Here is a 115,343-nt window from a genome sequence, read left to right as displayed (position 1 = left end):
CTGCAGAATTGGACGCTTCAGGGGAGCGCATAGAGTTTAATAATTGGCAATCTACTGAGACTCAAATAAGCGAATCGCTATCCATCAACAGAACCATTTATCAACATTTTGCTTTGGATGACTATAGCTTCACCTTGTCGGCTGATAACGCTGGGCAATCGGTAAGAGTATGGGAGAAGGGCAACACTGGCATTTGGGTTGGTCACGATTACGGAGAGTGGAATAGTCAAGATGTAACTGACTTGGCTGGTAAAGTGAGGGCAGCCATGGATGAGGGTAAGTCTTATGCTGAGATTGATAGCTCGGTGATTCCAGCTTTAGATGCATATAATAATCTGCAGCTGAATGAGAGCCTTATTGTTGATGAATTTGGTCAAGAACGAACGTGGTATCTAGTGAATGAATTTGATAACCAAGGCTGGGAAGTTACCACTACTACCTTAACAAGCTTGCCAAATGGCTGGGAGTTTCATGCGAAAGCTGGCGTTTTATTCCTCAAGCAATCTGGTTTCCAAAATATCATTCCAATCACTGCTGCTGATTCGGATAACGGTTCTTTTGAAGCGAAAACGGGTTGGGATGCCGGAGATACTACTTTCTATGGTTTCTTAGATTCAGCCAGTGCCGACGCCAAGTTGTTGGAGTTAAGTCCTCCTTAGGTTTTAGGTTTCATATGACCCGTCCTGATATGGGTTGACACGTGATTGACAAAAGGCGCTCACCAGCGCCTTTTTTATTGGCAAACAGCATTGCGTTCATTGACGCTCATCCGCTTATGAGTCAGCTGTGTAAGCGCGGTACTGTGCAAATAATGGCTTTGCGGTGACTAAGGGGAAAAGGCATTGGAGGTGGGTTGATATCATCAAAAAACAGAGCTTAAAAGAGCAAGCTTAGTTACTTGTACTAGCTCTTAACTTGCCGCAACTACCTTATTGCGGCCGCCTTCTTTGGCTTGATATAAAGCTTCGTCGGCACGTTTTATCCATTGCTCTAAGAAGCCAGAGTTTATTTCGGCTACGCCAAAAGAGCTGGTTATGCGTGTTTCTTCGCTTAGGATGGTGTTTTCGATACTTTGGCGAAGGTGTTCAGCTAGTGCGCAGGCTCCTTTTAGCCGGGTATGGGTGCATACCACCAAAAACTCTTCACCGCCCCAGCGGGCTAAGTAATCGCCTTCTCTAATTTGCTGGCGCACCAAATTTGCTAGATTAACCAGTACTTTGTCGCCTTCGTCGTGGCCGTATTGGTCATTGATTTTTTTGAAGTGGTCTATGTCGAATAAGACGATACTAGCAGGCATACCAATTTCAGCGTATTCGATAATGATGTCGCCAAAAATACTGCTTAAACCGGCGCGATTAAAGCAGCTGGTAAGCGGGTCGGTTTTGGCCATAAATTCGTAGTTATCACGCTCAATGCTCAGGTAGCTATTGATTTTATTTAGCTCTAGCGCGTGTTTATTTGATTGCTGGTGTTGCTCTTTTACCCCACGGGTCACACTGAAAAAAGCGTAAGTAATACTGACTAACCAGATCCCCAACAAGGCTAAATACAAATCTTTGGCTTGCAACCATTTGCCAGAAAACTGGACTGAATGGAGCGATAACTCGATATTTTTATCCAGAGTATTGTCACCAGTGAGCAAGCTAATGTAGGTGATCCTAGCATCTTGCTGCGAGTGTTGATTTTCACCCTGAGCAAACTGCCACCAAGAGGGCTGATATAAGCTATCTACATCTATGCTGTAACTCGCGCGCCCTTGCTTGGGCAAAATACTTTGTTGGTATAGGTGTAAATGTTTTGCATTGTGTTGAGTAAACACCTGTAGCCAAATGGAATCTGGTGCGGTGCTTTGAAAGGACAGGTTTAGTTGGATGTTTTCAAAGTTGGCCAGAGTGATGCCCGCTTGATTATTTTCCACTAACTTTAACTGCAAAGCACAGGCATCGGGTTGCTGGCTATTGGAGATATTGCAAAATAGCGTGGCTTTGTTTTGTTGGCGCAATAACAAGCCTTTGCCAACACGACCATCGGCGAGCTGAGTAGAAAGAGAGATGGGGGATTCTTCGTTTAGTGAGTAATTAAGGTGTCGCTCCATGCCTAGGTACTGCCAAAGCACCAATCCCAAAGAGATCAGAAATAGTACCGGGTAATAAATGTCGCGTTGTTGCTGATTCATAGTGTGCTTTAGCGTGGACAGAACAAAAACTTTACCTTGGTATTATTCACTAAATCCATGCTTTATAAAGGGTTGTACTACGCAATTATAAGAATATCTCTATTTGCAAATTCCATATACAGCACAAATTTAGGGTTTTAGTTCTCAAGATTTATGCAACGTGACGCCAAAATGGGATTGTTGTTTTGTTGAGTTTGCGCAATCAGCGTGGCTCTTTGGCATTCTAGAGGGCTAACCGGATGAAGCTTGTCCCAAGCTTGCATTAACTTGCGTTGACTGCTGCTCATGGTAAATCGGCTATAAGTGGCATCCATGTATAAATAACTGCGTGCTATTGGCCCTCGCGAGGATTCAGGCGGTTGTACTTTACGGTTCTCTATACGCATATCGCAGCTACCAAAACTAGATTGCTGAGTACTTAACATAGTGAAGTTGTAGTTAGAGCGCGCCGCATTTACCGCGCCAATAGCCGGATACAGGTTGTACATGTCGGCTTGCATTAAGCGGTATTCTGCATTGGTTTTTTCTGCACAGCGCCTGCCCTTGTAGGCTTTGCCTTTTGAATTGACACATTTGGGGTGGCCTTCACGCCACTCAGTAAAGTTGCGGCCAAAGTTCTCTGCTGGCACAACGTGCTCGGTCTCGTAACGTCTTAATCGGTTAAGATATTTGCCGGTAGCAAAACCAGAATTAAGTGTGACATTTTTATTCTCATCAAACTTAGCCTCGCAATACAGTGTTTTACGGGTACTTGGCTCTGCGTATACCTGTTGCAGTAAAAGTCGCTTGGCGGTGGTAAATGATTCAATGCTTTGATTGCCATTAGCAAGCGCAAGAGAAGGTAAGGAAAGGGCAAACAATAAGGCATAGCTGGCTAGGCTACGTAGGGCTGTTTTTAAGTACATCTTAATCTTATAAATAACCGTAAAAAAACAGCCCAAAATTTAGCATGCGGCTAGGTCGTACAGCTAACTATCAATAACTGAGTTCAGCTTTGTTTGATTGCTGGGGGTTTATTGACAAAAAAAGTAAAAAAAACTTACTTGGCTTTGAAAGCGTTTTCTATCAGGCACTGCCTAGCTCGGGCGTATTTAGCTGATTTTCTGGCTTTTTTGCAAAGTTTCAAAGGGCGCGCTAGGTCACAAAAATCTCATTCAGGCTGAACTATCTTTGAGCCGTTTTGCCCTTGTTAGGGCAGCTAATCTGCCAGAGCCCATTAAGTAGTAGGAAGACTTACTGGCAGCAAACCAAACACAACAAGGATATGTTGTAGATGATTTTATTCAGCGGGTGGACAAAGCATTCAGCAGTAGTGGCTGGATCGCTTCTCTTAACGGCGTGTTATAACGTTGGCGGAGAAGTAGAGGGCTTAAACGGCAAGTTAAGCCTACAGTTAAACGAGAAAAAACCATTGGCCATCACTCAAGATGGTCCTTTTGTATTTAAAACTAAATTACCAGCGGAGCAAGCCTTTACCGTTGCGGTTGTTGACGAGCCGATGACGCAATCTTGTACGGTTACCCCCGAACAAGACGTGATGGCCGAACAAGACTACATGCAGCTTATTGTTGCCTGTGTCGACAAGCCTTGGGAGCCGCATTTCCCACCTGTTGCTAACCCCAATATTGACCTTACGCCGCCAACAGAGTTAGCACTGGCTGGCCCAAATCAGCTGCGTTTGAACTATATTGACCCAGCAGCAGTCACTCGTGAAGATGCTGCTGCGGATTACGCCTCGTGGTCGCTTCATTTATGGAACAACGCTGCTTGTGATGCCATTGCTGAGTCGGCATTGAATACCGAATGGGCCGATCAATCTCTGGTACCAGCAGGTTATGATCAATATGGTCCCTACTGGGAAGTGGACTTAAATAAAGAGTCTGGCTGTGCCAACGTGATTATTCGTGACGGTAGCCTTTCTAAGTTAATTGATGCCGATCTAGCTATTTCTTTTGACCAGTTCACCGATCGCAGCGTGAGCGTTATTCAAGGTAATAGCCAAGTATTTGATAGCCGCGAAGAGGCTTGGAATACTAACCCTCCTGGTTTGGGCATTATTAATGCCTCGGCCCACTTGGTTGATGCAAACACCTTGGTATGGGCAGACGCTATTGCTGCAGATTATGTACGTTTGTACTCATCTGCCGATGGCAGCTTTACGGTAAATAGTGATGGCACTGTAGATGGCGCTTACCAAATGGTGATGTTAGAGCCGGGCCAAGTGAGTGATGAAGCGCAAGCCGCCTTCCCTCACCTAGACTTTAGCTCTGCTTATCAACTACCAGATGATGCAGACCTAAAGAGCTTGCTGAAAGGCGAAGTGGTTGCGATGGCGCTTACCGCCGAAGGTTATGTGTATAAAACTACCGAGGTGCAGTTTGCTGGCGCGTTAGATAGCTTATATGCCGCGGCCAATGATGATGCCGTTCAGCTAGGCGTAAGCCCTAGCCAAAAAGGTTATCAATTCCAACTTTGGGCACCAACGGCTCAATCGGTAACTCTGCAAACTTACAACAAACGTAAAAAAGCTAAGCGCGCCTACTCAATGGAGTGGCAAGCAGACTTAGGTACTTGGTTAGTTGATACGCGAGTTAAACACGGCCAATTTTATCGCTACGTGGTAGAGGTTTATCACCCAGCTTCTGGTGAAGTAGAAACGCTAGAGGTAACCGACCCCTACTCGCTAAGCTTGGCGACTAACTCTCTGTATTCGCAAGTTGTTGATTTAGAACACCGTAAAACCAAACCAGCCGGTTGGGATTCTCACGTAGTGCCCGAACTGCCTATGACTAACATGAGCATTTACGAAGCCCATGTACGTGACTTTAGTGCGCATGACCTATCAACTAGTGAAGAGAACCGCGGTAAGTACCTAGCCTTTACCGAGCTTGATTCTGCGCCAATGCAGCACCTTGCCGAGTTAAAACAAGCTGGCCTTACTCACCTACATTTGTTGCCTGTTTTTGACATCGCCACCGTTGAAGAAGACGAAGCTCGCCGTGTTGAAATTAGCGACACCGTGGGCAAGTTGTGTAGCATTCAGCCAGACAATGCCTTGTGTGGCGTTGAATCTAATGGTGCGGTGATTGCCGACTTATTAGAAGCCTGTGACCCTAGCACCCAATGTGCCGACGACATTGTTGACTCATTACGCTGGTTAGACGGCTTTAACTGGGGTTACGACCCATTCCACTTTGGCGCACCTGAAGGCAGCTATGCCAGTAACCCAGATGGTTTTGCGCGAATTAAAGAATTCCGCGCCATGGTGCAGTCGGTGCACGAAATGGGTTTACGGGTAGCCATGGACGTGGTGTATAACCACACTAATGCCTCTGGCCTAAACGATAAATCAGTGCTTGATAAAGTGGTACCTGGTTATTACCAGCGTCGCAATGCCATTACTGGTGCGGTAGAAACCTCTACCTGTTGTGACAATACTGCCACCGAACACGCCATGATGGCCAAGTTGATGAAAGACACTTTGGTCATTTGGACGCGTGATTACGGCATCGATGCCTTCCGCTTTGACCTCATGGGTCATCAGCCTTTAGCGGCCATGGAAGAATCTTTAGCGGCGGTTAAAGCGGCTGATCCAGACAACTACTTCTACGGTGAAGGTTGGAATTTTGGTGAAGTACAAAACGATGCTCGTTTTGTTCAAGCAACTCAGCTTAACTTAGCCGGAACCGGTATTGGCTCATTCTCCGATCGGATGCGCGACGTAGTTCGTGGCGGCAGCCCATTTGATAGCGCCGAAGCGATTCGCGGTTCTCAAGGTTTGGCCAATGGTTTGTTCCATGATCCCAATGAGCTAAATGCCAGCGATGATGCCACCAAGCTAGTATTGCTGCAGCATACCGACATTGCACGGGTAGAGCTGGCGGGCTTGTTGTCTAGCTTTAAACTCATAGATGCAAATGACCAAGTGGTATTAGGCAGCGAGGTTGACTACAACGGTCAGCCTACCGGTTACACAGCTTCACCTTTAGAGGCTGTGTCTTACGTGTCTAAGCACGACAACCAAACACTGTGGGACATTAACCAGTACAAATTGCCAAGCGGTATGAGCCCTAGCGATCGCGTGCGTGCGCAAAGCTTTGCTTTGAGCTTCCCGCTATTAGGCCAAGGCGTACCATTTATTCACATGGGCTCTGATGTTCTTCGTTCTAAATCTATGGAGCGAGACAGCTACGACTCGGGTGATTGGTACAACAAGGTAGATTTCACCGCTCAAGACAATAACTGGAATGTGGGTTTACCACGTTATGGCAAAGATGGTCTTGATGGTAATTATCCACTAATTGGCCAGATTATCGCTGACCCAAGCACCGATGTAGCAGCTGGGGACATTGCCCAAGCTAAAGCGGTGTTTAATGAGTACCTAGCACTACGTAACGCCACACCATTAATTGGTTTGGGTAGCGCAGAGGCGATTAATACTCGTGTGGATTACCACAACATGGGCAGCGCTCAAACGCCGGGTCTAATTCTTATGTCGGTGAACGATGGCGCAGGGCTTGAAGATCTTGACCCTAACTACGACGCTATCTTAATTGCCTTTAACGCGGGAGCTGATCTTGTTGGTTTTAATACTGGCATTGCCGGTTTAGAGCTACACCCTAGCCAGGCACAGTCTGTTGATTCTGTGCTAGCCTCGGCAAGTGTTAACGGCACTGCGATTAACCTACCTGCCTACAGCACCGTAGTATTTGTTCTGCCGCAAGGTAATGAGCAAGGAGTGGGTATTCCGGTTACTGATAAGTACGACCCAGCCCAACCTACCTTTGGTGACACCGTGGTGTACCTGCGTGGTGGCATGAATGGTTGGTCTACCGACAACCCACTAGAGTACGTCTACGCCGGTGAATACAGCGCCTTAGTTGAACTAGTGGCAGGCAGCTACGAGTTTAAATTTGCCGATGCAGATTGGGGCGGGCAAGGGGTTAACTACGGTGGCTTTAGTGCTGTGGTTGCTCAAGGTTCGTTGCCAATTGTTACCGGTGCTGACAACCTAAGTGTGACCATTGCAGAAGATGGCCAATACTTGATTAGCTTTGCCGTAGACAAGGCTGATCCGAGCATCGCAACGGTAAGCATTACTTCCCAAGTTGAAGAAGCACCCTATGGCGATACAGCGGTATTACTGCGCGGTGACATGAATGGTTGGGGCGAGAGCTTACCATTTAGCTACACTGGCGGTGGTATTTACAGCCAAACCCTTAATCTTGCTGCGGGTGATTATGGCTTTAAGTTAGCCAGTGCCGATTGGAGTACGGTTAACTTGGGCGGTGATTTAGCTTTAGTGGCTGGTGGCGAAAGCGTAACCCTGCAACCGGGTAGCAACGACAACCTAAGTTTGAGCGTAGCTGCATCATCAGATTATACCTTTACGCTTAATGCCTCTGATATTGCAGCACCTAGTCTATCGGTAAGTTTTGCAGATGTTGGCGCAGTGTGTAGCGAGCTAGCTACTGTGGCAGAAGACGGTCCACTTGTTGAAGCCTTAGCCATTCGTGGTGAAAACTCAGATTGGGCTTGGGACGCAGCCTACGCCTTTAGTCATAAAGGTAATGGTCTTTATCAGGCGGTAGCTGAATTTAACGGCACCTTCATGTTTAAGCTGGCCACCGACGATTGGGGCACCCAGTATTTTGTGTTGGAAGACGACAGCTTGATTGAGCTTGAAACCGATGTTGAGTACCGTGCAGTAAGTGGTGACGCAGGCTTAAGCAATAACAGCATTACTCTTAGTGAAGGTCGTTACGCCTTTAACCTAGATGTATCGGGTGACCAAGCCACTTTAAATGTGTGTGAAATTGGCACGGTTAAAACCGAGATCCCAGAGCCAGCAGTGGCCGATGGAAAAGCGGTAATTAGCTTTGTTGATGCCGAGTCGCCAGTGACTGACCCAGCCACTAAATACGCTAGCTGGTCACTGTACATTTGGAATGATGCAAGCTGTAGCGCAGCAGATCCAAGCATGACACTAGACTGGGCCGATCAAAGCATCGCACCCGCGGGTGTTGATGAATATGGCCCTTACTGGGAAGTAGACCTAGCCACACTAGACGGTTGTTTCAACTACATCATTCGAGATGGCGCGTTAAACAAGGTGGTAGAGGCTGATTTACAGCTTAATCTAACAACCTACCCTGAGCGTGCTGTTGCGGTTATTGCCGATGGTCGCGAATATGCTACTCGCCAACTAGCGTTCCAAGGTTATAGCGAAGAGCCAGAGTATGACTATCTTGCTTTCCAATGTGCTGCCGAAGACCAAGCTAAGTTCAACGACTTGCGCATTTACCAAGTAATGACCGAAGCCTTTATCGACGGTGACAGTAATGCAGATTATGGCACTGGTTATGGCAGCAGCCATCACAAAGGTGACTTGCAAGGCATTATCGACTCGCTAGATTACATTCAATCACTAGGTATGAATGCCGTTTGGCTCACGCCTGTGTTTGAGACAGTAGCGGTTGATGGCCAAGAGCACTGGATAGATCGCTTAGATGCAACGGGTTACTTTGCTACTAACTACTTCAATATCGACCCTAATTTTGGTGATATGCAGTTAGCTAAAACCTTGGTTGATGAAGCTCACGCCCGCGGCATGTATGTATTCTTCGATGGTGTATTTGGTCACTTTAAATCAAATGCTCAAGACTACGCATCGCCAAACGGCCGAGCAGTTACCGAAACAGGGCCTGCACAAGGTAGCCTTGGCCGCCGATCTGAGTATCCAGAAGATTTGGCCTTCTTTAAAGAAGTCGCCAAGTTCTGGATCGAAGAACTAAAAATTGATGGCTGGCGCTTAGACCAAGCTTATCAAGTACCGGTAGGTGCGTGGGGCGAAATCCGCCAAGCGGTGGCTGAAGCTTCGCAAGGTGTAAGCTACCAGATGAATGGCGAAACCGTTAATCCACTGGGTTACATGGTTGCCGAAATCTGGTCAGGCGAAGACCAAATTGCCGAAACCGGCTACGGAACCAATGAGCAACACGGTTTATGTAGCGCCTTCGACTTCCCTGGTCGTTACCGCGTAGTGCAAAACTTTGCTGCTCAAGAAGATGGCTTCTTCTTTACCGATGCCTCTACACTTGCAGGTATATTTGATACCCATGCAGTATACCCAGAGCACGCCATTCCTAACTTAATGATTACCAATCATGATGTGGTTCGCTTTGGCGATTTACTGCAACGTGCTGGTATTGCCGAGCCTAGTGATGCTGAGTACTGGCAACGTCACAAAGCGGCTTACGCCTTCTTAGCTGCGTACACTGGCCCAATTACACTGTACTACGGTGATGAGATTGGTGATGAAGTGGCTAATTTTGCAGAAAGGTTAGATTGTGCGAGTGACGGCGGCGTTGGAGCAATTGCAGGTTTGTGTGATGACCATGTATCTCGTTCTAGCGGTAAAGTGGAAGGATTAGCCAGCGAGCAAGGCGGTGAAGTATTTACCGCTAATGCCCAACAGGCTGAGCTTCGCGACTACATCGCCGAACTTATGCAGCTTCGCGCAAGTTATCCTGCGCTTAGCCAAGGTGAGCGCCTAAGTGTATTGAGCGTTGGCGAACTATACGCCGATGTGAAGAGCTTCGGTGGGCAGCAAGTTCTCTACATTGCCAATATGACCGCGACAACTCAATTGGCTGTATTGCCACCTGAGTATATGGGACTGGGTAATCACAATACTTTCCAAGGTCTGCAAAGCAATGAGCAATACGCATTTGCTGCTGGAATTGTTGAAATAGAGCTAGCGCCATTTGAAGCTAAGTTCCTATTGGTGGGTGGCGAAGAGCCTGCTCAGCCTTACAGCGAAACCGTATACCTACGTGGCGATCTAAATGGCTGGGATACTAGCCTCGCCTTTGAGTTCAAAGGTGCGGATACCTACGATGTTAGCGTCACCTTCCCTGCTGGAACCACCGAGTTCAAGTTAGCTGATGCTAATTGGGCTAACCTCAACTTTGGTGCAGGTGTAGATGGCGGCGAGTTGGAGGCTGCAAGCTTTAAAACTCTTGCTGCTAGTGGCGGAAATTTGAGCATTACGCTTACAGAGGCGACTCCTCTAGTGCTAATTTTGGATGCGAAAGATCCAGCTAATCCGGTACTGATTGTAGAAGCAGATTTAGCCTATGCTCCTTACCAATATACGCCAGTTTACCTACGTGGTGACATGAATGGCTGGGCCGCTGGCCCAGATAGCCAAATGCTTTATCACGGTAGCGGAAAATATGAGATTACTGTGCAGTTAGACGCGCAAACTTACTTGTTCAAGTTAGCCGATCCAGATTGGACTAGCATCAATTTGGGTGGCGGTACAGAAACGCTGGTAAATCCAGACTTACCGCTGCAACTGTTCGACGGTGGAGCAAACTTAAGCTTTACTCCAGCTGCTGCAGGAAGCTATGACTTTGTGTTAGATGCCTCCGACCCAGCGGCAATAAGCCTAACGGTGCGTTAGTACTTAGTATGTAAAAACTAAAAAAGCCGCTTTAAAGCGGCTTTTTTATTAGCAATAACAGCGGTGGTATCAGCGTCTGTGTTTAACCGTATATAAGCACTAAACACCGCATTTCCGTTTTCTAGAGAGCCAAATTTTACTCGGCGTCTCTATCTAGCTCTTGCTCTGCGTCAGCGATTATATCGTCAAGGTCTGACGATTCTTCCACATCTGGCTTTTCTGGGCGATTGGCGGGTTTTGCCATAATCTCTAAGTAAAACGATGGCAATTGCTGCTGCTCGGCTTTATCCATACAAGCATTAATTTGCGAAACGTGGATCTCTTCTGCTTCTTCTTGAGTTGGGCCGTACTTACAATCAAAGGCCCAAAAATCGGCACCGGCAGGCAAGGTTTTGTTCTTCTCGCGGCGAATATATTTTTTAGCATCATACTTAGCGGCTTCAACAATGCGCGCCAATTTAAGCTTGGGGTGAGTAAGCGGATAAGTCTTTTTCATAATAATCCTAGAAAACTGCCGAAAGTAGCAAAGGGAGGCACACTGTAATGATTCTAGGCTATAGAGCAAGGTTTAATCGAGATTGTTTGCAAAAGCACAGCATAGCCGAGGTCGAAAGCAACAAAGCCTCTTTGAGTAAGAGGCTTTGAGGCTATGGTTATGATTAGTTTATTCGAGGTTTTGGATCTGTTCTCTCATTTGCTCGATTAGCACTTTAAGCTCTACAGCTGCTTGAGTAATCTCGGCGTTAATCGATTTAGACGCTAGGGTGTTTGCTTCGCGGTTAAACTCTTGCATCATAAAATCGAGGCGTCGGCCGCAGGCGCCGCCTTTTTTAAGGATTTTTTGCGTTTCGCTTACGTGTGAATCTAGGCGATCTAACTCTTCAGCCACATCAATTTTCTGCGCTACCATAATCATTTCTTGCTCGATGCGCTGTGGGTCTAGCTCGTCAATCACATCGGCTAGACGGGTTTTTAAGCGCTCTCGCTGCCATTGCATCACTGCTGGCATTTGCTCGCGTACAAATGCCACTTGCTCGGTAATTTTATCAAGGCGGGTGGTAATCATTACTGCGGTATTTGCCCCTTCGCTGGCACGGCTTTCTATAAACGCCGTTAGCGCTTCTTGCCAGCCTGCGAGTAGCTCTTTGCTAATCGCGTCGGCGTCTTGCTCTGGAGTTTCCATTACGCCAGGCCAGCGCAGTATGTCTACTGGGTTAATTTGCCCGCCCGCTTGCTGCTGTACCCATTCGGCATTTTGAATAAGTTGTTCGGCAAGGGTTTTATTTAACTGCAGTTCGCCACGGTTGGCTTGGTCGGCCTCGAAGCGCAGATTACATTCAACTTTACCGCGCTGTAGGGCCTTGCGGATTTTGTCACGCAGCACTGGCTCTAGGGAGCGAAACTGTTCTGGCATGCGCCAGTAAGTTTCTAGGTAACGTTGGTTTACGCTGCGAATTTCCCATGTTGCACTGCCCCAATCGCCTTTAAGTTGGTGGCGTGCGTAGCCTGTCATGCTGTGGATCATAGTTGAATGCCCTTAATAAATTTGCTCGATTATAGCGGCTATTGGGCGCTTAGTCAGTCTAGGCGTGACCAAGTACGATAAAAGCCTATATAATAGCCGCGAATTTTAAATTACAGGGTTATTACCATGCGTCCGAACGGAAGAGCTGTTGAACAAATGCGTCCAATTACTATTACTCGAAACTACACGGCGCACGCCGAGGGTTCTGTTTTGGTCGAGTTTGGCGATACTAAAGTGCTATGTAATGCCTCGGTAGACGATGGTGTGCCACGTTTCTTAAAAGGTAAAGGCCAAGGTTGGATTACCGCTGAATATGGCATGTTGCCGCGCTCTACCCATAGCCGCATGGGCCGCGAAGCTGCTCGTGGTAAGCAAAGTGGTCGTACTCAAGAAATCCAACGTTTAATTGGTCGCTCACTACGTGCTGCAGTTGATTTAGAAGCGCTTGGCGAATACACCATTGTAGTGGATTGTGATGTTATTCAGGCCGATGGCGGTACGCGTACTGCGGCTATTACTGGTGCTTGCGTAGCCTTGCAAGATGCCATTTGGTGGATGATGGAGCAGAAGAAACTAAAAGTTAGCCCACTTAAGCAGCTTATTGCTGCAGTATCGGTAGGCGTGGTTGATGGCAAAGTAGTGTGTGATCTTGAATACACTGAAGACAGCGTAGCTGAAACCGACATGAACGTTGTTATGTGTGAAGACGGCAACATGATTGAAGTGCAAGGCACTGCAGAGGGCGCACCGTTTAGCCATGAAGAACTATTAGAAATGCTGGCCTTTGCTAAAGAGGGTATTAGCCAAATTAACACTGCCCAGCGCGAAGCTCTAGCTAAGTAATTGAGAGAGAAAAATGAAAGCTTATCAACGAGAGTTTATTGAATTTGCTTTAGCCAAAGGCGTATTAAAGTTTGGCGAATTTACCTTAAAGTCTGGCCGAACTAGCCCGTACTTTTTTAATGCAGGTTTGTTTAACACAGGCAGAGATTTAAATCGCTTAGGCAAGTTTTACGCTGCGGCGCTACAAGACTCAAATATTGATTATGACTTGGTATTTGGCCCAGCGTATAAAGGTATTCCTATCGCTACCACAACGGTTGTAGCCTTGGATGAGCACCATGGTAAAGATGTGCCTTACTGCTTTAATCGCAAAGAAGCTAAAACTCATGGCGAAGGCGGCAGCTTGGTTGGCTCTGAGTTGGCAGGCAAAGTAATGTTGGTGGATGACGTAATTACTGCTGGCACTGCGATTCGTGAATCTATGGACATTATTAATGCTCATAACGCTGAGTTAGCAGGCGTGCTTATTGCCTTAGATCGCCAAGAGAAAGGTAAAGGCGAGCTGTCGGCAATTCAAGAAGTTGAACGCGATTACAGCGCTACGGTTATTTCGATTGTTAAGTTGGCTGATTTAATCACTTACTTAGAAGAACAAGGCGATAATCAAACTGCACTAGAGGCAGTGAGCGCTTATCGTGAGCAATACGGTATTGCTTAGCATTGATAATATCTAAAGCTAAGGCGGCTTTGTTAAGTCGCTTTTTTTGCACCTAAAATACGTTAATTGTCATTAGTGTATTGATGGTTTTGTTTTTAAAAGATAGAGTAGCGTGGCTTGGGGTTTAATACCCCACTAATTAGGATATTTGCATGTAATTCAGAGAACTAAGGAAGTCTCATGTCTGTTGAACTAAATGCCACAAAAACTCAAATCTCTCTGCTCGTGTCAAACGCCTTAACCGCGATTAAAAACCGCAACACCGACGCTCAATGGGAGCAAAAAGTGAAAGCGGTGGCCGATAAACTAGCGCATTTAAGTAAAACCATTAAATCATCTAAAAGTAATGTGCAGCACTTTGGCAACGCTCAACAAAAACAGGCTGCGCCGCAGCATCGTTTTAGCGCTAAGCAATCAACCAATAGCAAATTGGCTAATATGAATGGCTTAGAAGAGGCTGTGAACAGCGCGATGAAGAAGATTGCAAAACAGCTTAAGGATGAGTCGGTTAAATCTCCGTTTAAAGACAAAAAAGCTTATGAGTTGATGGATATGTTAGCCGGTGAGGTTAGCTCTTATGAACAGCTGTTAAGCTCTATAGAAAGCTTGGCTAAAAGCGCGTCTACTACTGCTAATACCAGCAATACCATGGTGATTCAAAACAATACCACCTTGCTTAAAGCGCAGGGGGTAAGCGGGCCAAGCGTTCTTATGCTGGTGGCATTATCGCTACGTGTTGTTGCGATGATGATAGCCACCAAACAAAAGTAGCCACTGATTTATTGGCTACTTAAAGGTTGTTTAGTCTCTGCCTAAGCAGCCTTGGTTTCGCTAGTCTCGTTCGCTCTCGCGCTCCGACATTCTTGCGCCCACTAAGCTTGCTACCAATATTGCCATGTAGAATTGGCCAAACACTGCTTCGCTAAAAGTAAAAAAGCGGGAGATAGGCGTATTAGGGGTGATTTCGCCGTACCCTAGGGTAGTTAGCGTAACAAAGCTAAAGTAGATGAAGTCGGTCATTTGGGTGCTCCAATGCTCTTTGGGCACCCCGTTAAATGCGTCATTTAACCAAAAGTTTAAAATGGTATATAAATGCGCCCAGCCTAGGCCTATCAATAAAAAGATACAGATTGCACCCACGATCTTGTTGCTATCTATATGGCCGGTAAATAGCACCTGTTTCAAAGCCGTCCAGGTAGTTAATACCAAATAACAGAACACAATGGTGAGATATAAACTCACTAAGCCTTCTGCTTCAAACCAATAACTAAAAAAAGCCAGTACCGAGGTGGTGAATAAGAAGCCGATGCCCGTTACATACCATAAGCGTTTGCCTTTGGCCTGCCACACTCCAGCGGCTAGCACCAGTACCATGGCTATTTGTAAAAACCTAAAACCGTCTCCCTGCCAGAATTGATCTAAGCACGCGGCGAGAAAGATGTAACCCACCAAAGCAATGGTAAGAAAGTAGAAGTTGTTCTTTTCGCTCCAATCCATGAGCTTTTTCATGTAGCTAACCTATATCAATGGTTTAGTTAATAATTTAGCAAATTTGCTGACGAACTGCTTACTTATTCTATTGCTGACAAAAGCTTGCGATAGCTCGCAACTATGCAGTTTATTGAGTGTTCATTTTGATGTAAATCAAGCCAAGATTGCTTAGCTAAAACAGATGAAAAGCTAGCTTCTACACTGTAATTATCACCAGTTACACGGGAGAGCAGATATGCGATTTAATCAACTAAAACTGCTGCTAGAGCACTTTGTATCGTGCCGTGAAGCAATGATGGCCCTATATCGGCGCTTGGAGTTAAATAGCGATGCAGAGCGAGTGCGCATGTTACTGGCTTACTTGCAACATCAAGAGCGAGAAAATGCTGAGCATTTACAGGATTTTGTTAGCCAGGCCAAACCTGAGTTGTTAGAGACTTGGACCGACATTCGCGTGGAAAAAGATTTATTGGACTATATGGCTAAGCTGAGTCAACCAGCCGATATTAGCAGTGATGATGTAAGCAATTTGGCCTTGGAGCTTAGTGAGCAGTCTTTAAGCTTATTACGCTTAGCTAAAGATGAGTTAACCATGTTAGGGGCGAGGCAGTTTTTAGCTAACTTGATTGAACACCAAGAAAAACGCCAACAGCAAATGGTGCATGCCACTCATCGCTTAGATGATATTTAGTCAAAAGTAGGGCACAAAAAAGCACAGCCTAGGCTGTGCTTTTTATTTGGTATAAAGCAGCCTATTAGCTGGCGACTTTATCCAAGTGAACATCCATTTGTGGGAATGGAATTTCGATGCCAGCATTATCTAGAGCCACTTTGATGTTCTCGTTTAGGTCAAAGTAAGCTCCCCAGTAATCGGCGCTATTTACCCATGGGCGAACGACTAGGTTCACTGAGCTGTCGGCCAATTCGCTTACACCAATAGTGATGTCTGGATCTTTTAATACACGAGAGTCTGCTTCACATACTTCGCGTAGTATCGCTTTAGTTTTAGCTAAATCGGCGTTGTAGCTAACTCCAACCACCAAGTCTACACGACGGGTAGGATGGGTAGAGTAGTTAACAATGTTACCGCCTAAGACCGCGCCATTTGGTACAACAATTTGTTTGTTGTCAGGCGTTTTTAACACGGTGGTGAAGATTTGCACTGATGCTACCGAACCCGCTGTACCCGCAATCTCTACAAAATCACCGGCTTTGAATGGGCGGAAACCAATAATAAGTACACCTGCTGCAAAGTTAGACAATGACCCTTGCAAGGCCAAACCAACAGCTAAACCAGCGGCACCAATAATGGCAACAAACGAAGCGGTTTGAATACCAATGCGTGATAGCGCAGCAATAATCACAAAGGCAATAATGATGTATTTCACCATTGAGCCAACAAAGTGACTAATTGTTGTATCTAATTTGCGAGCGTTCATTAGTTTTTCTACGCTTGACGCCATTACGCGCGCAACGATCATACCAACAAACAAAATGGCGATAGCAGCAGCAATGTTGATTGCGTATTGCATTAGTAGGTCTTGGTTGTTCTCAAACCAACTGGTACCTTCGGTAAATACGTCCATGTGTTAAGCCTTCTTATGGAGTGAAATTAGCTACAAATTTAGCAGCTTTTTTAATACAAACAAGTGTCTAGATTTTTTACAGAAAGGTATAAGGCCTGCCGGGGAATTTAGCAGGCCTATTAAGCGCTTAGCTTTGCACTAGCTGCTGCTTTAAAAAGCCCCAGTGAGTGTCAAATTGGGCGGTAGGTTCTAGCTTAAATTCACTGCGCACGTATTGGCTAATGCGTCCTTCGGTATAGGCCAGTAACAAGGTAGCTAGGCTGTTTTCTTCAATTAAGAAGCCTTGTCCTTCACGTAGCCTACGCTCGCGTAATACTTGTTTAAGTTGCACTTCAATTTTGTCGAACAAAATGCTGACTCTGGCGCGTAAACGCTCGTGCTCACCTTGTAAGGCATCGCCAGTTAAAATGCGGCTTAAGCCGGGATTGCGCTCGGCAAAACCCAGTAATAGCATGAGTATGTGCTGGCAGCGATTTAAGGTATCTTTTTGTTCTTCCTGAATCAGATTAATGCGTGATAGCAAGGTTTCTTCGATAAACTCTATTAAGCCTTCAAACATCCTAGCTTTGCTGGGAAAGTGACGATACAAAGCAGCTTCTGATACGCCTACTTCTTTGGCTAGGCTTGCAGTGGTGATGCGTTGTCCGTGGCTGGTTTCTAACATGCGCGCCAGCGCCTGCAGAATTTGTTCGCGGCGATTGCTTTTTGGTTTTCCCGCCATGGTTATGGTAATCCTTTTTATTAGTCTATTAGCGTACTACTTGAGAACCGTTTACTTTGTACCGGAATGGCCAAATCCACCTTCACCACGCTGGCTAGCGGCAAAATCTTCTACTATTTCGAAGCTAGCTTGTACCACTGGCACAAATACTAACTGGGCGATGCGCTCGCCCGGTTCGATGGTAAAAGTAGTTTGTCCGCGGTTCCAACAAGACACCATTAATTGTCCTTGGTAGTCGGAATCGATCAGTCCAACGAGGTTACCCAGAACAATGCCGTGCTTATGGCCAAGGCCAGAACGCGGTAAAATGGTGGCAGCAAGAGTAGGATCGGCAATATGAATCGCTAAGCCAGTAGGAATTAGCTCGGTTTGGCCGGGGGCTAATGTTATGGCTTGGTCTAAGCAGGCGCGTAAATCCATACCTGCTGAACCTGGTGTCGCGTATTCTGGCATTGGAAAAGTAGTGCCAATTCTTTGGTCTAGTATTTTTAGTGCTATTTGTTTCATTTTTTTGTTTTGATTATTGTGCAGCGTACTGCTTGGCGATTAATGCCATTAATTGTTGTGCCAATTCTGATTTATCAGCGAGGTCTAATTGCTGATGGCCAGTTGGCCAAAATACCGATAAGGCATTTTGCTCACTATTAAAGCCTTGTTCGGGCTTTGATACGTCGTTGGCGGCGATCATGTCTAGGTTTTTTCGCGCCATTTTATCTTGTGCGTAATGAGTTACATCTTGTGTTTCAGCAGCAAAACCCACCGTAAAGGGTTTGTTAGCTAATCCAGCAATGGTGGCTACAATATCTGGATTTTTCACCAAACGTAACTGCATTTCGTCGCTGTTGTCGGTTTTCTTGATTTTTTGTTCAGCAACATTGGCTACTCGGTAGTCGGCAACTGCTGCGCAAGCGATGAAAATATCACAGCTTGCGACTTGATTTAGTGTTGCGTCGAGCATTTGTTGGGCAGTATTTACCGCCACCTTATTAACGCCAGCTGGTGTATTTAAGTTCACCGGGCCTGAAACTACCGTCACCTTGGCGCCAAGTTGTTCGGCAGCAGCGGCTAAAGCAAAACCCATTTTACCGGAGCTGTGATTGCTTATATAACGCACCGGATCAATCGCTTCTCGAGTTGGGCCGGCGGTAATCATCACATTTACGTCTTTTAGTAGCGCTGGGGATTTGGGAGCAAAAAACTCGTTAATGTGAGTGAGCAGCTGAGCGGGCTCAAGCATCCTACCTGGGCCTACATCGCCACAGGCTTGTTCGCCTTGGGCTGGGCCCCATATATGCACTTGGCGTTGCTTAAGCTGGCTTAAATTAGCCTGAGTAGCAGCAGCTTGGTACATTTGTTGGTTCATTGCTGGCGCAATGGCAATAGGGGCGGCAGTTGCTAGCATCAATGTGCTTACTAACTCGTCGGCCAAACCATGGGTAAACTTAGCAATGCTATTGGCGGTAGCAGGTGCCATCAATACTAAATCTGGCCATTTAGCATAGGCGATGTGGCCCATGGATGCCTCTTGAGCAGGGTCGACTACCTCCAAGCCTACTGGTTCGCCAGATACTGCCTGTAGCGTTAAGGGAGTAATAAAGTGGGTGGCGTGGTTGGTCATTACCACTTTTACTTCTGCGCCTTGCTCTTTTAGACGACGCACCAACTCTGGCATTTTGTATGCCGCAATCCCGCCTGTAATCGCGAGTAGAATCTTCTTTCCCGTTAACATGCTGATACCGCTTCGATAATCTCAGTTTGATATCGGCAAGCCTATCACAAAACTTAAGATCTCCGCATACACAAGCCAGCAGTTTCGACTACGCTTGTTTTTATTGATTCATTCATTAGTTATTAGAATGCATGGCAATTTGTGATTGGCCGGCCGAACAACGGCCGAGAGAAAAGTTATTAAATAGTGGTGCCCAAAGTTTAAGTGATGCTGAGTTACTGGCGATTTTTTTGCGAGTAGGATGTGCCGGACTAGATGCAGTGAGTTTAGCTCAGCATTTACTCGCTCAGTTTGGCTCTTTGCGAGCGGTATTAGCTGCCGATCATCAGCAGTTTTGCGCAGAAAAAGGTTTGGGTAGTGCAAAATTTGCACAATTACATGCTTCGATAGAAATGAGTCGACGTTATTTGCTGGCCGATATTAGTGAAAATAGTGTGTTAGATAGCGCCGAATCGGCAAAAAACTACCTTTCTATGGAATTATCTCACCAACAACGTGAAGTATTTGCAATATTGCTATTGGATAATCAGCATCGAGTGGTACAATTCGCGCCGCTATTTTTCGGAACGATTGATGCCGCCAGTGTTTATCCACGGGTGGTGGTACAGCGAGTATTAGAAAAAAATGCTGCTGCAGTAATATTTGCCCATAATCACCCCTCGGGTGTGGCAGAGCCAAGTTTGGCTGATAAGCAAATTACTACCAAATTAATCAAGGCCTTAGCACTGATTGATGTGCGAGTTTTAGACCATGTTGTAGTCGGCTGTGGAGAGACTGTGTCTTTCGCCGAGCGCGGTTGGATCTGATCTTTGTTCAATTTTTAGTTGATCTAGGGTTCTATTTCCTGTATAAAATGCGGCCTTTCTGTCGTCCCGGGCGACGGCCTAACGGGGCATGAACAGATGCTCGAGCAGAAGTACATATTTGGAGAAGACTGACATGTCTAGAGTATGCCAAGTTACTGGTAAGAAACCAGCTGTTGGTAACAACGTATCACACGCAAAAAACCGCACTCGTCGTCGTTTTTTGCCTAACCTTCAATCTCACCGTTTTTGGGTTGAGACTGAGAAACGTTTTGTTAAATTACGCGTATCAACTAAAGGTATGCGCATCATCGACAAAAAAGGTATCGACGCTGTTTTAGCTGAGATGCGTGGTCGTGGTGAGAAGGTATAAGGAACTAAGAAATGGCTAAAGGTATTCGCGAAAAAATTCGTTTGAACTCATCAGCTGGCACTGGTCACTTCTACACCACTGATAAGAACAAACGTAACATGCCTGAAAAAATGGAGATCAAAAAATTTGATCCTGTTGTTCGTAAGCACGTTATGTACAAAGAAGGCAAAATCAAATAGATTTTGGCTTTAATGAATCAAGAAGCTCAGCTTAGGCTGGGCTTTTTTTTGCCTGTTTTTTAGTGGCTACAACAACCTAGTGCCCTTTACTCACCAAAGACTTCCCGCTTATGATGCTCCTAATTAAAGGAGAATCTCGATGAAAATGAGCCGCAGAGGCTGGAATAACATCATCATATTTGCTGTTGCCTCGATGATTTTGATTTTCAAATACGTAGAAATGAATGAACAGGCCGCCCCAAGCGAGCAAATGGCGGTTGGTCAGTTATTGCCGCAGGGAGCCACTATTTTGCGGATTGAATTGCCGAGCGTGGTAATAGAGCGGGTTGGCACTCAATGGCGCAGCGAACCCCCTCTAGAGCGTTCGATAGCTGTTATTGATGCATGGTTACATATTCAACTAGAACCTTGGCAGGATGCTTTAGGTGGCGCAGCAACTAGCCGTAGCATAATGGTTTACCTAGCCAACTCAGCCGTGCCACTTGAGCTCACCTTATTTAGCTTGGGCGAGCAGCATTGGCTTACTAACTGGCAAGGCCAGCTTTTGTCTGTGGATAGCGATAGCTACCATGCTCTTTTCCCAACGATGAGTTCACCCGATGCCTGAGTTACCAGAGGTAGAAACCAGCCGCCGCGGGATTAGCCCGCATATCGAAAAACAAGTGATTAGCGAAATAGTGGTTCGCCAGCCTAAATTACGCTGGCCAGTGCCTGAGTTGATCCAGTGCTGTGTGGGTTTAGCAATTTTGTCGGTAACACGGCGAGCTAAGTATTTGCTCCTAGAAACAGAAGCTGGCCACATCATTATTCACTTAGGCATGTCGGGTAGTTTGCGAATTGTTGAGCAAGGCCTAGCAGCCGAAAAACATGACCATGTAGATATAGTATTAGCAAATGGAAAAGTGCTTAGGCTTAACGATCCTCGTCGTTTTGGCTGTGTACTGTTTAGTCAGCTACCCATTGAGCAGCATAATTTATTGGTTAATTTGGGTCCAGAGCCCTTACATGATGAGTTCTCAGCTAAGTATTTAATTGAGCAAGCCAGCAAGCGCAGTGTGGCGATTAAGCAATTTATCATGGATAACAAAGTGGTCGTTGGCGTAGGTAATATCTACGCCAACGAGGCTTTGTTTAGAACGGGCATCCACCCTAAACGTGCTGCTAACAAAGTGAGCAAAGTGCGCCTAGAGATGCTTAGCGACAACATCAAACAAGTGTTGGCGGAAGCCATTGAACAAGGTGGCACTAGCCTTAAAGATTTTACCAATGCCGATGGCAAGCCTGGCTACTTTAAGCAAACCTTAGCGGTATATGGCAGAGAAGGCGAAGCTTGCGATACTTGCGGGGAGCTGATTAAGGCATTACGTATTGGCCAGCGCAATACCTTCTTTTGCCCGCACTGTCAGCGCTAGCTTTTTTATTTAGCGAGTTTCTTACTGACGGCTTGAGCGACATGTGGCGCAACAAAGCGTTCTATTTCGCCGCCATGTTTGGCTACTTCTTTAATCAGGGTGGAGGAAATAAAACTCACCCCCTCGCCTGGTGTAAGAAACACGCTTTCTAAGTTGGGATCCAGTTGGCGGTTCATGTCGGCTAGCTGCATCTCATATTCAAAATCAGAACCGGTGCGCAAGCCTCGTAATAATACGTTGGCATTTTGTTGTTTGGCTAAATCTACCAATAAGCCGGTAAAACCAATCACTTCTATATTGGTATTGGCACTAATCGTTTGCTCCAGCAACTTAACCCTTTCTTCTAAGCTAAACAGAGGTTGTTTACTGGGGCTGGCGGCAACCGCCACAATTACTGTGTCAAACATACGCGCCGCGCGTTGGATTAAATCGCTATGGCCGTTGGTCACTGGATCAAAGGTGCCAGGATAAATTACCCGAGTTGTCATGAAGCTATGCCAAAAATTAATGTTAGCTGGATTATAACCCCAAGCTTTCAGAAGATGCAGGTATTCACGCTAAATCCTGTTAAAAGGTTCGGGAAAAGATTTACTTAAGCTGCTTGAGCTAACTAGCTCACAGGCTTGGGGAAAATTCTTGAGCCCGAGTGCAAGATTGGTCACAATGCGCAGGCTTAATGATTGGGACAAACACATGCAAAAACTGTTGGTAGTGCGAAACGACAAAATTGGCGACTTTATGCTGGCATGGCCTAGCTTTGCGCTGCTAAAAGCTTCATTACCTAATTGTGAAATAAGCGCTTTGGTGCCTAGCTATACCGCTCCTCTCGCAGAGCTTTGCCCTTGGATTGACAAGGTAATTATTGATTGCGGAGCTGATGGTGATGCTGGCGAGCAAGCTGCACTACTTAATGAGGTGAAGCAACTGCACTTTGATGGTTATTTGTGCTTGTTCTCGACAATGCGTAACGCTTGGTTGGGCGTACGCGCTGGTATTAAATTACGCTGTGCACCTGCCACTAAGCTTGCTCAGTTTTTGTATAATCACCGAGTAAAGCAACGCCGCTCTCAATCTCGAAAACCTGAATTTGAATACAACTTAGAGCTTACTCGCGCTTTTTTAACTAAGTTGCAAGTCAACCCGCTAGAGCCTACTAGTCCTTATTTGCAGTTTAGCGCTGAGCAAATTGCTAAACGTAAGCAGGCTGAGTTTGCCGAGTTGGATGCTAAATCCTTAGCAATGGTACATATTGGCAGTGGTGGCTCGGCAAATAACTTAAGCATTGAGCAGTATTTTAGTTTGATTGATTGTCTGGCTAAACTTAAGCCCGAGTTACACTTTGTGATTACTGCAGGGCCTGGCGAGTTAATCGCCGCCCAAGAGTTGGTAAATCAGTTAGATACTGCAGAGGTGTCTAGTCAGCTATATTATTCAGAAGAGGGCTTAAAAACCTTTTGTGAAGTATTGGCCTGTGCTGACGTATTTATTGCAGGTTCAACCGGGCCGCTGCATATTGCAGGGGCTTTAGATGTGCCAACTGTTGGCTTTTTCCCTAGTCGTCGCAGTGCAACACCTTTGCGTTGGCAGCCTCTTAATAGCCAAGGCCGACATATTTCTTTCTCACCGCCGGCAGGTGAGCTTACTCAAGAAGATATGAGTTTGATTAATGTGAGTGACTCAGCGGTTAAAATTAATTTGTGGTGGCAAAAGCTGCAAACAAAAGAAGTAGCAGAATAAAACGATGAGCGTATTAAAAAAGATAAGAACGGCGCTGCGACAGTTTGATGCGAAGCGTCGCAATAATTCAGTGGCTCTAGAGGCTGCATTTTTAAAGCTAATTGGTGGCCGTAAAGGGCGTCAGCAGCAAATGCTTGAGCCGCAAGAGGTGAACCGAGTACTCATTGTGCGAAATAACAAGCGCATTGGTAACATGTTTTTCCTACTGCCTTACGTAAACAAAGTGATAGAAATGTATCCCGATGCGGAAGTGGAGCTATTACTTACCGATCCTTGGCAAGGCCAAGTTTTCGAAAATTTAGGCTTAAGTAAAATTCATTATTCGCAATTTGGTTTAAAAACTATTTCAGGTTTTTTCGCCACTATGCGCCAATTGCGTAAACAAGTTTATGATGTGGTGTTAATACCTTACAGCGGTTCGAGCGATCGCATAGTCACAGCATTAGTGACGGCCAAAAATGTTTATGGGTACGATGATAAAGTTAACGGTGCCGTTTGTAGCCATACTTTCAAGCAAACGCGCCGCTATAAACACTATGCTTTAGGTTGTATGGAGCTTCTAGAGCAATTACATCAGGTGGAGCCTAGTGATTATTATGCTCGTTTGGTGTTAAGTGAGTTTGAACAACAACACGCTCGTAACGAGCTAAATGGGTTGATAGGCCATAATAATAAACCCTGCCTAGCTTATTTTAGAGGTGCTCGGGGAGCCAAAGTCATTGCTGATAAAGATTGGCAGATCTTGTTAGACAAGTTCAAAAAGCATTATGGTGGGGAGTTAAACGTTATTGAAATTCTGAGCCCTGATGTCGCCAAGCCATTAGTAGACGCGGAGTTCACATACTCAAATAGTGATTTGCGAAAGCTTGCTGCGTTTTTGCAGCAAGTACCCTTGTTTTTCTGTGGTGACACCGGCCCGTTGCACTTAGCAAGCTCTGCTGGCGCTTATTGTGTAGGGTTGTTTTCCGTGACCAATGTGGCGCAATATGGCTGCTTAGGAGAACATGCGGTCAATGTGACTGATCTAGCTGCTATAGATGCAGCTAAATTGTTGGAAGAACTTAAACTTCAGTAAGTTTACTTTTTGTAATGGCTGTCGTTTTCTCGTGCCCATAAATCGGCGTACTTAACAAAGGTTGAATGCGCCGACAGTATTGCAATTAAAAAGCCCGCCTTACCATCTAAAAAGCCTCGCTTGAGTAAATACATTTTTGCAAAGCAACCTATAGCGTGCGTTATGCCTTGCCCTAATGTTGCGCGTTTGCCTTTGGCCTCTCGTTGATCGGCCCAAGCTTTGGCATAACCAGCAGATTTTACTAAATAATGATGTATTGAGTCATAAGTGTAATGCAGTAAGTCGCCAGATAGATGTTTAACTTTACTTTCTTCTGGAATAACGAGTTTTTCGTGCACTAAAGCATCGTTGTATTGGGTTAGTTGAGTAGGGTGAAGCCTTAGTACTTTATCGGGATACCAGCCGCTATGAGACAAAAATCGGCCAAATACCCAGGAGCGTCGGGCGACACTGTAGATGGTTTTGTTATCGCTCTTTAAAGCCTTTTGTATCGAACTTGCTAATTCTGGTGTGACCCGCTCATCGGCATCTATCCAGAAACACCAATCAGTGCTGACTTTTTGTTGGGCTAGCTGGCGCTGGTTGCCAAAACCTTGCCAATCGACATTTTGGTGAAACTCAGCACCAAGCTGTTCTGCAATCTCTTGACTGTTGTCGGTACTGCCAGAGTCAAAGACAATCACTGTGTCCGCCCAAGTTAATGAGTTAATACAGTCTTTAAGGTTTAGCGACTCGTTTTTAGCGATAATGATAGCTGTTACTGTGGCTTGTTGATTCATTTCGCTCATAATTGTTGCTCTTTTTTAATCAATTCAAACATCTCAATCACCGCGTCAAGGGTGATGTATTGCATTGCTTTGGGATCTTTAACTCTGCTGCGCCAACTAAGCTGAGCTGCGGGTTTGCCTTGTTCTTTTTCAATCAGTGTTTGCCATACGCTCACCACGTAATCTCGATAATGATAAGGACCGGTGCGTTGCGGGTTGTGGTGAGCATATAGTCCTAGAACGGGTGTATTTACCGCTACCGCCATATGAGCAGGGCCGGTATCTGGCGATATTAGCAGATCTGCTTGGGCAATGAGTGCCCAAAGCTGGCTTAAGTTGGTTTTTCCACAAAGGTTGTTCAGTTTGCCTTGGCAGGCTTGGTTAATTTGCTCACTTAGCGCAACTTCAATGCTAGCCGGGCTGCCGATTAAACTCACTTGGTAGCCTTGTTCGAGCGCGTATTGGGCGATGCCTGCATAACCTTGCAAAGTCCAATTTTTATAGGCTTTGCTAGCAGCCGGACAGATCACGATATGCTTACTGGAACTGGCCAGCAATTGTTTTGCGGTATCTTGGTCGGCTTCTGAGAGTGGCACGTGCCAACTTGGGGCCTGAATACCTATTCCTAGTGGCAATAAAAATTGCAGAAAGCCATCTAATACATGGGCCGAATTAGCCGGAGCAATTTTCTCGTTAGTAAATAGCCACTGGCCATCTTTAGCGCGGCTTTTGTCAAAACCAATTTTACGTTTTGCGCGAATGCAGCAACTTAACAAGCTAGCGCGCAGTGCTGCTTGCATGTGCAGCAATACATCAAATTGCTGGTTCTTAAGCTCTCGTTTAATAGCGAGCATGCCTTTTAAGCCATCTTTTTTGTTGTATACAACTAGTTTTATATTGCTGAAGGCAGCCAATAACTGTGCTTCAGCTTTGCCACATACCCAGGTGACATCGGCATTTGGGTAACTGTTTTGAAGTTGCTGAACAACAGCCAAAGCATTACAGACGTCGCCGATGGCAGATAGGCGTAAAATACAGACTTTTAAGGTGGTTTGCTGTTTGGTCATTATGGCAAAAGTGGCGGATTTTCTTAAGTATTATGCTTTTTGCAGCTTGCGTTGTAAAATTGCTGAGATTTGTTTCACAAGCGATAACTATGCAGATTGAAAAACAGAAAACCGCTGACGGCTGGCTATTTTATAATCCAGCAGTGTGGCAGCAGGTAAGTGATGCTTATTTTGAGCCCCGCCATTGGCAACAAAATAGAGCAGTGGTAGGCCAAGCGATGGGCCGAGGTAAGACCCTGTTTTTTCGTTTTGAACATCGAGAATTTGTATTACGCCATTATCACCGTGGTGGCTTAGTCGCTAAATTGAGCAATGACCGCTATTTGTATTCAAGCCTACAGCGCAGTCGAGTATGGAAAGAATTCTCGCTGTTGATGAAACTACAAACCTTGGCGCTTCCTGCACCTGTGCCGATTGCTGGCAGGGTTAAACGCAAAGGCTTGAGCTTCCAGGCGGATTTAATTTTAGAGCGCATAAGTGGCGCTAAAGATCTTGCTAAGTTGCTTAGCGAGCGTCGATTACCTTTAGATCTATGGCAAAAAATTGCCGAAACGATAGCACAGTTTCATCGGGCTGGGGTTTATCATGCCGACCTCAACTTACGTAACATCATGGTTGATGACCAACAGCGGGTTTGGTTGATTGACTTTGATAATGGCCGTATTTGTCGACCGAGAAAGAAATGGCAGCAAGCTAACCTTGCTCGATTCTACCGCTCTTTAGAAAAAGAACAGGCGAAGCCTGGTTATTGCCATTGGCTAGAGTCTGACTGGCAGTATTTTGTTGCTTGTTATCAACAAGCCCTTTAGTTCAACAGTGCCGCTAGACTGCGCGCTAAAGCGCCTTGGTTCTGCTTTACAATAGACAAGCCAGCGTCCCCCGCTTTGTTGCGCTCTTCAGCATCGCTTAACCATGCTTTAAGCCAATTAGCCAGTTGCTCGGTGTCGGCGCTAAGTTTAAGTGCGCCGCAGGCTTGGAGCTGTTGGCTGATATCTGAGAAGTTAAAGTCATGTTCGCCAGCAACGCAGGGTAATCTTAGCGCAGCTGCTTCTAAGTAATTATGCCCGCCAATGGGCACTAAAGAACCGCCGATGAAGGCGGCATCTGAGCAAGCATACATCAGCAGCATCTCGCCCATGGTATCGGCTAAATACACTGCATCTTTTGCTTCAGGGCTTTGCTGTTGGCTGCGACGAGCGCAATCAAAGCCGCTGCTAGCAATTAATTCGGCCACTTGGTCGAAACGCTCAGGGTGTCGGGGGACCAATATTAGTAAGCTGTCGGGAAGCTGCTTACGAACCTGTTGCATCACCTCAAGCACTTTCTCGTCTTCGCCTTTGTGGGTGCTGGCGGCAATCCATATTAGGCGCTCACCAAACAAACTAGGCCGAAGTTGTTCTGCTTGTTGCTGTATGTTTTTGGTATCGGGTAGATCGTATTTTATGGAACCTGTTACCACCAAGTTGGCTGCTGTAACTCCCAATTGATTAAAGCGCTGTGCGTCATCTTGGTGTTGCGCCAATACTTGCCCCAATTGCCCATATAAGCGTTGACTAAAGCCTTTAAATCGCAAATAGCGTTGGCAAGAGCGTTGTGACATACGGGCATTGATAAGCGATACCGGAATGTTTTGGCTTTGGCAAAGCTGCAGCCAATTTGGCCACAGTTCGGTTTCCATAATCCATAGCTGCTTGGGTTTGTGTAAATGCTGAAACCAGCGAATACAGGGCCATAGATCAAAGGGCGCATAGCGATGAATGACTAAATCCGCCAGTTTTGATTGCGCTTGCTCAGCACCTGTAGCGGTAGTGGTGGTCAGCAAAATTTTGCATTGTGGTTGCTGCTGCTTTAGTTGAGTAATTAAAGGAATGGCCGCCAATACTTCACCAACTGATACAGCATGGAACCATACATCAACCGCTGATACTTTTTTACTTACACCAAAATGTTCTGGCCAACGCTTACCTACCGAAGGTTTACCAGCTCTTGGCCAGTACAGTTTGTACATGGCTAAGGGCAAGACTAAAAGTAGCAAGATGTTATAAAAAATACGCATGGTTATTTAGTTACTTTTATTTTCTTCTATTAGGTCTTCTATGCTTAAACCTTGTTCTTCTAGGTAGGCATCAACCTGCTCTTGGTAGCTAATTAGATAAGAGTACTTGTTGCTGTCGTGGCTAGCGACAAGGTTTACTACAAGGAAATAAGCTGCAATTATGGTTGTTAGCTTTGCTAGTTTTTCTGGTTTTTTATTTTGCCAATATTCGGCGTAATAAAGCACCGGGAGCAAGGCAAAAGCAAAGGCAATGATTAGGTGCCAATAAGAGAAAATAATCGGCGATAGCATTGCCGAGATAATAATGCCTAAGAACGCAGAAAACGCGTAATGCATTAGCCATTCAGATGAGGCTAAATTTAATGCTTGTCTGCTTCGCCAATGCGGTTTGACAACCTTCCAAGCTTTTTTGTTAACTACCCAAGCACATATAACGGTAATACCGCCTACCGTAAAGAGTATTGCTTGCCATATATAATCAACAACCATTCTTAGCCACTCTATATCGGTGAGCCAATGAAAATTAGCATCAACAATAATGCGATTGGTAAACAAGAAAGAGCTATAGCGTAGCCAATACAAGGCGGCTTTGAGTACCGGGTAAACATTGACCGCACCCCAGCCAATATATCGTTCGCTATCTTGGCCTTGAATTGAGGAGTTCTGCAATACTTCCATGAAATAGGGGACCAAACTGGCCAATACGGCTAAGCCACCGGCAATTAAACCCCACCAACTTACTTTAATGATACCCCGATAATATAGGTAGGCTGACATCACGGCTAAAATTGGCCATGAGTAATGAATTTGCATGGCTAAGCCAATAGCTACAACATGCAAAAAGCTAGAAATAAAACTGCTTTTCTCTCTCATATTGAATGCTGTCCAGCAATGCAGGGCAGCAAAAAAACATAAATAAGCGGGGTTATAAATGATGCTGTCGAATAGGAACCATGGGCTTAACAGGTATAGTACGGCGAAGCCAATTCTCACTACAGGGCTAAAGCATTGCTTAATTACATGATCGAAAAGGAAGAATGACATTAAACGAATAAAGGGTAACAGCAACATTGGTGACCAAGGAGAGTCCCAAACGAGTAAAGGTAAACCAACCAATAAACTGGACAATGAACCAGGTACATTACCCACTACACTGGCTGCATTACCATAGCTTAACCACGTTCCGTGATAGGCACCCAAGTAGCCTTTTAATAGCATTTGGGTTTGATCACCGGTGAGGATTTGGTTGCTAGCGTATACAAGTAATAAAGCAACAGAGCTAACAAAGATAGACCAGTAAATTAGTGTGAAATGTTTTTCAATTTGTTGGTTTAAAGACACAATTGAGCTCTGTAGGTTAGTTAAGGTTTATGGATTTCTGCTTGGGAGTATGTCCAGCAGCGATGGATAACAAAGGTAACAAGAGGTAGTAAAACAATCACTACCGCAACTTTAATGATATTCGAAAAATCGTTAAGTAAAGATGATAATAAGATAGATAAGCACAAGGCTGAAGTCTGCACCACAAAAAAGCGCAAGGCATTGTTTAATGAAGGTTGGTTTTGAAATACCCAACAAGTTTGTAATAGGTAGGAGAAAACAAATGCTAAGCTAAAACCAACAAAGTTAGCCAAAGCAAAAGCTTGCGGCCAGTACTGTAAAACCGCCAAAGCCAAAACAAAGTGAATCGTTGTAGCAATAACCCCAGTAAGACCATATCGCGCGATGCGAAGACTAAATAGCTTAGCTATTAAGTGAGCCATGTTTAGTTGTCTTCTTCGACAATGTAGATAGGTCGGCGTTTTGACTCCATAAATAAACGGCCAATATACTCGCCTAACACACCTAAACCGATTAGTTGTACCCCACCTAAAAATAGCATTATTGTTATTAACGAAGCGTAACCAGGGGCATCGATACCAAATAGTAGTGTCTTAATGACAATAGCGCTGCCATAAATAAACGCTAAAGTAGAAATAGCTAAGCCAATGTACAACCAGATGCGCAGCGGAGCAGTACTAAAGCTGGTAATGCCTTCTAGGGCGAAATTCCACAGCTTCCAGCCATTAAAACTGGTTTCACCTGCGACTCGAGGGTCTCGCTTGTATTCTACAGTTTTCGTTTTAAAACCAACCCATGAAAACATACCCTTCATAAAGCGTTGATTTTCCGGCATTTGTTGAATGGCAGACACAACTCTGCGAGTCATTAGCCGATAATCACCGACATTTTCCGGAATTTTCACATGAGATATTTTATTGTGAAATTTGTAGAACAATTCAGCACTGAGCTTTTTGGCGAAACTGTCACTGGTTCTATCAACACGTTTAGCTACAACAACATCGTAACCATTGTTCCACTCCCGAATGAAGTCATGAATAAGCTCGGGTGGATCTTGTAGATCAACATCAATGGGAACAATCACTTGGCCTTTAGATAAATCTATCCCTGCGGTAAGTGCTGCTTCCTTACCAAAATTGCGGGCGAGATTAATGACTCTTATTCCAGCGTGTTGTTTTTGCAAATCTTTGAGTGCGGCTAAGGTGTTATCGCGACTGCCGTCGTTTATAAAAATAATTTCGAAACTAAGCTCGGTTTTTTCAAGTTCTGGCAGCATGGTATCGATAAATAAACCCACTGTATCTTGCTCGTTAAAGCAAGGGCAAACTATTGATATAACCGGAGGCTTTGTGCTCATAGGGAGTCTCGACAACGTTAAATAAAGTAAGTGTAGTTAAGTCAATAAATCAGCAATAGACGAAATTGCGCGCTCTGGTGCTAGTTCAGTTAAGCATTTTAGGTGGCCGAACTGACAAGTCTTTTTAAAACACGGGCGACAATCGATATCAGTATGCAAGATAGCGGCATTTTCGGTTAGTGGTGGTGTGTATTTTGGTGAAGATGAACCATAAATAGCGATCAACGGTAACTCTAGCGCTGCCGCGATGTGCATTAAACCTGAGTCATTACTTACCGCCAAAGTAGCTAGTGCCATTAAATCGATGGCTTCAGCTAACTTAGTTTTTCCTGCAAGGTTGTGGCAGTACTGTTGCAACTCTTGTGGGACGTGGCTAATGATTTGCGCTCCCACGGCTTGATCTTTATCTGAGCCAAAAATCCATACTTGACCTTTGCGTTCATTAATCCAGTGGGCTGCCACTTGAGCGTAATGTTGCTCTGGCCAGCGCTTTGCTGGGCCAAATTCTGCGCCAGGGCACAAGGCTAATATAGGATGCTGTGTGTCTAACGCTAGCTGAGCCAAAGCCTCTTGCTGATTCGCTTGGTTGGCTTGTAGCTGAGGGTGCAGATAAGTTGGCAGATCAGCTGCTGATTGCATCGACGCTTTAGGGTGAGCCAAGGAAACATAACGTTCCACCATTAATGGGAAGTCGTGTTTGTTGCTGCGCAAATCGTTCAGCAGGCCGTAGCGGCTCTCCCCTTTCCAACCAGTACGTTGCTTAATGCCGGCAAACCAAGGGATTAATGCTGATTTTAAAGAATTGGGTTGGGTAATAGCCCAATCATAGTGGTTTTGTTTTAGCTCTCGGGCTAACTTCCAACGGGTGGTAAGCTGTAAATCACCGTGGCCTAAGGGCATGCGCAGTGCATTGTCTACTTCGGGCATCCGCTCTAGCATAGGGCGGCACCAATCTGGCGCTAGTACATCCAATTGCGCCTTTGGGTGCAGTTGTTTAAGAGTTTTGTACAAGCTTTGCGACATCACCATGTCGCCTACCCAAGATGGGCCTACCACCAGAATTTTCATTCATAACCTATGTTAAAAAGGGGCCTGTCGCCCCTTGAGTATTTTTTGTTACTTGTTTAGCCAGGCCATGTATTCAGCGACCCCTTGAGCAACATCTTTAAATGGTTCTGCGTAACCGGCTGCGCGCAGCTTGTCGATATTTGCTTGGGTAAAACTTTGATAACGACCTTTTAGGTGATCAGGGAATGGTATGTACTCAATTTCACCTTTTTGGTGATAGTTTATTACCGCTTCAGCCACCGCACGGAAAGGTTCTGCTTGGCCTGTACCTAGGTTGAAAATACCGCTTTGGTCTGGGTTTTTCCAGAACCATAGGTTTACTTTTACCACGTCGCCAACGTAAACAAAATCACGACTTTGTCCGCCATTGCCATAGCCGTCATAACCTTCAAATAATTTAGGGTTTTGCCCGTCATTTACTTGGTTATTTAAGTGGAAAGCTACACTGGCCATGCTGCCTTTGTGTTGCTCGCGAGGACCATATACGTTGAAATAGCGAAAGCCCACAACTTGAGAGTCAATTTCGGGTAACAAACGGCGCACGTAATTATCAAACTGCAGCTTTGAATAACCGTATACATTAAGTGGGCCTTCGTATTGCTTCTCTTCTTTGAAGATCTCTGTGTCACCATAAGTAGCGGCAGATGAGGCATATAAAAACGGAATGCGACGGTCTAAGCAGTAATGCAATAGCTCTTTCGAGTACTCGTAGTTGTTTTCCATCATGTACTTGCCGTCCCACTCAGTGGTGGCAGAGCAAGCGCCTTCATGGAAAATGGCTTCAATTTTTTGGCCGTATTCAGCGCCAATATCTTCGCCAGAAACAATACGGGCTATGAAGTCGTCTTTATCAAGGTAATCAGCGATTTCTAGATCAACCAAATTGACGAATTTGGTACCGTCTTTGAGGTCATCAACCACAATGATGTCATTATGGCCTTGTTCGTTGAGACTTTTTACAATGTTTGCGCCAATAAAGCCCGCGCCACCTGTTACGATAATCATAATACTGCCATTCCAAAAATTGTCGTTAATCTAAGGATTTTATGCTGTGGCGAGGTGAATAGCAATTGTGCTTCCAGTTGAATCTAGTTAATAAAAACTGGATTTTGGCAGCGTTTGCAGGTATCAACGTAATATCATTGAGAACTTTTTAGCCAAATGAAAACTAAAGACAAAATAATTCATACTTCTCTCAAACTCTTCAACGAGCGCGGCGAAAGACAAATCACTACCAATCATATCGCCGCCGAGCTGGGCATTAGTCCCGGGAATCTTTACTACCATTTCAGTAACAAACAAGAAATTATCCGCAGCATTTTCGATTTATACGTGGCTCAGTTAGAAAGCAGCTTTCGTCCTCATGCTGATCAACGGTTAAGCCTAGAACACTTAACGCAGTACTTGGATGCCAGCTTTGAACTAATGTGGCGTTTTCGTTTTATGTACGCCAACTTGCTAGAACTGTTGGCGCGAGATGCTGAACTAGAACAAAAATACCAAGCCTTGCAGCTAGAACTGGCTAATTGGAGCCGAGATATTCTCTTTCAGTTGCGCGAGAGTCGCTTTCTAAGTGGTGACGATGCAACAATGGTTGAATTAGCCGACAGCGTTAAGTTTATTATTGGTGCTTGGATTGGCTACCAAAGTGCTCAACTAAAAGGTGGCGAAATCACCAAACCTCGGTTGTATCAAGGGGTGCTTAAAATCTTGTTTACCTTGCGCCCATACTTTACTGATGAGTCTCAAAACATCTATCAAGATTTGCATCAACATTACGTAAAATGTGCTGAACGCAGTGAATAGTTTTTAATTTAGATTTAAGGCTGTATTTGCCAAATAAAACACTATAATTCAGCTATTATTCTGGATTTAAATAGGGTTTGCCATGACAGCCGCTTTCTCAGCACACATTTCTCAGCTCTTACAACAAGTAAAAGATGACGGTTTATATAAGCATGAGCGAGTAATCAACTCTCAGCAGCAAGCCGCTATCGCTGTTGAACAAGGCCAAGTTGTTAACTTTTGTGCTAACAATTACTTGGGCTTAGCCAATTCCCCAGCTCTTATTGAGGCAGCCAAATCGGGTTTAGATGGCCACGGCTTTGGTGCTGCTTCGGTGCGTTTTATTTGTGGTACTCAAGATATTCACAAACGTTTAGAGCAAGGCTTGAGTGAGTTTCTGGGTATGGAAGATACGATTTTGTATTCTTCTTGCTTTGATGCCAACGCTGGACTTTTTGAAACCTTATTGGGTCCCGAGGATGCGATTATCTCTGATGCACTAAACCATGCTTCGATTATTGATGGTGTTCGTTTGTGCAAAGCAAAGCGTTTTCGTTATGCTAATAACGACTTAGCAGAGCTGGAGCAATGCTTAAAAGCCGCCGATGAAGCGGGAGTGCGCTTTAAGCTGATTGCCACCGATGGCGTGTTCTCCATGGACGGCGTGATTGCCAACTTGCCAGGAATTTGTGATTTAGCTGATAAGTATGATGCCATGGTGATGGTTGATGATTCTCACGCCGTTGGCTTTGTAGGTGAACATGGCCGTGGCACTCACGAGTATCATCAAGTGATGGAGCGAGTAGACATTATTACCGGCACCTTAGGTAAAGCCATGGGCGGTGCTTCTGGTGGTTTTACTTCAGCCAAAAAAGAAGTGATTGATTGGTTGCGTCAACGTTCGCGTCCTTACCTCTTTTCTAACTCGCTGGCGCCGGCCATTGTTAGTGCGTCTCTTAAAGTATTGGAATTACTCGCTGAAGGAGATGCTCTGCGTAAACAGCTGTGGGATAACGTCGAATACTTCAGAACTGAGATGAGCCAAGCGGGCTTTACCTTAGCTGGCGCCGATCATGCCATCATTCCTGTGATGTTAGGTGACGCTAAACTGGCCAGCACCTTTGCCGACAAATTACTTGAGCGCGGCATTTACGTGATTGGCTTTTCTTTCCCTGTGGTACCTAAAGGCCAAGCAAGGATCCGTACGCAAATTTCAGCAGCGCATACACGCGAGCAACTAGAACATGCTGTTTCAGCCTTTACAGAAGTAGGTAAAGAGTTGGGGGTGATTGAATGAGCATTAAAGCCTTAGCAAAGTTAAAAACAGAGCCTGGAATTTGGATGACCCAAGTCGACATGCCTGAGCTCGGTCACAACGATCTTCTGATTAAAATAAACAAAACCGCTATTTGTGGTACCGATGTACACATCTATAACTGGGATGAGTGGTCACAAAAGACTATTCCAGTCCCCATGGTGATAGGCCATGAATATGCGGGAGAAGTTGTAGATATTGGCCAAGAAGTACGTGGTTTTTCGGTGGGTGATAGAGTCTCTGGCGAAGGGCACATCACCTGTGGCCATTGCCGCAACTGCCGGGGCGGGCGTACTCATTTGTGCCGCAATACCGTTGGAGTTGGCGTAAATCGTACTGGCTGTTTTTCTGAATACTTGGTTATTCCTGCAGTTAACGCTTTTAAACTACCCGACGAGATTAGTGACGACTTAGCCGCTATTTTCGACCCTTTTGGTAACGCAGTTCACAGTGCCTTGTCGTTTAATTTAGTGGGTGAAGACGTATTGATTACCGGTGCCGGCCCTATTGGTGTAATGGCTGCGGCTATTTGTAAGCACGTTGGTGCGCGCCATGTTGTGGTAACTGATGTAAATGACTACCGCTTGGACCTAGCCCAAAAAATGGGAGCAACTCGGGTAGTTAATGTTGCCAAGCAATCGTTGAAAGATACCATGAACGAACTCAACATGACCGAAGGCTTTGATGTAGGCCTAGAAATGTCCGGTGTGCCCAGTGCTTTTAGCTCTATGTTAGAGCTGATGAATCATGGTGGCAAAGTGGCAATGTTGGGTATTCCCCCTAGCGATATGGGCATTGATTGGAGCCAAGTAATTTTTAAAGGCTTGGTGATTAAAGGAATCTATGGCCGAGAAATGTTTGAAACATGGTATAAAATGGCATCTTTGGTACAATCTGGCCTCGATTTAAGCCCAATAATTACCCATCATTATAGTGTTGACGATTTTCAGCAAGGTTTTGATGCGATGCGCTCAGGACAAAGTGGCAAAGTTATTTTGGATTGGAGCTAAATGCCTAAATGTTTACAAAAGTGACAACTAACTTGACTGTTCCTTAGAGGTAAGTGACAAATATCATATCGACAGTTTGTTGTACTCTTTGCTAAGGTGGTTCAGGCATTAACTTCGGTAAATATACGGTGTTGCAGTTGTTGTTTTGAAGCGCACTCCACATATAGGTTGTAAAAAGGAATTTCCCTTTGTTTTCAAAAATTAGTCATTTAAGGCGCTATATTCTGGCGGGATGCCTTGCTTTAATTAGTTTTGGTGGGGTAGCGCAAGTATCCCTGTACCTACCGCTAAATCAAAATCGGATTATAGAATCTGATATAGAAAAACTAATCACTATCACATCAGCCCCAGGTATGAAGCGCCCTTACCCGGTTACTCAAGTTAGGCATTATGCGGAGATGATTACTGAGGTTTATCCTGCCCTGTATAAGCGTATTGATAGCTATTTAAAGCGTTATGAGCAAAACCTTGCTTTAACCGATGCTAACTTAGAGCTAGCTGTAGGCAATGGTGAACAGAGTATCGCTAATGCACGAGGGCAAAAGGTTGAGGACAATATTCAAGGTAGCTTGAGAGGACACTGGAGAGCAACTGATTGGGCCGCATTATCCTTAGGTGCTCATTACACCCAAGCTAATCAGCTCAAGCCCACTGAAACATTTGTGGCTTTGGGTTTTGATTGGATGCAATTAGATGTAGGGATGCGTGAGCATTGGTATTCCCCTTTTAATGACTCATCGATGTTGATGAGTACACATGCACAAGTATCTCCTTCTATCACTCTTAGTAACTCTAAACCGCTAACATCTTGGCGTTTTCAATATGAAATCTTCTACAGCAAGTTAGAAGAAGTCGATTGTATCAACGTAAAAGGGGAGTGCCGTAAAGACCGTCCTGAATTGATTAGTTATCAAATTACTGCGATGCCTGTTGATTGGTGGCAGATAGGCTTTAGCCGTAATTTTCAGTATGGTGGTGATGGTGTAAATAGGTCTTTTGGTGATATTTTCGAAGCGCTTTTTTGTCCAACATGCGTACAGCACAATAAAGCGGGGGATGACGCTTGGGGTAATCAACAGATGGCGATTCATAGTCGATTTAATGTCGATGTTGGCCAACCAATGAGCATTTATTTTGAGTTTGGCGGCGAAGATATTGCCATTGGGCGAGATAATCGTTTAGGTAATATTACTTTTGGCGCAGGGGTTTACTTACCTTTGCTCACCGAGCAGTCATCTTTACGTCTAGAATGGAATAGCTGGCAATCTCAGTGGTACAACCATTGGATGTATCGAAATGGTTTTACCAATAATGGAAATGTGATGGGGCATTGGGGGGGCGGTAACCGAAAAGATATTAATGAAGCTCCAGGTGCACACGCTTTTTCTTTTCAGTATCAATATACATTAAGTAATCAAGAACAGTTGTTTTCTACTCTTCGCTTTATCAAGAATGAAGAACACTATTCAGACTACAGCCTTGGTTACGAGTTAGACATGATGTATGGGTTTAAGCTATTTGGTCAAAATGTAACCGCTGGGTTCTTAGCTGGACGTGATACTTCTAAAGACTCTTATGGACGATTGTATGCACAATATCACTTATAAAATAGTACTTGCAGTACTCTTAAGCACCACATTCACTGTTAATGCCAAGCCCTTGTCGATAAAAGATACCCAGTTTTTACCGAGCGTACATGTTGGCTTAGGGGTGCATAAAATTGGCGATCACCGAGGTTACGAGAACTTTGCTGCGGGTGACTTAGCTGTTGAGTATCACGGTATTCTTTCAGACAAATTTGAGTTAGGTTTTGGTGGTGGCTTTGTCGGCGATCTTACTGACTTCGAAGCACAGAACTCTTATTGGTATATTAAAGCTGTTGATGCGCGCTACCGATTTTATGAGCAATTCCACATAGGTGCTTTTGCGGGTGGTTCATACAGTAACCGATTTAATAAAGCTTATGGCATGTTATTAGGTGGGTACATTCGCTACGACTTATCTGACACATGGTCACTCAGCGCTGAATATCGCGAGACTTCAAATGATACCGACAACAACTTAGGTTACCCAGAAGGTGAGTTCAATATTCGAGACTATGACTTGTTGCAGTTGCGTTTGTCGTACAATTTTTAGTTTACTATGTTAGAACGGCTAAACGCCGAGCTTCAGGTCAGTGTTTAGTCTTTAGTTTGTTATAGTTTTCATGCGGTGGGCAACTAAACTTCCTCACTTGAACCGCTCGATTGTTACTCTATAGGATAATGTGTGGCTAATTTAGCTAAAGTTTCAACGGCTACCTTGTTAGCTGAAACTGCGAGAATTGCGTACTTTTTTAGCAAACCATTTTTCAAGAAGAAAATTTGGTTGTTATGTGAAACAGAAACTCAGGCTCAAGAAAATGGTTACGAGTTATTTCGTTGGATAAAAAGCAATGCGCCGTCTATCGAAGCCTATTATGTGATTCGAGATGATTCGCCTTCTATTAACAAGTTTCAATCGAATGAAGAGTGGCTCGCACTCGACTCGTGGAAGCAATATTTCTATATGTATCACGCCGAGGCTATTATCTCGACGCATGGCCTTTGGATGATTCCTGATGAGTTAGGCATCTTGAAAAAGCTGACTCGAAAAACCTTAAAAGCTAAGCGAGTGATGCTTAATCATGGGGTTGGGTTTCTAAAAAATGGCAAGCAGTTTTATCACAAGACCGTATTTCCGCTTAACTCTCAAATTATGGCTTTATCACCGAAGCATAAAGCTATTTTTACTGAAGAATACGGGTATGAAGATAGCGAGGTGGTTATCGCTGGCTATCCTCGCTTTGATAGCATGACTGATTTGAGCGCAGAGGCTAAATGGCCTAATATGATCGTTTATATGCCAACATTCAGAGATGATGAACAGAATTTAGGCGATGCTTTTCAAGAAACAGAGCTATTTAATCAAACCAAAGCTTTATTGCAAAGTGACAGTTTTAAGCAGTACCTAGAAGACAATGATGCCCATATCGCCATCTATCTTCATCAAAACATTCAGCAAAGTTCCAAGTATTTAGACCAATTCTCTTCTGCTCGGATTCATATTCTTAGGCAAGGTCAGTATTCTGTGACTGAGCTGTTAAGGATGGGAAAGTTATTGATAACTGACTATTCAAGCGTGTTTTTTGACTTTGTTTATATGAATAAGCCGTTTATTTCTTATCAGTTTGATTATGAGAAGTTTATTGGAGCTAGGAAAAACAAAGCGTTTATCGATATACGACGTGACCTTCCAGGTTACGTGGCAGATACACCAGCAGAGTTAGAAGAGAAAATTAGAATGGTGTTTGCTAACCAGTTTGTTCCTCAAGATGATCATCTGTTAAAAATAAAAGAATACTTTAGTTTTCAGGACCAAAAAAACTGTGAACGTGTGTTTAATGCGATTAACCAGCGCGACTAGTCTCGCTGGTTAATCTTAGCTTTGCTCTTTATACATGTTTTCTAATACTTTTCTTAAGATTGAGCTTGATGTGTGCTCTGTATAAGAAAAGTAAACAATTTCCACGCCTATTTCTTTGAAAGAGGTTTCGAGTTTTGTCCACTTCTCGGTGCCTTTCCAATCATCACCAACAAACATTCTATCGAACTTTAAGTTGTTCCACGCTTCCATTTTGTCGTAGTTTACTTGTGGGGCAACTTCATCAACAAACTTAATCGACTCAACGATTTTTAGTCGCTCTTGAAACGGAATAATGGGTTTCTTACCTTTTGCTTGTATCGACAGTTCGTCAGTAGTTACACCAACGATAAGATAGTCACATTCTAGCTTAGCGCGTTGTAATACATTGAGGTGACCAATATGGAACATATCAAACACACCTGTGGTGTAACCAATCTTTTTCATGCTTCACTCTGCTTATTAAAAGAAACTGTTTAAGTTTTTAGTGCTCATTCTGAGGCTTAAGGAGTTCTTGTGCGATATAATACAACGATTAATTAAAGTTTGCGCTATTAGAGAAGGTTAACTACTTGCTTAAGGATAATACGTTTGGCCGTTTACTCAAATGGAGAGAGCGACTCAGCTTTTTCATTGGAAAATGGTTATTTGATAAACCAATAGCGAAATTAGAAGCAGCTCGTTCCATTCAAAGCATTTTGGTAGTGCGAGGTGATGGCAAGATCGGTGATAGCGTTGTGTCATCTTTTCTATATCGAGAGTTAAAGAGCAACAATCAACATTTAAGCATCGGCGTGCTTTGCACACCAAACTCTCGGCATTTGTTCGACGCAGATCCACATATCGATAAGGTTCACTGTTATCCCAAACGTGCTAAGTTGTGGCAGGTCCGTAGCTTGCTCTCTGAATTGCCAGACTATGATGCGGTTGTTTTTTTAGCAGAGGTATTTAAACCCCGAGATTTCTTGATGTTACGTTGCTTAAATGCAAAAGCGAATGTTGGTGTAGCGGATAACGTGGCACTAATAAATTGTAATATAGCAAGCAAGGTAGCTGGTCAGCATAGCCAGCAATATTTTGTTGAAGCCGCAAAGAGCTTAGGTTTTGCCGTGAATGACTTTAGCTATCATTTTAATCTACCCGACGTAATCGACGAGCAAGTGCTTTCGTTTTTGGGTGACAAACAAGATCATTATATAGCGATCAATGCATTTGGTAACACTTCTAAGCGTTCATTTTCGGAAGCAAGGTTGAGGGAAGTTCTGTTAGCGCTTAAGGTTCGCTTCTCTTATCCTATTGTGGCTTTGGCTTCCCCTGTTACTCAAAAACTAGTTAGTAGCATCTCTGCTTCCATTGATGGGGTATTTTGTTTAGATGGAACAGAGTCAATCGAACAGAATGCTGCACTCATCAAACATAGTAAGTTGTTTATTAGTGTAGATACAGCCACTGTGCACCTCGCACATTGTTTTAAAACCCCGATGGTAGCTATTTACCGTCAAGACCCAGCAAACTTTGCTATGTGGTCACCTAATTATCAGCCTACAAAGGCTATATTTACTCGAGCAGCGAAAACCCGTTCTGAGGAAGTGAGTATCGAGGAGTTTGATCTCGATGAGCTGCTGGATGCAGCAGTTAAGCTTTTGCATAATTAACTCAAGGTTTGTAGATGAAAATATTTGTAATTAGTTTATCCCGTTCTACAGGACGTAGAGATCTAATCACTAGGGAGATGGCTAAGACGGAATTGGATTTTGAGTTCTTTGATGCGGTCGATGGCGTTAAAGGAGAGCACCCGCTATTTCAAAAATATGACGAAGCAAGAGCTAAGTGGCAGGGCGGTGCTGGCCTTAATGCTGGTGAGTTAGGTTGCTTTGCTAGTCATTATTTGATGTGGCAAAAGTGCATCGAGCTTGATGAGCCCATATTTGTTTTCGAAGATGATGTGCTTATTCCCGATAATTTTTACGATGTGTTTACCCTGCTAGATGAGGTTTTACCACGCTATGAATACATTAAACTGGGCCGTGGTCGATTACGGTCTTTGTGGCCTGTTGGTGAGTTTGTAGAGGAAGAGTCGCTTGGACCTCTGCAGATAGTAAAATATATGCGACAAACTGATTGTGCTCATGCGTATGCGCTTACTCCCTCCGCCGCTAAACGTTTCGTGAAAAATGCCAGCTCTTGGATACATCCGGTGGATGATTACATGGATAAAGAGCAGCTGAGTGAGGTCTTACAATTTGGTGTTGAACCACGCTATGTGTTTCAGCGTGGTGAAGATTCAGATATCAAGCAAACAATAGATGAGAATACGAAGAAAAAAAAGCTGAGCACGATCAAACGTATTCGTCGAGAATATTATAGATATAGAGACAAATATGCCTGCAATTGGATTAACTATTGCTATTGGTTTAAGCATAAAACAGGTTTGTTTAAATAGAGAATTTAAGTCTTAGCTTATTAGCTAAGTAGCGGAGTATTTTTGAAGAAATATTGGATTGAGCGTGGTGGTTATGCGAAAGCTAGTGCCAAACAACAAATAGCGCGAGTAGATTTTAATAAAGTAGAACGTATCGCTATCATTCGCTATGCCGCTTTAGGCGATTTAATTCTGGTAAGGGCTTTTATTGTTGAAGCGAAGCGCCTTTTTCCAAACGCGAAAATTGTGTTGTCGGTGTTATCTCACTACAAAATTGGTATGCCCGATGATCTTGTTGATGAGATCCATGTTGTAGAAACGGCACGAGAAAAGAAACTGAGCTTATTAAAAACGCGGAAAGATATTCAAGGTTTAGGTCAATTCGATTTTGTTTTTGATCTTTCGTGTACCGCCCGCTCTCGAGCATTTCTAATGTTTGCGCAATGTCGGTTCAAAGTAGGCTTTCCTTATAGTGTTATTGAGCAAAGGGTGTTTCATGACTTTTGTGTTTTCCGCAGTGACCTTAGTACAGAGTTAAATTGTTGTATTGACCAGCTCAGAGTCTTTGGTCATAAACCCTTAGCTACTCCTGATTTTGCTTTGGAGGTTAACGAAGTGCCTAGGTTGGGCGCCAAGCAGGCCAAGATAGGTTGGTTTGTGGGGGCGTCTACGGTAAAAAAACAGTTCGACCGTGCAACCTGTCTCGCGTCAATTAAACTGGTTAATCAGCGTTACCCAGATGCCGAGATCATTTTTTATGAGGGTGTCGGTAAAGAAGAGAAAGCGGACTTTTTGAGCTCAGAAGGTATTAAAAACCTGCGAGTAGTGGAAGCTGGTTCATTAGAGTCGCTGCGTAAAGAGCTAGTGAACCTTGATGTGCTTGTTTCACCAGATACCGGTGTTAGAAACTTAGCCATTACTACGCACACACCCACTTTGGGTATTTTTATGTGTACGCCAGTCCATCGCTATTGGCCACAGATAAACGGCTTACATCAAGTCGTTTATCAGCTTGATGGAGAACACCCTTCGGCTGAGTTGATAGTAGATGGTTTGATAGACCATCTACAAGAGCTAGCTAAGTAAGCTTCAGTTGTTCTTGTTTATGGCTTTTCGGTAGGTATAGTTTCCTCTTATTTTGCGCCACAAGCCAAACTTAGTGGTGCTGGGGAACATTACAATCCGGCGAATTTGCTGTAAATCTTGGTGCAGGCCTATTGGACCGGAATCCGTGGCTACAGTATAAGCATAGCCAGCTTGTTTAGCTAAATGCTTTGTCTGCTGGCTATGATTGCCATAGGGGTACGCAAAGGTAGTGAGCTCACGTCCTAGCAAGGTCTCTAAGTCTTTTTTGTTTTGTTCTATTTGGTGCTGTTGCTCAGGCTCGCTCAGTTCAGCGAGTTTGGGGTGATTCAGAGTGTGCCCACCAATCTCTACAAATCCACTTCGGTCTATGTCGCGCATAGTTTCTGGGCTCATCAACTCAAAGCGTTGATCTGGTTTTATGGGGTGGCTTGCGTCCCATTGGTTATGGTCGGTGCCACTTACCGCATAAATTACTGCTTTAAATTGGTATTTTTTGAGTAAGGGTAATAGCAGGTCATAATTGTCTTGGTAGCCATCATCAAAAGTGAGAATGATATAGCGTTTTCCGTGATCGAAGCGATGTTCCAATCCTATTTTAGCTAACTCTTTGAAAGTAATTGGAGTCAATCCCATAGTTTTAATAGTTTGAAAATGCTCTTCTAAGCGCTCTTCTGTAACGTAAGTGCCATACACCCCGTGTTGGCTGTCATCATTTATTACCCGGTGATACATGATGATAGGTATTTCACGCTTTTTGGTGTAAACATAGGCACTTTGGTAAACGTTTAATAGCTTCTTACATACTTCATCTAAATCGTATTCAGCTTTAATACTTGTGACTAATTCGTCGCTAACGCCGGCACTAACTATTGCTTGCTTAAGCTGGTTTGCGACTGATTCATAATCTATAGCAAGTTCCGTTTTACCTTCTAAAGCAATATCGCCAAAGTTACTCTTAAGTGCTGTAGGTAGGTTATCCAAGTTGATTAATCCAATAGATTTAGCTTCGCCCACTGCAAACACCGGCTTTTGGCACAACAAGGCTTCCATGGCTACCCGCCCGGCACCAATAACCAAATCTGCTTGGCTAATTGTCGAGCGAATGTTGTCGCTGTATCCGCAAAATTCTACCTTATCTTCAAACTCAGCAAAGCGTGGCTCCACTTTACTACCGCTAATCACTTGTACTTGGTTGGCATCTAAATCAATGCATTGTTTAAGCAATTGATAAACAAGCTCGCCTTTGGGACCGGTTAATCGCCCGATGATTTGAATAATGGGTTTATCGTTATTAGCAGCGGGGAGCGGGGAAAATTGTTGGCTATCAACGCCATTGCGAACCACACTTACTTGTTCGCTAGGCACCCCTAAGTCACGAATAATTTGCTGAGCGATGTTTTCACATACTGCGACAGCATGATAACCGAGGGCGTGAAACTTTTTGCGTGAGCGGTGCACTGGTTGGCGACCATGCACACTGGTAACCATTGGCGTATTAGTTAGCTTACAGGCGATATAAGAAGACCACCCAGAAGCACGGCTATGTGCATGTACCAGTTGAATTTTATATCGAAGAATTAGATAGATAAGATACAATACGTGCCATACTCTGCGAGGAAGACTACGTTTGTTAAAGCGCAAGCTAAAGTGCTGGCCTTTATGCGGACAACTTAAGGTATCTGATACGTAAAATACTTGATGACCCCGTTGAGTGAGTCGATCGCCAACTTGGGTAGCGTAGACTTCGGCTCCGGTCACTTCGAGTTGTGATAGAGCCATCAAAATATTCATAAATATGATAGACCTTGCTGCAATTTGGTAACATATTCTACAGAAGTGACTTGGCTACGCCTAGTGATAGTGTCAAGGTCGATAAAGGCTTAATAATTGGTGATAAATGTGAAGGGTGGCCGTTTATTTTTGTGAGTAATTCATTAATAAGAGTCTATTCACTGAATCAGGTGATTAAGCCAATTTTGTTGCTGGTGTTGCTTAGTTTAGCGCTATTGTCGTTAAAAGTAGAGGCACGCACTGCTCGGGTGTTAATGCTTAACTCTTATCCTGCAGGTTTACAGTGGGATGCCAGCTTTGACAGAGGTTTGCGTCAACAAGTGGGTAATCGTTCAGTGTGGTTATTTAATCACCGAATCGAGCCAAGCCCTTCGCAAGATCCTAGTTACCGTTTAGCTCAATTCGATTTGCTTAATGAAATCATTCTTTATTACCAATTTGACTTAGTGGTGACTGTGGGCGAGCAAGCCCTACACACTGCTTTAGCCCTGCAAGATGAAGCGATACTTCAAGCGCCAATTGTGGCTGCTGGAGCCGACCTATCGGCTTATATGGGACCTAGAGAGCGGCGGATAACGGGGATTCATGAGCAGCTGCCAATGCGTGAAAATCTGTTGCTGATCCGTCAACTAATCCCGGATTTAGAAGCAATTTACTTACTAGTAGACGATAGTGAAGCTAGCAGTGATATCACCAAAGAGTTTGTACAGCTGGCAGAGCAATTTGCTATTCCTTATACCCTTTGGCAAGACCAAGACTATGAAGAGGTAAAAGCAAAAACCTCGCTGCTCAGTGCCAAGCAAGCAGTATTGTTGGGGGCTCTACAGCAATCGCAAATTGGTAATACCCAGCTTACAGAGCAAGCTGTTCAGTCTTTATCTATGGTGTCTAGAGCACCTATTTATAGCCTATGGCAGCATGCGATAGGTAATGGTGCGGTGGGTGGTTTTGTTAGTTTGCCGCAACCATTGGGTCAGGCACTTGGTGACACCGTGTTACAAGTGCTGCAAGGCACTGATGTACGCGACATCGCCATTAGTGCCCGTGGACCTCAAACCTATTTGTTTGATAATAAGCAGCTAGTCCGTTGGAAAGTATCGCGCGGTAACTTGGCCGAGAATAGTCATTTTCTTAATCAGCAAGCTTATAAAACCTTGCCACAGCGTTATCAAGGCGCTTTGTTAGTGGGCATCACTTTGCTACTTGCTAGTTTGGCTATTTACGGAGTTTGGCGAGCTTTAACCCGCACTCAACGAGAGTTGGCGGAGCATGAGCAAAATCTTCAGTCAGTATTTACTTTTACCGAGCAAGCCAGCGCTCTGTTAGACGAAAATGGTCACGTACAGTTGTTAAACCAAGCTTTGATGGAGTTACTCGGCGAGCGAGCAAATTACATCGTGGGTAATTCCTTGCTTGATAGCCATGTGTGGCAACATCAAGTGCCTTTAAAACAGCAGCTGCGAGATGCCATTGCTAAAAGTTTAGCCGGTGAAAAAGTCAGATTTCAAGCGGAGCTAAACCTTGAGAGCCGCAATGTACTTTATGATTTTGCGCTAACTCCACAAAGCGCCACCAACGGTATTGTTGAACAAGTATTGCTCGAGTTGCGAGATTTAGAGTTAATTCAGTTAGAGCATCGTCAGCTTAAACAAAGTGAGCAACACTATCGTTTGTTGTTTGAGCAAAGCCCGGCGTTGTTAATGTTGGTGAACCGCTTGGGGGTAATTGTTTGCTGTAATCAAGTGGCTGCTAAACATCTTGGCATGTCTAAAAAACAATTGGAGTTATCTCAGCTTCGTAGTTTGTATGCCGAGCAGTCTCAGCAAGTATCCTTGTTAGAATATCTTGAAGGGATTGGCAGTAATAAAGTTACCCGACAGATCGCCTATAACAATGGTGATAATAAGCAGCTTTGGTTTAAAGAATCTTTTGTGCGAATGGCAGAAGAAGATTTATTCATGTTGGTGTGTGAAGACATTACTGCTACCCGTAGCTTGGCAGAAGAGCTTGATTTTCATGCCAATTTTGACCTGCTCACCGGCATCTATAATCGAGGATTCTTCGAGCGACGTTTAGAGTTGTTACTTAACTCTTCGCTATCTGGTGAGCAGCAACACGCTTTGCTCTTTATCGATTTAGCCCAGTTTAAAGTGATTAACGATACCTTTGGTCATGGTTCGGGCGATCAGGCCTTGAAGCAAGTCGCCGGAGTATTGGAACAAATGATCCCAGAGTCTGCCGTGGTGGCTCGTTTGGGCAGTGATGAGTTTGCCATTTTACTTGAAGATAGCTCGCAACAAGGTAGCTTAGATTTCGCTAACTTGGTGATTGACCGACTAAACGATACTCACTACGTTCGTGATGAGCGGATGTTCAGCTTTGGTTGCAGTATCGGCGTAACCCTATTCCAGCAGCAGCAGGGTTCTTCTCAAGAGGTATTGGCCCAAGCTGATAACGCATGTTTCACTGCAAAATCTTTAGGCCGAAGCCGCGTTTATTTATATCAAATGGACGACCAGATGTTGCTTGAGCGCCAAGGACAGATGGAATGGGTAACCCGTATTCAAAAAGCGCTACGTGAAGAAAGATTCTTATTGTACGCGCAAGCTATTGTGCCGGTTAAACCGAGTGAGAGTGATTACCTCCACTACGAAGTACTATTAAGAATGATCGATGAAGAAGGCCGAGTAGTGCCTCCTGGGGCATTTTTACCTGCGGCAGAAAACTACAACCTCGCTGATCAAATTGACCGAGTTGTCATTCAAAAAACATTACAGTGGCTATCGGAAAACCCTGGGCATTTAACCCGTCTTAATATGTGCTCAATGAACCTCTCTGGGCAGTCTTTAGGCAGCGCAGAGTTTGTTGCTTGGCTGCTGCAAACGCTGGAAGATAGTGCCCTGCCAATGAACAAGCTCTGTTTCGAGACCACGGAAACCGTGGCGATTGCTAATTTGGACGTTGCCACCGAGTTCTTTAACAAGGTGCGTAAATTAGGCTGTAAAATTGCGCTTGATGATTTTGGCTCTGGTTTATCATCTTTCGGCTACTTGAAAAACTTGCCCATCGATTACCTCAAAATCGATGGCATTTTCATTCGTGATTTAGAAAACGACCATATGGATGCCGCCATTGTAAAAAGCATTAATCAGATGTCTCATGTGATGGGTAAGAAGACCATTGCAGAGTTTGTTGAGAACGAGGCTATCAACAAGGTGCTGGCCGACATCGGAGTCGATTTTGCGCAGGGTTATCATTTTGGCAAGCCCGTTCCTATTGAGATGTTGGTCCTGAACTAAGCATCATCTGTTAAACTTGTTTTATTTCTTTATGGAGCCCTGCCTTGGACAGCCAGCAGCCACGTTTGTATTGTGAGCAATCCGCCGACACTGACTACGCCAATAGCTTAATAGAGCGCTTTGCTATGCAGCGATGTGAACAGCTGCCAGAAACCGGTTTTTGCTTGGTGCTAGATGGTGAGAGCTTAGCCTTACGCTACTGCGATGAGGCTAAATTGGGCGACGTTAAAGTCGACTTTCTAGCGGGCCGTGTTGCCCATCGCCGTCAATATGGTGGTGCGGAAGCGGTGAGTAAAGCGGTTGGCGTTAAAAAAGGTCAACGCCCCAGTGTTATAGATGGCACGGCGGGTTTAGGCAGAGATGCTTTTGTATTAGCCAACCTGGGTTGTGAGGTCACCATGTTAGAGCGCTCCCCCTGGGTGGCAGCCTTACTTGATGATGGATTACGACGTGCTAAAGCAGACGCCGATATTGGCTCTTGGGTTACGGAGCGAATGCGCTTGATATACGCAAGCAGTATTGATGATCTTGCTCATCAGCAATTACAGGCCGACGTGGTTTATTTAGACCCCATGTATCCTCACCGGAAAAAATCTGCACAAGTTAAAAAAGAGATGCGAGTTTTTCAGCTACTGGTAGGTGCCGACTTAGATGCAGACTTGTTGTTGGAGCAAGCGTTGAAAGCTGCGCAAAAACGGGTAGTGGTAAAAAGGCCCAGCTATGCAGAACCTCTAGCAGGTAAAGTTGCCAATAATCATTTAAGTACTAAAACCCATCGCTTCGATATTTATTCACTGATTTAGTCGCTTGCTCACTGACCGTGGCTTTGTCGAGCTGATAAGTGATAAAGCCACTTAAATAATCGTTTTATCCCTTGATATTGCTCAACTTTTTTCACGCAATTCGCTGCTTTTTTCAACTTGGAATTATCGAGTTGAAATAGCAATTATTTATTAAAAACAGTTGCTTAGGCTTGGTGTGCAATCAAATGCAACGATTCTTTGATCTAGATCACGGATGCCTCTAATTTAAGTGAGCTCGATCTAGTTTCTTGTGATTGACTGGGAAAATGCTTGCATCAAGAAAACGCTATCATTACTCTATTTCCATCGTTCCAAGGATTGGCGCGATATCGAAAGAAATAAGATCTGACCTTTGTTGACCGACAGAAAAATTGGAGAAGCCATTGCTTCTCCTTTTTTTTCGCCTGCAATTTGTGGGGAGGTTGTTACTAGGGTCTATTGAGCTTTGCTGATGGTTTTTGCAGCAATTTATTAGCCATTTAGGCAAGGCAGTGAGTGAGCAGTTAAGTGGGCTTAATAATCACTCGCTAACGCTGAATAAATGGCTAAGAAATGCTGCCCGAAGGATTCGGGTAAGCGAACTTTACTCTTTGTTAAGCACTTCTTGCTTAGCCCACTAGGCTTCTAAGTGCTCGCCGCGATTAAAGCCCGCTTATCTCGAACAAAATTTCAACACCAAAGATCAACAGACCCTAAAGTGCTTTTGCCATTTTTACATAGTCAACGCCGTGTTTATCAAACACTTCACTCGTCACTAAAAAGCCTAAACGTTGATAAAAACCAATAGCGCTGCAACGTGCGTCAAACCAAAAACTAGTTAATGGTTTACCCGCTTGTTGTTCAACCATGTAATTGAGCATTTTGCTTCCGTATCCTTTCCCTTGGTGCTCTGGCAAACAGGCAAATTTACGCAGCCGAATCTCGTTTCCACTAGTAAATAACGAAGCCACCATGATGAGTTGGCCATTAAGGTAAGCACCATAGTGCTCACCAGTGTCATCTTCAGGTACTCGGCAAAACGCTAAATCATGGCTTGGCCATAGTACTTGTTGGCGAATTGCTAGGGTTTGTTCAGCGCTAATTGTGTGAATGTCTATCATGGTTTGAGCTTGCTTAAAGCCTGTACATCGCAAGGTTGCTGATAGTCTACCCCAGCTACTGCAAAGCCATTTAGTCGTAAAAACGCTGTTTTGTAACCGTCAAAATCGGTGGTTTGTTTGAAGTTATCCGCTGTGACCGTGGGGTATCTTAAGTCTATTTGCTGTTGCACCTGTGGGCTTAGCTCTAGGTCGTCAATACGAAGCTGATTTAGCGTGTCTAATCGAACTTGACCATCTTGTGGATAGAGGTGTTGGCTAAATAATCGATAAGCTTGCTCAATGCATTCTTCGTGGCTGCCCTGCTCTTTCATTACTTTGTACAGTAAAGATATATAGGGCGACATTACCGGGATATAGACACTGGCTTTTGTTACCAAGGCTTTACATACACAAGCGTAGGCATGGCCACTTACCTGCGTTTGCAGCTGTTTATCCAGCTCTTGTGCAGTGACATGTAGGTGCTGTTTAGCTCGGCCAATGGTGCCATCGCGATAAATCGCGGCGGTGCGCTCTGGCCCTACGTAGGAATAAGCAATGGTATTGCAGCCTTGGGCTAGTACATCGGCTTGTTGCAGTGCATCTATCCAGTTTCGCCATTCATCGCCGCCCATGACTTTAGTGGTGGCTTCCACTTCTGCAGCATTGGCCAATTCTACCGTTTGCGGTTCTAGCTGTTCGGTTTCTAGGTTAATGCTTAAGCCATGTAGCGGCGCATCGGTGGTTTTTAGTACCGAGTGCCATTGTCCTGATTCGGTTTTGCGCTTACCCGTTGCCAAGCTGTAAATCACCAAATCAACTTTGCCGCCAAACTCTTGCTTAATGAACTCAATCACTTGGCTACGCATGGCTGGATCAAAAGCATCACCGATAAAGTTTTTTGCCACTAAACCCTGTTTCTCGGCGAGTTCTTTGCAGAAAATATTATTGTACCAGCCGGCACTGCCCAAGCCTTTTTCATTAGGGCCGCGCTCGAAGGATACGCCAATGGTATCGGCTCCTCCTGCTAAGGCTAAACTTAAGCGAGAGGCTAAACCAAAGCCAGAAGAGGCTCCCAAAATCAGCACCTTTTTTGCGCCGCTTATGGTCGCTTGTTGTTGAATATAATCCGCTTGTTGTTGCAAATAGGCTTTACAGCCTGGCGGATGACAATTGCGAGCGATATTGCCCGTTAATTGTGGGGAAATAAGCATGGTCAACTCCATGAGAAAAGTTATGCAACAAGTTTAGTGGATGTCTTAGACCAGTAAGTTACACCATATCAAGCTATTGCTCGACTCCTATTGCTGCAAAAGTCAGCTCGAAAGATAAACAGCCCCTAGGGTTGTTGATTAAGCGCAACTAGCTTGGATTTGCGTTTGCGTTGGGCTTTTTGTTGGTACATGGTCATATCTGCTCGGTAAAATAACTGTTCTGCGTCTTGGCAATCATCGGTGCTGGCGCTGCCAAAGCTAATACCACTTTGCGCGGTGCCATTTAGTTGGATAATTTTGTCGGCAATGGCTAGTTTTTCGTCAATCTCACTGCAAGATAAGGTGTCAGAAAAGGCCGCAAACTCATCACCGCCAATGCGGTAAAGTTTAACTTGGTCGCTGAGCACCATGTTGAGCGCTTCAGCCACCAGCTTAATTAGCTTATCGCCTTCTTGGTGGCCGGCATGGTCATTAATGCTTTTCAGATAATCAATGTCGACCAAGGCGAGGCTGGTGTGATGCTCTTCATCAAATTCAATATTGCTTACATACTCGTTAAAGGCATAGCGGTTTTTTAAGCCAGTTAGGGCATCTAAACGAGCAGCATCACGCTCTTCACTCAACTGCTTGGCGACTAACAAGGACTCTAAGGTGAGTCGCTTAAATTTGTAGTGCAACGCCAGTGACATGAACAAGGTGCTAAAAATACAGCTAAGTAGAATGGATAAGTCGGCCGCCAACAAGGTGGTGGTGTTTTTAGGCACAACGGCCATTGCTAACAGTAACGCGGGTATTAGTAATAGTAGGGTTGATAGTATGAAAAGCTGCGCCTGTTTCGAGCCTTGACGCCAGCATTGTAAAGCACTAGAAAGCGCTAATACTACCCAAAGCAAGATCACGCAGTAGACCAAAATTACCGCCCAATTTACCCAAATAACCGCAACCGGAATACTGAGTAAACACAATGCAATTAGGTAGCGACTTGCTAGCCACAGCTTCGGTGCATATTGCTGTAAACTGAGAAAACGGCAGTAAAACAATACACTAAAGATTGGAATCAATAGCACGGGTAATAGGTGTACCTGAGTAATGCGTAGATGCAATAAGTGCGCAGCAACATGGAAAACCAAGGCCAAAGCTAGAGTAATAGAAAATAAGTAGCCGCTGAAGTAAGCAAATACGCGATCTTGTTGAACTAAGCCAACTGCACCGTTGTAGATGGCCAAAATCAGTAAACCGCCTAAGCACAAGGTAATCACACTCGCTCGCCAGTGGTAAAGCTGGCTCAAGTCTGACTTGTGACCAAAGCTGAGCTGCGGTTGTTCGGTATAATATTGACTAGATATGCGGGTAATCAGCCAGTATCCGCCTAAACTGGGCGTATCAATGTGGCGGGCATAGCTAAATAAGTACTCATAAGGGTGTAGGTAACCACTGCTAAGATGACGCATTTGGTTACCTTCTGAATAAAGGTAGTAATCAATGTTTTCGATAATTGGGCCGTCTACGCTGGCTATCCATTGATTTGGTTGAGAGATATTTATTTTTTTTACTAGCCAATAGCTGCCGCCACTAAGTTTTACCCGATCAACTTGGCTCAGTTTATTTAGCCAGCTAGGTATATCACTGTAGCGGTGCGGTAATACTTGTTGGTCTTCTGCTAAGTAGATTTGCTGTGAACTGGCATTCAAATCGGCAGCAATTGCAGGCTTATAACAGGCCAAATATAAAGTTAGAGCTAAGCTAATAAAAAATCTAAAAGCAGACATAAGCGTTTGTATCGTTCATCCTTGTTTCAACAAAGCTGCAAATAGCATAGAGCAAACTACCCGTAATGATAAGCTTTGTTGGCAATAGTTGGATGCTAACATATTTATTGATTTTTTAGTCACTTAAATGAAAAAAGCCCCATGGCGTTTAACCACAGGGCTTGTTTTGTAGCGTTTTCTAGGGCTTAGCTACCCACTCCACACTCCATGCAGGCATCAATCATTTCTGGACCAAGGTGCAACTTAGCATTTAGGTCGCGTAATGCTGTGCGAACGCCTTCTTCGATCACTGGGTGATAAAACGGCATATCCAGCATTTGTGAAACCGTCATTTTAGCTTGATGTGCCCAAGCCAATAAATGAGCTAAGTGTTCGGCATTTGGGCCGATAATTTCTGCTCCCAAAAAGCGCCCCGTGCCTTGTTCACCATATAAGTGAGCAATGCCTTTGTTTACTAACATCACTCGACTGCGGCCTTGATTTTCAAAGCTTACTTCGCCAACTTCAAAGCAACCACAAGAGCCTAAGCGTTTTTCAATATCGCGGTAGCTTTCGCCCACCATAGCAATTTGCGGATCGCTAAATACTGCTGCTATTGGCGTGCGACGTAAACCAGCGCGAACTTCTTTACAACGTCCGGCGTTATCGCCAGCAATTTTGCCTTGGTCGGCGGCCTCGTGCAGCAGAGGGATCTGGTTACTAGCGTCACCGGCAATAAAAATATGGCTTATCGATGTTTGCAAAGTGTAGTGGTCGGCAACCGGCACACCGCGTTCATCAAGCTGTATATCTAGCTTATCTAAACCCAGTTTATCGGTATTAGGTCTACGCCCAGTAGCAGCAACGAGGTAATCAACTTCAGTTTCAACTGTTGCACCTTGTTTATCGATATAGCGAAGCTTGACCCCATTTTCACTGCGCTCAATTAACTCAACCTTAGCGTCTGAATCTAAATAAAACTCTTCGGCGTATGTGGTATTGGCATAATCAGTTAAGGCTGGGTCGGTAAGTGGGCCTACTGCGCCACCCACACCAAACATTAGTACTTTTACACCTAAACGATGTAAGGCTTGACCAAGCTCTAGGCCAATTACGCCTGGGCCAAATACCGCAATCGATTCTGGTAGGGTATCCCATTCAAAAATATCGTCATTTACCAACAAGCGGTCACCTAACTCGGCCCAAGGTGCTGGAAAAGCTGGGCGTGAGCCGCTAGCAATAACAATGCGCTTAGCTTCAACTAGAGTGCTTGAACCATCGCTATGCTTAACGTTAAGTTGGTTCTCAGTAACAAATTCGGCGTAGCCATCTAGCTTGTGCTGAGCATCGATGCCTTCTACAGACTCCAATACAAAACCCACAAAGCGGTCGCGTTCAGATTTTACCCGTTGCATCACGGCGTGGCCGTCAATCTGCGGCTTACCCAAGTTAACCCCAAATTGGGCTGACTTTTCATATTGATGGGCATTTTCAGCAGCTGCAATTAGCAATTTACTTGGCATACAACCTACCCGAGCACAGGTAGTGCCATAGGGGCCTGCTTCAATCATTAATACCGAATCGGTATGCTCTTTTGCGGCGCGGTATGCGGCTAAACCTGCGGTTCCGCCACCAATAATGGCTACATCTACAGATTGCTTAACTTCTGAATTTGACATGATAACTACCTTTGAAACCTGCGAATTGGGTTGTTCAGGCGAGTAGACCGTCTCGCCTGAATTTTAATTGCTTAAGCTAAGTAAGCTTCTAGCTCTTCACTACCGCCAATGTGTTTACCGTCTACAAATACTTGTGGAACAGTGCTGCGGCCGCTAATTGCTTTAAGACTTACGCTGGTGGCGTCGGTGCCTAGTATTACTTCTTCAAAAGCCATGCCTTTGTCATGCAGTAATTGCTTAGCTTTGGCACAGAAAGGACAACCTGGCTTGCTAAATACACTAATTGCAGAAGGCTTTTTAGCGTCGGCATTAATGTAGTTAAGCATGGTGTCGGCATCTGATACTTCAAACGGGTCGCCTGCAACATCTGGCTCAATAAACATTTTTTCGATTACGCCGTTTTTCACTAACATAGAGTAGCGCCAGCTGCGTTTGCCAAAACCTAAGTCGTTTTTGCCCACTAGCATGCCCATGCCTTCGCTGAACTCGCCGTTTCCATCTGGAATTACAGTAATGTTTTCAGCTTCTTGGTCTGCTAACCATGCATTCATTACAAAAGTATCGTTAACGCTTAAACATACAATTTCATCAACGCCGTTCTCTTTTAGAACACCAGCTAGCTCGTTGTAGCGTGGTAAGTGTGTTGATGAACAAGTTGGTGTAAATGCACCAGGTAGGGCAAAAACAACCACGGTTTTATCTTTGAATAACTGCTCTGTTGTAATGTCTACCCAAGCATCGTTTTGACGAGTATGAAAAGTAACACTTGGTACATTTTGGCCTTCGCGATTCTCTAACATATCTTTCTCCGTAAACTCTAATAAGGTGTGTTCGTTTGATGGGTCTAGTATCAATTTTTCGCAGTGATTTGTAAAAGCAATTGAATCTATCTTTACGATAGGTGATTGCTATTGAAAATTAAGTTCAAAGATTTAGCACAGCAATAATAGGTGTTAAAACGTGAATATAGGGAGTTAGATTAGAGGATAGTCGTGAATTGCTTGTTTATGATCAATTTATATCTGTGAAATAACCAAGATAAAACAAACACATGTAAGTTGTTGTAATAAATAGCTTAGCTATCTAATTCTCCACTTTGAATTCGCTCGCTACGGGCGCGCAGATACTCAATGGTAAATAGCAGCATGGCAGAAATTACGATCAATAAAGTGGCTACTGCCAAAATGGTGGGGTTAATTTGCTCACGTAAACCAGAGAACATCTGTCGCGGAATGGTTCGCTGTTCTGGCCCAGCTAAAAACAGTACAACCACCACTTCATCAAATGAAGTGATGAAAGCAAACAGGGCGCCAGATATTACACCAGGGCGGATGAGCGGCATTATAACTTTAAAAAAGGTAGTGAGAGGGCGTGCGCCAAGGCCTAGTGATGCGTTAACTAAGGAATAATCAAAGCCAGACAAAGCTGCGTTTACGGTGATTAAAACAAAAGGTGTGCCTAAGGCAGCGTGCGCTAAAATTACGCCTAGGTAAGATCCTGCCAAGTTGAGCTGGCTATAGAAAAAGTACATCCCTGCTGCTGTGATAATGAGAGGCACAATCATCGGCGACAATAAGATTGCCATCCAAAGTTTTTGCCAAGGCATCGCTGGGTTGCTTAAACCAATCGCCGCTAAGGTGCCTAATACGGTAGCAATTAAAGTGGCGCATATGCCAATAAAAAAGCTGTTTTTAATTGCTAATAGCCACTTATCGTCGTGCCAAATTTCGGCATACCATTTCAAAGAGTAGGCCTCGGGCTCTAGCGCTAACATGCCCTCGGTAAAACTAAAAAAGGGCTCTACGTTGAACGAGAGTGGAATTATCACCATGATTGGCAGCATCAAAAAGGCCAGCACCAATAACGAGCAAAAGCGCAGGCCGTAGTGGGCTAAGATATGCCAGAAGGTGAAATATTTAGGATAACTTTTCATGCTTAGCCCAACTTAATATTGTTTACGCCAACAAAGCGATCGTAAACCCAGTACAGAGCAATGATTAAGGCTAGCAATAATGAGCCCAGTGCTGCTGCGAGTTCCCAGTTATTGGAAGACTGCATGTGGAAGGCAATAATATTAGAAATCATCTGCCCTTCGGTGCCACCCACGATGGCTGGGGTAATGTAATAGCCAATAGAAATAATAAATACCAATAAAGCGCCGGCACTTACCCCTGGGATGGTCATTGGTAGGTAGATCTTGATAAAAGCCGGCACTGGCCTTGCCCCTAAAGACAGCGCTGCGCGAAAATAACTCGGGTCGATATTTTTCATCACGCTATACAAAGGCAAAATCATAAATGGCAGCAAAATATGGGTCATAGCAATGATGGTGGCAAATTGGGTGTAGAGCATTTCAAAGGGTTCATCAATCAAGCCTAAGGCTTGCAGGGTTGAGTTAACCACGCCATTGGTTTGCAAAATGGCTATCCAAGAGGTGGTGCGAACCAGCAATGAGGTCCAAAAAGGCAATAAAACCAATACCATTAAACGATTAGCAATTTTACTGGGCGCATTGGCCAAGTAGTAGGCCAAAGGATAGGCTAACAAAGCGGTTAAAAAGGTAATAATTAGCGCTATTTTTAAGCTTTTCCAATATAGCTTTAAATAGATTTGAGTATCGCGCTGCTCGATCTCTCCAGCGGGATTACGCTTTAAATCAAAGGTTGTCAGGTAGTAGCTGTCGGTAAAGGCTTGCCCAGAGCGTTTCACCGCACGCCATAAATTGATGTCTTGCCATTTTTTGGAGTAACCAAGCAACAAGGTGTCGCCACTTTGCTGTAATTCTTCGAGAGATTTTTTCTTAAGTTTTCTGGCACTCGATTTTATTAAACTAGAGCTACCAGGCTTGAGCCGATTCACTTCTTCGGCTAGCTTGCCTGATAAGCGCTCTTTAGAGAGCCCTTGTAGCTCAATGGCAAATTGCTTGAGGGCTTGGCTATTAGGAAGCTGATCGCCAGCTTCATCCCAAGTGCTTAGTTCTGCCAAGCTTAAAGGAATTAACTGGCTAACCGTAGGGTGGTAAACACTGCGGTATAGCATGGTGGCAATGGGAGAGATAAAGGTGATGAAGACAAATATCAACAGCGGCATGGTAAATGCCAGCAGCATACGCTTTTTGCGTTTAAGCAAGCGTTTGCTTTCGAGAATTTCTTCAACGCTAAGGCTGTTATTATCCATCTTCACCTCTAACTACGTTGCTATTATTTCAGCAGCCACTCGTTAAATTTCTCACCTAAGGACTCGCCATAATCAGCCCAAAACTCACCGGATGCTTTAACACCTTTATCTAGGTGTGAAGATGGCAGTTTTGGAATAACCGCTTTATCTACATACGCGTAAGATGAGTTACGAGTAGGGCCGTAAGCCACCTCAGGCATGCCGCTCAATGGTTTTGAGCTGGTGGCAAAACGGATAAACTCCATGGCTAAGTCTTTTTTCTTGGTGCCTTTTACAATGGCCCAAACGTCCAGGTCATATAAGTGAGCATCCCACACCATCTCAAAAGGTTTTCCTTCGCTTTGAATGGCGTCGAAGATCCGCCCGTTGGCCGATTGAACCATCACGGCACCACCATCATTGAGCAATTGCGGCGCTTGTGACCAGCTGTCGAACCAAACGATGTCGTCGGCAATGGTGGCTAATTTGGCAAAGGCGCGAGCTTGGCCTTCGTCGGTTTCTAATACTTCATAAACCTGCTCTTTTGGTACACCATCGGCAATCAATGCCCATTCTAAATTTACTTGTGGGCGCTTACGTAAAGCACGTTTCCCTGGGTAAGTTTTGGTATCGAAAAAGTCGGCGATAGAGCTAGGTTGGCCGCCTTTAATGGTGTCGTTGTTGTAGGCATAAAGCACCGTCCAAACAATGTTACCCACGCCACATTCATTGGCGAGTGCTGCTTCGCTAAAGTCTTCTGCGGCAGGCACGCCGTCATCACCTGGTGGTAGGCTGGCGTGGTCAATCACTTCTAATAGGCCTTCTGAACAGGCGCGTTCGAGATCAATCACCTCTACGTCGATCACGTCCCAAAGAATGTTACCACTCTCTACTTGGGCTTTAATTTCGGCAATACCACCGGAGTAGTTTTCAAATAAAATCTTGTGGCCGGTTTCTTTCATGAAGGGGTCTAGCATATGTTTTTGCTGGGCTGCGCCATACGCACCACCAAAGGATACGGCGGTGAGTTGGTCGGCATTGGCAATGCTACAGACCGAGGCGAGAGCAAGAACTGGAAGTAAACGTTTCATAGGTACCATCCTTTACCATTAAGAGCTTGGGGGTGGATTAAAAGCTAACCCGTCATTAACGGACCACGTTAGTTTAGTGATTGTGCCAGCGGCAATTTGTGGTGCATCGTGATCGTTGAGCACTTTGACCATGAGCTCGGTTTTGTCACGAAGCTTAAAGAAGTAGCGAATAAAGTCGCCCACATAGAGGCGCGTAATAAACTCTGCTTCAATTCGGTTATCAAAGCGATGTTTGTCGCTTTCTATAAATAGATTTTCTGGGCGTACAGCCAGCACACAAGCATTGCCAGACTCTGGACAATCCATGGCTTGGCCACTCACTACGCTGCCATCACTTAGCTCTACTTTGGCTAAGCCTTGGGCACGATTGAGTACCTTGCCTTTGAGGTGATTGTTTTCACCGATAAAGTCGGCGACAAAGGCGTTTTCTGGGCGCTCATAAAGCACGTCTGGTGCGGCGCATTGTTGCACAACCCCATCGTTAAATACGGCGATGCGATCTGACATGGTAAGCGCTTCGGTTTGGTCGTGGGTGACATAAATAGCAGTGAAGCCGATGGCTTCGTGCAGCCGTTTAATTTCCAGCTGCATTTGCTCGCGAAGGTTTTTATCTAATGCACCTAGCGGTTCATCCATTAATACAATCGAAGGCTCAAAGATAAGTGAGCGCGCTAAGGCAACCCGTTGTTTCTGGCCGCCAGATAAATGCCCAGGGTAGCGTTTGCCAAAGCTTTCTAGTTCTACCAAGGCTAAAGAGTCGGCCACTCTGCGGTTAATTTCTTCTTTGGGAAGTTTACGTACCGCTAAGGGATAAGCGAGATTTTCGGCTACTGTCATGTGGGGAAATAATGCGTAGTGTTGGAACACCATGCCAATATTGCGATTGTAAGGTGCAACATTAGTAATCGCTTGGCCATTTACTAGAATTTGACCACTGGTGACATCTTCAAAGCCGGCGAGCATCATTAAACAAGTGGTTTTGCCAGAGCCTGAAGGACCTAGCAAGGTAACAAACTCACCCTTGCGAATATCAAGATTAAAGTTTTTTACCACTAAGCTGCGTTGATCGTAGCTTTTTTTAACGTCAACAAAGCGCACATATTGTTGGTCACTGACCGGCTCGCCCATAAACAGTTCCTTTTGTTAAGGCTTTATTGCTAAAAGTAGACCAAGTAATCAAGAATCGAACGTAACATTATCTTAACAAACAAGTTTGCAGAGAAAAGTGCAAAGTTTGAACAGCTTAGTGTAAACATCAGCATAATATGCTGAATAGTTAAGCAAGCAGGGTTTAACTGTTGGCTGCTTTGTTTGTTAGCCTAAGTATTCACTAGGCTGCTGCATTAGTTGCGATACGATAAAGTCTACCGCTACCTTTACCTTAGGGATTTGATACTTAAGCCCTTGGTACAGAAGATAAATGCCAGTGGTGTCAGCTGGCGATACTCGAATATCTTGGCCTACTGAAAAACGCACTAAACTGCCTTCGGCAAGTTGTTGGCTAATTCCCCACTCTGGCAGTAAAGCAATGCCATCACCACTTTTTGCTGCGTTGACTAAGCTTGTACCATGATTGCTAATTAAGCGAATAGGTGGATGTAATTCTTGCCATTTTTGTTGTTCTTTATATAGCCAAGGCAGTACTTTTTCTGGGCTTCGATAGCGTAAGCTGGGGTGTTGATTAAGCTCGAGAGGGCTTTGTGGTTGGCCATTGCGCGCTAAATATTCTGGCGAAGCACACAAAACAAAATGATTATTCGAGAGCTTTTTGGCAACAATGCGTTCGTCGGGTGCTGTGCCGCCACGAATTGCGATATCTATTTGGTCGCGGCGCAAGTTACTTAACTGATCACTAAAGTGCAGATCTAACACGATATCTGGGTAACGCTGCGAAAACTCACTCAAAATAGGCGTTAAACATAGCTCCCCGTAGCTTGGCATCGCGCTAATTGACAGTAAACCACTGGGGTGATGTTGCTGTTGTTTTAGCAGGTCTTCTGCATCACTTAAGCTGTGTAAGGCTGGTAATATCTGCTGATAGTATAAATCGCCCAACTCGGTGAGTTTTACCTGACGAGTGCTGCGGTGCAGTAATTGTTGTTTGAGTAAGGCTTCTAAATCGGCAATCCGTCGTGATACCGAGGAGGGCGGCACATCAAAGGCATTGGCAGTATTGGTGAAGCTGCCAGATTCAGCAAGGTGAGCAAAATATTGCAGGGCGCGTAACTTATCCATTAGGGTCACTTTTGTCTAAAAGGCAATAAAGTTTAGCTTAAAGGGCTATTTATTCCTATTTGTAAAGCTATTTACAATGAAAGCGTAAATAATGATGAATACTATTCACTTAAGGAAGCCTGCATGTCGAGCTATCAGTCAATTCATTTGGTCAAGCGCCCTGTTACTAACATTGAAGCCAGTTGCTTTGAAAGCCGCAGCCACGCTGTAGAGGCTTTGCAAGATGGCGAGTTTAGGGTTAAACAAACACATATGTCGTTAGACCCAGCAATGCGCGGCTGGATGAGCGCTGATACCGAGAGTTACATTCCTCCGGTCGCTTTAGGTGATGTTATGCGCGCTAGCGGTATTGCTGAGGTGATTGAATCTCGCAATGCGCAGTTTCCGGTAGGTGCTACGGTAATGGGCATGTTTGGCTGGACCGAACAAGCAGTCAGTAATGGTGCTGGGATAAACATCATTCCTGCAGGCTTACCTGCGGAAGCGGTGTTAGCAGTATTAGCCTTACCAGGAATGACCGCCGCTCAGGGTTTGTTAGAGATTGCTAAACCAAAAACAGGGGAAACCTTATTGGTAAGCGGAGCCGCTGGCTCGGTAGGCTCTTTGGTTGGGCAAATTGCCAAGGCTGAAGGTTTACGTGTGATTGGTGTGGCTGGTAGCGATGAAAAATGTCGCTGGCTAGTAGAAGAATTAGGCTTTGACGGCGCTGTTAATTATAAAACCGATAACATTGCCGAAAAGGTCGCTGAGCTAACACCCAATGGTATTGATATTTACTTCGAAAATACCGGTGGTGAGATCCAGCAAGTGGCCATTGATAACATGAATGCTTTTGGTCGCATCGTAGTGTGTGGAATGATTGCCGATTACAACACCGAGCAGCCTTCGGCTGGCCCTAACTGGATCCCCATTGTTAAAAAGCGTTTGTCGATTCAAGGCTTTACCATGCCTGACCACTTTGATAAGGCTCCTCAATTAATGCAGCAAGTAAGCAGCTACTTGCAAGCGGGCAAGCTAAAGTATCGCGTTCATGTTTTAGAAGGCTTAGATTCAGCCATCGAAGGTATCAATTTGCTGTTTAGCGGCGAAAACCAAGGAAAGTTACTAGTTAGATTGTAAGCGTTTGGCCAAGCCGATTGTCGGCTTGGTCTTTTTTTGCTGCTCTAGCTTACTCGTGCCGAATCATCGTTAATGCTGACATAGTTGTTTACTTGAGCCACTCTCTCCAACCAAGCCAAAACGGCTGGGAATCTCTGTAAATCAAATCCGCCTTCTTCTGCTACGTGGGTATAGGCATACAAGGCAATATCAGCAATAGTAAGAGTGTTCGCCACAAAATAATCATGTTGGCTAAGGTGCTGCTCCATCACCGCTAATGCAGCGTAGCCTTGCTGTTGTTTATCGGCTAACTGAGCCTGACGCTCTGGTGTTACGCCAGCGTGGGTAAGCCAAAATCGGGGGCTGGCAATGTTTGGCTCATGGCTATATTGCTCGAAACTCATCCATTTTATAACTTGAGCTTGTTGCCAAGCATCTTGTGGCCAAAACGGTGTTCCTTGGGCTAGATAAAACAAAACAGCATTAGACTCTGCCAAGCAGCGTCCATCGTCAAATTCAAGCACAGGTATTTTGCCGTTAGGGTTTAATGCTAAAAACTCCGCGGTGCGTGATTCTCCTTTCACGATGTCATAGCTTTTAAGTTGGTAGGTTTGACCCAGTAGGCTAAGCAATAAGCGAATTTTGTAGCCGTTTCCAGAGGGTAAGTAGTCGTGCAAAATCATAGCGAATCCTTGTGCTTAGGTAATGTGGCTAGTGTGACAAGTTGCTTGTAGTTTGAATAACGATTATTTTTGATGGCAACTATTAACGATGGTGATGGGTTGAAATGGACATTGATGCTTTACGCAGCTTAGTGGCTTTTGTAGAAAGCGGTAGTTTTACCCGAGCGGCTAGCCAAACCTTTCGCACCCAGTCTGCAATTAGTGCACAGATGAAAAAATTGCAGCAAGAAAGTGTTAGCCCTTTGTTTGAAAAAGAAGGCCGTAGTTTAGTGCTAACCCCTGCTGGTCAAGCCTTAGCGAGCTATGCGCGGCGCATTATCAGCTTGCACGACCAAGCTGTCACAGAGTTGAAGCACAGCCACGATAGAGTGGACTTACGCATTGGCTGTCCAGACGATTATAGTGTGTCGGTGTTACCTTTATTGTGCGAGTTATTGCAGCAAACTATTCCCAATTTGTGCTTACGCTTGTCTGCTGCGCCCAGTGTGAAATTAAGAGAAAGTTTGGATCAAGGCGAACTTGATTTGGCCATTCTTACTCGCAGCCCAGATAGTGATGAAGGTTATTTGTTGCGCCATGACCAAGGCGTTTGGGTAAGCCATAAAGATCGCGATTTAAGTCAATTACGGCCTATGCCATTAGCCTTATATGAAACTGATTGTAAGTTTCACGCCAGCGCGATTGATGGATTAGATAAGGCAGACATACCTTATCGTTTGCTCGCAACCAGTGCCAATCATAGTGGCCTATATGGATTGGTCTCGCAAGGGTTAGCCGTAGCCGCTCTGGCGCGATCTAGCAAGGGCGAATTGCAAGAATTGTGCGCTAAAACAATGCCTCCCTTGCCAGCAATTGATATTGTAGTTGTTGCTGCCACCCAGCCACACGCGGCGTGTAGTAGTGAAACAGTTAAACAAATTTGTCAGCGGTTTCGCCAGCAAGATGCCTATTTATTAGACACGCCAGCTGAAGCGGTATAACGTTGAAAGTTATTTAAATAGAGTAAGGATGCTTCATGAGTAGCGCCACTAGTCAAACCCAAGGTTTATTGCACTTTAGGCTGTCCCTAAATCAGCTATTTGCAATTGGCACCTTAAAGGTGCGTGAAATTGTGCCTTATACCCGACTTACCGCCCTACCGCATTCTCACCAATATGTTCTGGGTTCCGCCTCGTTGCGTGGCCAAACAATTTCGGTGATCGACATGGCTGCTGCCGTGGGTTACCGACCGATTGCCGAAGAAGAGCTGGAGTCTTGCTCGATCATTATTACCGATGTTAGCCGCCAAACCGTCGGTTTCTTAGTGCGTGGCATCGAAAAAATAACCGAATGTCGCTGGCGCGATATCGATCCACCACCGGGCTCTTTAGGCAAAGACGCTTATGTAACCGGAGTAACTCGGGTTGATGACAAACTGGTGCAATTATTGGATATTGAAAAGCTAATTGCCACGGTTTTCCCCGATGATGAAGACCGAGTACGTGTTTCGGTAAGCTTGCCAGACCAAGCGATTCTTGCGCAGCTTAAAATTTTGCTGGTGGACGATTCGGCCACCGCCCGTAAGCAATTAGCCAGTGCCCTAGATAGCATAGAAATTGACTATCAAATGGCCAGCGATGGCGCTACTGCATTTAAAATGATGCAGCAAGCCGCGGCTCAAGGTAAGCCAATTGATGTGCTGGTGAGTGACATTGAAATGCCGGGCCTAGATGGTTACGAACTCACTTTTGAAGTTCGCAGTGACCCTGGTGTTGCTAATGCCTACATTATTTTACATACCTCGTTATCTAGCGAAATTAGTGTTGATAGGGCTAGCCAAGTGGGCGCTGATGAAGCCTTAACCAAGTTTGATGCGGGTGAATTGATCGACGCTATGTTACGTGGTGCCGAGCGGGTATCTGACGACATTACTAAGGTTGGTTTAGCAAAAAAGACCGGAATCCTTGAGGGGATGTTTTAGTAAAAACTAACATTTTCTGCACCCTTTGGTGCCGATTTACTATGCTTAGAAGGTGAACCACTTTTAGGGTTTAGCCTAATGAATGGCCTTCGTTGCTTTTTGTTAATCTGCCTTCATTGCTCTGCTTTTGCAGACAGCAATAGTATTAAAATAGCCACCGATGAGTGGCTAAATTATTCCAACAAAGATCAAAGCGGTTATTACTTTGGTTTGCTGCAACGGGTTTTCCCCAATCACTCCTACAACGTTCAGTTTATGCCCTATTTACGCAGTATTGCCATGCTGGATCAGCAGCAGGTAGATATTGTGTTTGGCGGGGCAGCGGACGATTTTACTCGTGCTAACTGTTCAACTTTCCCAATAGAAATTGATCGTAGCGACATGCTAACTAGCCCCGAATTGGCTGGGCACTATCACTCTCCGCAAGATCTCATTGGCAAGCAAGTGGTCTCGCAGCTTGGTTACGATTGGCAAGACCTTTTGCCGGAAGGAGTGAATTACCGTGAGTACGCAAGCTTAGAGCAAATGATAAAGTTGTTGCACCATAAGCGCGTGGATGCAGTATTAAATTACCAAGAAGACATTAATCACCTGCTAGAGCAAAAGCCAGAATTGGCTGGTGACTATGTGCTGGTGGAAAACGTATTGCATTACAGCTCTACTTTTTGCTTTTCCGCCAATCCGCGGGGGCGTTATCTACAAACACGTTTTGATAAAACTATACCTATGCTGGTGAGCAGTGGCGAGTTAAAACAGTTAATGCTGCTAGAGCTGGGCAGCGACGATAATTATCCCTATTGATGCTATGGCTTCTGTGGGCTTGGACAGTTACCCGCTTTGCTTTACACTGCTCAGCCATAATAAGACTTCAGAGAGTGGCGGACCGTGCAGGGACATCTATCAAAAATGCGAGCAGAACTGGGCGAACAAGTTCAGTACTATTTGCCTATTGGCGAGCAAGAGTTACATCTTAATCCACTAATCGGTGAATCTTTAGCTTTTGAGTTTACCGGTAAAATAAACTGCCGAAGCTGTGGTAAAGCCACCAAGAAAAGTTACTCGCAAGGCCATTGTTTTGTGTGTATGCGTAAGCTGGCCAGTTGCGATATGTGCATTATGAAGCCTGAAACCTGCCACTATGCCCAAGGCACCTGTCGTGAGCCAGAGTGGGGAGAAGCAAATTGCATGATTCCTCATTATGTTTACTTGGCAAACACGTCAGGCTTAAAGGTGGGCATTACTCGCCATAGCCAAATACCAACACGTTGGATTGACCAAGGTGCTACTCAAGCCCTACCAATATTTAAAGTTGCCACGCGCCAGCTTTCTGGTTTGGTAGAAATAGAATTAGCTAAGCTGGTGGCAGACAAAACCAATTGGCGAGCTATGTTGAAAGGCGATGCGATAGAATTAGATTTGATAGCCGAGCGTGAACGTTTGTTGCCACAAATTGGTGAGGCCCTGGCCGATCTAGCAGAACGCTTTGGCTTAGAAGCCATAAGTGAGTTGCCCGATGAGCAAGTGATTGATTTAAATTTTCCTGTTGCTCAATATCCAAGCAAAATAAGCAGTTTTAACTTAGATAAAAATCCCTTGGTAGAAGGGCAGCTGCAAGGAATTAAAGGCCAGTATTTAATCTTTAACAATGGTGTGATAAATATTCGCAAGTTTGGCTCTTACGAAATAAAACTATTGTCTGAATAAGCCAATTTACCAGCAGTATCGGAAACAGAATGATCTTACAGACTTGGCAAAAGAGACTTACATGCATACTGATTTTATCAGTGTCTTGGTTTGTCTTGGCTTGGGCTGAACATCAAGTTGAACGGCTTGATCCAGAGCACTCCGAGCTACATTGCCAACTCTGTTTTAATTTAGAAAAGCTGGCAACAGCGATAGTAAGCAGCGTACCGCTGATTGTATTGCTTAAACGTCGCCAAGCTTTTGTTAGAACTGTTTACTTATACACCAGCCAGCATGCGCTCGCTGCTAGTGCCCGTTCTCCACCGTCCATGAGCTGCTAATTTAGCTAAACAAGGTTTGAATCTCGCAATACAGCTGAGTATGGTTAGCGTTAAGCAAACACGCTTGCTCCTTGCTGTTAGCCTGTTTAGTTAGATTGGTATTGATTGATTTAGTCACTTACTTTTTAAAAATCATGGATACTTATAATGAAGTTAACGCCTATATATGCGGCCGTTTTTGGCCTGTTTTCTTGCGCAGCTAGCGCCCAGTCCGCTCACCAACATGGTGTTGCCGAGCTCTTTTTTGCTGCTAGTGGTGAAGAGCTAGAGATTGAAATCCATTCTCCGGCCGATAATTTTCTTGGTTTTGAGCATGCTCCAGTAAACGAGCAACAGCACAAGATATTAGACGACGCAAAAAAACAAGCAGCTCAAGGCATGAGTTTGTTTAGCTTTGCCGGTGGCGAATGTGAGCTTGAAGAAGTTACTCAGCATTGGGGAAGCTTAGACCAAGCGGATTCAGAGCATAAAGACCATGACGATCATGACCATGCTGCGCACGACGAGCATAAAGGTCACGACGATCATGACCACGCTGCGCACGACGAGCATAAAGGCCATGACGATCATGACCATGCTGCGCACGATGAGCACAAAGGTCACGACGATCATGACCATGCTGCACACGATGAGCACAAAGACCATGATGAGCATGACCATGCTGCACACGACGAGCACAAAGGCCATGACGATCATGACCATGCTGCCCACGATGAGCACAAAGGTCATGACGATCATGACCACGACCACGCTGCTCATGCTAGCCACGAGGATGTGCGCTTAACTTACCACTTCCACTGTCATCACTTAGATGAACTGAAAAGCTTCGACCTAGAGTTGTTTAAGCTTTTCCCTCGTATGGAAAAAATCCAAGTACAAGGTGCTAGTGAGCGCGGCCAAGTAGCATTTGATGTTACACCAGCGCAGAACAAGGTGAACTTATAATATGAGCCAGTCTGCTTCTCTATTAGCCTTAGAAGAAGTGGTATTTGCGTGGCCGGGTGAAACACACCCGGCCATTCATATTCCTCATTTAACTATTGCTGCAGCTAGCCATACCTTTATTCATGGGCCAAGTGGCTGTGGTAAATCTACGTTACTCAGCTTGATTGCTGGGGTGATTAGCCCGCAACAGGGCAAGTTAAGTTTCATGGGACAAGATTGTGCCAGCTTAAAAGCAGCGCAACGTGACCAATTGCGAGCTGATCATATTGGCTACGTATTTCAGCAGTTCAACCTGTTGCCCTACTTGTCGGTACTCGAGAATGTCGCTTTGGCTTGTCAATTCTCTAAGTTACGTCGGCAGCGAGCATTAAGCCGCTCGTCGTCGGTATTGGATGAAGCGCGTCGATTATTATCGCATCTGCAGTTGCCTGATAAGCAGCTTAATCAGCCAGTTGGCCAGTTGAGCATTGGCCAACAACAGCGGGTGGCTGCGGCTCGCGCAATGATCGGCTCTCCAGAGTTAATTATTGCCGATGAACCCACCTCAGCGTTGGATAAAACCAATCGCGAACATTTTATGAACCTGTTGATGTCTGAGTTAGAGCACTGTGATAGCAGCTTGTTATTGGTGAGTCACGATCAAGAGCTAGCTAATCGTTTCCATCAGGTGGTTGATTTGCCAGCACTTAATTTGGGAGGTCAACATGAGCTTGCTTAAATTGGCTTGGCATAGTTTGTGGGCTAGGCGTGGTACCGCATTACTTAGTTTATTGACCATCGCCCTTAGTGTGGCCCTATTGCTAGGTGTGGAAAATCTGCGTACACAAGCTAAATCGAGTTTTGCCTCAACCATTTCTGGCACCGATTTAATTGTGGGTGCACGCAGTGGCCCTACTCAATTACTGCTTTATTCGGTATTTCGCATTGGTAATGCCACCAATAATATTAGCTGGGACAGTTACCAAGAAATTGCAGGTCAGTCGTCGGTAAAATGGTCGATCCCTATTTCCTTGGGGGATTCGCATCGCGGCTATCGGGTAATGGGCACCACCAACAGCTTTTTTGAACATTATCAATACGCCAACAAACAGCCTTTAGAGTTTGCCCAAGGCCAGCAATTAAACGATACCTTTGAAGTGGTATTAGGCGCCGAAGTTGCCCGTAAGTTGGGTTATAAACTGGGTGACAAAATTGTAGTGGCACACGGAATTGCAGCAGTAAGTTTTGTTAATCATGACCAGTTCCCTTTTGAAGTGAGCGGCATTTTAAAACCTACTGGTACGCCAGTAGACCGAACGGTGATTACCTCGCTTGCTGGCATCGAAGCGATTCACCTGCCGCCGCAAACACAGCCATTTACCGAGGCTCAGTTAACGCCTTCAAGCATCACCGCAATGATGCTGGGTACACAATCACGCTTACAAATTTTTAATTTGCAGCGGCAGATTAATCAATACAAAAATGAAGCGCTGTTAGCGATATTGCCAGGCGTGGCTTTGCAAGAGCTGTGGGGCATTTTAAGCATTGCCGAAAGTGCTCTGTTAGCGGTATCCATTTGTGTGGTTATCACTGGCTTAATGAGCATGTTAAGCACCTTGATGGTGAGCTTAAAAGAACGCCGTAGAGAGATGGCAATTTTGCGCTCGGTAGGGGCTAAACCGCGACATATCTTTGGTTTGTTACTGATTGAAGCCTTGTTATTGAGTGCGTTAGGCGCTTTGCTTGGTTTAGCCAGCATGTATCTAATTTTGGGGGCAGCGAAACCGATACTGCTTAATCAGTTTGGTTTCTATTTAGTGTTAAACTGGCCTACTGTAGAGCAATGCTACTTATTGCTGGCCGTAGTTGTGGTGGGCTTTTTAGCTGGCGTACTACCTGCTTGGCGCGCTTATCGTTATTCGCTTAGCGATGGCATGAGCATAAAAATTTAGTAAGGGTAAAACATGAAACTAGCTTATTACGTAGTGGGTTTATTGCTGGTTAGCATGAACTTACAGGCCAATGGCGTAGACGTTTGGAACGAGTTGCTGCCAGAAAACGAACGCAACATGCCGATGCCTGAAATTGATCACAACATACCGTTGGACCAAGCGGGTCAGCAAAATCTCAATGTGAGCGTAAATAAAGAGTTGGACGGCAAGCCAATCCGTATTCCGGGCTTTGTAGTGCCGCTGGATACCGAAGGGGAGTTGGTGAAGGAGTTTTTATTGGTGCCGTACTTTGGTGCTTGTTTGCATTATCCACCACCACCGCCAAACCAAATTGTTTATGTTACTCACTCAAAAGGTTTACAGCTAGAAGACCTATGGGAACCAGTTTGGGTTGAAGGAACCATCAATACTCAAGTTCAAACTGTTGAAGGGGTAGCCACCGCTGGCTATTCAATCAGCGAACCTGAGTCGATCGTGTTGTATACCGATTAATCTAACACAATACCTAGGGCGATATATGGCACTACGTAAAACGCAATAATGGCGGTTTTATACAGTGCCAAGCCTAGGTAATGAAAGCGGTCGAACTTCTCTACGCTAAGGTTGAACCATTTAGAGTGCAGTTTGTAGGTCCAGTCGTGAGCTAGGGTTAGAAAAGCAAACCAATACAGCAATACCGCAATATTGATAATGGCTCCCCAGCCTAACGCGCTGCGAATTAACTCAAGTTCCATAACGTCACCTGCATATCTTTAATTAATTGAAAGCAACTAAGCCACTTAATCAATTTACCATTGCGTAGTGTCACTGCAAGCCTATTGGTTTATTTCACAGTAAAGTTTTGTTCAAAAATGCGTACTTGCTGTTGATTGTATATCGCGACTTGCCAGTCGCCGCGACTGTTTAAGTCAAAGCGTTTGCTGGCATTGGTGCGCCAGCGTGAGCCACCAATGTCTAAATCAACCGATGCCTGAAGTTGTTGCTGGCGATACCAGTTTACTTGAATGCTTTGACCTTGCATCTCACGCAACTCCATAAACAAATAAACCTGCTGAATTTGACTGAGCTCAACCCGAGTTAAGTTATCCACTGGCTCTCGTTGGCTAATGGCAGAACTTAGCTGGGCTCGAGCGACTTGGCTCGATGCCTTATTGGTTTGCTCAGCGCTGTGAGCAAGCTCCCTATCAACATTTTCGGCCGCAATGGCCTCTTCATTAGTTGCTGTTTCAACCTTGCTTGCTGCTGGCTCTACGACAACATTAGCTTGAGCGACAGGTGTGCTTATTTGCTCGTTAGCAAGCTCTGCTTGTTCTGAAGTGCTGGGAGTGGTGTTGGCTAAGTCATCAGCTTGCTGCTTAGCTTGTGCAGTATCGGTTTCCGGCTGAGCTTGGTTTGTTTCTGGGGTGTTCTTTGTTACAGCAGCTACTGGCTCATTAACTGGCTGTTCCGCTTTAGAGGGCTGCAGCTGTTGCTCTTCTGTAGCTGCTATAGGCGAGCTTTCAGCTGTAAGTTCTTCAAATTGTTCGGCATGAGATTGCTCAGTTGAGGCTTCCAAGGCTGGTAACTCTGCCTTATCGGAATTGTTTTCAACTTGGCTGGCTTGTTGGTTTGTAGTGGCATTCAACTCGGCTGTAGGTTCTGCGTTAGCTGGCCACATTAAATGCAGCAAAGCGAATATAACTAAGGCAAGCACTATCAATGCGGCAAAAACTTTGCGTAAGTCAAAGGGTGGCTTTGGCGCGGGAACTTTATCTATAGTCGCCGCTTGGTCTGCGGATGAGTTGAAATGTATTTTGATGCTTACTTGTTCTGCCATGACTGAGGATTTGCCCCATACTCCAATGAAAACTGCTGGGCGATTTTACCGATTATGCGCCTTAGCTGCTATTGATTTACCTTTAATCTGGTCTTTGTTGTTGTGTGGTTGCGTTATGCCTTCCGTCTACTGTTTAGTAAAAGCGTTCATTTCTAGTTAGCTTGAAGCAGAAAGCTCAGCATATTGTCTTAAAATCTCTTTTATCTTCGGAATTATCTAGCTTTTATCCTTCGACTCCAAATAACAAATGTTAAATATATTTTACATTTAGTCTTTTGTATGCCAATTTAGCTTTAATTAAATTTGCTAAATTTTGACGAGGTTTTGCAGAGGATATGGAACATAAACAAGCTCTCATTGGCGTTATTACTTGTCATAAACCGCAAGGTTTATATCAGGTGCAAAGTGTTAATGAGTTTTACTTGAACGCTTTGGTAAGCTATGACGCAGCCCCGGTATTACTGACTCACCAGCTAAAAGGGAGAAGTTTGCAACGGGTATTAGATGGCCTAGATGGAGTATTATTTACCGGTAGCCATTCTAACGTGCACCCCGAGTTATATGGCGCTACGCATTTAGAGCCGCGCTTAGATCGAGGGCGCGATAGTCTTGCATTTTCTATTGTTGCATATTCTAAACAGCATGGCTTACCTGTTTTGGGAATTTGTCGCGGCTTTCAGGAGATGAATGTCGCCCTAGGTGGCAGCCTGCATCACAAAGTCTATCAACTTGGTGGTTGTGTAGAACACCGAGAGCCCGATACCGAAGACTTCACTAAAAAGTATGCTGATCAGCACTCTTTGCAGCTTGCTAAAGACAGCTGGCTGGGTGATTGGTTAGATAGCGATACGATTCAGGTTAACTCCTTACATAATCAAGGCATTGATCGGCTCGCTGAGCCTTTGTTGGTTGAGGCGCAAGCAGAGGATGGTTTGGTAGAAGCATTTCGGCTTGCTGAACACCCATTTTTCTATGCTGTGCAATGGCATCCCGAGTGGCAAGCCAGCGAAAATAAGGTATCACAAGCCATTTTTAGCCAATTTGTGGCAGCAGCAAAACGCCGTGCCGCGTAGCAGTTACTAGGGTTTACAGACCATTGGAGAGCACCATGCAACAACACACATCGTCTTATTACGCTGCCAGCACAAATAACCAGCGAGAGTTTCCTCAGTTAAATCAAGATATTCGTTGTGATGTTTGCATTATTGGTGCTGGTTTTAGTGGTTTGTCTTCGGCCTTGCACCTCGCCGAGAAAGGCTTCCATGTGGTGGTGTTAGAGAGTGCCAAGGTGGGCTTTGGCGCAACTGGGCGCAATGGCGGACAAGTGGTTAACAGTTATAGTCGTGATGTGGACGTAATTGAGCAGCGCTATGACAAAAATACTGCCCAAGCCTTGAATGAAATGATCTTTGAGGGCGGAGAAATCATCCGTTCTCGCATCGCCCAATATAATATTGAGTGTGACTACCAAGCCGGTGGTGTTTTTGCCGCCAACAACCCTAAGCAGTTTAAAGGCCTACGGGAACAAAAAGCCAATTGGGAGCGTTTTGGCAATCACCAATTGCAATTGTTAGATAAAGCGGAGTTAGAACAAATAGTAGGTACCACTGCCTACCAAGGTGGCTTATTGGACATGCAAGGTGGGCATATTCATCCGCTTAATCTTGCTCTAGGTGAAGCCGAAGCGGTACTTGGTTTAGGTGGTGAGATTTATGAGCAATCGGCAGTGTTAAGTTACCAAGCGGGTGAGCCTGTCAAAGTCACTACCGAACATGGCAGCGTTACTGCCAACTATCTACTGTTTGCCGGAAATGCCTACTTGGGTGAGCTTGAGCCAAAGCTGAGCGATAAGGCGATACGCTGCGGCACCCAAGTAATAGCCACCGAGCCTTTAAGTGATGAGCTGTGTCAGCAACTATTACCAAAAAACTACTGTGTGGAAGATTGTAACTACTTGCTTGATTACTACCGTTTGACCGCGGATAAACGTTTATTATTTGGTGGAGGAGTGGTTTATGGCGCTAAGCCTTTGGCGTCCATAGAAAAGCAAATCAGGCCTAAATTCGAGGCCCTGTTCCCGCAACTAAAAGGGACCGCGATTGATTACGCTTGGACCGGAAACTTCTTGCTTACATACTCGAGAATGCCTCAGTTTGGCAGGCTCGATGGCAACATTTATTACTTGCAGGGGTACAGCGGCCATGGTTTAACCTGTACTCATTTGGCCGGTAAGCTGTTAGCCGAAGTGCTTAGTGACCAAGCGCAGCGTTTTGATGTATTTGCTTCACTTAATCACTATCGTTTCCCGGGAGGACGGCATTTACAGGTGCCATTCACCGCACTGGGTGCGGTGTATTACAACCTGCGAGACAAATTAGGTATTTAGCTTGCTTAGTCTTTAGGTTGGCTTACCGAATCACGTTTTACCAGCGTAGGCACGTATTTATGAATAGGCGCAACACTTTCGCCACTAGCCAAGGCTAAAGACATCTCGGCGGCTTCCATCGCCATCATCTCAATAGGGTAACGCATGGTGGTGAGTTTAGGGCGCAAGTAGCGAGAGAGTAATACGTCATCAAAGCCAATTACCGATACATCTTCGGGTACTCGATAGCCGTTGTCGCAAAGTACGGTGATGGCGCCAGACGCCATGGAATCGTTGTAAACAATTAGGGCGGTAAAATCTAAGCCGCGCGCTAATAGGTTTTGCGCCGCAATCTCGCCGCCAATTTCATTAGGATCAGATGAGGCAATGGCATGTTCAGCTAAGGGCATGCCTTCTTCACTCAATACCGACTTAACACCTTCTAAACGCAAGCGTGGATCTTCGATGTCGTAGCTACTTGTTATGCAGGCAATGTTTTTGTGGCCTAATGATAACAAGTGGCGAGCGGCTGCTTCTCCGCCGGCTTGGTTGTCTAACCATACACAGCGGTGAGCTATTTCTGGGATATAGCGGTTAATTAACACTAAAGCTGGAACGGCTGCTGCGTAGTCAATTAAGGCTTGATTGCTTAAGGCTTTAGAGTGCACCACCAAGGCCTGACAACGCTGTTCTAAAAGCGTTTCAATGGCGCGCTTTTCACTTTCTGCACTGACTAAGCCGTTACTGATTAATAACTGGATATTGTTGTTGCGGGTTACTTTTTCTACCCCGCCAGCTAGCGTGGCAAAAAATGGGTCTGTTAGCTCACTAAACACTAAACCCAAAGTAGGGTTGGTTTGGGTTACCAGAGCGCGGGCATTGGCGTTAGGCCGATAGCCTAGCTCTAACATCACTTTTTTTACAAGGTCGCGGTTTTTGGCACTTACTTTGGGGCCATTATTGACCACCCGAGAAACGGTGGCGACAGAAACACCGGCGGCAGCTGCTACGTCTTTAATTGTGGCCATTTATACTCCAAGAAAACGGTTTTGCTTGTGACTAAGTTGAAAACACTAGCTATAAGATGTGCTGGCGTCACGACCAGTGACTAGGCGATGTAGTATCTATAATTTAACAAATGTAAATCAAATGTGGAAACGTTTTCCTTTGAACGCGAGTGTAATCACATATTATCTATGCTTTTTTTCGCTGTGGTGGCAGGGTTTGAGCTGTTCTGAAACTGTTAAGAAAAACTGTTACATACACTTGCTCGCTAAGCATTAGCCGCTTAAAGTAGCGCTAGATGCTAACAGCAACATAATTAAGGAGCGCTGAGTGAGCGTATCAAGAATGTTCCCTGCCACCCGCATGCGTCGAATTCGCCGTCATGATTTCTCTCGTCGCCTAGCCAGTGAAAACCAGTTAAGTGTTGATGATTTGATTTACCCAATGTTTGTGATTGAAGGGGAAAATCAAACAGAAACGGTTGCGTCCATGCCGGGTGTAAAGCGTTTTAGCATTGATCTGCTGTTAAAAGAAGCTGAGCAATTAGTGGCCTTAGGTGTGCCGATGATTGCTCTGTTCCCGGTAACGCCACTTGAGCAAAAGTCACTGTTGGCTGAGCAAGCCTATGCCGACGATGCCCTAGCGCAACGAGCGGTGCGTACCCTTAAACAAGCTTTTCCTGAGCTTGGAGTGATGACCGATGTGGCATTGGACCCGTTCACCACTCATGGCCAAGACGGCATTATCGATGACGAAGGTTATGTGCAAAACGATATAACCACCGAGATTCTGGTGAAACAAGCCTTATCTCACGCGGCCGCAGGGGCTGATGTTGTTGCGCCATCGGATATGATGGACGGCAGAATTGCCGCAATTCGAGAAGCCTTAGAAGAAGCGGGTTATCACAACACCATGATCATGGCTTATTCAGCAAAATATGCCTCTAGTTATTACGGACCATTCCGCGATGCAGTGGGTAGTTCTGGTAACCTAAAAGGTGGCAATAAAAAGACTTACCAAATGGATCCTGCCAATGGTCAAGAAGCGCTACACGAAGTGGCTTTAGACATCGAAGAAGGCGCCGACATGGTAATGGTAAAACCAGGTATGCCCTATTTGGATGTGGTTCGCCAAGTTAAAGATGCCTTTGCAGTGCCTACCTTTGCTTACCAAGTAAGTGGCGAGTATGCGATGCATAAAGCCGCCATTGAGAATGGCTGGTTAGCCGAGCGCCCGGTAGTGCTTGAATCTTTACTTGCCTTTAAACGTGCCGGTGCCGATGGCATTTTAACTTACTTCGCTAAAGACGTAGCGCAGTGGTTAGCCGAAACTAAATAAATCCTTAATAGGTAGTTGCTAAGCCCCCTCCGAGGGGCTTTATTGTAATATGAAGAAAATATTGTTTGCCCTACTCAGCCTTAGTTTATTGCTTGTTCTGGTGGTATTAATCGCCTTTGCGTTGATGGTATCTAAGCAAGCCACTGTGCTCACTCCTCCTTCGGTGAGTGCTCGGCAAGTTGCCGATGCTAAAGACTGGCTTAAACAAAACTTGCAGCTTTTTCGTGGCGGGCAGCAATCGGTTGATATTCAACTTAGCCAACAGCAGCTAGATGGCTTGTTAGCTTTATCTTCCACAGCTTTTAGTGGCTTAGATGCTGAAGCTGCGTTTGCCGAATCTGAGTTACGCCTGCGTGGCAGTATTACCTTGCCTACGAGCATCTACCAAGGCTATGTAAACAGCGAAATTAGTTTACATTCCTCAAATCAAGGCTTGCAGTTTGGTCAATGGAAGATAGGCCAATTAAGCTTACCGGGCAGCATGGCGCAACACATAGCGCTGCGCTTGGCAGAGCGTTTGTTCCCAGAGTTACAAGCCGATGAGCTATTAGCTAGCATTAAAGCAGTAGACGTTAGCCAGCTGCAAGTGCAGTTTAAGGTTGAGCCAGTAGAGGATTTAGGTTTAAAAGTCGCTGGTGCTTATAAGAACCTCAATCAATTGAAAGATCCGCAGCTAGCCAGCTTACCAGTGGCGATTTACTACCAAAAGCTAAGCCAGTTAAGAAAGCAGTATGGCGAACAGCAAGCCATTTCTTTATATGATTATCTGTACCCGCTGAGCTTTGATGTCGCAATGCGTGGTGAGCAAAGCGATGTTCTACAAGAGCAACAGGCTTTAGTGTGGGCAACGGCGATTTTTTTCAGCCAAGGCACTTTTCAAAAAGTGATGGCGCAACGTTTTGCTGATGACTTGACCCTAGAAGCCGCCCCAAACAACGTGACCCTTGCAGGGCGCAGAGACTTACTGCTGCACTTTGTCTATTCGGCGGGCTTGAGCATGGCTGCAGAGCAAGGTTTTAGTGCTTCAATTGGCGAGTTTAAAGAGCTATTTGATTCTTTAGAGGGCGGCAGTGGTTTTAGTTTTGCCGATCTAGCAGCTGATCGCACTGGCATTGAGTTTGCCGAATCGGCGAAGAATCTCGATAAAGCAGAACAGTTTTTGGCTGCTATGCGCTCTGCACGTTCGGAACAGGCATTTTTCCCACGGATAGATGATTTAGCCGAAGGCATTAGTGAGCAAAGTTTTGCCCAAGTTTATGGCTCTACGGGCTCTGAGTTGTATCAGCAAAAAGTGTTTTTTATTGACCAGCGCATCGCTCACTTGCCGGCTTTTCTTAACCCTGAACACTAGGGGCTGTTGATCTTTGCTGATGATTTTTGCAGCAATTTATTAGCCATTTAGGCAAGGCAGTGAGTGTGCAGTTAAGTGGGCTTAATAATCACTCGCTAAGGCTGAATAAATGGCTAAGAAATGGTGCCCGAAAGGTTCGGATAAGCGAACTTTACTCTTTGTTAATCACTTCTTGCTTAGCCCACTAGGCTTCTAAGTGCTCGCCGCGATTAAAGCCCGCTTATCTCGAACAAAATTTCAACACCGAAGATCAACAGCCCCTAACCAAATACTAGCAAGGCGCTGCCTAGTACACATAAACCGGCGCTAAGCCAGGCCGAGCGAGTAGGCGCTTGCTTGGTTACTACCCATAACAGCGGCAGCACCAACACTGGTGAAGTTGATGATAACAGGGCAACCACTGATACATCGCCATATCGCAGGGCAAACAGCATCAATGTCATGCCTACTGCCATGGCTAAAAAGCCATTGGCGGCGATCATAACAAATAGCTTTGAGTTAATCGGCTTAAGTGCTCGCGCAAGCTTGTAACCGCTTAGCCATAACAAACAGTGGGCTGAAAAAGCACTTAGCATTCGTAATGCCGAGCCCGCTACAGGGTCAATAGCACTGTATTCTGGGGCGCTCATCAGCGGTTTTAACATTACTGTTCCAAGGCTTTGGCAGAGTGCGGCCGTTAACCCCAAAGCAACCGCTATGCTGACTGAGCCGGTAATCTTTTCCCAGCTGTGCTGTTCACTACGGCGACCAAAACTAACAGCTAATATCACGCCTAAGAACAAACAAGCAGCGCCCAATAGCGGCCAACCAAGCAAATCTTCATTGAATAGCCATACCCCTAAAAAGGCAGAGAAAGCGGCGTGACAGGCAAATAACAAGCTGGCGCGGCGTGGTCCTAGGCGGTTCATACAGGCAAACAAGGCGGTGTCGCCAACAAATACGCCAATAAAGCCCGACAAAGCAAACAATCCCGCTTGCGACAGGCTAATCATTTGCCATTGGTTATTGTATAAAGCGGCACCAAGCAGCATTAGGCTAACTAAACCCATGCGCCAGCGGCTATAGGCAAAAGCGCCCATCACTCGGCTAGGGGTTACCGAGATTAAGCTGGTGCAGGCCCAAAGCGCAGCGGCCAGCAAGGCTAACCATTCATAACTCAAGGTATGCTCCTAAAACGCAATAAGAGAGGGCTAAGTGAAACGCTGAGTTAACTTAGGCTGGTACCGCTTGGCTTGGCTGTGCCCAAGTGGTGACAAAGGTATTACGACCTTTGCGTTTGGCAGCATACATGGCATTGTCGGCGTCAATCAACAAACGGGACAAATCTTTTCTTTGGGTTTCAAAGGCAATGCCCATGCTAATGCTAATGGCGAGGTGTTGGTCGTTAACCGAGCAAGGTTTTTCGGCAACTTGTTTGACAATGATATTGGCTAAGTCTTGCGCATGTTGGCGCTGGCAATTGGCCCATAATATACAAAATTCATCGCCGCCAAATCTGGCAAACATTGCCTCTTCAGGGAGTTGTTGTTTTACGCAGGCTACAACATGTTTTAGCGCATCATCACCGGTGTGATGACCGTATTGGTCATTAATGTGTTTAAATTTGTCTATATCAAACAGCATTACTGCCATGCTTAATACCGACTCACATTGAGTATCAAGCTGGCGCTCTAATTCTCGGCGGTTCAAGATATTGGTGAGAGGGTCGATGCGCGCTTGCTCAGCAAGGTGGCGATGAGCGCGCTGAGTATCGATAGAAAACAGCTTGGCCACAATACTTAATAGAATGGCGCAGTTAATAAACACCAAGCCCATAGAACTTCGTTTTTGCTCTACATCACTGGGGAACATAGGGTCGCTTGGCCAGTAGAATACCGCAAAAAAGGCCACGCTTATTAAGGCCAAAATGGCATTGCGAATGGACGGCTTTTCTTGCCATAGCAAAAATGCCACTGGATAAATAACAATAAGATGGAAGAAAATGAAGGACTCGATACCAAACCAACGGGTAGAGGCCAAAGTAATATCGAGAACAAATACCGTTAACAGCCAGGCTCGGGCTAGATCATTTTGATTTAACCAGTTAAACAGCAGCGTTAGGGTGTAAGCAAATACCACTAAGCCATTAACCAACCAGAATTCAACCGCCGTAATGTTGTGCTCAAGCGCTTGAACAATAACGTTTAGGGCAAGTAAAGGCAGGCCTATAACCACAAATAGATTGGTCATACGAACGGCGTGACGCTTTCCTTTGCTGGTGCCTATGTTAAGTATCTTGTTGAGCAACCGTGTTCCTTACAGTTAATACTCAAATAAAAACGATTGTATACCTGAAAAAGTAAAACTACTGTGAATTAGCTTAGATCGCGACTGTTTAATCGGAAGTTTGGCAATGTAACCCTGGTTACATTGCCAAGTTACTTAATCTAGGTGCTTAATTAACCAAGCTATTGCGTCGGCGTATACGGGCGTCATCAGCGGTTCTAAATTCGCTAAACTTGCCAGTAACTGTGAACGCTCTGCAATGCTGATGTTGATGTGGCCAACTTTACGCCCTGGTCGAACGTCTTTGCCATACCAAAATACTTCCACTCCTGGCACGCATAGCCACTGATGATTGTATTCAACACCAATCAGATTAAGCATTACGCTTTGGGTTTTAACCAAAGGTTGCACTAGGGGCAAATCTGCCACGGCTCGAATATGTGCCTCGAACTGACTAAGGCTAGAGCCTGCTTGGGTCCAGTGGCCGCTGTTGTGTACGCGAGGTGCTATCTCATTAATCAGCAACTTATCGCCAACCTGGAAGCATTCCATGGTCATTACACCCACGTAATCTAGCGAGTCCATTAGCTTACCAAGCATATTTTCAGCCTGGCCCTGAAGGCTCGCTTTACTCGCAACCGGTGATACCGTGGCTAATAAAATACCTTCATGATGCTGGTTAATCGCCAGTGGGTAGAATGCGGTGTCACCGTTGGCGTGGCGCATACCAATAAGTGATACTTCTTCGTCGAAGCCTATCGCTTGTTCCGCAATACAATGATCTAGCCAGTCTTGAGGAATGGCTCGTTGTTCAGCGTTGCCACTAAGCTTTAACCAATGCTGGCCTTTGCCGTCGTAGCCGCCGGAGCGCTGTTTTAGTAATACTCGTTCGCCTAACTCAGCAAACAGTTGTTCAGCGCTGTGACCTTGTTTTACATCTACCCAAGGGGCGGTGGCTAAGCCTAAGCTGTCGAGCAATTTCTTTTGGCTTGCTCGGTCAGCTAGCTGAGCTAAAGCCGGGCCGTTAAGAAAGCTTGAGTGTTGAGTAAGCTGCTCGGTGGCAGGCGTTACTGGCCAGTGCTCGCGCTCAACGGTAATAATGTCATTGGTAGCGATATCAAAGGTGTCAGTTTCGTCAGTTTCTACTGGGCGAACCTCAATGTTTAATGGTTGCGCTGCGTGTTTTAGCATTGCTCCCAATTGGCCCGCACCTAAAATCCAAATCTTATTCATTTTGCTTACCACTACTCAGCTACGCGAGGATCTGGGTGGGCTAATACTGATTCTGTTTGGGCACTGCGGAAAGCCTCTATACGCTCAGCTAGTTCAGGGTTAGTGGTAGCTAAAATCTGTGCAGCAAACAATCCCGCGTTATAAGCACCAGCAGTGCCAATGGCAAGAGTACCAACTGCTACGCCTTTTGGCATTTGGGCAATCGATAACAAGCTATCCATACCGTTTAAGGCTTTACTTTGAACGGGCACACCAAGTACTGGTAAACGTGTTTTAGACGCCACCATGCCTGGCAAGTGAGCAGCACCGCCGGCACCACCAATAATCACTTTAATACCACGGTCGGCAGCATTGGCTGAAAATTCCATTAATTTGTCGGGAGTGCGGTGAGCACTAACCACTTCAACCTCAAATTCAACGCCCAATTGTTGTAAAACTTCGGCGGCGTTTTCCATAGTTGGCCAATCACTTTTTGACCCCATGATGATGGCAACTTGTGGTTGTGGCATTGTATTCTCCTCGACTTAAATAGCACAGTGGTAACACGTTTCTTAGCGGCAACAAAATTGTTGTCTATTTGCGCGCGCAGTTTGCCAGCCTTACCCGCTAAGGTCAATATTAGCGCAGTGTTAGCCAACAAAATCGAATTTTGTTCTAGCTGTACAGTGCTTTGTTTGGGTAAAAGTTCAGGTGCTTGCTATTTTTGTGATGTTTACTGCTTAATCAATACGAATTGAGTAGATTTGGACTACTGTTAAATGAGTACAGTAGCCTATAGCTAACAATAGAATTCATTAGCCTCTAAGGAGAGAAGCAATGTGGAAACTTGTGGTTATTTTATCTCTACTCAGTGCCCCGCTAATGGCAGCTAACGTAGAGTTACGTTTGCCTGCTTATTCCGATGATTCACACATTTTTTATCATGAACTATTAGAGCAAGCCCTGCTTGAAGCCGGGCACCAGCCAGTGATTGATGTTCCCTCATCTAATTTGCCGCAAAAGCGGGCTGAGTCGATGCTACGTAATGGCCAATTAAGTTTGGTGTGGCTGTTAGCGTCGGCCGAGCGTGATAAAGACCCTAATTTCACCCCTGTTCGTGTGGGCTTAACCAACGGCTTAATTGGTCACCGACTATTGTTGGTGCCGCGCTCTGAGGTTGACGCTTATCGTTTTGTAAATACGCTAGAAGACTTTCAAAAGCTGGATAAAACCGGTGGTTTTGGCAAAAATTGGTTTGATGTAGATGTATGGCAAGCCAACCAGCTAAAAACCGTTGAAGTTGATGGAGAGTGGCGTCGTTTATACAAAATGGTGGCTAACCATAAACGCGGTATCGACTACTTCTCGCGAGGATTTACCGAGATTGTTAATGACTCACTACAACACCCTTATTTAGCGATAGAGCCCTATTTAATTTTGCAGTATGAGCGTGATTTTCAGTTTTACGTGAGTAACTCTCAGCCAGAGCTGGCGGCCATTATTGAAGATGCTTTAAAAAAGGCTGAAGACAGTGGCTTGTTGGATAAGCTGATTGAAGAATACTGGCGAGAAGACTTTGATTTACTTAATTATCGCCGACGGGTAAAAATTGAGTTGGCAACACCTAACTAGCACTTAACAAAGCGCTTCAATAATCTCTAAGGGATAACCCGCTTGGCTTTGCACTTTTGCTTCCAGTTCTAGTTCGGCTGCGCGTAAAGGATGTTGTTCATTCCAGGTGGGTGGAAAACATAGCCGCCAATCCTCTTCGGCTTGAAATACGCTTATCTTAGGTACGCTCCCTTCGGTGCGGCGCATGCACACGATAATCGCAATGCGTAATAATCTAGCCAGCACCAAAGCTTCGGGCTTTTCTAAGGCATTTTGTTGAGCAAGAAGTTCGCTTTGCCAATCACCACGCTGGTTTAACAAGAGGCAGGAAACAAAGTGTTTTTGTGCGCTGGTAAAACCGGGCAAATCTGAATGATCAATAATATATGCGGCGTGTTGGGGCGCTTTCTTAAACTCAATATTTAAACCTACCTCATGGAACATGGCTGCCCACTTCAACAGGCTTAAAGCGCGATCACTAAGCTTGGGTGTTACTTGTTGCGCCATCGTTAAGGCGCAGTTTGCTACGCGTTCGGCGTGTTGATTGTCGATGCGATGACGTTTTACAAAGCTTTCCACGGTGCGAGCTCTTACACTGCTGGTATCTTTTTGGCTAAGTAGGCCATATACCAGTCCTTCACGTAAGGCACCACCGGCCAAGGAAAGCGACTCGATTTGCAGGCTTTCGAATAGCGCAATTAATATCGCTAAACCAGATGCAAATACCGGTTTTCGCTCTTCTAGCAAACCTTTAATATCAAGCTTTTCAAGCGTGCCGCAAGCAACCACTTGTCGTTGAATTGCCTTTAGTTTTTGGTAAGTAATACGTTCATCAAGACCTTGAGCGGTAACAATTTCTAACAGTGCTTGAATAGTACCTGAAGCACCCACGCTGCTTTGCCAACCTAGACGGCGATAATCGCTAAGTACTGGGGAGATTACTTCTTTAGCTGCATCAATGGCTAACTCAAAGTTGGTTTCGCTGAGCTCTTGTTGGAAGAAACGTTTTAACCAAGTAACACAGCCCATATCTAGGCTGTTCAGTAGCAAGGCTTCGCTTTGCTCGCCGACAACTAGCTCGGTACTGGCACCGCCAATATCAATGACTAAACGCTTACCACTGCCGCTGCTGGTATGTGCCACGCCACGGTAAATAATTTTAGCTTCGGTTTCGCCGCTAATGATATGGATCTTGTGGTTGAGAATTTTTTCGGCTTGCAGCAAAAACTCATCAGCATTAGTCGCGCGACGCAAAGTAGCTGTGGCGACAATTTTAATTTGAGCTTCTGGTATGTCTCTTAGCTGTTCGGCAAACAAGCTCAAACATTGCCAACCACGCACCATGGATGCGTGATCAAGCTTGTCGTTGGCATCTAAGCCTGCGGCTAAGCGCACTTTTCTCTTCACCTTGGCAATGGTTTGCACGCTTCCACTCAGCTCCCGCACAATTAACATGTGGAAGCTGTTGGAACCTAAATCAATGGCTGCATATAGGGGTGAAACTTTAGACACGCTGTTCCTTGAATCTACTGCTTAGTGACGCTGGCGTCGCTGGTTAGAGTGACCGCTATTACCGCGACTATTTTTGCGGTTACCGCCACGGCTATTATTACCTTTGGTGCGATGGACTCGCGTTGCCTTGGGTAAATCACGCATTAGCGCCTCGGTATCATATTGGCTTACCGGCACTGGGTGCTTAATGTACTCTTCAATGGCAGGTAAGTTAAATACGTATTCTTCACAGGCAAGGCTGATGGCATGGCCACTTGCGCCAGCACGACCTGTTCGGCCAATACGGTGCACGTAATCTTCGGCATCGTCTGGTAAGTCATAGTTGAAAACATGAGTTACCGACGGAATGTGCAAGCCTCGGGCTGCAACATCGGTAGCGACTAATACGTCAAGTTTACCTTCGGTGAACTGTTCAAGTATTTGCACTCGCTTACGCTGCGGTATATCACCGGTTAGCAAACCAACGCGATGTTTGTCGGCACTTAAGTGGCCCCAAATGTCTTCACAACGGTGTTTAGTATTAGCAAAAATTATGGCGCGTTCTGGCCACTCTTCTTCTATTAGAGTTTGCAACAAGGCCATTTTGTCGTCGTTAGACGGGTAAAACAGTTCTTCTTGAATGCGAGCGCCGGTCATTTGTTCGGGCTCTACAATAACGTGTTCCGGTTCGTTCATATGCTCAAACGCTAATTCTTTTACCTTAAAAGAAAGCGTGGCTGAGAACAGCATGTTTAAACGCGCTTTTGGCTCTGGCATGCGGCGCATTAAATAACGAATGTCTTTAATGAAACCAAGGTCGAACATGCGATCAGCTTCATCTAATACCATGGCTTGCACGGCATTTAAGCTAAATGCACCTTGTTTGAAGTAGTCGATCATTCGCCCGGTTGTACCGATAAGAATGTCTACACCTTCATCTAAAGTGGCACGCTGACTGGCATAACCTTCGCCGCCATAGACCAAACCCAACTTGAGACCCGTTGCTTTAGCAAGTAAGCGAGCATCGTTATGGATTTGAATAGCTAATTCGCGAGTTGGTGCGAGAATAATCGCACGCGGTTGATTTTGTTGGCGCGTTTCGGGCACTGCTGTGGTTAGCAAATGATTAAACGTAGCAACTAAAAAGGCTAGAGTTTTCCCCGTACCGGTCTGAGCTTGGCCCGCAATATCTTTACCAGTGGTTAAGATTGGGAGGCTTTGCGCTTGGATTGGGGTGCAATTGTGATAGCCGTGCTGCTCTAAGGCGGTTAATACCTTATCTTGCAGTCCTAACTCGGCAAATCGGAGTTCTGTTAAATGTGTTTTGCTCATTGCGTAAGCATATCACAGCTAAGTGGCACTACCAGCACCCATTCTTGGTAAATGTGTTGAGTTGTTTGCGGCTGTGATCTAAGCGCTGAGAATTTGCAGTTATTTCCCATGGATGAATCCGCAGCAGACCCTAGTTACTTGTAATTATATCGGTCTATTGCCTTTCTTTATTTACTAGCGAGATTTTGTGAGCAAAACCAACATAGGGGTGATTAGCTAGCACTTATGTTAATTGGTAGTAGCTTAGATTCCCTTGGAATGAGCTTAGGCTTGCATTCATTGGTCGGATCATTTCAAATAGTCATGAAATTATCGAGACAGATAACATAGAATTTTGGAGTATTAAATGAGCGATAAATTAGTTCAGCTGAGCGATGACAGCTTCGAGGCAGACGTACTAAACTCAAGCACACCAGTACTAGTTGATTTCTGGGCTGAATGGTGTGGACCTTGTAAAATGATTGCACCTATCCTTGACGAAGTTGCTGACGAATACGACGGCAAAGTAGTGGTAGGTAAGCTAAACATCGACCAAAATGCTGGTACACCGCCAAAGTTTGGTATTCGCGGAATTCCAACGTTACTGCTGTTTAAAGACGGTAAAGTAGCTGCTACCAAGGTTGGTGCACTATCAAAAGCCCAACTAACAGCGTTTTTAGACGAAAACCTGTAGTAACAATGTGAGCAGGTCGACATTCGTTGCCTGCTTTTGCTGGATCTTTCCCCACATTAGTGCTAATTTTATTTTCGAATTTTTCCTACGCCCGTAATAAAGGCTACCTCTTGGCCGACTAAACAGTCGAGTAAGCTTCTCTACTATACCTAACTCATGCTGCCGTCAGCCTATTTCGATAAAAATTGAAAACTCACCATTATGAATTTAACTGAGCTAAAAAATACCCCCGTCCATGAACTGATTACGCTAGGCGAGTCAATGGGCTTAGAAAATCTAGCCCGCTTACGCAAGCAAGACATTATCTTCTCGATCTTAAAGGCTCACGCGAAAAGCGGCGAAGCGATTTTTGGTCATGGTGTGCTGGAGATTTTGCAAGATGGCTTCGGCTTTTTACGTAGCGCCGACAGCTCTTACTTAGCTGGTCCTGACGATATTTATGTTTCTCCAAGTCAAATCCGTCGATTTAACTTGCGTACCGGTGATACGGTAGAAGGTAAGATTCGCCCACCTAAAGAAGGTGAGCGTTATTTTGCTTTGCTTAAAATTGGCATCGTTAACCACGACAAGCCAGAAAACTCGCGTAACAAAATCTTATTCGAAAACTTAACCCCGCTGCACGCTAATGATCGCTTGCGTATGGAGCGTGGTAATGGCGCTACCGAAGACATCACTGCACGTGTATTAGATTTGGCTTCACCTATCGGTAAAGGCCAACGTGGGTTGATTGTTGCTCCGCCAAAAGCCGGTAAAACCATGTTGCTGCAAAACATTGCGCAAAACGTGGCATTTAACCACCCTGAGTGTGAATTGATTGTATTGCTAATTGATGAGCGCCCGGAAGAAGTAACCGAGATGCAACGTTTGGTTCGTGGTGAAGTGATTGCTTCTACCTTTGATGAGCCTGCTAGCCGTCACGTTCAAGTGGCTGAAATGGTAATTGAAAAAGCCAAGCGTTTAGTTGAGCACAAGAAAGACGTGATTATCTTGCTTGATTCAATTACTCGTTTAGCGCGTGCTTACAACACAGTAATTCCTTCTTCTGGTAAGGTATTAACTGGTGGTGTAGACGCCAATGCATTGCACCGTCCAAAACGTTTCTTTGGTGCGGCTCGTAACGTAGAAGAAGGTGGCAGCTTAACTATTATTGCTACTGCACTTGTAGATACCGGTTCAAAGATGGACGAAGTTATCTACGAAGAGTTTAAAGGTACCGGTAACATGGAACTGCATTTAAGCCGCAAGATTGCAGAAAAACGTGTTTACCCAGCTATCGACATTAACCGCTCTGGCACACGTCGTGAAGAGTTGTTAACTAGCGCCGACGAACTACAAAAAATGTGGATTTTGCGCAAAATTGTCCACCCAATGGATGAAACTGGCGCCATGGAATTCTTAATTGATAAATTGGCTATGACCAAAACCAATGATGAATTCTTTGACGCGATGAAAGCGCAGAAGAAGTAAGTTAAAACTGGCCGTTAATTCGGCCAGTTTCGTTTTGGATGATGAAACGCTTACTGCTACTTCTTGGGCTATTATTTCACCTGTCTGCTCAAGCGGAGCAGCAAGGTCCTAATCCGCCCTCACAACCACTTTATCAAGATGTGCCGCTAATGATTTTGCAGCGCAGCGTTGATACCTTAATGCAAAATCAGCCCGCTTGGGTGATTGATCTACTGCCTTATTTACGCCCTCATGACCGAGAGGTTTTGCTTTTCGAAAGCCTGCGTTATTTACATCAAAATAATCACATTCCAGACCAAACCTTAAAAAACTGGTTACTAGAACTGGCTTCCGAGCGACCAACAGTGCGCGAAGCTGCAGTCATCGACGGCTATGAAGTTATTCGTCCTAGTTTTGATTACCCTGCTCTGGCGCGAAGTTTAATTCTTAATAAAGTATCTGCAGAACGCTCACAGCTTTATTTAAGTGAACTGTTGCGAGATGAATTTCAATGGTCATTGATCTTTAGAAAAAACAATCCGTTACTATTGGCGCAACAGTTGGATGTGATGCGGGCTTTTAGGCAATTAACCCCAGAGCAGCTTGAATATGTAAAACTGCATATGCCTGATCGTTTGTATTTTCCAGATAATAACGTGCGAGTTGCTATGGCAATTGGTATTGGCAGTGATGAAGCGTTGGCTGAAGTACTGAGCCTGCCAATGGATCAATATAGTGTGTCGTTGCTTGAGTGGCTTATTCAGCGGCTACCGGCAGAGCGCGCCTATCACTTGCTTCGCGGAGCAGCAGAAAATCCAGAACTGTTGTATTTTTCATACAGTGCTATTGCCCGTTTGGGTCGAGTATATCCTCCCGCTGCCCAGTTTATTTTGGCGCAGTTTAGAGAATCAGAACACCAAGAGTTGGCTGCAATGGTAATGATTGAGATGCAGTCTCAATAACTACACAAGCCAGAAACCAGGTTATTACAATGAAATATAAAGACTTGAGAGATTTCATTGATTTGTTAGAGCAACGTGGAGAGCTCAAACGAATCAGCTTAGAAGTGTCTACCGAACTGGAAATGACCGAGATTTGTGACCGAACTTTAAAAGCCGGCGGTCCAGCCTTATTGTTTGAGAATGTTAAAGGCCACTCAATGCCAGTATTAGGTAACTTGTTTGGTACCCCCGAGCGTGTTGCTTTAGGCATGGGACAAGAGTCAGTGTCTGCCTTGCGTGAAGTAGGCACTTGGTTATCTTATCTAAAAGAGCCTGAGCCGCCTAAAGGCCTAAAAGAGTTATGGGAAAAGCTGCCCATATTTAAGCAAGTGCTTAATATGCCAACTAAAAAGCTGCGTTCTGCGCCCTGCCAAGAAATTGTATGGAGTGGTGATGAGGTGGACTTAGACAAGTTGCCGATTCAGCACTGCTGGCCGGGGGATGTTGCGCCATTGGTTACCTGGGGGTTAACTATTACCCGGGGTCCTTATAAAAAGCGCCAGAATTTAGGTATTTATCGCCAGCAAAAGCTAGCCAAAAATAAGCTTATTATGCGTTGGTTATCGCACCGTGGCGGTGCTATTGATTTTCGCGAGTTCCAAGAACTCAATCCAGGTAAACCTTATCCGGTGTCGGTGGCGCTGGGCGCTGATCCCGCCACCATTCTTGGCGCCGTGACACCTGTTCCAGATACCCTATCGGAATATGCCTTTGCCGGTTTACTGCGTGGTGGTAGAACCGAAACTGTTCAATGTATAAGTAATGACTTAGAAGTGCCTGCCAGTGCTGAAATAGTTTTAGAAGGTTATTTAGAGCCCAATGAAACGGCTCCAGAAGGTCCTTATGGTGACCATACTGGCTACTACAATGAAGTTGATGAGTTTCCGGTATTCACTATTACTCATATTACAATGCGTAAAGATCCTATTTACCACAGCACTTATACCGGCCGTCCGCCTGATGAACCGGCTGTGTTGGGCGTTGCCTTGAACGAAGTTTTTGTGCCTATTTTGCAAAAGCAGTTCCCAGAGATTGTAGATTTTTACTTGCCACCAGAAGGCTGTTCTTACCGTATGGCGGTGGTCACTATTAAAAAGCAATACCCGGGGCATGCTAAGCGGGTGATGTTAGGGGTGTGGTCTTTCTTACGGCAGTTTATGTACACCAAGTTTGTCATTGTTTGTGATGATGATATCAACGCCCGTTCTTGGCAGGATGTAATATGGGCTATTACTACCCGAATGGATCCAACACGCGATACTACGTTAATCGATCATACACCCATCGATTACTTAGATTTTGCATCACCCGTCTCCGGTTTAGGCTCAAAAATGGGTATGGATGCAACCAATAAATGGCCCGGTGAAACTAATCGGGAGTGGGGCGAAGTAATTGAAATGGCTCCAGAAGTGAAACAGCGTGTAGATAGTATTTGGAATCAATTAGGCATAGACTAATGGCCAACAATTATCGAGTAACACTAGCGCAGCAAGAATTTAGTGTTGGGCCTCAGCAAAGTATTCTTGAAGCCGCTTTGGCGCAGGGCATTGATTGGCCACATCGATGCCGTCAAGGTGGTTGCTGCAGTTGCTTAGCCCGGTGTAAATCCGGCGAGATTATTTACCATGGAATGGCGCCAATGCTAAGTGAAGCCGAACAAGCCAAAGGTTGGTTTTTAGCTTGCTTAGCCAGTGCAAAATCAGATTTGAATATAAGTTTAGAAGGGTGAAAGTATGAAGCGCATTAGTTGTAAGGTTGCATCGGTCTCGCCGATTTTAGATGATATTTTTAATGTAGAATTACAGCCACAAGAGAGCCAGAGCTTTGTAGCTGGCCAGTACCTGCAAATTGTTATGGCAGAAGATGATAAACGACCATTTTCACTAGCCAGTTCACCCGAGCAAAGCGATGTACTAGAGTTGCATATTGGTGCCCCAGAAGGTAATCCCTATGCTAGGCAGGTAATTGACAAACTAAAGAAAAGTGGTGAAATCGAAGTTGAAATGCCATTTGGTAATGCCGGCTTTGATGAGGCCAGCCAGCGGCCAATTCTGATTATGGTGGGCGGTACCGGTTTCTCTTATGCTAAATCCATTATCGAACACCTTGTAGATACCGAGCAAGACCGCGAAATCTATTTGTATTGGGGCGGGCGTAACTTAGGGGGCTTGTATTTACATGAGTTGGCCTACCAATGGGAAGAGTTAGATCAGGTTAAGTTTGTGCCGGTGCTTGAGCAAGCAATGCCGCAGTGGACCGGTAAAAAGGGCTTAGTGCATGAAGCCGTACTAGAAGATTTCCCCGATATGAGCGGATTAGAAGTATACATTGCTGGACGGTTTGAAATGGCTGATGTAGCCAGAACTGCGTTTACTAAGCAGGGCTTGCCGATTGAACAATTACATGGCGATGCTTACGAATTTATTTAAGCGTTTTATTTGAACAAAAAAGGCGAGCTAAGCTCGCCTTTTTTGTTTTCAGTTTTAGTCTTTTAAATAGCCAGTGCCTGACGGTAGTAATGAATTGCCTGTTCGGGTTCATCTAGTTGGCGGTGTACCTCGGCTAAACCTTGATAACACTCTGCACTTGGCGCTAGCTTCATGCTTTCTTCAAACAGCGCTTTTGCTTCTTCCCACTGTTGTTGTTGCAGGTGTAATTGAGCAATCAAACGCAGTAAAGCAGCATTTTCTGGGTGCTTACGGCGTAAGCTAGACAGCTGCTGAAGTAAGGGGTGTACGTCGTTCAGGTGTAATTCTGCTGCAACCTCTAATAACTCACTATCAAGATTTCGGTTGATGAGATCGCCAAGCAATTGATAAGCAGCTGCATTGTCGCCAGCGCTAATTAGAGCCCGGCAAGCGGCCGCAGCAATGGCCATCTGTTTCTTTTGTTTACGGGGCATGCCATTCCAGTGTTGGGCTACGGCATCAGAGCCTTGGCTATTGGCTAGTTCCAAAAACAAGCTTTTGTAGGCACTAGACAACTGTGTTTGATAATGGTCGTTGTCAATTAGGCCTGCTTTAAGGGCCAGCGGCAGTAAGTCGATATAGCGCTGCCAAAGGCTAAGCTCAGGAAGAATAGTAAGTAACATGCGTTTTACAGCATCTTGCTTGAGGTTCTCATGAGGCAGTTGCTCAATGCTGCTTAATGCTGCGCTGTAGTTTTGTTGCTTAAGTTGCAGGCGAGCTTGAGTGATTAATACTGCGGCATCGTTATTGGTGATGCGGGTTGCTTGCTCTAGGTACTTATCTCGTTTTTTATCTTGGCCTTGCTCTTGCGCCGCTTCAGCTGCGGTTAAATAGTTTAGTGCAGGTGCGTCGCTTAAGTTGGCTGCTTTACTCACCAGTTTTTCGGCACTTTGATAGTCGCCGCGCATCATGGCCAGCATACCTTGCTGGGTATGGCTGTTAGCTTTTTGCTTACGACGGTGACCCCACCAAGCGCCGCTGCGGGAGAAACTTAACCACAGCCAACGAGCTAGCCATAGGCTGAGTAACAATACACAAAAGCAAATAAAGCTAAGGAATAATGCACTGGTGACCGACATTTCAATGGTGTAATTATCGAAGGCAATCAGTACGTAGCCCTTATTGCCCGCTAGTTGCGGGCCTAGCGCTAAACCCAGCGCGAGACAGACTAAAAGAACAATGATTTTAACCATTACTCAGCTCCTTCTAAGGAAGGCAATAAGCGTTGTTGGCGCTCTTTAATTGCTTGTTCGGCGGCGCCTAGGCTGCTTAATTGTTCTGGCAGTTTATCGACAATTTCTAGTTGTTGTAGTTGCTTTAAGTCTTCAATCATCGCTTGGGCTTGGGAGTTTTGAATGAAAAATTCACTCACCCATTGTTCGGCGCGCTGCAATTTGGCTTTAAATAGTTCGCCTTGCGAGCGGAACAATGCCTGCTCGGCTTGTTGTAATTGAAGTTTCAGGTTTTCTTTTAAGTACCACGCGTGCTGTGGCTCAATAAGCGCCTCGACTTGGCCATCGCGGCGGCGCACAGTAATAAAGTTTTCGCTAAACTTACGCCAGCTTTTGGCTAGATTGTCTTGCCAGTCGGCGCTGTCAGCACTTAGTTGATTGTCTTGTGCTGCTACCGCTTCTGGCAGTTCAATTTCCGCCAGTTGTAGGCTTTCTGCTTGCTGCAATATACCTTCTAAGCGAAATGCGATGCCTTCTTTATCTACCAATGGAATGCTTTTTAGCAATTGCACATCGGTATTAATCGCGCGCCGCAGTGGTAACAAATGTGGGTCGTCGGCATTGTTTATGCTGTTGTCGGCCTCGGTAAGTAGGGCAATAGCAGTAACCGGATCTTGCTCTAGCCACAGTTTATAAGCCGCTAGTTGCAATAAATAGTTGGCTTCGTTGAGTCGCCAATGGTTAGCATCTTTAATATTCAGTAGGGCTAGTTGGCGTTCTATGGTTTTGCGGTTCTGCTCGGTGAGTTCTAGCTGAGCTTGCAAAGCCGCCATGGCTTGATTCTGCCCTGCAACACTTTGCGATAATTCACTGATTTGATTATTGCTACTAGCTTGCGCGCTAATTAGGTTTTGCTCTTTAGCTTGCAAGGTGGTTTTTAAAAGTTGTAGCTGAGTATCTGCGTGCTCCCTAAATTGGTGTCCATGCCAATATAAACCTACTGCAATAGATAGGCTGAGAATTATGGCAATAATGGCCAATATTTTTGCTAATTTGTCGCCTTTGGCGGGAGCTGATGGTGTGTTGCTAGGGGGAGGCGTAGCGACAGCGCTGCTGGTTGGTTGTTCTTTAGCACTGCTAGAATCGCTAATGTCGGTAGCCTTTGTTTGACTATCTGATTGTTTATTTTTGGTCATTTTCATTCCTTGCAGATGACTGCATTCGCGCTAACGCGTCGATGCAAGCCTTATCTGATGCGCCGTCGCACAATACTGTATGCATAAAACCTAAGCTGTTTGCGTATTCAAGCAAACGCTGGCTGGGTACCAATAGTTTGGTATTTTTTAGCCACCTTAGTTGCTTAGGTTCACTCATAAGGGTAGTAAGGTGTTTCAAAATTTCACCACTTGTCGCCACAATAGTGTTGATCTGTGACCGCCATTGATCAAGTTGTTGCGATGAATAGTGCAGCAATTGGCGTTGATAACAGGTGAGATAGTTAACTTGAATGGCTTGTTTTTGGAGCTGTTCTGCGAGCCATTCTCGGCCTTGTTGGCCACGCAGAATATGCGCTTGCTTAATACCTTGCAGTTGATTGTTGATTAGCTCCAGCATGCCCTCGCTATCTTGGCGCGCAGGGACCATGGCCTTCACTCCATATTGCTGCCAACACTCGGCAGTGGCTTTGCCTACTGCTAAATATTGGCAGTTTTGTGGCCAACTAAGGGCGTGTTCTGCAAGATAAGTTTGGCAAGCTTCAACGGCATATTGGCTAACAGCAATGATTAAGTGTTGCTGGTTAACGGTTTTAACTAATGCTGGTAAATCCCCGATTTGCTCACTGGCGGTTATTTTAACCATAGGCGCAGCAATGGCTTGATAGCCATTGGCGTGTAACATGCTTACGCACCGTTGATTATGCGGCTCGGGCCGCGTTACAAGTACCTGCACCGCTACCTCTTATTGTTGTTGGTAAACCGCCTTAAGGATCGGTTCTGCCCCCGCATCTAACAGCTGTTCAGCAAGTTGCAAACCAAGCTGTTCCGCTTGCTGGCTGCTGCCAGTAATGTGTTTTTCTATCACTGTCGAGCCGTCAACGGCACCCACTAGGCCGCGGACAAACAGTTGATCATCTTTAAGCTCTGCGTAGCAACCAATAGGTACTTGGCAGCCGCCTTCTAAACGGCGGTTCATCGCCCGTTCAGCGGTCACTCGAGCTGCTGTTGCTGAGTGATTCAAAGGGGCAAGCAATGCAAGTAAGGCTTGGTCGTCGCTACGACACTCTATGCCTACAGCGCCTTGGCCCCCAGCAGGTAAAATTTGCTCAGGTTCGATATAGGCTTTAATGCGGTCTTGCATCTCTAGGCGCAGCAAACCTGCGCTGGCTAAGATGATTGCGTCATACTCACCAGCATCTAGTTTGGCTAATCGGGTATTAACATTGCCACGTAAGTCCTTGATTTGAATATCTGGACGTTGCGCCTTAAGTTGGCATTGACGGCGTAAGCTAGACGTACCCACAACCGCACCTTCAGGTAAGTCTGCTAGGTTTTGGTAATTGTTGCTTACAAAGGCATCACGTGGATCTTCGCGCTGGCAAATGCAGTGCAAACCTAAGCCTTCAGGAAATTCCATTGGCACATCCTTCATCGAATGCACTGCAATATCGGCCAAACCTTCCAACATTGCTACTTCAAGCTCTTTAATGAATAGTCCCTTACCACCAATTTTGGCCAGAGGGGTGTCGAGTATTTTGTCGCCTTTGGTGCTCATTGGCAGAAGTTCTACTTCAATGTTTGGGTGGTGACGCTCTAACTCAGCTTTCACAAAATAGGCTTGCCACATGGCTAATGGACTTTTGCGCGTGGCAATTCTGACTTTATTCACAAACACTTACCTCTATTATTTATCCGGAGATAGTATCACCAGTTAGTTTATAGCCCAAGTAAGCATTACTGGCTTAAAAATAGCCAAAAGTTTGTTTTAGCTTAGGTATTTGTGAGGGTAACTTGCTTAAAATATACCCACTAAAAGTGTGCGTATCTGTTTACCACTATTATACTAACTGTTAAGATGATCACACTTTAGTGATGTCTAAATTACATTAAATACAAACGCGATAAAGCTAGGTAACTTAAACTTGCGAGATACGATTGCCACTCTGTTAGAGAAGGCTAACCAAACTAATCAACACCGAAAGCAGCTAGCATTGCAAACAATGCCAGCCGCTGTACAGCAGGTATTTGAACTGCTGCCTTCGATGTTGCATTACTCGCACCCTTGTATCCCTGGCTTTATTGAAGGCGACGTGCCTAGCGGCGTATGTCAATTTGCGCCAAGTGCTCGCCATGGCATTTATTTGCAGCAGCACTTTTTATGCAGTCCCGAAGAGCCTGAGCAATGTGAAATTCTCGGTTTGTATTCTATGGGCAGCACCGCCACAGTAGGCCAAACTGAATCTAGCGATTTAGATATTTGGGTATGTCACAACACCGACCTAGCACCAGAGCGTGTGGCGCTGCTGGCAGAAAAGTGTGAGCAAATCTCTTCTTGGGCTGCTCATCAGGGCGTAGAGCTTAACTTCTTTATGGTGCAAGAGAACCAGTTTAAAACCGGTTCAATTAGCGAATTGTCTAAAGACAATTGTGGTAGTGCCCAGCACCTTCTGTTACTTGATGAGTTTTATCGCACCGCTCTACCACTAGCGGGTAAGCAGCTGGTGTGGTTTGCAGTACCCAGTGATTTAGAACAAAGCTACGACAGCTTTGTGCAGCAGCAATTTGAGCTAGGTGTATTTAATCATGAGCAATGGCTCGACTTAGGCGGCTTAGATACCATTCCTGCCGAAGAGTATTTTGGTTCAGGTTTGTGGCAGCTATATAAGGGTATTGATTCGCCTTATAAAGCGGTGCTTAAAACCATGTTGATGGAAGCCTATTCCGCCGACTATCCAAAGCCTAGCCTACTCGCGGTAGAAGCTAAGCGTTTGATGCAACAGGGCAAAGAGTTTGGCTTAGAGCAAGACGCTTACTATTTAATGCTTAACAAGGTGACCCAATACCTTGAGTCCATTGAAGATTATGCCCGTCTTGATTTAGTGCGCCGTTGTTTCTACTTAAAAAACTGTGAATGTAGCCCGCTGCCTAGTGATCTGTTAGATGTTCGTTCGCTAACTTGGCAACAGCGTTTTATGGCTAAACTGGTTAAACAGTGGGAATGGCCACAACAAAAAATTGAGCATTTGAACTTGCGCCGTGCTTGGAAGGTGCAAGATGTGCGGTTAGCCCACAGCGAATTGCTTGATGCGCTGATGCTTAGCTACCGTAACCTAATTCGCTTTGCTCGCCGTAACGACATTAGTGAGTCAATTAACCCGGAAGATATCGGCATTTTATCGCGTAAGCTTTACGCTGCCTTTGAAAGCCTGCCGGGCAAAGTTACCCTAATTAATCCGCAAATTTCTCCCGATTTATCGGAAGCGAACCTTAGCTTTATTCATGTCGGTAAAGGTCGCAGCTGCGCCGAAGGCTGGTATTTGTATAAGCAGCCGTTAACGGGCTTGGAGATTGTCGGCCAGCCTCCGTTAGAGCATGCCACCTACATTTCTAAGTTATTAGCGTGGAGTTATTTCAATCAGCTTAAAACTGACCAAACTCAGCTGAGCTTGCATACTCACCCGGGCGATTTAAATTTAGATACGCTTAATCAATTTGCCGAAGATTTGCGTCGAGCCTTCCCTGTAAACGTGGATGCAGCCAGTAACTTAGCCTTAACTCGGCCTTGTGAAATTCGCCATCTTGGGGTGTTCATCAATCTTGAAAAAGATCCTACCGCCAACTGGGGCGGTAAGGTGATTGAGTTTGATGCTATTTCTACCGATGTATTTAGTTTTGGCCGAGATTCCGATTGCCTAGTGGGGTCGGTAGATTTGGTCTATCGCAATACTTGGAACGAAATTAGAACACTACACTTCTCGGGTGATAGTGCAGTGGTAGATGCGCTAACTACTATATTGGGCAAGATGCACCGCGACGCAAATATCCCCGAGCATATCGATGTATTTTGTTACAGCGAAAACTTGCCTGAGCAAATTGGGGCTAACTTTAAGCAACTGTTGGTCGAGAGCATTAAAAGCCGTTTGCAGCCTTTGGATAAACGGATTGTTAAAACCATTGTATTGGGTAACGAAAAATACGGTTTGTTTATTGAAGACCGTGGCGTATCGGTGAAAAAGTTGGAAAATGGCGTAGAGTTTTACCGCCAGCTTTCAAACAACAAATTGCAACGTTTGCCCTTGCAGTTAAACGCTGGTAATACCAAAAAAGTGCCTAATGTTGTAGAAGCGCATGCCAGTGAAGGTTTGGTTCAATACTTCTTTGAAAACCTCACGACTGGCTTCAATATTTACATTGTAGATGAGCATAATCGCATCGAAATGTATCAAGATTTTGAAGGCAGTAAAGAAGAGTTGGTGCAGGGCATTAACCGTTTTTACACCTCTTCTCGCGAGCAATACGGTACCCGTCATGAAGTTGTGAATTTCAATTTGCCGCAGTTTTACGACATTGTTGCTGTAGATGGTCAGTGGCAGGTTGAGTCTTACCGCAGCAGTTAAAAGTTTTACTTCCTCATTTTTATATCAAGCTTAATACTAACTTGCCGCTATCCCTAAACATAACAATTTTGCTGTCGTCTATGGCTAGAGGCAAGTTGATTTTATTGCTGTAGCGCCTACTACTAGAAGCTCAGTTCTTCACCGCTTTGCTTGGTGATAGACTCCACCAACAGGCTCCAAAACTCGTTACCACTTCTATTACATATCCATTGCTGTTCGGCTTCATGCCACTCAAAGTGGTAACCGCCAAACTTAGTGGCTAACCAAAGCTGATGCAAAGGCTCTTGTTTGTTAATCACCATTTTACTGCGGTTTTCAAACTCGAGTGTTAGCACGCCACCATTGATGTCACACTCAATATCGAAGTCGTCACTGTCCATGGTTTGCTCGATACGTTCAAAGGCATCATCTACTAGCTGGTGATATTGGCTATCATTCATCACAATCATCCTGTCCTATTGCTTTTCTTGCTTCGAATGCGGATTATAGAGGGCATTCAAAAAAGAATCATGGCTTAATCATGAACAAACAAGCAATTGCCGTTATTTTGCTAAGCATCGGCCTAAGTGGATGTGGTCAAAAAGGACCTTTAGTCCACCCGCCAGCCGAGCCAGAGAGCGCTCCCGAGCAAGTAACGCCAAGCGAGTAAGCAACGCAACACAATTAAGGACAGATCATTGGATTTTTTTAGTTATCAAAACGAGCACTTACATGCAGAACAATGCTCGGTAGCTGATTTAGCAAGTACTTATGGTACGCCTCTATACGTATATTCTCGCGCCACTATTGAGCGTCATTGGAAGGCTTTTGATAAAGCGGCGGGCGAACGTCCACATTTGATCTGTTATGCAGTAAAAGCCAACTCTAATCTTGCAGTATTGAACATTATGGCTCGCATGGGTTCGGGTTTCGATATTGTCTCTGGCGGCGAATTAGCCCGAGTGATTGAAGCTGGTGGCGATCCTAGTAAAGTTGTGTTTTCTGGTGTGGCAAAAACCGAAGCCGAAATCGCTGATGCACTTAATAACGGCATTCACTGTTTCAACGTTGAGTCTGAGCCAGAGCTAGACCGTATTAGTCGCGTGGCCCAAAGCCTTGGCAAACAAGCGCCAATTTCTTTGCGTATTAATCCAGATATCGACGCGGGTACTCACCCTTATATTTCTACCGGCCTTAAAGAAAACAAATTTGGCATTGCCATCGAGCGCGCTCTTGAAGCCTACGCTTATGCAGCCAGTTTACCGGGCTTGAAGTTAGTTGGCGTAGATTGTCATATTGGCTCTCAGCTCACCGAGATTTCTCCTTTTGTAGAAGCCATTGATAAGTTGCTTGCCCTCATCGACCAGTTAGCCGAGCGAGGCATTGTGATTGAGCACCTAGACGTAGGTGGCGGCTTAGGCGTTAATTACGATGATGAAGTACCGCCAGAGCCTGCTGATTACGCCAGTGCTTTAGCCGAGCGTTTAGGCGATCGTAAACTCAAGCTATTGTTTGAGCCTGGCCGTGCAATCATGGCCAATGCTGGCATCTTGGTCTCTAAAGTTGAGTTCTTAAAAATGTCGGAGAGTAAAAACTTCGCCATTGTTGATGCCGCAATGAATGACTTATTGCGCCCTGCCTTATACAGCGCTTGGCAGCGAATTGTTCCTGTTATTAACAAGCCGGAACTGGCTATGGCCAGCTACGATGTGGTGGGACCTGTGTGTGAAACTGGCGACTTTTTGGGTAAAGATCGCGAATTGGCCATCGAACCTAATGATTACATTGCAGTGCGCTCTGCCGGAGCCTACGGTTTCACCATGAGCTCTAATTACAACTCGCGCTGTCGCGCCGCCGAAGTAATGGTAGATGGCGACAAAGTTCACCTAGTGCGCGAGCGTGAAGTTTTAGCATCACTTTGGGCCGGCGAAACGCTGCTGCCTGAAGGATAAGCCAATGCTAGTAAACTTTACTAAAATGCACGGTTTGGGAAATGACTTTGTGGTTATCGACAATGTCACTCAAAACGTGTTTTTTAACCAAGAAGTGATCAGCCGCTTGGCTGATCGCAACTTTGGTATTGGTTTCGACCAGTTTTTGGTGGTTGAGCCGCCTTACGATCCAGAATTAGATTTTCACTACCGTATTTTTAACGCTGATGGCAGTGAAGTGGAGCAATGTGGCAATGGCGCACGTTGCTTTGCCCGTTTTGTTGTAAATAAAGGGCTAACCAATAAACGCAGTATTGGCGTAAGCACTAAGTCTGGCAAAATCGTTTTGCATGTTGAGAACGACGGCCAGGTGACGGTGAATATGGGTGTGCCAGAATTTGAGCCAAGCAAAATTCCGTTTAAGGCTAAAAAAGCCGAGAAAACCTATATTTTGCGTGACCAAGAACAAACAGTATTTGCTGGGGCTGTTTCAATGGGCAACCCTCACTGTGTCTTGGAAGTCGACGATATCAGCCAAGCGCCACTAGAAACCTTGGGAATGCGCTTAGAAAAGCATGAGCGTTTTCCACAAAAGGTGAATGTCGGTTTTAGTCAAATTATCGACGACAAAAATATTAAGCTGCGCGTTTATGAGCGTGGTGTTGGTGAAACCCTCGCCTGTGGCACTGGCGCGTGTGCCGCCATGGTGGTGGGGCGCCAACAAGGTAAGTTGGCAGAGACAGTAAATGTAGACTTGCCCGGTGGGCGTTTGCGTATTCAATGGGCTGGAGAAGGCAAACCGGTGAAAATGACCGGACCAGCAACAATGGTTTTTGATGGCCAGGTACATATATGAGTGAGTTTGATCTATCTCAGCCTCTGCTGATTGATGAAAGTTTGGTTGTCGAGTTTCTGCTCGACAATCCCGACTTTTTTGCGCGTCATCCAAGCCTTATCAAGCAACTGCGTTTACCGCATAAAGAAAAGGGTGCGGTTTCCTTGGTTGAGCTGCAAGTTCAGCGATTGCGTGACAAGGTGCTGAGCTTAGAACAAGAAATCACTGATTTAATGAGTGTGGCCAGCCTCAATGAGCGTATTTACCATGTTTATGTAGATTTACTGCCAGACTTAATGGCTTGTGATTCGTTTGCTGAGTTACAGCATCGCTTAAGCCGAGCCTTAGTGGATGACCTTGGTGTGGAACGTGTATCACTGCGCTTAAGCCACCAGTTCAACTTAGAAGATCTTTCGCCGGAATATGGCTTAGAGAAAGAGCAGATTGAGCGAGTAAGGGTGACACGTTTAAGCCAGCAGCCACATTACTTTGGCCGTATGACAAAGGGTGAGCTGGAGTTGTTATTTGATAACACCGACGACATTGCTTCGGTAGCGCTAATGCCTTTGGGCAATAACGCAGAGCTGGGCTTTTTTGTGGCAGCCAGCCGTGACGCCGACCACTATGTAGCAGGCATGGACAGTTTATTGCTTACTCAGCTTTGCCAGGTTATCAGCAGTTTGTTATTACGATTAGTTCCGCTTCAGTCAGAGCAGTAAAATCTGATGATGCAGGATGATATAGAACGCTTCCTTCACTATTTAGAAGTGGAGCGTCGTTACAGCCCTGCCACTATAAGTTCCTACCAACGAAGTTTATTACAACAGAGTAAGCTGCTAGAAAATCTAGGCTGTAGCTCATGGCCTCAGGTGACCAGTGCCAACGTGCGTAGTGTATTACTTAAGCTTAAAACCAGTGGTTTGTCGGCACGCTCCATGGCTAATAAACTGTCGGCGTTACGCAGTTTCTTTAATTATTTACTTCAACAACAAAAAGTGAGCCTTAATCCGGTCGCTGGCGTTTCCGCTCCTAAACAAAACAAACCCTTACCCAAGAACCTTGATGTTGACTCACTTAACCAACTGCTCTCAATGCAGGGAGATGATTTAGTCGCTAGCCGAGATTTGGCGATGATGGAATTGTTTTATGCCAGCGGTATGCGTTTAGCCGAGTTAGTAAGCCTAAACGTACAGGATATCGATTTTAAGCAGCGGCAGGTTATTGTTACGGGTAAAGGCAATAAACAGCGCTGGGTGCCTTTTGGCAGCAAAGCGGAGCAGGCCCTTAAACACTGGCTTAAACAACGCCGACTATTGGTGATGGATGAAGAAGAGCCTGCACTATTTGTGAGTGTAAGGCAGCAGCGTATTAGTCATCGTACCGTGCAAAAACGTTTGCAGCATTGGGCGCAACAAATGCAGTTATCTAGTACCTTGCATCCACATAAATTACGTCATTCTTTTGCAACTCACTTATTAGAAAGCAGTGGAGATTTGCGGGTGGTTCAAGAGCTATTGGGCCACGCCAATCTAGCCACTACCCAAGTGTATACCCATCTTGATTTTACCCATCTAGCCACTAGTTACGACGCCGCCCATCCTAGAGCAAAACGTAAACCTTAAATGAGTGATAGCATGATTTTTTATCGAAGTTGGTCACCAGTACAGGCTTTGTCTTTTGATTTAGACGATACCCTTTATGACAACTGGCCTTACATTAAGCGAGCCGAGCAATGGTTGACTGACTATCTCAAAGAGCAGGTACACGCTACTGCGCATCTTACGCATAGTCAGTGGCAAGCTTACAAGCGAAAAGTTATTAAGCGAGATCCGCGTTTAAAAGGGGATGTAAGTGCTTGCCGTGTTGCTTGGTTACACCTCGCTTTTACCGAACATGGCATGGCAGACAGTGAGGCTAGCCAGCTCGCTCAAAAGATTTTCCAACAGTTTTTAGCGGTGCGTAGTGATTTTGAGGTACCTGCAGAGAGTCTTGCTTTGTTGCAAGCCTTGGCGCAGCGCTATCGATTGGTGGCCATAACTAACGGCAACGTTGATATTGCTAAAATTGGCTTAGGCAGTTTGTTTGAATTAGAACTTAAAGCTGGCGGCCAATTTAGAGCTAAACCAGCAGCTGATATGTACCAGTATGCTTGTCAGCAATTACAGCTTGCACCACAACAAATCGCTCACGTTGGCGACCATTGCATTACCGATGTAGCAGGTGCTACCAAAGCAGGCTATCGTTCAATTTGGTTGAATCAAAACAGCCAACAAGCGCGAAAACTACAAGCGCTTCCCGATATTGAAATAAGCCAACTGGCACAACTGCAACACCTGTTATAATATACAGGTGTTTTTACCCCTCAAGAGAATTCCATGGATATTTCCGAGCTGTTAGACGGCCTTAATGAAAAGCAGCGTGAAGCCGTTGCTGCGGCGCCAAGCAATATGTTACTGCTGGCGGGTGCCGGTAGTGGCAAAACGCGGGTATTGGTGCACCGCATCGCGTGGTTAATGCAGGTCGAGAATGTCTCGCCGCTATCGATTTTGTCGGTAACCTTTACCAATAAAGCTGCGGCTGAAATGCGCTCGCGAGTAGAGAAGTTAGTGGGAAGCCGCTTTCAAGGTATGTGGATGGGCACCTTCCACTCTTTGGCACATCGCTTATTGCGTGCGCATTATCGCGATGCCGGTTTACCCGAAGATTTTCAGATTATTGATTCCGACGATCAATACCGACTGTTACGCCGTTTAATTAAAGCCATGAATTTGGATGAAAAACAGTGGCCAGCCAAGCAAGTGCAATGGTATATCAATGCGCGCAAAGACGAGGGGCAGCGCGCCGAGCACGTAGATTACAGTAATAATCCGATTGAGCGGCAGCAACTAGAAATTTATAAAGCCTACCAGCAAGCCTGTGACCGCTCCGGCTTGGTGGACTTTGCCGAACTATTGCTACGCGCTCACGAGTTGTGGTTAAAACAGCCGCATATTTTGCAGCACTACCAACAGCGTTTTCGCCATATCTTGGTAGACGAGTTTCAAGATACCAACACCATTCAATATGCCTGGTTGCGCATGTTGGTTACCGAGCATAATAACATCACCATCGTGGGTGATGATGACCAGTCTATTTATGGTTGGCGTGGTGCAAAAATCGAAAATATTCAAAGTTTTGAATTAGATGTGCCAAAGGTGAATACCATTCGCCTAGAGCAAAACTATCGAAGCAGCGCCAATATTCTTAAAGCCTCTAATCAGCTAATCGAAAATAACCAAGGGCGCATGGGCAAAAGCCTGTGGACCGATGACAAAGAAGGCGAGTTAATCTCGATTTACACCGCCTTTAATGACATTGATGAAGCGCGATTTGTGGTAGCGCGTATTCAACAGCGAGTAGAACAACACGGCGCAAGTTTGGCAGATTGTGCCATTTTGTATCGTAATAATGCCCAGTCGCGGGTATTGGAAGAAGCCTTGATGCAAGAGCGTTTGGCCTATCGAATTTATGGCGGTTTACGCTTCTTCGAGCGCCAAGAAATTAAAGATGCGCTCGCCTACCTGCGGTTGATTAGTAACCCCCACGATGACGCGTCCTTTGAGCGAGTGGTAAATACCCCAACCCGTGGCATTGGCCAACGTACTATCGAGCTGCTGCGCCAAGCTGCGCGTGAGCAACAGCTTAGCTTGTGGCAGGCAGTAGACTATTGTTTGCAACACAACGCCTTATCTGGCCGAGCAGCCAATGCGGTGAAGCAGTTTGTTGAGTTGCTAGGGCAATTAAAACTACAAACTCAAGAAATGGCCTTAGGTGAGCAAACCGATTACGTGATTAAAGGCTCTGGCTTATTGGCAATGTATCAAGCCGAGAAAGGTGAAAAGGCGCAAGCTCGAGTAGAAAACTTAGACGAACTGGTTACCGCTACTCAGCAGTTTACCCAAATGGAAGAAGACCAAGATCTTTCTCCTTTGGTAGCCTTTTTATCTCACGCTGCTTTAGAAGCTGGCGACAATCAAGCAGAAGCCGACGAAGCAGCGGTTCAGCTAATGACCTTGCACAGTGCTAAAGGTTTGGAATTCCCAGTGGTGTTTTTGGTGGGCGTTGAGGAAGGCATGTTCCCAAGCCAGCAGTCGGCCGAAGAATCTGGTCGCTTAGAAGAAGAGCGCCGCCTGTGTTATGTAGGCATGACCCGCGCTATGGAAAAGCTTTACCTCTGTCATGCCGAAAGTCGCCGTTTGTGGGGCAAAGAAGTATTTCATCCACCGTCGCGTTTTTTAAGAGAGTTGCCCAGCGAATGTTTGGACGAAGTGCGCTTAAATACAGCGGTAAGCCGACCGGTTCAACAAGGGCGGTTTTCTTCACAAGTTCAACAAGCCGCCTTTGATGATAGTGGCTTTAGCTTAGGCCAGCGTGTATCGCACCCTAAGTTTGGCGCAGGTATTGTGCTTAACTACGAAGGCTCTGGGCAACAAAGTCGTGTGCAGGTGCAGTTTGAAGAAGCTGGCGCCAAATGGCTGGTATTGGCTTACGCCAGACTAGAAGCCATTTAGTTAAGCCTACAATTAATGGTGAACCAAGCAGCCTAACTCGGCTGCTTTTTTTGTTTGCGTTTGTTACCAACAGCATCCCAAGTAAACACCGCTAAACCTAACCAAATAAAGGCAAAGGTGAGTAGTTTCATCGGCTCAAGCGGTTCACCATAAACGCTGGTGGCCAGCATAAACATCAGTGATGGGCCAATGTATTGAAAAAAGCCAATGGTTGATAAGCGTAAACGGGTGGCTGCGGCTGCAAAACATAACAACGGCAGAGTAGTGACAATGCCTGCGCTAAGCAGTAGCGTATTTAAACCTAAACTGTTGTTAACTAAGTGACTGGTAGAAGAATCGGCAAATATCCACAAATACGCAGCGGCCAATGGTAATAGCCATAGTGTTTCTACAAACAACCCCGGTAAAGCGCCCAAGTTAACTTTTTTGCGTAACAAGCCGTATAAACCAAAACTTACCGCTAGGCTGATTGCAATCCAAGGTAGGGAGCCATAGCTAATTACTTGAATTAATACACCAATCAAAGCTAACCCAATGGCAAGCCATTGAGCACGACGAAAACGTTCGCCCAAGAACAGCATGCCCAGTATCACGTTAAATAGTGGATTGATGTAATAGCCTAAACTGGCATCGAGCATACGATCGTTGTTCACTGCCCAAATAAAAATTAGCCAATTAATGCCAATTAGTACCGAGGTAAGTGCCAATATTGCCAATTGCTTGGGGTGCTTGATTACGGCGCTCACCGCCGACCACTGTTTACCTACGGCTAGCATTACCGCAACAAAAACGCAGGACCATAGCACCCGATGCGCTAAAATTTCGTATGCAGGTACGGCACTTAAGCTCTTAAAATAAATAGGGGCAAAACCCCACATAATGTACGCGGCGAGAGCAAATATAACGCCGTGTTTAGTGGCTTGATTAGGCATAAACAATGAAAAAGGAAGAAAAGTCAGCGTAGTGTAGCAGGCAGGTGGTTAAGCAGCCATATATTAGCGGTCTAAGTTTTGTCAGCTAGCTAGACAGCCGAAGCGGCTTCGCAATATAGCTTGCTCCAAACTTTATGCAGTTGCGGTTCTGCTTGGCACAATGTGTCGATTTTCTGAATGATGGCTTTGCTCTGGCTATTTTGTGCTTCTAGCAACAGATGGAGCAGATGACCTAATACACCATGCACAAAACGTTCGTTTAAGGGCTCGTGATAGCTTTGCCAAGCCCGAACACAGCTATAGCCGGGAATGATGTCTTTGGCGTAGCTAGATAAAATGCGCATTGGCCAAGGGCGTTGAATTTCATCCTGAGTATTCAAACATTCTAGTAAGGGTTGTTGGATATGAAGGTAACGCAATAGGCAGCGGTCGCGCTCGTTTAGGCAATCATCATGGATTTGTTCGAAATGCTGTAAGTCTTGCTCTGGTTTTTCAAATATTCCTAGCTGCTTACATTCAACAATGCGGTAGTCGGGGAAGTGGGCAAAATCGCCATAACCTTCTAGCTCGTGTTCGAGCCATTGGTCTAAGTCTTCTAGCTGTAAGTCGGCATTAATCTTTTTTACTTCTAGTAACACGCTATTTAAAGTATTGATTAACAAAGAGGAGCTGTAAGTTGTGCTCATTATTTTACTAGCCTGTGCCGCAGTCGATGTCCTAATTCAGTATAGCCCTAACTGAGTGGAAACCATCAACATTGAATTGATATTTCGACAAAAATTCCTTTTTTGATGGCAAGTTTGCTGCACTAGCCCACTAGGTAAGTACCGGTGCCAAAGGCAATGTGGGTGCCTTCTTGATTGTGCAGCTCCATACGTGCAACGGTAACCTTATTGCCGGAGCGGATTATTTCGGCAGAGGCGTAAAACACTTCACCAATACCTGGACGCAGATAGTCGATACGCAGATCAATGGTGCCGGTTTTAGAGATGCGCGCAGACAGCTCTTTACTAGATAGATTTTCCAAACGTTTTACTGCCGCTGCTGCGGCGGTCATTCCGCCGGCTACATCTAAAATGGTTGCGGTGACGCCACCATGCAAGATGCCGTGTATCGGATTGCCCACTAGTTTTGGGTCCATGGGCAGTTTTAGTTTTACTCCGGTCGCGCTGTAATCCATTAACTCGATGCCAAGTAATTGATTAAACGGCATTTGATTGATGAAGGTGTCGGCGATGGCTTGGCGCCACTTTTGTTGTCTTGGGCTGGTCATGCTGTATCCATACAAATTTAAACGCTTGTTTAAATACTGTATAGCGAGAAAAGAATAAAGGCAAACCAAGACAAGCCGCCATAGCTTGATTACAATGTGCGACCGATTAGCCACTCTGTTTTTGGATTTCTAACCTTAATGCAACGCGCCCAGCAAGTTTTACAAGATGTATTTGGTTTTGCCGAGTTTAGAACTGGGCAGGCAGCGGTGATCGAGCGCTTGTTAGCTAACAAAGATTGCTTGGCAATTATGCCAACGGGTGGCGGAAAATCACTGTGTTACCAGATCCCAGCGTTGGTTAAGCCAGGTTTAACCGTAGTGGTATCGCCGCTTATCTCCTTAATGAAAGATCAAGTAGATAGCTTGCAACACAATGGTGTTAGCGCCGCGTATTTAAACTCAAGCTTAGAACGTGAGCAGCAGTTTCAAATTTATCGTAGTTTGCAGCAGGGCGACTTAAAACTGTTATACATCTCTCCTGAGCGGCTGATTAATGGCGATTTAATTGAGCGCTTACAAGCGATGCCCTTGGCAATGTTTGCCATCGATGAAGCGCATTGCATTTCTCAATGGGGGCACGATTTTCGGCCAGAATATAATGCCCTTGGTTGCTTAAAACAAAACTTTCCTGAGGTGCCTTTAGTGGCCTTAACGGCTACTGCTGACGATACCACCCGCCAAGACATATTACAGCGGCTTGGTTTGCCTGATGCCTTCACTCTAGTATCAAGTTTTGACCGACCGAATATTCGCTACACCCTACAAGAAAAGTATCGCCCGTGGCAGCAGCTTAGCGATTATGTAAAACGCCGTAAGGAAGATAGCGGCATTGTTTATTGCAGTAGCCGAAAACGGGTCGAAGAATTAGCCTTAAAACTTAGTGCAGAAGGTATTCGTTGCGCGGCTTATCATGCTGGTTTGCCTATCGAGCAGCGCCAATTAGTGCAAGAGCAATTTCAGCGTGATGAAGTAGAGGTAGTTGTGGCTACCGTTGCTTTTGGTATGGGCATCGACAAACCTAACGTACGTTATGTTTTTCACTATGACATTCCTCGTAACATAGAAGCCTACTATCAAGAAACCGGCCGTGCGGGCCGCGATGGTACCGAAGCCGAAGCGGTGTTTTTGTACGATCCAGCCGATGCCAACTGGGTGCGGCGAATGATTGATGAAAACGAGAATGAACAACAGCGCCAAGTTGAGAGTCATAAGTTTAATGCTATTGTCGCCTTTGCCGAGGCGCAAACTTGTCGGCGTCAGGTATTGCTTAACTACTTTGGTGAATACCTCGCCAAGCCCTGCGGTAACTGTGATGTATGCTTAGATCCGCCAAAGCAATACGATGGCTTACAAGATGCGCAAAAAGCCTTGTCTTGTGTTTATCGGCTTGGCCAGCGTTTTGGTATTGGTTATGTGATTGAAGTGCTGCGTGGCAGCATGGGACAGCGTATTTTAGAACAGGGCCATGATAAGCTTTCTACTCATGGTATTGGTAAAAGCGCCAGTCACGAGCATTGGATGAGTGTGCTGCGTCAGCTTATTCATTTAGGTTTGTTGCAGCAAAATATTGCGCGTAGCTCGGTACTACAATTGACCGAAGCAGCACGACCATTTTTAAAAGGTGAACAGCCCTTATCACTGGCGGTACCGCGCTTAAATACCACTAAGCAAAGTAAAAAAGCCACTAGTTACGGTGTTTACGATAAACGATTATTCGCTTTGTTACGTAATTTAAGAAAGCGTTTAGCCGACGAAGAATCGGTGCCGCCGTTTGTGGTATTTAACGACGCCACATTAATAGAAATGGCCCAGCAGCAGCCACAAACTCAACACGAGATGTTAGCCATAAGTGGCGTTGGTTTGAAGAAGCTAGAACGCTACGGTTATCAGTTTTTAGGTTTAATCGACCAGTATCAGGCCAGTTAAGACGCCGCCCTATTTAAGGATCGCAGATGGAATTTGTGAATCGTTTTTCCAATGAACTACCCGAGTTATGCCATCAGCAGCAGCCTACGCCGCTAAAAGATCCAGAGTTGGTGGCATATAGCCAGGCCGCTGCTGAGTTAATTGGCCTAGACAGTGAGTTTATGCAGGGAGAGCAGGCGCTTGGCCTAAGCGCTGGTAAGTTACTTATCGAAGGCATGCAGCCTGCCTCAACGGTATACGCTGGTCATCAGTTTGGTGGATATTCTCCGCAATTAGGGGACGGTCGAGCCTTGCTACTTGGTGAAACAGTAAACGCACAAGGCGAGCATTGGGAACTGCAACTTAAAGGCTCGGGTTTAACGCCTTTCTCTCGCCAAGGCGATGGTAAAGCAGTATTACGTTCTAGCATTCGCGAGTTTTTAGCTAGTGAAGCCATGGCCGCTTTGGGCATTGCAACAACCCGCGCATTAAGCTTAACGGTAGGTAGCGGTTTAGTGCAGCGTGAACGCTTTGAAAAAGAAGCTATGCTGCTACGTATGGCGCCAAGCCATATTCGTTTTGGTCATTTTGAATACCTGTATTACCAGCAACAAACTCAACCATTAAAACGTTTAGTCGACTTTTGCTTAAACCATTATTTTAGCGATTGTTTAACTGCCGAAAATCCGGTGCTGGCAATGCTAGAACAAGTTGTGGATAGCACCGCGTTGATGATTGCTAAGTGGCAGGCCGAAGGCTTTTGTCATGGCGTAATGAATACCGACAATATGTCGATTTTGGGCTTAACCATCGATTATGGCCCTTATGGGTTTTTAGATGACTACAACCCTAGACACGTTTGTAACCATAGCGACCATTATGGGCGTTATGCCTTTAACCAGCAGCCCGCTGTAGGTTTATGGAACTTACAACGTTTGGCACAAGCCTTGTCTGACTATGTACCCAGCGCTAAAACCGAGCCGCTTTGGATACGCTACCAGCAGAAAATCAATCAACATTACCAGCAGTTGATGCTAAATAAGTTAGGTTTAAGCCAGTGGCAAGATGACGATGAACAGCTATTAGGTTTGCTGCTTAAAGTTATCGCCGAACAAAAGGCCGATTACCACCAAAGCCTGCGTGCCTTGGCGCAGGATCAAAACCAATTAACTAAACAATTGCCTGATGCTTGGCAGGCTTGGTTGAAGTTATACCGTCAGCGCTGTCAGCAAAGTGATGTTGATGAGCAACAGCGAATATCGGGCATTCAGCAGCATGTGCCTTTATACGTATTGCGCAACTACTTGGCGCAGCAAGTGATAGAACAAGCGGAAGATGGCAGTTATGCACAGTTGCGCCAACTGCATCAGGTACTTAATACTCCGTTTACTGAGCAAGCCGATGCTCAGCATTTTGCGGCTCCACCTCCCGCTTGGGGCAAGTGCTTGGAGATATCATGCAGCAGCTAGCAAATGGTGTAGAAATATTATCGGAGCATGCGGTAGTTACTATTGCTAAGCAATTCTCCGAATCACAGTTTTTGGCTAGTGCGCAGCAGTTTGTAAAGCAGCAACAATGGCAACAAGCTTTTGTTGAGCAAGGCGCCGATTGGCAAGTTTTAGGTTTTTATATTGAACAACAATTATGGTGGTTTCGTTATGATGCACTAAGTCAGGGCGCTTGGTTTGAATGCGCCAATAGTGAGCATTTTCACACGAGCTCTGCCCCATTATTGGCTGCCTTAAATCATGCCAATTTTGACTAAACAAAATTATATTTTTAGGCTGATTAAAATGTGATCCATTACAAGGTTTCCCGCAGGCTTATCTTCTATATTAATCCACCTGCCAACGTTGAGTTGTTTATTAATTCACCGTAAGGCCGCGAAAAGCAATGTCACGGAATGATGTTTTCCACAATAAGGGAACTGTTTGCTGCTCCAATTTCTTGCCTTTCTTTATCTGTAAGTTACTGAATTAAAACTTATTTGTTGTTTTCTATTTAGCTTGTGAATTTTTCGCGAGAGAATTGCTGCTGTTTGTTAACAGAGTTATCCACAATTTGTAGCAGGCTATTACGCTTAGCTCTGGTGCATTTAGGGTGGCTGTGGCATCATCGAGCGCAATGAAAATCTGAACGATGGATCACGGTAATGGCAACCCTTCCCGACCAACCCTTAGTGCTTGTTGACGGCTCTTCTTATCTTTATCGCGCTTACTACGCTCCTCCTCATCTAACTAACTCTAAAGGTGAAGCCACCGGCGCAGTTTATGGCGTGGTTAACATGCTACGCAGTTTGCTTAAGCAATTTAAGCCAGAGCACATTGTGGTGGTGTTTGATGCCAAGGGTAAAACCTTTCGTGACGACATCTATAAAGAATACAAAGCCAATCGCCCTTCTATGCCGGATGATTTGCGCAGTCAAATCGCCCCTCTACACGCGGTAATTAAAGCGATGGGTTTGCCTTTAGTAGCCATTGAAGGTGTTGAAGCCGATGATGTTATTGGCACCTTAGCTAAGCAAGCTTCAGCCGAGAACAAAGCGGTAGTGATTAGCACTGGTGATAAAGACATGGCACAGCTGGTGGATGAAAATATCACCTTGATTAATACCATGACCGATACGGTGATGGATCGTGCTGGTGTTATCGATAAGTTTGGCGTACCGCCGGAGCTGATTATTGATTACTTAGCGCTAATGGGCGACAAAGTAGATAACATTCCCGGCTTACCTGGGGTGGGCGAGAAAACTGCTTTGGCCATGTTGCAAGGCATTGGTGGCGTGGATGACTTATTGGCCGACCCAGACGCAGTTGCACCATTAGGTTTTCGCGGCTCTAAAACCATGCCTAAAAAGTTGCGTGAACATGCCGAAGATGCCCGTTTATCCTATTTATTAGCCACCATTAAATGTGATGTTGAAGTCGGTTTTAGCATGGATGACATGTTGCGTACCGAAGAAGACAAAGATGCGCTGATTAAATTATTCGGTGAATTGGAGTTCAAGCGCTGGCTGAGTGAAGCGCTTAGCCCATCAAATAACAGCGCCGCAGCAGAACCAAATGCTGAGGCCGAAGTGGCTGCTCCTGCTGTTGAGCTTAAAGGAGAGTACGAGACTATTCTTACTAAGCAGCAGTTTGAAGAATGGTTGGAACGCCTAAATAGCGCTGAGCTTATCGCTATTGATACCGAAACCACCTCGCTTAACTACATGCAAGCTGAGCTAGTGGGTTTGTCTTTTGCCGTTGAAGCAGGCAAAGCGGCTTACTTACCGGTAGCTCACGATTATTTAGATGCGCCTGAGCAACTAGAGCGTGATTGGGTATTAGCGCAGCTTAAACCATTATTGGAAGATCCTAATAAAGCGAAAGTTGGCCAAAACCTTAAGTACGATGCCAGTGTGCTTGCACGCTACGACATTGCGCTCAAAGGCATTAAGTACGACACCATGCTGGAGTCGTATGTGCTCAATAGCACCATTACTCGCCACGATATGGACTCGTTGTCGTTACAGTACTTGCAACACAAAACCATCAAGTTTGAAGACATCGCAGGTAAAGGCGCTAAACAACTTACCTTCAATCATATTGAACTTGAAACAGCAGCACCTTATGCAGCAGAAGATGCAGACGTTACCTTACGCTTGCACCAAACTCTGTGGGCCAAGCTAGAGAAAGAGCCAAAGTTGAAAAGCTTGTTCGAAGAAGTCGAGTTGCCTTTGGTCAGTGTATTATCGCAAACCGAGCGTCAAGGCGTGCGTATTGATAGCCAACGCTTAGCGCAGCATAGTTTGTCTTTAGGCGAGCGTATCGACGGTTTAGAGAAGCAAGCGCATGAACTAGCAGGTGAACCATTTAACTTAGGTTCTCCTAAGCAGCTGCAAACCATTTTGTTTGAAAAAATGGAATTGCCGGTGATTAAGAAAACCCCAAAAGGTGCGCCGTCTACTGCCGAGGAAGTGCTGCAAGAGCTGGCGTTAGATTACAGTTTACCAAAAGTGATTTTAGAATATCGAAGCCTGTCTAAACTAAAATCTACTTACACCGACAAACTGCCTAAAATGGTAGAGCCAAGCTCTGGCAGAGTGCATACCTCTTATCATCAAGCGGTAACAGCAACGGGGCGTTTCTCATCTACCGATCCTAACTTGCAAAATATTCCTATTCGCCATGAAGAAGGACGTAAAGTACGTCAGGCTTTTGTACCTGCCGATGGCTACAAACTGGTCGCGATAGATTATTCACAAATTGAGCTGCGTATCATGGCGCATCTTTCTCAAGATGCTGGCTTGCTAAAAGCCTTTGCTGCCGGAGAAGACATTCATAAAGCTACCGCTGCAGAAGTGTTTGGTAAAGAGCTTGAAGCAGTAAGTGGCGATGAGCGCCGCAGTGCCAAGGCGATTAACTTTGGCTTAATTTACGGTATGAGCGCCTTTGGTTTAGCCAAGCAGTTAGGCATTGCTCGAGCCGATGCGCAAAACTACATGAATCGTTATTTTGAGCGCTACCCTGCGGTGTTGGACTACATGGACAGCACCCGAGATTTCTGCCAAGAACACGGATATGTAGAAACCTTGTTTGGCCGCCGCTTGTATTTGCCCGAAATTAACTCGCGTAACGGTATGCGTAAAAAAGCTGCCGAACGTGCTGCGGTAAACGCGCCAATGCAAGGAACCGCTGCCGACATTATTAAAAAGGCAATGATTGCGGTTGCTCAATGGCTAGATACTCAACCCAGTGAGCATTGTAAGATGTTAATGCAGGTTCACGATGAACTGGTGTTTGAAGTATTAGAAAGCGAGTTGGATAAAGTTGTACCGAAGCTTACCGAGCTGATGGAACAGGCAGTGACACTAGATTTACCACTCGTTGCCGAATCAGGTATTGGTGAAAACTGGGATGAAGCCCACTAGAACTAAGTAGTCGAAGATAGCAAAGGAGGCGATAGCCTCCTTTTTTTTGCCTCAAGATTTTGTGAATTTTGGTAATTATGAAAACCTTTTCGCGTAATTTAAAAACCAACATATACCTCTAAAGTGAAATTCCCTTACAAAAAGTGCTTTATTTTTCATCGATGATGCTCTAGAGTAACTCTTGTAGGGTACAGAGGTAAGATGTTCTATCTTTCAGACCTTTATTTCACGTAGTTGAAAAAGGCTATTTTGCCGCCCCGATGGGTTTCCATCGGGGCGTTTTTTTGTCTTAATGCCAGTGATTGCCTGCCTTCTCTCTCATTTTTTAAACTTATTTATGCTCCTTGTCTAAGAGGGAGCTCTAGCTGTTGTTTCTTATTTTCTGATATTTGGTTGCTAAATTACGATATTTGGGAATTTTGTATTCAAAATGCCACTGCTTGATGGTGTTTGATTGCTGTTGGCCTAAGGACTGGATGAATAACAAAAGCTTCCATGAAAGAAAATTGCACATTTTTAGAAAATTTTGTGAACTAATCGATTTTCAGAGAGTCATAATTAGTGCAATTGGAATAGTGCTTTCAGTTTTTAAGAATTTCTTTTCTTACATGCCTCATCGGACGATGGGGCTTTTTTTTGCCTG

Annotated in this window: 105 protein-coding genes and 1 pseudogene (1 of these 106 only partly in view); 58 read left to right on the top strand and 48 right to left on the bottom strand. The window is 45.2% G+C overall.

The features are described from left to right. Window positions 1–659, top strand: partial view of a putative Ig domain-containing protein gene (locus tag OAG1_RS21045; RefSeq protein WP_338622704.1) — the end only. Its footprint begins 3,559 nt before the window's first position; the window shows 659 of its 4,218 coding nt (coding positions 3,560–4,218); the start codon falls outside the window, past its left edge; the stop codon is at window positions 657–659. Window positions 660–910: 251 nt separating this feature from the next. Here the strand turns inward: OAG1_RS21045 and OAG1_RS21040 are convergent, their stop codons facing one another. Further along, window positions 911–2,176 (bottom strand): GGDEF domain-containing protein, encoded by a 1,266-nt coding sequence (locus OAG1_RS21040; RefSeq protein WP_152785235.1) that lies wholly within the window; start codon window positions 2,174–2,176, stop codon window positions 911–913. Window positions 2,177–2,313: 137 nt separating this feature from the next. Continuing rightward, a complete protein-coding gene (locus OAG1_RS21035; protein WP_338622701.1) occupies window positions 2,314–3,081 on the bottom strand; it encodes an endonuclease in 768 nt (255 codons plus the stop codon). A 368-nt stretch (window positions 3,082–3,449) separates the two neighbouring features. Between OAG1_RS21035 and pulA the strand changes: the two genes are divergently transcribed. Then, window positions 3,450–10,643 (top strand): pullulanase-type alpha-1,6-glucosidase, encoded by a 7,194-nt coding sequence (pulA, locus tag OAG1_RS21030; protein WP_338622699.1) that lies wholly within the window; start codon window positions 3,450–3,452, stop codon window positions 10,641–10,643. Window positions 10,644–10,779: 136 nt separating this feature from the next. Here pulA and OAG1_RS21025 read toward each other — a convergent pair whose 3' ends face one another. Further along, window positions 10,780–11,139 (bottom strand): DUF6172 family protein, encoded by a 360-nt coding sequence (locus OAG1_RS21025; protein ID WP_338622696.1) that lies wholly within the window; start codon window positions 11,137–11,139, stop codon window positions 10,780–10,782. Between the two features lie 168 nt (window positions 11,140–11,307). Continuing rightward, window positions 11,308–12,168, bottom strand: a complete 861-nt coding sequence (locus OAG1_RS21020; RefSeq protein ID WP_137675385.1) for a YicC/YloC family endoribonuclease — start codon at window positions 12,166–12,168, stop codon at window positions 11,308–11,310. Between the two features lie 126 nt (window positions 12,169–12,294). On the opposite strand from OAG1_RS21020, the gene rph reads away from it, so the two are divergent. From rph to OAG1_RS21005, 3 genes are all read left to right on the top strand, one after another. Further along, window positions 12,295–13,011, top strand: a complete 717-nt coding sequence (rph, locus tag OAG1_RS21015; RefSeq protein ID WP_338622692.1) for a ribonuclease PH — start codon at window positions 12,295–12,297, stop codon at window positions 13,009–13,011. 13 nt (window positions 13,012–13,024) lie between these two features. Next, window positions 13,025–13,669: an orotate phosphoribosyltransferase gene (gene pyrE, locus OAG1_RS21010; protein WP_152785284.1), complete on the top strand. Its 645-nt coding sequence runs from the start codon at window positions 13,025–13,027 to the stop codon at window positions 13,667–13,669. 180 nt (window positions 13,670–13,849) lie between these two features. Then, window positions 13,850–14,440 carry a hypothetical protein gene (locus OAG1_RS21005; RefSeq protein ID WP_338622688.1) on the top strand — a complete coding sequence of 197 codons (591 nt, stop codon included), beginning with the start codon at window positions 13,850–13,852 and terminating at the stop codon, window positions 14,438–14,440. Between the two features lie 60 nt (window positions 14,441–14,500). On the opposite strand, the gene OAG1_RS21000 is transcribed toward OAG1_RS21005, so the two are convergent. After that, the gene (locus OAG1_RS21000) at window positions 14,501–15,178 is read right to left on the bottom strand and encodes a potassium channel family protein (protein WP_152785288.1); all 678 of its coding nucleotides are present in this window, start codon (window positions 15,176–15,178) and stop codon (window positions 14,501–14,503) included. 217 nt (window positions 15,179–15,395) lie between these two features. Between OAG1_RS21000 and OAG1_RS20995 the strand changes: the two genes are divergently transcribed. Beyond that, a complete protein-coding gene (locus tag OAG1_RS20995; protein ID WP_338622685.1) occupies window positions 15,396–15,851 on the top strand; it encodes a hypothetical protein in 456 nt (151 codons plus the stop codon). Between the two features lie 64 nt (window positions 15,852–15,915). Here OAG1_RS20995 and mscS read toward each other — a convergent pair whose 3' ends face one another. From mscS to coaBC, 4 genes are all read right to left on the bottom strand, one after another. Then, on the bottom strand, window positions 15,916–16,746 hold the full coding sequence (gene mscS, locus OAG1_RS20990) for a small-conductance mechanosensitive channel MscS (protein ID WP_016400156.1): 831 nt from the start codon (window positions 16,744–16,746) through the stop codon (window positions 15,916–15,918). 127 nt (window positions 16,747–16,873) lie between these two features. Next, window positions 16,874–17,467, bottom strand: coding sequence for a nucleoid occlusion factor SlmA (gene slmA, locus OAG1_RS20985; RefSeq protein ID WP_016400155.1), 594 nt, complete (start codon window positions 17,465–17,467; stop codon window positions 16,874–16,876). 51 nt (window positions 17,468–17,518) lie between these two features. Next, window positions 17,519–17,974 carry a dUTP diphosphatase gene (dut, locus tag OAG1_RS20980; protein ID WP_221075330.1) on the bottom strand — a complete coding sequence of 152 codons (456 nt, stop codon included), beginning with the start codon at window positions 17,972–17,974 and terminating at the stop codon, window positions 17,519–17,521. A 13-nt stretch (window positions 17,975–17,987) separates the two neighbouring features. After that, window positions 17,988–19,196, bottom strand: a complete 1,209-nt coding sequence (gene coaBC, locus OAG1_RS20975) for a bifunctional phosphopantothenoylcysteine decarboxylase/phosphopantothenate--cysteine ligase CoaBC (RefSeq protein WP_338622681.1) — start codon at window positions 19,194–19,196, stop codon at window positions 17,988–17,990. A 131-nt stretch (window positions 19,197–19,327) separates the two neighbouring features. On the opposite strand from coaBC, the gene radC reads away from it, so the two are divergent. From radC to mutM, 5 genes are all read left to right on the top strand, one after another. Continuing rightward, complete coding sequence (gene radC / locus OAG1_RS20970) at window positions 19,328–20,002, top strand: DNA repair protein RadC (protein ID WP_221075328.1); 675 nt, start codon at window positions 19,328–19,330, stop codon at window positions 20,000–20,002. Between the two features lie 133 nt (window positions 20,003–20,135). Continuing rightward, window positions 20,136–20,372 carry a 50S ribosomal protein L28 gene (gene rpmB / locus OAG1_RS20965; protein ID WP_016400150.1) on the top strand — a complete coding sequence of 79 codons (237 nt, stop codon included), beginning with the start codon at window positions 20,136–20,138 and terminating at the stop codon, window positions 20,370–20,372. An 11-nt stretch (window positions 20,373–20,383) separates the two neighbouring features. Continuing rightward, the gene (gene rpmG, locus OAG1_RS20960; protein ID WP_016400149.1) at window positions 20,384–20,551 is read left to right on the top strand and encodes a 50S ribosomal protein L33; all 168 of its coding nucleotides are present in this window, start codon (window positions 20,384–20,386) and stop codon (window positions 20,549–20,551) included. A 139-nt stretch (window positions 20,552–20,690) separates the two neighbouring features. After that, on the top strand, window positions 20,691–21,158 hold the full coding sequence (locus OAG1_RS20955; protein ID WP_338622676.1) for a hypothetical protein: 468 nt from the start codon (window positions 20,691–20,693) through the stop codon (window positions 21,156–21,158). Continuing rightward, on the top strand, window positions 21,151–21,963 hold the full coding sequence (gene mutM / locus OAG1_RS20950) for a bifunctional DNA-formamidopyrimidine glycosylase/DNA-(apurinic or apyrimidinic site) lyase (RefSeq protein ID WP_338622674.1): 813 nt from the start codon (window positions 21,151–21,153) through the stop codon (window positions 21,961–21,963). Before OAG1_RS20955 ends, mutM begins: the two co-directional genes overlap by 8 nt. Window positions 21,964–21,968: 5 nt before the next feature. Here the strand turns inward: mutM and coaD are convergent, their stop codons facing one another. Beyond that, complete coding sequence (gene coaD / locus OAG1_RS20945; protein WP_338622672.1) at window positions 21,969–22,451, bottom strand: pantetheine-phosphate adenylyltransferase; 483 nt, start codon at window positions 22,449–22,451, stop codon at window positions 21,969–21,971. 205 nt (window positions 22,452–22,656) lie between these two features. Here coaD and OAG1_RS20940 point away from each other — a divergent pair, with 205 nt between their 5' ends. Further along, on the top strand, window positions 22,657–23,700 hold the full coding sequence (locus OAG1_RS20940) for a glycosyltransferase family 9 protein (protein WP_338622670.1): 1,044 nt from the start codon (window positions 22,657–22,659) through the stop codon (window positions 23,698–23,700). 4 nt (window positions 23,701–23,704) lie between these two features. Beyond that, a complete protein-coding gene (locus OAG1_RS20935; protein WP_338622668.1) occupies window positions 23,705–24,775 on the top strand; it encodes a glycosyltransferase family 9 protein in 1,071 nt (356 codons plus the stop codon). 2 nt (window positions 24,776–24,777) lie between these two features. Here OAG1_RS20935 and OAG1_RS20930 read toward each other — a convergent pair whose 3' ends face one another. Both OAG1_RS20930 and OAG1_RS20925 read right to left on the bottom strand, forming a co-directional pair. Then, window positions 24,778–25,563 (bottom strand): glycosyltransferase family 2 protein, encoded by a 786-nt coding sequence (locus OAG1_RS20930; RefSeq protein ID WP_338622666.1) that lies wholly within the window; start codon window positions 25,561–25,563, stop codon window positions 24,778–24,780. After that, complete coding sequence (locus tag OAG1_RS20925; RefSeq protein WP_338622663.1) at window positions 25,560–26,609, bottom strand: glycosyltransferase family 9 protein; 1,050 nt, start codon at window positions 26,607–26,609, stop codon at window positions 25,560–25,562. Before OAG1_RS20925 ends, OAG1_RS20930 begins: the two co-directional genes overlap by 4 nt. Before the next feature lie 89 nt (window positions 26,610–26,698). On the opposite strand from OAG1_RS20925, the gene OAG1_RS20920 reads away from it, so the two are divergent. Next, a complete protein-coding gene (locus OAG1_RS20920; RefSeq protein ID WP_338622661.1) occupies window positions 26,699–27,418 on the top strand; it encodes a 3-deoxy-D-manno-octulosonic acid kinase in 720 nt (239 codons plus the stop codon). Here the strand turns inward: OAG1_RS20920 and waaA are convergent. From waaA to rfaD, 6 genes are read right to left on the bottom strand one after another with little or no spacing between them, the layout of a single operon-like run. Then, complete coding sequence (waaA, locus tag OAG1_RS20915) at window positions 27,415–28,665, bottom strand: lipid IV(A) 3-deoxy-D-manno-octulosonic acid transferase (RefSeq protein ID WP_338622659.1); 1,251 nt, start codon at window positions 28,663–28,665, stop codon at window positions 27,415–27,417. The two genes, OAG1_RS20920 and waaA, sit on opposite strands and share 4 nt — an antisense overlap. 6 nt (window positions 28,666–28,671) lie before the next feature. Further along, the gene (locus OAG1_RS20910) at window positions 28,672–30,006 is read right to left on the bottom strand and encodes a 3-deoxy-D-manno-octulosonic acid transferase (RefSeq protein WP_338622657.1); all 1,335 of its coding nucleotides are present in this window, start codon (window positions 30,004–30,006) and stop codon (window positions 28,672–28,674) included. Between the two features lie 20 nt (window positions 30,007–30,026). Further along, a complete protein-coding gene (locus OAG1_RS20905) occupies window positions 30,027–30,428 on the bottom strand; it encodes a GtrA family protein (RefSeq protein ID WP_338622655.1) in 402 nt (133 codons plus the stop codon). Between the two features lie 2 nt (window positions 30,429–30,430). Next, a complete protein-coding gene (locus tag OAG1_RS20900; protein WP_338622653.1) occupies window positions 30,431–31,363 on the bottom strand; it encodes a glycosyltransferase family 2 protein in 933 nt (310 codons plus the stop codon). Between the two features lie 36 nt (window positions 31,364–31,399). Beyond that, window positions 31,400–32,431 (bottom strand): lipopolysaccharide heptosyltransferase II, encoded by a 1,032-nt coding sequence (gene waaF, locus OAG1_RS20895; RefSeq protein WP_338622651.1) that lies wholly within the window; start codon window positions 32,429–32,431, stop codon window positions 31,400–31,402. A 48-nt stretch (window positions 32,432–32,479) separates the two neighbouring features. Further along, the gene (rfaD, locus tag OAG1_RS20890; protein ID WP_016400135.1) at window positions 32,480–33,436 is read right to left on the bottom strand and encodes an ADP-glyceromanno-heptose 6-epimerase; all 957 of its coding nucleotides are present in this window, start codon (window positions 33,434–33,436) and stop codon (window positions 32,480–32,482) included. Window positions 33,437–33,592: 156 nt separating this feature from the next. Between rfaD and OAG1_RS20885 the strand changes: the two genes are divergently transcribed. From OAG1_RS20885 to OAG1_RS20860, 6 genes are all read left to right on the top strand, one after another. Beyond that, window positions 33,593–34,237: a TetR/AcrR family transcriptional regulator gene (locus OAG1_RS20885; protein ID WP_338622649.1), complete on the top strand. Its 645-nt coding sequence runs from the start codon at window positions 33,593–33,595 to the stop codon at window positions 34,235–34,237. An 82-nt stretch (window positions 34,238–34,319) separates the two neighbouring features. Continuing rightward, window positions 34,320–35,513, top strand: coding sequence for a glycine C-acetyltransferase (locus tag OAG1_RS20880; protein WP_338622647.1), 1,194 nt, complete (start codon window positions 34,320–34,322; stop codon window positions 35,511–35,513). A gap of 2 nt (window positions 35,514–35,515) precedes the next feature. Continuing rightward, complete coding sequence (tdh, locus tag OAG1_RS20875; RefSeq protein WP_338626453.1) at window positions 35,516–36,541, top strand: L-threonine 3-dehydrogenase; 1,026 nt, start codon at window positions 35,516–35,518, stop codon at window positions 36,539–36,541. A 188-nt stretch (window positions 36,542–36,729) separates the two neighbouring features. After that, the gene (locus OAG1_RS20870; RefSeq protein WP_338622645.1) at window positions 36,730–38,148 is read left to right on the top strand and encodes a capsule assembly Wzi family protein; all 1,419 of its coding nucleotides are present in this window, start codon (window positions 36,730–36,732) and stop codon (window positions 38,146–38,148) included. Further along, window positions 38,129–38,677, top strand: a complete 549-nt coding sequence (locus OAG1_RS20865; RefSeq protein WP_338622643.1) for a hypothetical protein — start codon at window positions 38,129–38,131, stop codon at window positions 38,675–38,677. The genes OAG1_RS20870 and OAG1_RS20865 overlap by 20 nt, the downstream gene beginning before the upstream one ends. Before the next feature lie 132 nt (window positions 38,678–38,809). After that, complete coding sequence (locus OAG1_RS20860) at window positions 38,810–39,985, top strand: CDP-glycerol glycerophosphotransferase family protein (RefSeq protein WP_338622641.1); 1,176 nt, start codon at window positions 38,810–38,812, stop codon at window positions 39,983–39,985. A gap of 15 nt (window positions 39,986–40,000) precedes the next feature. Here the strand turns inward: OAG1_RS20860 and OAG1_RS20855 are convergent, their stop codons facing one another. Then, window positions 40,001–40,429, bottom strand: a complete 429-nt coding sequence (locus OAG1_RS20855; protein WP_016400128.1) for an adenylyltransferase/cytidyltransferase family protein — start codon at window positions 40,427–40,429, stop codon at window positions 40,001–40,003. A gap of 125 nt (window positions 40,430–40,554) precedes the next feature. Between OAG1_RS20855 and OAG1_RS20850 the strand changes: the two genes are divergently transcribed. From OAG1_RS20850 to OAG1_RS20840, 3 genes are read left to right on the top strand one after another with little or no spacing between them, the layout of a single operon-like run. Next, window positions 40,555–41,637: a glycosyltransferase family 9 protein gene (locus OAG1_RS20850; protein WP_338622638.1), complete on the top strand. Its 1,083-nt coding sequence runs from the start codon at window positions 40,555–40,557 to the stop codon at window positions 41,635–41,637. A 14-nt stretch (window positions 41,638–41,651) separates the two neighbouring features. After that, complete coding sequence (locus OAG1_RS20845; protein WP_338622636.1) at window positions 41,652–42,425, top strand: glycosyltransferase family 25 protein; 774 nt, start codon at window positions 41,652–41,654, stop codon at window positions 42,423–42,425. A gap of 42 nt (window positions 42,426–42,467) precedes the next feature. Then, window positions 42,468–43,490 carry a hypothetical protein gene (locus tag OAG1_RS20840; RefSeq protein ID WP_338622634.1) on the top strand — a complete coding sequence of 341 codons (1,023 nt, stop codon included), beginning with the start codon at window positions 42,468–42,470 and terminating at the stop codon, window positions 43,488–43,490. 3 nt (window positions 43,491–43,493) lie between these two features. Here OAG1_RS20840 and OAG1_RS20835 read toward each other — a convergent pair whose 3' ends face one another. Then, complete coding sequence (locus OAG1_RS20835; protein WP_338622632.1) at window positions 43,494–45,281, bottom strand: polysaccharide deacetylase family protein; 1,788 nt, start codon at window positions 45,279–45,281, stop codon at window positions 43,494–43,496. A gap of 131 nt (window positions 45,282–45,412) precedes the next feature. Here OAG1_RS20835 and OAG1_RS20830 point away from each other — a divergent pair, with 131 nt between their 5' ends. Next, window positions 45,413–48,580, top strand: a complete 3,168-nt coding sequence (locus OAG1_RS20830; RefSeq protein ID WP_338622630.1) for an ABC transporter substrate binding protein — start codon at window positions 45,413–45,415, stop codon at window positions 48,578–48,580. Between the two features lie 125 nt (window positions 48,581–48,705). Further along, a complete protein-coding gene (locus tag OAG1_RS20825; RefSeq protein WP_338626452.1) occupies window positions 48,706–49,383 on the top strand; it encodes a class I SAM-dependent methyltransferase in 678 nt (225 codons plus the stop codon). Window positions 49,384–50,075: 692 nt separating this feature from the next. Here OAG1_RS20825 and OAG1_RS20820 read toward each other — a convergent pair. The 10 genes from OAG1_RS20820 to OAG1_RS20775 all read right to left on the bottom strand — a co-directional run bounded on the left by OAG1_RS20820 (window position 50,076) and on the right by OAG1_RS20775 (window position 61,582). Beyond that, window positions 50,076–50,483, bottom strand: a complete 408-nt coding sequence (locus OAG1_RS20820) for a GNAT family N-acetyltransferase (RefSeq protein WP_338622628.1) — start codon at window positions 50,481–50,483, stop codon at window positions 50,076–50,078. After that, on the bottom strand, window positions 50,480–51,673 hold the full coding sequence (gene fabV / locus OAG1_RS20815; RefSeq protein ID WP_338622623.1) for an enoyl-ACP reductase FabV: 1,194 nt from the start codon (window positions 51,671–51,673) through the stop codon (window positions 50,480–50,482). Before fabV ends, OAG1_RS20820 begins: the two co-directional genes overlap by 4 nt. A gap of 125 nt (window positions 51,674–51,798) precedes the next feature. Next, on the bottom strand, window positions 51,799–53,442 hold the full coding sequence (locus tag OAG1_RS20810) for a diguanylate cyclase (RefSeq protein ID WP_338622621.1): 1,644 nt from the start codon (window positions 53,440–53,442) through the stop codon (window positions 51,799–51,801). A gap of 185 nt (window positions 53,443–53,627) precedes the next feature. Next, window positions 53,628–55,100: a dihydrolipoyl dehydrogenase gene (locus OAG1_RS20805; RefSeq protein ID WP_338622619.1), complete on the bottom strand. Its 1,473-nt coding sequence runs from the start codon at window positions 55,098–55,100 to the stop codon at window positions 53,628–53,630. A 71-nt stretch (window positions 55,101–55,171) separates the two neighbouring features. Next, a complete protein-coding gene (locus OAG1_RS20800) occupies window positions 55,172–55,900 on the bottom strand; it encodes a glutathione peroxidase (RefSeq protein WP_152785351.1) in 729 nt (242 codons plus the stop codon). A 275-nt stretch (window positions 55,901–56,175) separates the two neighbouring features. Continuing rightward, entirely contained in the window at window positions 56,176–57,033 is an 858-nt protein-coding gene (locus OAG1_RS20795) for an ABC transporter permease (RefSeq protein WP_152785353.1), read from the bottom strand. Between the two features lie 2 nt (window positions 57,034–57,035). Further along, the gene (locus OAG1_RS20790; RefSeq protein ID WP_016400115.1) at window positions 57,036–58,277 is read right to left on the bottom strand and encodes an ABC transporter permease; all 1,242 of its coding nucleotides are present in this window, start codon (window positions 58,275–58,277) and stop codon (window positions 57,036–57,038) included. A 23-nt stretch (window positions 58,278–58,300) separates the two neighbouring features. Then, window positions 58,301–59,347 (bottom strand): ABC transporter substrate-binding protein, encoded by a 1,047-nt coding sequence (locus tag OAG1_RS20785; RefSeq protein WP_016400114.1) that lies wholly within the window; start codon window positions 59,345–59,347, stop codon window positions 58,301–58,303. A gap of 18 nt (window positions 59,348–59,365) precedes the next feature. Beyond that, window positions 59,366–60,475, bottom strand: coding sequence for an ABC transporter ATP-binding protein (locus OAG1_RS20780; RefSeq protein WP_338622614.1), 1,110 nt, complete (start codon window positions 60,473–60,475; stop codon window positions 59,366–59,368). A gap of 186 nt (window positions 60,476–60,661) precedes the next feature. After that, window positions 60,662–61,582 carry a LysR family transcriptional regulator gene (locus OAG1_RS20775; protein ID WP_338622612.1) on the bottom strand — a complete coding sequence of 307 codons (921 nt, stop codon included), beginning with the start codon at window positions 61,580–61,582 and terminating at the stop codon, window positions 60,662–60,664. 123 nt (window positions 61,583–61,705) lie between these two features. Between OAG1_RS20775 and OAG1_RS20770 the strand changes: the two genes are divergently transcribed. Further along, window positions 61,706–62,701 (top strand): NADP-dependent oxidoreductase, encoded by a 996-nt coding sequence (locus tag OAG1_RS20770; RefSeq protein WP_338622610.1) that lies wholly within the window; start codon window positions 61,706–61,708, stop codon window positions 62,699–62,701. A gap of 44 nt (window positions 62,702–62,745) precedes the next feature. On the opposite strand, the gene OAG1_RS20765 is transcribed toward OAG1_RS20770, so the two are convergent. Beyond that, on the bottom strand, window positions 62,746–63,363 hold the full coding sequence (locus tag OAG1_RS20765; protein WP_338622607.1) for a glutathione S-transferase family protein: 618 nt from the start codon (window positions 63,361–63,363) through the stop codon (window positions 62,746–62,748). Window positions 63,364–63,467: 104 nt separating this feature from the next. Between OAG1_RS20765 and OAG1_RS20760 the strand changes: the two genes are divergently transcribed. From OAG1_RS20760 to OAG1_RS20720, 9 genes are all read left to right on the top strand, one after another. Then, window positions 63,468–64,343 (top strand): LysR substrate-binding domain-containing protein, encoded by an 876-nt coding sequence (locus OAG1_RS20760; RefSeq protein ID WP_338622605.1) that lies wholly within the window; start codon window positions 63,468–63,470, stop codon window positions 64,341–64,343. Window positions 64,344–64,378: 35 nt separating this feature from the next. After that, window positions 64,379–65,323 carry a chemotaxis protein gene (locus tag OAG1_RS20755; RefSeq protein ID WP_152785366.1) on the top strand — a complete coding sequence of 315 codons (945 nt, stop codon included), beginning with the start codon at window positions 64,379–64,381 and terminating at the stop codon, window positions 65,321–65,323. Between the two features lie 78 nt (window positions 65,324–65,401). Further along, window positions 65,402–66,124, top strand: a complete 723-nt coding sequence (locus OAG1_RS20750) for a transporter substrate-binding domain-containing protein (protein WP_338622602.1) — start codon at window positions 65,402–65,404, stop codon at window positions 66,122–66,124. An 84-nt stretch (window positions 66,125–66,208) separates the two neighbouring features. Continuing rightward, window positions 66,209–67,027, top strand: coding sequence for a DUF2797 domain-containing protein (locus OAG1_RS20745; protein ID WP_338622600.1), 819 nt, complete (start codon window positions 66,209–66,211; stop codon window positions 67,025–67,027). 80 nt (window positions 67,028–67,107) lie between these two features. Next, on the top strand, window positions 67,108–67,347 hold the full coding sequence (locus OAG1_RS20740; RefSeq protein ID WP_194164211.1) for a DUF2607 family protein: 240 nt from the start codon (window positions 67,108–67,110) through the stop codon (window positions 67,345–67,347). Window positions 67,348–67,494: 147 nt separating this feature from the next. After that, entirely contained in the window at window positions 67,495–68,292 is a 798-nt protein-coding gene (locus tag OAG1_RS20735) for a DUF2796 domain-containing protein (RefSeq protein ID WP_338622595.1), read from the top strand. 1 nt (window position 68,293) lies between these two features. Then, entirely contained in the window at window positions 68,294–69,010 is a 717-nt protein-coding gene (locus OAG1_RS20730; protein WP_016400102.1) for an ABC transporter ATP-binding protein, read from the top strand. Further along, complete coding sequence (locus tag OAG1_RS20725; protein ID WP_338622592.1) at window positions 68,997–70,223, top strand: ABC transporter permease; 1,227 nt, start codon at window positions 68,997–68,999, stop codon at window positions 70,221–70,223. The genes OAG1_RS20730 and OAG1_RS20725 overlap by 14 nt, the downstream gene beginning before the upstream one ends. 12 nt (window positions 70,224–70,235) lie before the next feature. Further along, window positions 70,236–70,715 carry a DUF3299 domain-containing protein gene (locus tag OAG1_RS20720; protein WP_016400100.1) on the top strand — a complete coding sequence of 160 codons (480 nt, stop codon included), beginning with the start codon at window positions 70,236–70,238 and terminating at the stop codon, window positions 70,713–70,715. Here the strand turns inward: OAG1_RS20720 and OAG1_RS20715 are convergent. Continuing rightward, a complete protein-coding gene (locus OAG1_RS20715; RefSeq protein WP_016400099.1) occupies window positions 70,712–70,957 on the bottom strand; it encodes a DUF6868 family protein in 246 nt (81 codons plus the stop codon). The genes OAG1_RS20720 and OAG1_RS20715 overlap by 4 nt on opposite strands. A gap of 89 nt (window positions 70,958–71,046) precedes the next feature. Next, window positions 71,047–72,039 (bottom strand): DUF2914 domain-containing protein, encoded by a 993-nt coding sequence (locus OAG1_RS20710; protein WP_338622589.1) that lies wholly within the window; start codon window positions 72,037–72,039, stop codon window positions 71,047–71,049. 335 nt (window positions 72,040–72,374) lie between these two features. On the opposite strand from OAG1_RS20710, the gene OAG1_RS20705 reads away from it, so the two are divergent. Together OAG1_RS20705 and OAG1_RS20700 are read left to right on the top strand one after the other, a co-directional pair. After that, entirely contained in the window at window positions 72,375–73,112 is a 738-nt protein-coding gene (locus tag OAG1_RS20705) for a gamma-glutamyl-gamma-aminobutyrate hydrolase family protein (protein ID WP_338622587.1), read from the top strand. Window positions 73,113–73,147: 35 nt separating this feature from the next. After that, window positions 73,148–74,425, top strand: coding sequence for an FAD-binding oxidoreductase (locus OAG1_RS20700; protein ID WP_338622585.1), 1,278 nt, complete (start codon window positions 73,148–73,150; stop codon window positions 74,423–74,425). A 5-nt stretch (window positions 74,426–74,430) separates the two neighbouring features. On the opposite strand, the gene OAG1_RS20695 is transcribed toward OAG1_RS20700, so the two are convergent. Next, window positions 74,431–75,432: a substrate-binding domain-containing protein gene (locus tag OAG1_RS20695; RefSeq protein ID WP_338622583.1), complete on the bottom strand. Its 1,002-nt coding sequence runs from the start codon at window positions 75,430–75,432 to the stop codon at window positions 74,431–74,433. A 322-nt stretch (window positions 75,433–75,754) separates the two neighbouring features. Here OAG1_RS20695 and hemB point away from each other — a divergent pair, with 322 nt between their 5' ends. Further along, window positions 75,755–76,747 carry a porphobilinogen synthase gene (hemB, locus tag OAG1_RS20690; protein WP_338626451.1) on the top strand — a complete coding sequence of 331 codons (993 nt, stop codon included), beginning with the start codon at window positions 75,755–75,757 and terminating at the stop codon, window positions 76,745–76,747. A gap of 49 nt (window positions 76,748–76,796) precedes the next feature. Continuing rightward, window positions 76,797–78,098 (top strand): hypothetical protein, encoded by a 1,302-nt coding sequence (locus OAG1_RS20685; RefSeq protein WP_338622581.1) that lies wholly within the window; start codon window positions 76,797–76,799, stop codon window positions 78,096–78,098. A 260-nt stretch (window positions 78,099–78,358) separates the two neighbouring features. Here OAG1_RS20685 and OAG1_RS20680 read toward each other — a convergent pair whose 3' ends face one another. The 4 genes from OAG1_RS20680 to purE all read right to left on the bottom strand — a co-directional run bounded on the left by OAG1_RS20680 (window position 78,359) and on the right by purE (window position 82,105). Then, window positions 78,359–79,258: a DMT family transporter gene (locus OAG1_RS20680; protein WP_338622579.1), complete on the bottom strand. Its 900-nt coding sequence runs from the start codon at window positions 79,256–79,258 to the stop codon at window positions 78,359–78,361. Window positions 79,259–79,310: 52 nt separating this feature from the next. After that, a complete protein-coding gene (locus OAG1_RS20675) occupies window positions 79,311–80,384 on the bottom strand; it encodes a GGDEF domain-containing protein (protein WP_338622577.1) in 1,074 nt (357 codons plus the stop codon). A gap of 135 nt (window positions 80,385–80,519) precedes the next feature. Further along, window positions 80,520–81,596, bottom strand: a complete 1,077-nt coding sequence (purK, locus tag OAG1_RS20670) for a 5-(carboxyamino)imidazole ribonucleotide synthase (protein WP_338622575.1) — start codon at window positions 81,594–81,596, stop codon at window positions 80,520–80,522. Window positions 81,597–81,607: 11 nt separating this feature from the next. Next, a complete protein-coding gene (gene purE / locus OAG1_RS20665; RefSeq protein ID WP_220719864.1) occupies window positions 81,608–82,105 on the bottom strand; it encodes a 5-(carboxyamino)imidazole ribonucleotide mutase in 498 nt (165 codons plus the stop codon). A 307-nt stretch (window positions 82,106–82,412) separates the two neighbouring features. Here purE and OAG1_RS20660 point away from each other — a divergent pair, with 307 nt between their 5' ends. Beyond that, window positions 82,413–83,207, top strand: a complete 795-nt coding sequence (locus OAG1_RS20660) for a hypothetical protein (RefSeq protein ID WP_016400086.1) — start codon at window positions 82,413–82,415, stop codon at window positions 83,205–83,207. A 3-nt stretch (window positions 83,208–83,210) separates the two neighbouring features. Here OAG1_RS20660 and gppA read toward each other — a convergent pair whose 3' ends face one another. After that, window positions 83,211–84,698 (bottom strand): guanosine-5'-triphosphate,3'-diphosphate diphosphatase, encoded by a 1,488-nt coding sequence (gppA, locus tag OAG1_RS20655; protein ID WP_338622569.1) that lies wholly within the window; start codon window positions 84,696–84,698, stop codon window positions 83,211–83,213. 75 nt (window positions 84,699–84,773) lie between these two features. After that, a pseudogene (rhlB, locus tag OAG1_RS20650) lies at window positions 84,774–86,009 on the bottom strand (ATP-dependent RNA helicase RhlB); the annotation flags it as partial. A 346-nt stretch (window positions 86,010–86,355) separates the two neighbouring features. Between rhlB and trxA the strand changes: the two are divergent. From trxA to fre, 6 genes are all read left to right on the top strand, one after another. After that, a complete protein-coding gene (trxA, locus tag OAG1_RS20645) occupies window positions 86,356–86,682 on the top strand; it encodes a thioredoxin TrxA (protein ID WP_016400082.1) in 327 nt (108 codons plus the stop codon). Between the two features lie 201 nt (window positions 86,683–86,883). Further along, window positions 86,884–88,149 (top strand): transcription termination factor Rho, encoded by a 1,266-nt coding sequence (gene rho / locus OAG1_RS20640; protein ID WP_040306731.1) that lies wholly within the window; start codon window positions 86,884–86,886, stop codon window positions 88,147–88,149. A 38-nt stretch (window positions 88,150–88,187) separates the two neighbouring features. Continuing rightward, window positions 88,188–89,090 carry a hypothetical protein gene (locus OAG1_RS20635; RefSeq protein ID WP_215426321.1) on the top strand — a complete coding sequence of 301 codons (903 nt, stop codon included), beginning with the start codon at window positions 88,188–88,190 and terminating at the stop codon, window positions 89,088–89,090. Between the two features lie 29 nt (window positions 89,091–89,119). Further along, window positions 89,120–90,586: a 4-hydroxy-3-polyprenylbenzoate decarboxylase gene (gene ubiD, locus OAG1_RS20630; protein ID WP_152785397.1), complete on the top strand. Its 1,467-nt coding sequence runs from the start codon at window positions 89,120–89,122 to the stop codon at window positions 90,584–90,586. Beyond that, window positions 90,586–90,858 (top strand): 2Fe-2S iron-sulfur cluster-binding protein, encoded by a 273-nt coding sequence (locus tag OAG1_RS20625; protein WP_338622562.1) that lies wholly within the window; start codon window positions 90,586–90,588, stop codon window positions 90,856–90,858. The genes ubiD and OAG1_RS20625 overlap by 1 nt, the downstream gene beginning before the upstream one ends. A gap of 4 nt (window positions 90,859–90,862) precedes the next feature. Further along, window positions 90,863–91,558, top strand: coding sequence for an NAD(P)H-flavin reductase (fre, locus tag OAG1_RS20620; protein ID WP_016400077.1), 696 nt, complete (start codon window positions 90,863–90,865; stop codon window positions 91,556–91,558). Between the two features lie 62 nt (window positions 91,559–91,620). On the opposite strand, the gene OAG1_RS20615 is transcribed toward fre, so the two are convergent. The 4 genes from OAG1_RS20615 to hemC are packed head-to-tail and all read right to left on the bottom strand — an operon-like array spanning window position 91,621 to window position 95,661. Continuing rightward, the gene (locus OAG1_RS20615; protein ID WP_152785403.1) at window positions 91,621–92,790 is read right to left on the bottom strand and encodes a heme biosynthesis HemY N-terminal domain-containing protein; all 1,170 of its coding nucleotides are present in this window, start codon (window positions 92,788–92,790) and stop codon (window positions 91,621–91,623) included. Continuing rightward, window positions 92,790–93,965 carry a uroporphyrinogen-III C-methyltransferase gene (locus tag OAG1_RS20610; RefSeq protein ID WP_338622558.1) on the bottom strand — a complete coding sequence of 392 codons (1,176 nt, stop codon included), beginning with the start codon at window positions 93,963–93,965 and terminating at the stop codon, window positions 92,790–92,792. Before OAG1_RS20610 ends, OAG1_RS20615 begins: the two co-directional genes overlap by 1 nt. Next, window positions 93,952–94,668, bottom strand: a complete 717-nt coding sequence (locus tag OAG1_RS20605; protein WP_338622556.1) for a uroporphyrinogen-III synthase — start codon at window positions 94,666–94,668, stop codon at window positions 93,952–93,954. The genes OAG1_RS20610 and OAG1_RS20605 overlap by 14 nt, the downstream gene beginning before the upstream one ends. Window positions 94,669–94,728: 60 nt before the next feature. Further along, complete coding sequence (gene hemC / locus OAG1_RS20600; protein ID WP_338622554.1) at window positions 94,729–95,661, bottom strand: hydroxymethylbilane synthase; 933 nt, start codon at window positions 95,659–95,661, stop codon at window positions 94,729–94,731. A 247-nt stretch (window positions 95,662–95,908) separates the two neighbouring features. Here hemC and OAG1_RS20595 point away from each other — a divergent pair, with 247 nt between their 5' ends. After that, complete coding sequence (locus OAG1_RS20595) at window positions 95,909–98,383, top strand: class I adenylate cyclase (protein ID WP_338622553.1); 2,475 nt, start codon at window positions 95,909–95,911, stop codon at window positions 98,381–98,383. Between the two features lie 122 nt (window positions 98,384–98,505). Here OAG1_RS20595 and cyaY read toward each other — a convergent pair whose 3' ends face one another. Beyond that, window positions 98,506–98,823 (bottom strand): iron donor protein CyaY, encoded by a 318-nt coding sequence (cyaY, locus tag OAG1_RS20590; protein ID WP_040306775.1) that lies wholly within the window; start codon window positions 98,821–98,823, stop codon window positions 98,506–98,508. 80 nt (window positions 98,824–98,903) lie between these two features. Between cyaY and OAG1_RS20585 the strand changes: the two genes are divergently transcribed. Genes OAG1_RS20585 through uvrD form a run of 7 tightly spaced genes read left to right on the top strand, consistent with a single transcriptional unit; the run spans window position 98,904 to window position 105,678 of the window. After that, window positions 98,904–99,032, top strand: a complete 129-nt coding sequence (locus tag OAG1_RS20585) for a lipoprotein (protein ID WP_016400069.1) — start codon at window positions 98,904–98,906, stop codon at window positions 99,030–99,032. A 28-nt stretch (window positions 99,033–99,060) separates the two neighbouring features. Continuing rightward, on the top strand, window positions 99,061–100,314 hold the full coding sequence (gene lysA, locus OAG1_RS20580; RefSeq protein ID WP_338622552.1) for a diaminopimelate decarboxylase: 1,254 nt from the start codon (window positions 99,061–99,063) through the stop codon (window positions 100,312–100,314). 4 nt (window positions 100,315–100,318) lie between these two features. Beyond that, complete coding sequence (gene dapF / locus OAG1_RS20575; protein WP_338622551.1) at window positions 100,319–101,149, top strand: diaminopimelate epimerase; 831 nt, start codon at window positions 100,319–100,321, stop codon at window positions 101,147–101,149. Further along, on the top strand, window positions 101,146–101,847 hold the full coding sequence (locus OAG1_RS20570) for a DUF484 family protein (RefSeq protein WP_016400066.1): 702 nt from the start codon (window positions 101,146–101,148) through the stop codon (window positions 101,845–101,847). The genes dapF and OAG1_RS20570 overlap by 4 nt, the downstream gene beginning before the upstream one ends. Before the next feature lie 6 nt (window positions 101,848–101,853). Next, window positions 101,854–102,750, top strand: a complete 897-nt coding sequence (gene xerC / locus OAG1_RS20565) for a tyrosine recombinase XerC (protein ID WP_016400065.1) — start codon at window positions 101,854–101,856, stop codon at window positions 102,748–102,750. 12 nt (window positions 102,751–102,762) lie between these two features. Then, on the top strand, window positions 102,763–103,470 hold the full coding sequence (locus OAG1_RS20560; RefSeq protein ID WP_338622550.1) for an HAD-IA family hydrolase: 708 nt from the start codon (window positions 102,763–102,765) through the stop codon (window positions 103,468–103,470). A gap of 33 nt (window positions 103,471–103,503) precedes the next feature. Beyond that, window positions 103,504–105,678: a DNA helicase II gene (uvrD, locus tag OAG1_RS20555; RefSeq protein WP_016400063.1), complete on the top strand. Its 2,175-nt coding sequence runs from the start codon at window positions 103,504–103,506 to the stop codon at window positions 105,676–105,678. 32 nt (window positions 105,679–105,710) lie between these two features. Here the strand turns inward: uvrD and rarD are convergent, their stop codons facing one another. The 3 genes from rarD to OAG1_RS20540 form a co-directional block, all read right to left on the bottom strand. Next, the gene (gene rarD, locus OAG1_RS20550) at window positions 105,711–106,610 is read right to left on the bottom strand and encodes an EamA family transporter RarD (protein ID WP_338622549.1); all 900 of its coding nucleotides are present in this window, start codon (window positions 106,608–106,610) and stop codon (window positions 105,711–105,713) included. An 89-nt stretch (window positions 106,611–106,699) separates the two neighbouring features. Beyond that, entirely contained in the window at window positions 106,700–107,296 is a 597-nt protein-coding gene (locus OAG1_RS20545) for a hypothetical protein (RefSeq protein ID WP_040306726.1), read from the bottom strand. 122 nt (window positions 107,297–107,418) lie between these two features. Further along, window positions 107,419–107,883, bottom strand: a complete 465-nt coding sequence (locus tag OAG1_RS20540; RefSeq protein WP_338622548.1) for a thioesterase family protein — start codon at window positions 107,881–107,883, stop codon at window positions 107,419–107,421. A gap of 138 nt (window positions 107,884–108,021) precedes the next feature. On the opposite strand from OAG1_RS20540, the gene recQ reads away from it, so the two are divergent. From recQ to polA, 4 genes are all read left to right on the top strand, one after another. After that, entirely contained in the window at window positions 108,022–109,809 is a 1,788-nt protein-coding gene (gene recQ, locus OAG1_RS20535; RefSeq protein ID WP_338622547.1) for a DNA helicase RecQ, read from the top strand. A gap of 26 nt (window positions 109,810–109,835) precedes the next feature. Further along, a complete protein-coding gene (locus tag OAG1_RS20530) occupies window positions 109,836–111,257 on the top strand; it encodes a YdiU family protein (protein ID WP_338622546.1) in 1,422 nt (473 codons plus the stop codon). Next, complete coding sequence (locus OAG1_RS20525) at window positions 111,245–111,553, top strand: hypothetical protein (protein ID WP_338622545.1); 309 nt, start codon at window positions 111,245–111,247, stop codon at window positions 111,551–111,553. Before OAG1_RS20530 ends, OAG1_RS20525 begins: the two co-directional genes overlap by 13 nt. 387 nt (window positions 111,554–111,940) lie before the next feature. Further along, complete coding sequence (gene polA / locus OAG1_RS20520) at window positions 111,941–114,700, top strand: DNA polymerase I (protein ID WP_338622544.1); 2,760 nt, start codon at window positions 111,941–111,943, stop codon at window positions 114,698–114,700. Window positions 114,701–115,343 lie beyond the last annotated feature (643 nt).

This window comes from Agarivorans sp. OAG1 (genome assembly GCF_037076485.1).
GTDB classification, from domain to species: Bacteria; Pseudomonadota; Gammaproteobacteria; order Enterobacterales; family Celerinatantimonadaceae; genus Agarivorans; species Agarivorans albus.
The sequence above is the reverse complement of the archived record's forward strand: the minus strand, read 5'-3'. Positions and strand labels throughout refer to the sequence as shown.

Excerpts from the sequence above, each read along its gene's own strand:
- OAG1_RS21040 (WP_152785235.1), bottom strand. The coding sequence starts at position 2,176 with ATGAATCAGCAACAACGCGACATTTATTACCCGGTACTATTTCTGATC.
- OAG1_RS21035 (WP_338622701.1), bottom strand. The coding sequence starts at position 3,081 with ATGTACTTAAAAACAGCCCTACGTAGCCTAGCCAGCTATGCCTTATTG.
- pulA (WP_338622699.1), top strand. The coding sequence starts at position 3,450 with ATGATTTTATTCAGCGGGTGGACAAAGCATTCAGCAGTAGTGGCTGGA.
- OAG1_RS21025 (WP_338622696.1), bottom strand. The coding sequence starts at position 11,139 with ATGAAAAAGACTTATCCGCTTACTCACCCCAAGCTTAAATTGGCGCGC.
- OAG1_RS21020 (WP_137675385.1), bottom strand. The coding sequence starts at position 12,168 with ATGATCCACAGCATGACAGGCTACGCACGCCACCAACTTAAAGGCGAT.
- rph (WP_338622692.1), top strand. The coding sequence starts at position 12,295 with ATGCGTCCGAACGGAAGAGCTGTTGAACAAATGCGTCCAATTACTATT.
- pyrE (WP_152785284.1), top strand. The coding sequence starts at position 13,025 with ATGAAAGCTTATCAACGAGAGTTTATTGAATTTGCTTTAGCCAAAGGC.
- OAG1_RS21005 (WP_338622688.1), top strand. The coding sequence starts at position 13,850 with ATGTCTGTTGAACTAAATGCCACAAAAACTCAAATCTCTCTGCTCGTG.
- OAG1_RS21000 (WP_152785288.1), bottom strand. The coding sequence starts at position 15,178 with ATGAAAAAGCTCATGGATTGGAGCGAAAAGAACAACTTCTACTTTCTT.
- OAG1_RS20995 (WP_338622685.1), top strand. The coding sequence starts at position 15,396 with ATGCGATTTAATCAACTAAAACTGCTGCTAGAGCACTTTGTATCGTGC.
- mscS (WP_016400156.1), bottom strand. The coding sequence starts at position 16,746 with ATGGACGTATTTACCGAAGGTACCAGTTGGTTTGAGAACAACCAAGAC.
- slmA (WP_016400155.1), bottom strand. The coding sequence starts at position 17,467 with ATGGCGGGAAAACCAAAAAGCAATCGCCGCGAACAAATTCTGCAGGCG.
- dut (WP_221075330.1), bottom strand. The coding sequence starts at position 17,974 with ATGAAACAAATAGCACTAAAAATACTAGACCAAAGAATTGGCACTACT.
- coaBC (WP_338622681.1), bottom strand. The coding sequence starts at position 19,196 with ATGTTAACGGGAAAGAAGATTCTACTCGCGATTACAGGCGGGATTGCG.
- radC (WP_221075328.1), top strand. The coding sequence starts at position 19,328 with ATGGCAATTTGTGATTGGCCGGCCGAACAACGGCCGAGAGAAAAGTTA.
- rpmB (WP_016400150.1), top strand. The coding sequence starts at position 20,136 with ATGTCTAGAGTATGCCAAGTTACTGGTAAGAAACCAGCTGTTGGTAAC.
- rpmG (WP_016400149.1), top strand. The coding sequence starts at position 20,384 with ATGGCTAAAGGTATTCGCGAAAAAATTCGTTTGAACTCATCAGCTGGC.
- OAG1_RS20955 (WP_338622676.1), top strand. The coding sequence starts at position 20,691 with ATGAAAATGAGCCGCAGAGGCTGGAATAACATCATCATATTTGCTGTT.
- mutM (WP_338622674.1), top strand. The coding sequence starts at position 21,151 with ATGCCTGAGTTACCAGAGGTAGAAACCAGCCGCCGCGGGATTAGCCCG.
- coaD (WP_338622672.1), bottom strand. The coding sequence starts at position 22,451 with ATGACAACTCGGGTAATTTATCCTGGCACCTTTGATCCAGTGACCAAC.
- OAG1_RS20940 (WP_338622670.1), top strand. The coding sequence starts at position 22,657 with ATGCAAAAACTGTTGGTAGTGCGAAACGACAAAATTGGCGACTTTATG.
- OAG1_RS20935 (WP_338622668.1), top strand. The coding sequence starts at position 23,705 with ATGAGCGTATTAAAAAAGATAAGAACGGCGCTGCGACAGTTTGATGCG.
- OAG1_RS20930 (WP_338622666.1), bottom strand. The coding sequence starts at position 25,563 with ATGAGCGAAATGAATCAACAAGCCACAGTAACAGCTATCATTATCGCT.
- OAG1_RS20925 (WP_338622663.1), bottom strand. The coding sequence starts at position 26,609 with ATGACCAAACAGCAAACCACCTTAAAAGTCTGTATTTTACGCCTATCT.
- OAG1_RS20920 (WP_338622661.1), top strand. The coding sequence starts at position 26,699 with ATGCAGATTGAAAAACAGAAAACCGCTGACGGCTGGCTATTTTATAAT.
- waaA (WP_338622659.1), bottom strand. The coding sequence starts at position 28,665 with ATGCGTATTTTTTATAACATCTTGCTACTTTTAGTCTTGCCCTTAGCC.
- OAG1_RS20905 (WP_338622655.1), bottom strand. The coding sequence starts at position 30,428 with ATGGCTCACTTAATAGCTAAGCTATTTAGTCTTCGCATCGCGCGATAT.
- OAG1_RS20900 (WP_338622653.1), bottom strand. The coding sequence starts at position 31,363 with ATGAGCACAAAGCCTCCGGTTATATCAATAGTTTGCCCTTGCTTTAAC.
- waaF (WP_338622651.1), bottom strand. The coding sequence starts at position 32,431 with ATGAAAATTCTGGTGGTAGGCCCATCTTGGGTAGGCGACATGGTGATG.
- rfaD (WP_016400135.1), bottom strand. The coding sequence starts at position 33,436 with ATGATTATCGTAACAGGTGGCGCGGGCTTTATTGGCGCAAACATTGTA.
- OAG1_RS20885 (WP_338622649.1), top strand. The coding sequence starts at position 33,593 with ATGAAAACTAAAGACAAAATAATTCATACTTCTCTCAAACTCTTCAAC.
- OAG1_RS20880 (WP_338622647.1), top strand. The coding sequence starts at position 34,320 with ATGACAGCCGCTTTCTCAGCACACATTTCTCAGCTCTTACAACAAGTA.
- OAG1_RS20865 (WP_338622643.1), top strand. The coding sequence starts at position 38,129 with ATGCACAATATCACTTATAAAATAGTACTTGCAGTACTCTTAAGCACC.
- OAG1_RS20855 (WP_016400128.1), bottom strand. The coding sequence starts at position 40,429 with ATGAAAAAGATTGGTTACACCACAGGTGTGTTTGATATGTTCCATATT.
- OAG1_RS20845 (WP_338622636.1), top strand. The coding sequence starts at position 41,652 with ATGAAAATATTTGTAATTAGTTTATCCCGTTCTACAGGACGTAGAGAT.
- OAG1_RS20835 (WP_338622632.1), bottom strand. The coding sequence starts at position 45,281 with ATGAATATTTTGATGGCTCTATCACAACTCGAAGTGACCGGAGCCGAA.
- OAG1_RS20825 (WP_338626452.1), top strand. The coding sequence starts at position 48,706 with ATGCAGCGATGTGAACAGCTGCCAGAAACCGGTTTTTGCTTGGTGCTA.
- OAG1_RS20820 (WP_338622628.1), bottom strand. The coding sequence starts at position 50,483 with ATGATAGACATTCACACAATTAGCGCTGAACAAACCCTAGCAATTCGC.
- fabV (WP_338622623.1), bottom strand. The coding sequence starts at position 51,673 with ATGCTTATTTCCCCACAATTAACGGGCAATATCGCTCGCAATTGTCAT.
- OAG1_RS20810 (WP_338622621.1), bottom strand. The coding sequence starts at position 53,442 with ATGTCTGCTTTTAGATTTTTTATTAGCTTAGCTCTAACTTTATATTTG.
- OAG1_RS20805 (WP_338622619.1), bottom strand. The coding sequence starts at position 55,100 with ATGTCAAATTCAGAAGTTAAGCAATCTGTAGATGTAGCCATTATTGGT.
- OAG1_RS20800 (WP_152785351.1), bottom strand. The coding sequence starts at position 55,900 with ATGTTAGAGAATCGCGAAGGCCAAAATGTACCAAGTGTTACTTTTCAT.
- OAG1_RS20795 (WP_152785353.1), bottom strand. The coding sequence starts at position 57,033 with ATGAAAAGTTATCCTAAATATTTCACCTTCTGGCATATCTTAGCCCAC.
- OAG1_RS20790 (WP_016400115.1), bottom strand. The coding sequence starts at position 58,277 with ATGGATAATAACAGCCTTAGCGTTGAAGAAATTCTCGAAAGCAAACGC.
- OAG1_RS20785 (WP_016400114.1), bottom strand. The coding sequence starts at position 59,347 with ATGAAACGTTTACTTCCAGTTCTTGCTCTCGCCTCGGTCTGTAGCATT.
- OAG1_RS20780 (WP_338622614.1), bottom strand. The coding sequence starts at position 60,475 with ATGGGCGAGCCGGTCAGTGACCAACAATATGTGCGCTTTGTTGACGTT.
- OAG1_RS20775 (WP_338622612.1), bottom strand. The coding sequence starts at position 61,582 with ATGGATAAGTTACGCGCCCTGCAATATTTTGCTCACCTTGCTGAATCT.
- OAG1_RS20770 (WP_338622610.1), top strand. The coding sequence starts at position 61,706 with ATGTCGAGCTATCAGTCAATTCATTTGGTCAAGCGCCCTGTTACTAAC.
- OAG1_RS20765 (WP_338622607.1), bottom strand. The coding sequence starts at position 63,363 with ATGATTTTGCACGACTACTTACCCTCTGGAAACGGCTACAAAATTCGC.
- OAG1_RS20760 (WP_338622605.1), top strand. The coding sequence starts at position 63,468 with ATGGACATTGATGCTTTACGCAGCTTAGTGGCTTTTGTAGAAAGCGGT.
- OAG1_RS20755 (WP_152785366.1), top strand. The coding sequence starts at position 64,379 with ATGAGTAGCGCCACTAGTCAAACCCAAGGTTTATTGCACTTTAGGCTG.
- OAG1_RS20750 (WP_338622602.1), top strand. The coding sequence starts at position 65,402 with ATGAATGGCCTTCGTTGCTTTTTGTTAATCTGCCTTCATTGCTCTGCT.
- OAG1_RS20735 (WP_338622595.1), top strand. The coding sequence starts at position 67,495 with ATGAAGTTAACGCCTATATATGCGGCCGTTTTTGGCCTGTTTTCTTGC.
- OAG1_RS20730 (WP_016400102.1), top strand. The coding sequence starts at position 68,294 with ATGAGCCAGTCTGCTTCTCTATTAGCCTTAGAAGAAGTGGTATTTGCG.
- OAG1_RS20725 (WP_338622592.1), top strand. The coding sequence starts at position 68,997 with ATGAGCTTGCTTAAATTGGCTTGGCATAGTTTGTGGGCTAGGCGTGGT.
- OAG1_RS20720 (WP_016400100.1), top strand. The coding sequence starts at position 70,236 with ATGAAACTAGCTTATTACGTAGTGGGTTTATTGCTGGTTAGCATGAAC.
- OAG1_RS20715 (WP_016400099.1), bottom strand. The coding sequence starts at position 70,957 with ATGGAACTTGAGTTAATTCGCAGCGCGTTAGGCTGGGGAGCCATTATC.
- OAG1_RS20710 (WP_338622589.1), bottom strand. The coding sequence starts at position 72,039 with ATGGCAGAACAAGTAAGCATCAAAATACATTTCAACTCATCCGCAGAC.
- OAG1_RS20705 (WP_338622587.1), top strand. The coding sequence starts at position 72,375 with ATGGAACATAAACAAGCTCTCATTGGCGTTATTACTTGTCATAAACCG.
- OAG1_RS20700 (WP_338622585.1), top strand. The coding sequence starts at position 73,148 with ATGCAACAACACACATCGTCTTATTACGCTGCCAGCACAAATAACCAG.
- OAG1_RS20695 (WP_338622583.1), bottom strand. The coding sequence starts at position 75,432 with ATGGCCACAATTAAAGACGTAGCAGCTGCCGCCGGTGTTTCTGTCGCC.
- hemB (WP_338626451.1), top strand. The coding sequence starts at position 75,755 with ATGTTCCCTGCCACCCGCATGCGTCGAATTCGCCGTCATGATTTCTCT.
- OAG1_RS20685 (WP_338622581.1), top strand. The coding sequence starts at position 76,797 with ATGAAGAAAATATTGTTTGCCCTACTCAGCCTTAGTTTATTGCTTGTT.
- purK (WP_338622575.1), bottom strand. The coding sequence starts at position 81,596 with ATGAATAAGATTTGGATTTTAGGTGCGGGCCAATTGGGAGCAATGCTA.
- purE (WP_220719864.1), bottom strand. The coding sequence starts at position 82,105 with ATGCCACAACCACAAGTTGCCATCATCATGGGGTCAAAAAGTGATTGG.
- OAG1_RS20660 (WP_016400086.1), top strand. The coding sequence starts at position 82,413 with ATGTGGAAACTTGTGGTTATTTTATCTCTACTCAGTGCCCCGCTAATG.
- trxA (WP_016400082.1), top strand. The coding sequence starts at position 86,356 with ATGAGCGATAAATTAGTTCAGCTGAGCGATGACAGCTTCGAGGCAGAC.
- rho (WP_040306731.1), top strand. The coding sequence starts at position 86,884 with ATGAATTTAACTGAGCTAAAAAATACCCCCGTCCATGAACTGATTACG.
- OAG1_RS20635 (WP_215426321.1), top strand. The coding sequence starts at position 88,188 with ATGATGAAACGCTTACTGCTACTTCTTGGGCTATTATTTCACCTGTCT.
- ubiD (WP_152785397.1), top strand. The coding sequence starts at position 89,120 with ATGAAATATAAAGACTTGAGAGATTTCATTGATTTGTTAGAGCAACGT.
- OAG1_RS20625 (WP_338622562.1), top strand. The coding sequence starts at position 90,586 with ATGGCCAACAATTATCGAGTAACACTAGCGCAGCAAGAATTTAGTGTT.
- fre (WP_016400077.1), top strand. The coding sequence starts at position 90,863 with ATGAAGCGCATTAGTTGTAAGGTTGCATCGGTCTCGCCGATTTTAGAT.
- OAG1_RS20615 (WP_152785403.1), bottom strand. The coding sequence starts at position 92,790 with ATGGTTAAAATCATTGTTCTTTTAGTCTGTCTCGCGCTGGGTTTAGCG.
- OAG1_RS20610 (WP_338622558.1), bottom strand. The coding sequence starts at position 93,965 with ATGACCAAAAATAAACAATCAGATAGTCAAACAAAGGCTACCGACATT.
- OAG1_RS20605 (WP_338622556.1), bottom strand. The coding sequence starts at position 94,668 with ATGTTACACGCCAATGGCTATCAAGCCATTGCTGCGCCTATGGTTAAA.
- cyaY (WP_040306775.1), bottom strand. The coding sequence starts at position 98,823 with ATGAATGATAGCCAATATCACCAGCTAGTAGATGATGCCTTTGAACGT.
- OAG1_RS20585 (WP_016400069.1), top strand. The coding sequence starts at position 98,904 with ATGAACAAACAAGCAATTGCCGTTATTTTGCTAAGCATCGGCCTAAGT.
- dapF (WP_338622551.1), top strand. The coding sequence starts at position 100,319 with ATGCTAGTAAACTTTACTAAAATGCACGGTTTGGGAAATGACTTTGTG.
- OAG1_RS20570 (WP_016400066.1), top strand. The coding sequence starts at position 101,146 with ATGAGTGAGTTTGATCTATCTCAGCCTCTGCTGATTGATGAAAGTTTG.
- xerC (WP_016400065.1), top strand. The coding sequence starts at position 101,854 with ATGATGCAGGATGATATAGAACGCTTCCTTCACTATTTAGAAGTGGAG.
- OAG1_RS20560 (WP_338622550.1), top strand. The coding sequence starts at position 102,763 with ATGATTTTTTATCGAAGTTGGTCACCAGTACAGGCTTTGTCTTTTGAT.
- uvrD (WP_016400063.1), top strand. The coding sequence starts at position 103,504 with ATGGATATTTCCGAGCTGTTAGACGGCCTTAATGAAAAGCAGCGTGAA.
- rarD (WP_338622549.1), bottom strand. The coding sequence starts at position 106,610 with ATGCCTAATCAAGCCACTAAACACGGCGTTATATTTGCTCTCGCCGCG.
- OAG1_RS20545 (WP_040306726.1), bottom strand. The coding sequence starts at position 107,296 with ATGAGCACAACTTACAGCTCCTCTTTGTTAATCAATACTTTAAATAGC.
- OAG1_RS20540 (WP_338622548.1), bottom strand. The coding sequence starts at position 107,883 with ATGACCAGCCCAAGACAACAAAAGTGGCGCCAAGCCATCGCCGACACC.
- recQ (WP_338622547.1), top strand. The coding sequence starts at position 108,022 with ATGCAACGCGCCCAGCAAGTTTTACAAGATGTATTTGGTTTTGCCGAG.
- OAG1_RS20530 (WP_338622546.1), top strand. The coding sequence starts at position 109,836 with ATGGAATTTGTGAATCGTTTTTCCAATGAACTACCCGAGTTATGCCAT.
- OAG1_RS20525 (WP_338622545.1), top strand. The coding sequence starts at position 111,245 with ATGCAGCAGCTAGCAAATGGTGTAGAAATATTATCGGAGCATGCGGTA.
- polA (WP_338622544.1), top strand. The coding sequence starts at position 111,941 with ATGGCAACCCTTCCCGACCAACCCTTAGTGCTTGTTGACGGCTCTTCT.